The 113,727-nt window shown below is 61.6% G+C and carries 109 protein-coding genes and 1 tRNA gene (2 of these 110 running past the window's edge); 52 read left to right on the top strand and 58 right to left on the bottom strand.

All coding sequences use genetic code 11. The features are described from left to right. Positions 1-331 carry the start of a 5'-nucleotidase C-terminal domain-containing protein gene (locus tag AADW23_RS10055; RefSeq protein WP_341860806.1) on the bottom strand. It extends 1,268 nt beyond the left edge of the window, so 331 of the gene's 1,599 nt are visible here — the first part of the coding sequence; the start codon lies at positions 329-331; its stop codon lies beyond the left edge, outside the window. A 124-nt stretch (positions 332-455) separates the two neighbouring features. Here AADW23_RS10055 and AADW23_RS10050 point away from each other — a divergent pair, with 124 nt between their 5' ends. The 3 genes from AADW23_RS10050 to arsC are packed head-to-tail and all read left to right on the top strand — an operon-like array spanning position 456 to position 2,185. Further along, positions 456-791: a DUF952 domain-containing protein gene (locus tag AADW23_RS10050; RefSeq protein WP_341864317.1), complete on the top strand. Its 336-nt coding sequence runs from the start codon at positions 456-458 to the stop codon at positions 789-791. Next, entirely contained in the window at positions 792-1,841 is a 1,050-nt protein-coding gene (locus AADW23_RS10045; protein ID WP_341860805.1) for a quinone-dependent dihydroorotate dehydrogenase, read from the top strand. It abuts the gene before it with no gap. Beyond that, positions 1,832-2,185, top strand: a complete 354-nt coding sequence (arsC, locus tag AADW23_RS10040; RefSeq protein WP_341860804.1) for an arsenate reductase (glutaredoxin) — start codon at positions 1,832-1,834, stop codon at positions 2,183-2,185. The genes AADW23_RS10045 and arsC overlap by 10 nt, the downstream gene beginning before the upstream one ends. A gap of 85 nt (positions 2,186-2,270) precedes the next feature. Here arsC and AADW23_RS10035 read toward each other — a convergent pair whose 3' ends face one another. Genes AADW23_RS10035 through AADW23_RS10025 form a run of 3 tightly spaced genes read right to left on the bottom strand, consistent with a single transcriptional unit; the run spans position 2,271 to position 4,584 of the window. Then, positions 2,271-3,614: an MATE family efflux transporter gene (locus tag AADW23_RS10035; protein ID WP_341860803.1), complete on the bottom strand. Its 1,344-nt coding sequence runs from the start codon at positions 3,612-3,614 to the stop codon at positions 2,271-2,273. Between the two features lie 6 nt (positions 3,615-3,620). Then, entirely contained in the window at positions 3,621-4,142 is a 522-nt protein-coding gene (locus tag AADW23_RS10030) for a PaaI family thioesterase (protein ID WP_341860802.1), read from the bottom strand. 4 nt (positions 4,143-4,146) lie between these two features. Then, positions 4,147-4,584, bottom strand: a complete 438-nt coding sequence (locus AADW23_RS10025) for a PaaI family thioesterase (protein WP_341860801.1) — start codon at positions 4,582-4,584, stop codon at positions 4,147-4,149. 124 nt (positions 4,585-4,708) lie between these two features. On the opposite strand from AADW23_RS10025, the gene AADW23_RS10020 reads away from it, so the two are divergent. From AADW23_RS10020 to AADW23_RS09975, 10 genes are all read left to right on the top strand, one after another. Further along, on the top strand, positions 4,709-5,074 hold the full coding sequence (locus AADW23_RS10020; protein ID WP_341860800.1) for a MerR family DNA-binding transcriptional regulator: 366 nt from the start codon (positions 4,709-4,711) through the stop codon (positions 5,072-5,074). 384 nt (positions 5,075-5,458) lie between these two features. Continuing rightward, positions 5,459-5,848, top strand: coding sequence for a MerR family DNA-binding transcriptional regulator (locus AADW23_RS10015; RefSeq protein WP_341864316.1), 390 nt, complete (start codon positions 5,459-5,461; stop codon positions 5,846-5,848). 24 nt (positions 5,849-5,872) lie between these two features. Beyond that, positions 5,873-7,648, top strand: a complete 1,776-nt coding sequence (locus tag AADW23_RS10010) for an acyl-CoA dehydrogenase C-terminal domain-containing protein (protein WP_341860799.1) — start codon at positions 5,873-5,875, stop codon at positions 7,646-7,648. 58 nt (positions 7,649-7,706) lie between these two features. Next, a complete protein-coding gene (locus AADW23_RS10005) occupies positions 7,707-7,919 on the top strand; it encodes a hypothetical protein (protein WP_341860798.1) in 213 nt (70 codons plus the stop codon). A 356-nt stretch (positions 7,920-8,275) separates the two neighbouring features. Further along, the gene (locus tag AADW23_RS10000) at positions 8,276-8,896 is read left to right on the top strand and encodes a glutathione S-transferase (protein ID WP_341860797.1); all 621 of its coding nucleotides are present in this window, start codon (positions 8,276-8,278) and stop codon (positions 8,894-8,896) included. Positions 8,897-8,978: 82 nt separating this feature from the next. Then, positions 8,979-9,503 (top strand): membrane protein insertion efficiency factor YidD, encoded by a 525-nt coding sequence (gene yidD, locus AADW23_RS09995; protein ID WP_341860796.1) that lies wholly within the window; start codon positions 8,979-8,981, stop codon positions 9,501-9,503. A gap of 84 nt (positions 9,504-9,587) precedes the next feature. Beyond that, positions 9,588-9,878: a hypothetical protein gene (locus AADW23_RS09990; RefSeq protein WP_341860795.1), complete on the top strand. Its 291-nt coding sequence runs from the start codon at positions 9,588-9,590 to the stop codon at positions 9,876-9,878. An 11-nt stretch (positions 9,879-9,889) separates the two neighbouring features. Further along, a complete protein-coding gene (locus AADW23_RS09985; protein ID WP_341860794.1) occupies positions 9,890-11,101 on the top strand; it encodes an acetyl-CoA C-acetyltransferase in 1,212 nt (403 codons plus the stop codon). A 60-nt stretch (positions 11,102-11,161) separates the two neighbouring features. Next, positions 11,162-12,127 carry a hypothetical protein gene (locus AADW23_RS09980; protein ID WP_341860793.1) on the top strand — a complete coding sequence of 322 codons (966 nt, stop codon included), beginning with the start codon at positions 11,162-11,164 and terminating at the stop codon, positions 12,125-12,127. Then, complete coding sequence (locus AADW23_RS09975; protein ID WP_341860792.1) at positions 12,124-14,325, top strand: 3-hydroxyacyl-CoA dehydrogenase NAD-binding domain-containing protein; 2,202 nt, start codon at positions 12,124-12,126, stop codon at positions 14,323-14,325. Before AADW23_RS09980 ends, AADW23_RS09975 begins: the two co-directional genes overlap by 4 nt. Positions 14,326-14,443: 118 nt before the next feature. Here the strand turns inward: AADW23_RS09975 and AADW23_RS09970 are convergent, their stop codons facing one another. Continuing rightward, positions 14,444-15,010: a porin family protein gene (locus AADW23_RS09970; RefSeq protein ID WP_341860791.1), complete on the bottom strand. Its 567-nt coding sequence runs from the start codon at positions 15,008-15,010 to the stop codon at positions 14,444-14,446. Between the two features lie 345 nt (positions 15,011-15,355). Here AADW23_RS09970 and AADW23_RS09965 point away from each other — a divergent pair, with 345 nt between their 5' ends. Together AADW23_RS09965 and AADW23_RS09960 are read left to right on the top strand one after the other, a co-directional pair. Next, on the top strand, positions 15,356-16,987 hold the full coding sequence (locus tag AADW23_RS09965; RefSeq protein WP_341860790.1) for an AMP-binding protein: 1,632 nt from the start codon (positions 15,356-15,358) through the stop codon (positions 16,985-16,987). Between the two features lie 105 nt (positions 16,988-17,092). Beyond that, positions 17,093-18,112, top strand: a complete 1,020-nt coding sequence (locus tag AADW23_RS09960) for a hypothetical protein (RefSeq protein WP_341860789.1) — start codon at positions 17,093-17,095, stop codon at positions 18,110-18,112. 59 nt (positions 18,113-18,171) lie between these two features. Here the strand turns inward: AADW23_RS09960 and AADW23_RS09955 are convergent, their stop codons facing one another. The 9 genes from AADW23_RS09955 to AADW23_RS09915 form a co-directional block, all read right to left on the bottom strand. Beyond that, entirely contained in the window at positions 18,172-19,374 is a 1,203-nt protein-coding gene (locus AADW23_RS09955; RefSeq protein ID WP_341860788.1) for an SPOR domain-containing protein, read from the bottom strand. A 72-nt stretch (positions 19,375-19,446) separates the two neighbouring features. Then, positions 19,447-20,094: a uracil phosphoribosyltransferase gene (gene upp / locus AADW23_RS09950; protein WP_341860787.1), complete on the bottom strand. Its 648-nt coding sequence runs from the start codon at positions 20,092-20,094 to the stop codon at positions 19,447-19,449. Further along, positions 20,091-21,077, bottom strand: a complete 987-nt coding sequence (locus tag AADW23_RS09945; protein WP_341860786.1) for an adenosine deaminase — start codon at positions 21,075-21,077, stop codon at positions 20,091-20,093. The genes upp and AADW23_RS09945 overlap by 4 nt, the downstream gene beginning before the upstream one ends. After that, on the bottom strand, positions 21,074-22,279 hold the full coding sequence (locus tag AADW23_RS09940) for a phosphopentomutase (protein WP_341860785.1): 1,206 nt from the start codon (positions 22,277-22,279) through the stop codon (positions 21,074-21,076). Before AADW23_RS09940 ends, AADW23_RS09945 begins: the two co-directional genes overlap by 4 nt. Further along, positions 22,280-23,590, bottom strand: coding sequence for a thymidine phosphorylase (locus AADW23_RS09935; RefSeq protein WP_341860784.1), 1,311 nt, complete (start codon positions 23,588-23,590; stop codon positions 22,280-22,282). Next, positions 23,587-23,985: a cytidine deaminase gene (locus AADW23_RS09930; RefSeq protein WP_341860783.1), complete on the bottom strand. Its 399-nt coding sequence runs from the start codon at positions 23,983-23,985 to the stop codon at positions 23,587-23,589. Before AADW23_RS09930 ends, AADW23_RS09935 begins: the two co-directional genes overlap by 4 nt. A 67-nt stretch (positions 23,986-24,052) precedes the next feature. Continuing rightward, complete coding sequence (locus AADW23_RS09925) at positions 24,053-25,582, bottom strand: response regulator (RefSeq protein ID WP_341860782.1); 1,530 nt, start codon at positions 25,580-25,582, stop codon at positions 24,053-24,055. 105 nt (positions 25,583-25,687) lie between these two features. Next, a complete protein-coding gene (locus AADW23_RS09920; protein WP_341860781.1) occupies positions 25,688-27,964 on the bottom strand; it encodes an NADP-dependent malic enzyme in 2,277 nt (758 codons plus the stop codon). Between the two features lie 91 nt (positions 27,965-28,055). Beyond that, entirely contained in the window at positions 28,056-28,823 is a 768-nt protein-coding gene (locus AADW23_RS09915) for an NAD kinase (RefSeq protein ID WP_341860780.1), read from the bottom strand. A gap of 195 nt (positions 28,824-29,018) precedes the next feature. On the opposite strand from AADW23_RS09915, the gene glyA reads away from it, so the two are divergent. Then, the gene (gene glyA / locus AADW23_RS09910) at positions 29,019-30,314 is read left to right on the top strand and encodes a serine hydroxymethyltransferase (RefSeq protein ID WP_341860779.1); all 1,296 of its coding nucleotides are present in this window, start codon (positions 29,019-29,021) and stop codon (positions 30,312-30,314) included. Between the two features lie 124 nt (positions 30,315-30,438). On the opposite strand, the gene AADW23_RS09905 is transcribed toward glyA, so the two are convergent. From AADW23_RS09905 to AADW23_RS09895, 3 genes are all read right to left on the bottom strand, one after another. After that, positions 30,439-30,714 (bottom strand): hypothetical protein, encoded by a 276-nt coding sequence (locus AADW23_RS09905; RefSeq protein ID WP_341860778.1) that lies wholly within the window; start codon positions 30,712-30,714, stop codon positions 30,439-30,441. Positions 30,715-30,738: 24 nt separating this feature from the next. Then, positions 30,739-31,416: a PspA/IM30 family protein gene (locus tag AADW23_RS09900; RefSeq protein ID WP_341864315.1), complete on the bottom strand. Its 678-nt coding sequence runs from the start codon at positions 31,414-31,416 to the stop codon at positions 30,739-30,741. A gap of 85 nt (positions 31,417-31,501) precedes the next feature. Next, positions 31,502-32,101, bottom strand: coding sequence for a TetR/AcrR family transcriptional regulator (locus AADW23_RS09895; protein WP_341860777.1), 600 nt, complete (start codon positions 32,099-32,101; stop codon positions 31,502-31,504). Positions 32,102-32,360: 259 nt separating this feature from the next. Between AADW23_RS09895 and AADW23_RS09890 the strand changes: the two genes are divergently transcribed. Next, positions 32,361-33,407: a fatty acid desaturase gene (locus AADW23_RS09890; RefSeq protein WP_341860776.1), complete on the top strand. Its 1,047-nt coding sequence runs from the start codon at positions 32,361-32,363 to the stop codon at positions 33,405-33,407. A gap of 53 nt (positions 33,408-33,460) precedes the next feature. Here the strand turns inward: AADW23_RS09890 and AADW23_RS09885 are convergent, their stop codons facing one another. Beyond that, entirely contained in the window at positions 33,461-34,072 is a 612-nt protein-coding gene (locus AADW23_RS09885) for a TetR/AcrR family transcriptional regulator (RefSeq protein ID WP_341860775.1), read from the bottom strand. A gap of 227 nt (positions 34,073-34,299) precedes the next feature. On the opposite strand from AADW23_RS09885, the gene AADW23_RS09880 reads away from it, so the two are divergent. The 7 genes from AADW23_RS09880 to AADW23_RS09850 all read left to right on the top strand — a co-directional run bounded on the left by AADW23_RS09880 (position 34,300) and on the right by AADW23_RS09850 (position 40,845). Then, positions 34,300-34,494, top strand: coding sequence for a hypothetical protein (locus AADW23_RS09880; protein WP_341860774.1), 195 nt, complete (start codon positions 34,300-34,302; stop codon positions 34,492-34,494). An 87-nt stretch (positions 34,495-34,581) separates the two neighbouring features. After that, positions 34,582-35,868, top strand: coding sequence for a homoserine dehydrogenase (locus AADW23_RS09875; RefSeq protein ID WP_341860773.1), 1,287 nt, complete (start codon positions 34,582-34,584; stop codon positions 35,866-35,868). Between the two features lie 24 nt (positions 35,869-35,892). Then, positions 35,893-37,317 (top strand): alkaline phosphatase D family protein, encoded by a 1,425-nt coding sequence (locus tag AADW23_RS09870; protein WP_341860772.1) that lies wholly within the window; start codon positions 35,893-35,895, stop codon positions 37,315-37,317. Positions 37,318-37,428: 111 nt separating this feature from the next. Continuing rightward, the gene (gene glpX, locus AADW23_RS09865; RefSeq protein ID WP_341860771.1) at positions 37,429-38,391 is read left to right on the top strand and encodes a class II fructose-bisphosphatase; all 963 of its coding nucleotides are present in this window, start codon (positions 37,429-37,431) and stop codon (positions 38,389-38,391) included. A 3-nt stretch (positions 38,392-38,394) separates the two neighbouring features. Next, entirely contained in the window at positions 38,395-38,952 is a 558-nt protein-coding gene (locus tag AADW23_RS09860; RefSeq protein WP_341860770.1) for a cysteine hydrolase family protein, read from the top strand. Then, positions 38,949-40,694: a single-stranded-DNA-specific exonuclease RecJ gene (recJ, locus tag AADW23_RS09855; protein ID WP_341860769.1), complete on the top strand. Its 1,746-nt coding sequence runs from the start codon at positions 38,949-38,951 to the stop codon at positions 40,692-40,694. The genes AADW23_RS09860 and recJ overlap by 4 nt, the downstream gene beginning before the upstream one ends. Positions 40,695-40,770: 76 nt before the next feature. Continuing rightward, positions 40,771-40,845 (top strand) — tRNA-Glu (locus AADW23_RS09850). 52 nt (positions 40,846-40,897) lie between these two features. Here AADW23_RS09850 and AADW23_RS09845 read toward each other — a convergent pair. After that, entirely contained in the window at positions 40,898-42,505 is a 1,608-nt protein-coding gene (locus AADW23_RS09845; protein WP_341860768.1) for an alpha-glucosidase, read from the bottom strand. A gap of 285 nt (positions 42,506-42,790) precedes the next feature. Between AADW23_RS09845 and glgB the strand changes: the two genes are divergently transcribed. The 7 genes from glgB to AADW23_RS09810 all read left to right on the top strand — a co-directional run bounded on the left by glgB (position 42,791) and on the right by AADW23_RS09810 (position 55,137). Next, complete coding sequence (gene glgB / locus AADW23_RS09840; RefSeq protein WP_341864314.1) at positions 42,791-44,662, top strand: 1,4-alpha-glucan branching protein GlgB; 1,872 nt, start codon at positions 42,791-42,793, stop codon at positions 44,660-44,662. Between the two features lie 25 nt (positions 44,663-44,687). Beyond that, positions 44,688-45,953, top strand: coding sequence for a glucose-1-phosphate adenylyltransferase (gene glgC / locus AADW23_RS09835; protein WP_341860767.1), 1,266 nt, complete (start codon positions 44,688-44,690; stop codon positions 45,951-45,953). Further along, positions 45,953-47,371: a glycogen synthase GlgA gene (glgA, locus tag AADW23_RS09830; protein WP_341860766.1), complete on the top strand. Its 1,419-nt coding sequence runs from the start codon at positions 45,953-45,955 to the stop codon at positions 47,369-47,371. The genes glgC and glgA overlap by 1 nt, the downstream gene beginning before the upstream one ends. Continuing rightward, positions 47,364-49,457, top strand: coding sequence for a glycogen debranching protein GlgX (gene glgX / locus AADW23_RS09825; RefSeq protein WP_341860765.1), 2,094 nt, complete (start codon positions 47,364-47,366; stop codon positions 49,455-49,457). The genes glgA and glgX overlap by 8 nt, the downstream gene beginning before the upstream one ends. Continuing rightward, positions 49,447-51,078 carry an alpha-D-glucose phosphate-specific phosphoglucomutase gene (locus AADW23_RS09820; protein WP_341860764.1) on the top strand — a complete coding sequence of 544 codons (1,632 nt, stop codon included), beginning with the start codon at positions 49,447-49,449 and terminating at the stop codon, positions 51,076-51,078. The genes glgX and AADW23_RS09820 overlap by 11 nt, the downstream gene beginning before the upstream one ends. 87 nt (positions 51,079-51,165) lie before the next feature. After that, on the top strand, positions 51,166-53,547 hold the full coding sequence (locus AADW23_RS09815) for a glycogen/starch/alpha-glucan phosphorylase (RefSeq protein WP_341860763.1): 2,382 nt from the start codon (positions 51,166-51,168) through the stop codon (positions 53,545-53,547). Between the two features lie 135 nt (positions 53,548-53,682). Next, complete coding sequence (locus AADW23_RS09810) at positions 53,683-55,137, top strand: AMP-binding protein (RefSeq protein ID WP_341860762.1); 1,455 nt, start codon at positions 53,683-53,685, stop codon at positions 55,135-55,137. A gap of 22 nt (positions 55,138-55,159) precedes the next feature. Here the strand turns inward: AADW23_RS09810 and AADW23_RS09805 are convergent, their stop codons facing one another. From AADW23_RS09805 to AADW23_RS09785, 5 genes are all read right to left on the bottom strand, one after another. Then, complete coding sequence (locus tag AADW23_RS09805; protein WP_341860761.1) at positions 55,160-56,197, bottom strand: diguanylate cyclase; 1,038 nt, start codon at positions 56,195-56,197, stop codon at positions 55,160-55,162. Further along, a complete protein-coding gene (locus AADW23_RS09800) occupies positions 56,194-56,781 on the bottom strand; it encodes a heme NO-binding domain-containing protein (RefSeq protein ID WP_341860760.1) in 588 nt (195 codons plus the stop codon). The genes AADW23_RS09805 and AADW23_RS09800 overlap by 4 nt, the downstream gene beginning before the upstream one ends. Before the next feature lie 82 nt (positions 56,782-56,863). Then, the gene (locus AADW23_RS09795) at positions 56,864-58,423 is read right to left on the bottom strand and encodes a trimethylamine methyltransferase family protein (protein ID WP_341860759.1); all 1,560 of its coding nucleotides are present in this window, start codon (positions 58,421-58,423) and stop codon (positions 56,864-56,866) included. Between the two features lie 102 nt (positions 58,424-58,525). Beyond that, on the bottom strand, positions 58,526-59,224 hold the full coding sequence (locus AADW23_RS09790) for an HAD family hydrolase (RefSeq protein ID WP_341860758.1): 699 nt from the start codon (positions 59,222-59,224) through the stop codon (positions 58,526-58,528). Beyond that, positions 59,221-59,499, bottom strand: coding sequence for a DUF3572 domain-containing protein (locus tag AADW23_RS09785; protein WP_341860757.1), 279 nt, complete (start codon positions 59,497-59,499; stop codon positions 59,221-59,223). The genes AADW23_RS09790 and AADW23_RS09785 overlap by 4 nt, the downstream gene beginning before the upstream one ends. 113 nt (positions 59,500-59,612) lie before the next feature. Between AADW23_RS09785 and AADW23_RS09780 the strand changes: the two genes are divergently transcribed. After that, complete coding sequence (locus AADW23_RS09780) at positions 59,613-61,007, top strand: diguanylate cyclase (RefSeq protein ID WP_341860756.1); 1,395 nt, start codon at positions 59,613-59,615, stop codon at positions 61,005-61,007. Between the two features lie 29 nt (positions 61,008-61,036). Here AADW23_RS09780 and AADW23_RS09775 read toward each other — a convergent pair whose 3' ends face one another. The 4 genes from AADW23_RS09775 to AADW23_RS09760 form a co-directional block, all read right to left on the bottom strand. Continuing rightward, positions 61,037-61,522 (bottom strand): periplasmic heavy metal sensor, encoded by a 486-nt coding sequence (locus AADW23_RS09775; protein WP_341860755.1) that lies wholly within the window; start codon positions 61,520-61,522, stop codon positions 61,037-61,039. Further along, positions 61,515-61,886, bottom strand: coding sequence for a hypothetical protein (locus AADW23_RS09770; protein ID WP_341860754.1), 372 nt, complete (start codon positions 61,884-61,886; stop codon positions 61,515-61,517). The genes AADW23_RS09775 and AADW23_RS09770 overlap by 8 nt, the downstream gene beginning before the upstream one ends. After that, on the bottom strand, positions 61,876-62,460 hold the full coding sequence (locus tag AADW23_RS09765; protein WP_341860753.1) for an RNA polymerase sigma factor: 585 nt from the start codon (positions 62,458-62,460) through the stop codon (positions 61,876-61,878). Before AADW23_RS09765 ends, AADW23_RS09770 begins: the two co-directional genes overlap by 11 nt. Positions 62,461-62,570: 110 nt before the next feature. Beyond that, the gene (locus AADW23_RS09760; RefSeq protein WP_341860752.1) at positions 62,571-63,092 is read right to left on the bottom strand and encodes a hypothetical protein; all 522 of its coding nucleotides are present in this window, start codon (positions 63,090-63,092) and stop codon (positions 62,571-62,573) included. A 155-nt stretch (positions 63,093-63,247) separates the two neighbouring features. Here AADW23_RS09760 and AADW23_RS09755 point away from each other — a divergent pair, with 155 nt between their 5' ends. Together AADW23_RS09755 and AADW23_RS09750 are read left to right on the top strand one after the other, a co-directional pair. Beyond that, entirely contained in the window at positions 63,248-63,655 is a 408-nt protein-coding gene (locus AADW23_RS09755; protein ID WP_341860751.1) for a DUF983 domain-containing protein, read from the top strand. Further along, positions 63,628-64,320: an NUDIX hydrolase gene (locus AADW23_RS09750; protein WP_341860750.1), complete on the top strand. Its 693-nt coding sequence runs from the start codon at positions 63,628-63,630 to the stop codon at positions 64,318-64,320. The genes AADW23_RS09755 and AADW23_RS09750 overlap by 28 nt, the downstream gene beginning before the upstream one ends. Before the next feature lie 118 nt (positions 64,321-64,438). Here AADW23_RS09750 and AADW23_RS09745 read toward each other — a convergent pair whose 3' ends face one another. Together AADW23_RS09745 and AADW23_RS09740 are read right to left on the bottom strand one after the other, a co-directional pair. Beyond that, positions 64,439-65,353 carry an EamA/RhaT family transporter gene (locus AADW23_RS09745; RefSeq protein WP_341860749.1) on the bottom strand — a complete coding sequence of 305 codons (915 nt, stop codon included), beginning with the start codon at positions 65,351-65,353 and terminating at the stop codon, positions 64,439-64,441. Positions 65,354-65,389: 36 nt separating this feature from the next. Beyond that, a complete protein-coding gene (locus AADW23_RS09740; protein WP_341860748.1) occupies positions 65,390-66,286 on the bottom strand; it encodes a fatty acid desaturase in 897 nt (298 codons plus the stop codon). Between the two features lie 83 nt (positions 66,287-66,369). On the opposite strand from AADW23_RS09740, the gene AADW23_RS09735 reads away from it, so the two are divergent. Next, positions 66,370-67,239 carry a helix-turn-helix transcriptional regulator gene (locus AADW23_RS09735; protein ID WP_341860747.1) on the top strand — a complete coding sequence of 290 codons (870 nt, stop codon included), beginning with the start codon at positions 66,370-66,372 and terminating at the stop codon, positions 67,237-67,239. 46 nt (positions 67,240-67,285) lie between these two features. Here AADW23_RS09735 and AADW23_RS09730 read toward each other — a convergent pair whose 3' ends face one another. Continuing rightward, positions 67,286-67,915, bottom strand: coding sequence for a GDSL-type esterase/lipase family protein (locus AADW23_RS09730; RefSeq protein ID WP_341860746.1), 630 nt, complete (start codon positions 67,913-67,915; stop codon positions 67,286-67,288). A gap of 6 nt (positions 67,916-67,921) precedes the next feature. Continuing rightward, positions 67,922-68,965: an aldo/keto reductase gene (locus tag AADW23_RS09725; RefSeq protein WP_341860745.1), complete on the bottom strand. Its 1,044-nt coding sequence runs from the start codon at positions 68,963-68,965 to the stop codon at positions 67,922-67,924. 123 nt (positions 68,966-69,088) lie between these two features. On the opposite strand from AADW23_RS09725, the gene AADW23_RS09720 reads away from it, so the two are divergent. The 4 genes from AADW23_RS09720 (at position 69,089) to metG (ending at position 74,077) form a co-directional block, all read left to right on the top strand. Next, a complete protein-coding gene (locus AADW23_RS09720; RefSeq protein WP_341860744.1) occupies positions 69,089-69,724 on the top strand; it encodes a hypothetical protein in 636 nt (211 codons plus the stop codon). Between the two features lie 103 nt (positions 69,725-69,827). Continuing rightward, positions 69,828-71,048: an MFS transporter gene (locus AADW23_RS09715; protein ID WP_341860743.1), complete on the top strand. Its 1,221-nt coding sequence runs from the start codon at positions 69,828-69,830 to the stop codon at positions 71,046-71,048. Positions 71,049-71,120: 72 nt separating this feature from the next. Continuing rightward, positions 71,121-72,296 carry a serine hydrolase domain-containing protein gene (locus AADW23_RS09710; protein ID WP_341860742.1) on the top strand — a complete coding sequence of 392 codons (1,176 nt, stop codon included), beginning with the start codon at positions 71,121-71,123 and terminating at the stop codon, positions 72,294-72,296. Between the two features lie 71 nt (positions 72,297-72,367). Beyond that, positions 72,368-74,077 (top strand): methionine--tRNA ligase, encoded by a 1,710-nt coding sequence (gene metG / locus AADW23_RS09705; RefSeq protein WP_341860741.1) that lies wholly within the window; start codon positions 72,368-72,370, stop codon positions 74,075-74,077. Positions 74,078-74,105: 28 nt separating this feature from the next. Here metG and AADW23_RS09700 read toward each other — a convergent pair whose 3' ends face one another. From AADW23_RS09700 to coxB, 10 genes are all read right to left on the bottom strand, one after another. Then, on the bottom strand, positions 74,106-75,497 hold the full coding sequence (locus tag AADW23_RS09700; RefSeq protein ID WP_341860740.1) for an FAD-binding oxidoreductase: 1,392 nt from the start codon (positions 75,495-75,497) through the stop codon (positions 74,106-74,108). A 32-nt stretch (positions 75,498-75,529) separates the two neighbouring features. Further along, a complete protein-coding gene (locus AADW23_RS09695) occupies positions 75,530-76,114 on the bottom strand; it encodes a GNAT family protein (protein WP_341860739.1) in 585 nt (194 codons plus the stop codon). After that, positions 76,114-77,373, bottom strand: a complete 1,260-nt coding sequence (locus tag AADW23_RS09690) for a pitrilysin family protein (RefSeq protein ID WP_341860738.1) — start codon at positions 77,371-77,373, stop codon at positions 76,114-76,116. The genes AADW23_RS09695 and AADW23_RS09690 overlap by 1 nt, the downstream gene beginning before the upstream one ends. Beyond that, positions 77,370-78,758: a threonine synthase gene (gene thrC, locus AADW23_RS09685; protein WP_341860737.1), complete on the bottom strand. Its 1,389-nt coding sequence runs from the start codon at positions 78,756-78,758 to the stop codon at positions 77,370-77,372. The genes AADW23_RS09690 and thrC overlap by 4 nt, the downstream gene beginning before the upstream one ends. A gap of 11 nt (positions 78,759-78,769) precedes the next feature. Then, on the bottom strand, positions 78,770-79,441 hold the full coding sequence (locus AADW23_RS09680) for an SURF1 family protein (RefSeq protein WP_341860736.1): 672 nt from the start codon (positions 79,439-79,441) through the stop codon (positions 78,770-78,772). Between the two features lie 175 nt (positions 79,442-79,616). Beyond that, positions 79,617-80,429 carry a cytochrome c oxidase subunit 3 gene (locus AADW23_RS09675; RefSeq protein WP_341860735.1) on the bottom strand — a complete coding sequence of 271 codons (813 nt, stop codon included), beginning with the start codon at positions 80,427-80,429 and terminating at the stop codon, positions 79,617-79,619. Between the two features lie 19 nt (positions 80,430-80,448). Beyond that, complete coding sequence (locus AADW23_RS09670) at positions 80,449-81,003, bottom strand: cytochrome c oxidase assembly protein (protein WP_341864313.1); 555 nt, start codon at positions 81,001-81,003, stop codon at positions 80,449-80,451. A 17-nt stretch (positions 81,004-81,020) separates the two neighbouring features. Next, the gene (locus AADW23_RS09665; protein WP_341860734.1) at positions 81,021-81,227 is read right to left on the bottom strand and encodes a hypothetical protein; all 207 of its coding nucleotides are present in this window, start codon (positions 81,225-81,227) and stop codon (positions 81,021-81,023) included. Continuing rightward, complete coding sequence (gene cyoE, locus AADW23_RS09660; RefSeq protein ID WP_341860733.1) at positions 81,227-82,156, bottom strand: heme o synthase; 930 nt, start codon at positions 82,154-82,156, stop codon at positions 81,227-81,229. Before cyoE ends, AADW23_RS09665 begins: the two co-directional genes overlap by 1 nt. 9 nt (positions 82,157-82,165) lie before the next feature. Next, positions 82,166-83,056, bottom strand: coding sequence for a cytochrome c oxidase subunit II (coxB, locus tag AADW23_RS09655; protein ID WP_341860732.1), 891 nt, complete (start codon positions 83,054-83,056; stop codon positions 82,166-82,168). A gap of 207 nt (positions 83,057-83,263) precedes the next feature. On the opposite strand from coxB, the gene tldD reads away from it, so the two are divergent. The 6 genes from tldD (at position 83,264) to AADW23_RS09625 (ending at position 91,179) form a co-directional block, all read left to right on the top strand. Further along, positions 83,264-84,688 carry a metalloprotease TldD gene (tldD, locus tag AADW23_RS09650; RefSeq protein ID WP_341860731.1) on the top strand — a complete coding sequence of 475 codons (1,425 nt, stop codon included), beginning with the start codon at positions 83,264-83,266 and terminating at the stop codon, positions 84,686-84,688. Positions 84,689-84,864: 176 nt separating this feature from the next. Further along, on the top strand, positions 84,865-85,344 hold the full coding sequence (locus AADW23_RS09645) for a hypothetical protein (protein WP_341860730.1): 480 nt from the start codon (positions 84,865-84,867) through the stop codon (positions 85,342-85,344). A gap of 74 nt (positions 85,345-85,418) precedes the next feature. After that, complete coding sequence (gene dprA, locus AADW23_RS09640) at positions 85,419-86,630, top strand: DNA-processing protein DprA (RefSeq protein WP_341860729.1); 1,212 nt, start codon at positions 85,419-85,421, stop codon at positions 86,628-86,630. Between the two features lie 428 nt (positions 86,631-87,058). Next, positions 87,059-89,803 (top strand): type I DNA topoisomerase, encoded by a 2,745-nt coding sequence (topA, locus tag AADW23_RS09635; protein ID WP_341860728.1) that lies wholly within the window; start codon positions 87,059-87,061, stop codon positions 89,801-89,803. Between the two features lie 150 nt (positions 89,804-89,953). Continuing rightward, a complete protein-coding gene (locus tag AADW23_RS09630) occupies positions 89,954-90,469 on the top strand; it encodes a nitroreductase family protein (protein ID WP_341860727.1) in 516 nt (171 codons plus the stop codon). Further along, entirely contained in the window at positions 90,466-91,179 is a 714-nt protein-coding gene (locus AADW23_RS09625; RefSeq protein ID WP_341860726.1) for an EI24 domain-containing protein, read from the top strand. Before AADW23_RS09630 ends, AADW23_RS09625 begins: the two co-directional genes overlap by 4 nt. On the opposite strand, the gene AADW23_RS09620 is transcribed toward AADW23_RS09625, so the two are convergent. Both AADW23_RS09620 and mce read right to left on the bottom strand, forming a co-directional pair. Continuing rightward, positions 91,142-91,429, bottom strand: coding sequence for a DUF1467 family protein (locus AADW23_RS09620; RefSeq protein ID WP_341860725.1), 288 nt, complete (start codon positions 91,427-91,429; stop codon positions 91,142-91,144). The genes AADW23_RS09625 and AADW23_RS09620 overlap by 38 nt on opposite strands. After that, the gene (gene mce, locus AADW23_RS09615; protein WP_341860724.1) at positions 91,429-91,833 is read right to left on the bottom strand and encodes a methylmalonyl-CoA epimerase; all 405 of its coding nucleotides are present in this window, start codon (positions 91,831-91,833) and stop codon (positions 91,429-91,431) included. Before mce ends, AADW23_RS09620 begins: the two co-directional genes overlap by 1 nt. Before the next feature lie 165 nt (positions 91,834-91,998). Between mce and AADW23_RS09610 the strand changes: the two genes are divergently transcribed. Further along, a complete protein-coding gene (locus AADW23_RS09610; RefSeq protein ID WP_341860723.1) occupies positions 91,999-92,706 on the top strand; it encodes a response regulator in 708 nt (235 codons plus the stop codon). Here AADW23_RS09610 and aspS read toward each other — a convergent pair. From aspS to AADW23_RS09595, 3 genes are all read right to left on the bottom strand, one after another. Beyond that, positions 92,703-94,478 (bottom strand): aspartate--tRNA ligase, encoded by a 1,776-nt coding sequence (gene aspS, locus AADW23_RS09605; protein WP_341864312.1) that lies wholly within the window; start codon positions 94,476-94,478, stop codon positions 92,703-92,705. The genes AADW23_RS09610 and aspS overlap by 4 nt on opposite strands. A 175-nt stretch (positions 94,479-94,653) precedes the next feature. Further along, the gene (locus AADW23_RS09600) at positions 94,654-95,460 is read right to left on the bottom strand and encodes a VCBS repeat-containing protein (RefSeq protein WP_341860722.1); all 807 of its coding nucleotides are present in this window, start codon (positions 95,458-95,460) and stop codon (positions 94,654-94,656) included. Between the two features lie 45 nt (positions 95,461-95,505). Then, a complete protein-coding gene (locus AADW23_RS09595; protein WP_341860721.1) occupies positions 95,506-95,829 on the bottom strand; it encodes a 2Fe-2S iron-sulfur cluster-binding protein in 324 nt (107 codons plus the stop codon). A gap of 111 nt (positions 95,830-95,940) precedes the next feature. On the opposite strand from AADW23_RS09595, the gene AADW23_RS09590 reads away from it, so the two are divergent. Then, positions 95,941-96,321, top strand: coding sequence for an OB-fold nucleic acid binding domain-containing protein (locus tag AADW23_RS09590; protein ID WP_341860720.1), 381 nt, complete (start codon positions 95,941-95,943; stop codon positions 96,319-96,321). Between the two features lie 65 nt (positions 96,322-96,386). Beyond that, positions 96,387-96,956 (top strand): peptidoglycan-binding domain-containing protein, encoded by a 570-nt coding sequence (locus tag AADW23_RS09585; protein ID WP_341860719.1) that lies wholly within the window; start codon positions 96,387-96,389, stop codon positions 96,954-96,956. Positions 96,957-97,047: 91 nt separating this feature from the next. On the opposite strand, the gene AADW23_RS09580 is transcribed toward AADW23_RS09585, so the two are convergent. From AADW23_RS09580 to AADW23_RS09550, 7 genes are all read right to left on the bottom strand, one after another. Next, positions 97,048-98,445, bottom strand: coding sequence for a Do family serine endopeptidase (locus AADW23_RS09580; RefSeq protein ID WP_341864311.1), 1,398 nt, complete (start codon positions 98,443-98,445; stop codon positions 97,048-97,050). 384 nt (positions 98,446-98,829) lie between these two features. Then, entirely contained in the window at positions 98,830-99,024 is a 195-nt protein-coding gene (locus tag AADW23_RS09575; RefSeq protein WP_341860718.1) for a DUF2065 domain-containing protein, read from the bottom strand. A 7-nt stretch (positions 99,025-99,031) separates the two neighbouring features. Continuing rightward, entirely contained in the window at positions 99,032-99,934 is a 903-nt protein-coding gene (locus AADW23_RS09570; protein ID WP_341860717.1) for a protease modulator HflC, read from the bottom strand. Position 99,935: 1 nt separating this feature from the next. Continuing rightward, positions 99,936-101,117: an FtsH protease activity modulator HflK gene (gene hflK / locus AADW23_RS09565; protein ID WP_341860716.1), complete on the bottom strand. Its 1,182-nt coding sequence runs from the start codon at positions 101,115-101,117 to the stop codon at positions 99,936-99,938. Between the two features lie 102 nt (positions 101,118-101,219). Next, a complete protein-coding gene (gorA, locus tag AADW23_RS09560; protein ID WP_341860715.1) occupies positions 101,220-102,575 on the bottom strand; it encodes a glutathione-disulfide reductase in 1,356 nt (451 codons plus the stop codon). A gap of 228 nt (positions 102,576-102,803) precedes the next feature. Then, entirely contained in the window at positions 102,804-103,592 is a 789-nt protein-coding gene (gene rpiA / locus AADW23_RS09555) for a ribose-5-phosphate isomerase RpiA (RefSeq protein WP_341860714.1), read from the bottom strand. Between the two features lie 16 nt (positions 103,593-103,608). After that, positions 103,609-104,334: a thiamine diphosphokinase gene (locus tag AADW23_RS09550; protein WP_341860713.1), complete on the bottom strand. Its 726-nt coding sequence runs from the start codon at positions 104,332-104,334 to the stop codon at positions 103,609-103,611. A gap of 208 nt (positions 104,335-104,542) precedes the next feature. Between AADW23_RS09550 and AADW23_RS09545 the strand changes: the two genes are divergently transcribed. After that, complete coding sequence (locus AADW23_RS09545) at positions 104,543-107,002, top strand: hypothetical protein (RefSeq protein WP_341860712.1); 2,460 nt, start codon at positions 104,543-104,545, stop codon at positions 107,000-107,002. An 85-nt stretch (positions 107,003-107,087) separates the two neighbouring features. Here the strand turns inward: AADW23_RS09545 and AADW23_RS09540 are convergent, their stop codons facing one another. Next, positions 107,088-107,312, bottom strand: a complete 225-nt coding sequence (locus tag AADW23_RS09540) for a DUF2842 domain-containing protein (RefSeq protein ID WP_341860711.1) — start codon at positions 107,310-107,312, stop codon at positions 107,088-107,090. 61 nt (positions 107,313-107,373) lie between these two features. Then, positions 107,374-108,669 carry an adenylosuccinate synthase gene (locus AADW23_RS09535; protein WP_341860710.1) on the bottom strand — a complete coding sequence of 432 codons (1,296 nt, stop codon included), beginning with the start codon at positions 108,667-108,669 and terminating at the stop codon, positions 107,374-107,376. Positions 108,670-108,986: 317 nt separating this feature from the next. On the opposite strand from AADW23_RS09535, the gene secG reads away from it, so the two are divergent. From secG to AADW23_RS09520, 3 genes are all read left to right on the top strand, one after another. Next, a complete protein-coding gene (gene secG / locus AADW23_RS09530; RefSeq protein WP_341860709.1) occupies positions 108,987-109,355 on the top strand; it encodes a preprotein translocase subunit SecG in 369 nt (122 codons plus the stop codon). Between the two features lie 183 nt (positions 109,356-109,538). Then, positions 109,539-111,182 carry a CTP synthase gene (locus AADW23_RS09525; protein WP_341860708.1) on the top strand — a complete coding sequence of 548 codons (1,644 nt, stop codon included), beginning with the start codon at positions 109,539-109,541 and terminating at the stop codon, positions 111,180-111,182. 183 nt (positions 111,183-111,365) lie between these two features. After that, on the top strand, positions 111,366-111,956 hold the full coding sequence (locus tag AADW23_RS09520; protein ID WP_341860707.1) for a porin family protein: 591 nt from the start codon (positions 111,366-111,368) through the stop codon (positions 111,954-111,956). Between the two features lie 71 nt (positions 111,957-112,027). Here the strand turns inward: AADW23_RS09520 and AADW23_RS09515 are convergent, their stop codons facing one another. Both AADW23_RS09515 and AADW23_RS09510 read right to left on the bottom strand, forming a co-directional pair. Continuing rightward, positions 112,028-113,227, bottom strand: a complete 1,200-nt coding sequence (locus AADW23_RS09515; protein WP_341860706.1) for an aminotransferase class I/II-fold pyridoxal phosphate-dependent enzyme — start codon at positions 113,225-113,227, stop codon at positions 112,028-112,030. Positions 113,228-113,284: 57 nt separating this feature from the next. Next, positions 113,285-113,727 carry the 3' portion of an HAD hydrolase-like protein gene (locus AADW23_RS09510; protein WP_341860705.1) on the bottom strand. It continues 223 nt past the right edge of the window, so the window shows 443 of its 666 coding nt (coding positions 224-666); the start codon falls outside the window, past its right edge; its stop codon occupies positions 113,285-113,287.

The following is a 113,727-nucleotide window of genomic DNA, read 5'->3' as shown; positions in this document are numbered from 1 at the left end:
TGAACTCCGCTTCCACGTCGCCCTTGTAGGTGGTGTACATCAGAGAGCCCTGGAACTGGTCGCCCGCATCCAGAACAAGGACGTTTTCGCCAGCGGCTTCCAACTCACCGCGCAGGGTGTTGATCGCGGTGGCGACGCGCGCCACGCCGCCAAAGCATTCGCCCGCGGCGTCATCTTCGGCGCTACAGGTGGAATCAAAGCGGTTGATCGGCTGAATACGGCTGTGCAGATCGTTAATGTGCAGCAGGTGCAGCGTTGTGTCCGCCGCAACAGGCGCCGCAACAGCAAGCCCCGCCATCATGGCAGTCGAGCCCAGAATACGAGAAAGCATGGAATTCTCCCCAAGTTATTGTTGAACTGGTCGCAGCTTGGCCGCGTGTCACGTCCAAGTAAAGGCGCTAGATGACGAGACGGTGACACTTGACGTAGCGACGCCTGCGGGGGAAACGACGCCCATGATGATTTTCAAGATATTGCGGGCGGACGAATGGGCCGCCCTTCAGGCACAAGGCGAAACCTCGGGCGCGCCGATCGACATGGCCGATGGCTACATCCACTTCTCCACTGCCGAGCAGGCCGCAGAGACGGCGGCGAAATACTTCGCCGATGTGGACGGCTTGGTGCTTGCCGCTCTCGATGCCGACACTCTTGGCGATGGCCTCAAATGGGAACCTTCACGGGGCGGGGCGCTGTTCCCCCACCTCTATGGCCCCTTGCGGTTGGCCGACGTGGTTTGGCACAAGCCCCTGCCGTTCGAGAACGGCACCCATATCTTCCCCGAGGGGCTGTAGATGCTGGAAAAACTGGGCCTCCCCCTCCTGCGTTGTATGGATCCAGAACGGGCTCATGGCCTTGCCTTGCTGGCCCTGAAGGCGGGCCTCGGCCCTGTCGCGGGGCCGTTCACCTCGTCCCGGCTGCAAACCCAGATCGCCGGGCTGGCGATGCCCAACCCGGTCGGCCTTGCCGCAGGCTTTGACAAGAACGCCACCGTCGCGGGGCCCCTGCAACGGGCAGGCTTCGGCTTTATCGAACTGGGTGCCGCCACCCCGCGCCCCCAACCCGGCAACCCGCGCCCGCGTCTCTTCCGCCTTGCCGAGGACCGCGCCGCGATCAACCGCTTCGGCTTCAACAACGACGGGATGGAGGCCATCGCCGCCCGCCTCGATGGCCTCCCCCGCGAAATCCCCATCGGCCTCAACCTCGGCGCTAACAAGGACAGCTCTGATCGTGTCGCCGACTTCGCCCAGGTCTTCCGCGCCTGCGCACCGCACATTGATTTCGCCACAATCAATGTCTCTTCCCCCAACACCGAGAAACTGCGCGACCTGCAAGGCAAAGCAGCCCTGCGCGCGATCATCGAACAGGTCGACGCCTCCCGCACCGACACCCGCGTTGCCCTCTTCCTCAAGATCGCCCCCGATCTGTCCGAGGCCGAACTGGCCGACATCGCCGAAGTCGCCCTCGAAAGCGGCCACCTCCAAGGCATCATCGCCACCAACACGACGCTGGATCGCACTGGCCTGCAAAGCCGCCACGGCGGCGAACAAGGCGGGCTCTCCGGGCAGCCGTTGTTTGAAAAATCCACCCGCACCCTCGCCCGCCTGTCGCAACTGACCGAAGGCAAACTGCCCCTCATCGGGGTCGGCGGCGTGGCCAATGCGGAACAGGCCTACGCCAAAATCCGCGCCGGGGCCTCTGCCGTGCAACTCTACACGGGCCTCGTCTATGGGGGCCTCTCCATGGTGACGAAAATCGCTCAAGGGCTCGACGCGCGCCTGCAACGCGATGGCTTCGAAAATGTCGCCCAAGCCGTCGGCACAGGAGTTTCCGAATGGACGTAACACCCCCCTTCACCCTCTGGCACAACCCGCGCTGCTCCAAATCCCGCGCCGCCCTGGCCCACCTGCAAGCCGCAGGCATAGAGCCGACCCTGCGCCTCTACCTGAAAGAGCCCCCTTCCGAGGCCGAGATCACAGACCTGCTCTCCAAACTCGCCCTCCCCCCGCGTGACATGATGCGCCGGGGCGAAAGCATCTATAAAGACCAAAACCTCAAAGACGCCGACGATGCCACACTTATCAAAGCCATGGTGCACCACCCGATCCTGATCGAACGCCCGATCCTCTCCACCCCCACGTCGGCCAAAATTGGCCGCCCGACCGAGGCTCTGGACACGCTCCTCTAATCCGCCACTGGCACCACGCACCGGCCCCACGCGCAAACGCACGCGATCGCCCACCGGCTCCCTGCTTCATCTTGGCAAATACAACTCAAGAACCGGCCCCCGCCATACGCTCCAACGCCGGATAGCGCGTGCCCAAACTCACACCCCGCGCCGCGAACGATACCAACAAGGCCGCCCAGACGCCGTGATTTCCCAGCCATGGGATCAATACCGCCGCCGCCGCCACATAGATGACCGCGCTCACAATCATCATGTTGCGCATATCGCGTCCCTGTGCGGCGCCAATGAAGACCCCGTCCAGCATCCAGGCCGCGCAGCCGGCCACCGGGGCAAGCACCATCCACGGCAGATACGACCGCGCCGCCGCCTGCACCTCTGGGTCCTTGGCCAGCAGATCAATCAACCACGGCCCCCCCAACCAAAACGCCACACCAAGGGCCACGCATGTGCCCAATCCCCAAACCGACGTCATCGCAGCCGAGCGGCGCAGACGCCCCCGATCTCCGCGCCCAAAGGCCCTTGCGATCAAGGTTTCTGCGGCAAAGGCGAAGCCGTCCATGGCGTGCGCGGTCAGGTAGAGGAACTGGATCAACACCTCATTGGCCGCCAATGTGACCTCTCCAAACTGGGCGCCCAGAAACGTGAACGAGGTGAACATCGCCACCAACAGCGCCGAGCGGATCAGGATATCCACGTTCAACAACGCCATCTTGATCAGGCGCACCCGGTCAAACACCCGGGGCCAATCGCGCCATGCGGGCCGTGCAAATGCATTGCGGCAAAACCACAGGCCCACGCCCGCGCCGATGATCTCGGCAATCGCCGTGGACAGGGCCACGCCCTCCACGCCCCAGCCAAAGCCCAGGACAAACAGGAAATTCAGCGCGATGTTGATGCTGTTCATGATCAACTGCACCGCAAAGACCGCCCCGGTGCGCTCTTGCGCAACCAACCAGCCCGTCAGCGCATAGACCGAAATCGCAAAGGGCGCGGTCCAGATACGAATGAACAGATACTGTCGGGCCAGCGCCTCGACCTCGGGCGTCGTGGGCTCCCACGAAAACGCGGCGAAGACGATTATCGGATAAGCCGCGATCAGCACCAGCCCCCCGCCCCCGGCGACAATCAGCGCGCGCGTCAAGATCGCCGAAACCTCGGCCAGATCCCCCGCCCCCTCGGCCTGTCCCACCAAGCCGACGGTGCCCATGCGCAGAAAGCCAAAGATCCAGAACACGCTGGTCAGGATGATCGCACCGATGCCCACGGCCCCAATCGGGGCCGCGTCGCCCATCTGCCCCACAACGCCCACATCCACGATCCCCAACAGCGGCACCGTTGCGTTGGACACCACGATTGGCAGAGCGATCTTCAGGATCCGCTTGTGGGTCAGAGGTTGCGGCGGGGTGCTGGCAGCGGCTGGCGTGGTCATCGGCCCCTAACCTGTCCCGCTATCCTTGCTGGCAGGCATCAGGAAATGTCCCGTCGCCTGGGCAAACAGCTTCTGGCGATTGTCCTGCCACGCCTCCACATGAACGCTGGCATAGCGCCGCCCCGATCGGTTGACCGTCGCGCGCGCGTAGGCATCGCGTGGCAGACCCGCGCGCAGGTAATCTACGGTAAAATCAATCGTCTTGGGCATACCGGGCAAGGTCTCGGGCGTCAGGCTGTCGGCATCCAATCGCCCTGTCTCGATCTCGTCCCACAACAGATGAAACCCCAACTCCACGATTGCCGTGACCTCCAGGAACGAGGCCGTGGCCCCCCCGTGGATCGCCGGCAACAACTGGTTTCCAATCAACTTGTCCTGGTAATTCAGAACGGCCGTCAATTCATCTCCGCGACGATCAAAGCTGATCCCCATGGTCGAGATATACGGCACCCCCGACACCAACGCCGCAAGGGCGCGGTCTCGGCGTTCTTTGACGACGTGAACGGGTTCCGGGCGGGGTCGAGCCATATCCTTATCCCCCCGCCATGGTAAATGCGCCGGTGGCCGAGGCCACGGGGCGGCTTGCGTCACCGTCAAAGGCCTCGGCCCGGACGAACGCCACGGACCGCGTGACATTATAGCAATGGGCGCGGGCGGTGATCCGGTCTCCGGGGGTGGCGGGACGCATATAGTCGATGCGCAAATCCAAGGTCGCCGTGGCCGCTTTGGTCCGCGGGTGGCACATCACCGCAGCACCGCCGCAGGTATCCATCAGGGCCGACACCGCGCCGCCATGGATCACGCCTGTCGCCGGATCGCCAACGATCTCCGGTGAATAGGGCATCGAAATCACCGCCGTGCCGTCGGCCATTTCTTCCATCTTCATCTGCAAAGCCTTGGCAAATGGCATCGTCTCAATGAACTGCCGCACCAGATTGGCCCTGTCGCCTGCTGTAAACTCGTTCGCCATGGGCCCCTCTTGCGTTACATCCCTTAGATGTCGCGCTCTGCCTGTTGGGACGCAAGGGGTTTTACTTAACAACCCGCGCAACTCGCGGCATACTGGCGCCGGAAACTGGAAGGAACGGATGATCATGGCCGAGGATCGGCTCAATTTTAAAGAGATGTGCGCAAGGTTCGAGGTCACGCCCCGGACGTTGCGTCACTATGAGTATATTGAACTCCTCTCGCCCGAGCGTGAAGGACGCGCAAGGTTTTATGGCCCCCGTGAGGTCGCCCGAATGACCCTGATCCTGCGCGGGCGTCGGTTTGGGTTCTCCCTCGAAGAAATTCGCCAATGGCTGGAAATCTACGACCGCGGTGAAGGCTGGGAAGGCCAGCGCGATGTCTGGATCGCCAAGGCGGACCGTCAGCTGGAAGAGCTCAACGCCCGCCGCGCCGAGCTGGATGAAATCATTTCCGAGCTAAAATCCCTGCGCGACGCCTCTGTCTCGATCTAGGCGCGCTCAACTAACTCCCCCACTTATGTCGACCAAGATGTGCCGTGACACGTCTGAGCATAGCCAATTCGGCATATGCGCTACCCGGTCAGCGCATAGCTATAGTGTTTGGCATTGCCCTCCGGTCATTAACCTTTAGGTCCCCTCTAGGTAGTCTGCACCCCAGTGAATGCACCGCATTCAACCATAAAAGAACAGCACAGAGCGTGCTTTTGAGCTGAGCGAAAATTGCTCGGGACGTAGGGGCAACTTAGTTAACCTTTCGTAAGCCTCGGAGTGACGCAACGTCCGAGTTACGTAAACGTCACCCATCCTTGTAGACTATGCCCATGACTCGCACATGGGGTATTGAATGTAATGTTTGATCTTAGTGAGACCGACACAATGACAACCGAAACCATGACCATCCGCGAGATGTGTGATGCCTATGACGTCACGCCTCGTACCCTGCGCTTCTACGAGTCCAAGGAATTGCTCCACCCCATCCGGGAAGGTCAGCGCCGCCTCTTTACCCGTCGCGACCGTGCCCGCCTGAAATTGATCCTGCGCGGCAAGCGCTTTGGGTTCTCGCTGGAAGAGATCCGGCAGCTGCTGGACCTCTACACCGTAGACGATAGCCAACAAACGCAGCTTGTCAGCACGCTTTCCATTGCCCGAGCCCGCCTTGCCGACATGGAGAAACAACGCGCCGAACTTGATGAAGCCATCGACGAGCTGCGCAACCAGATGACGTTGGTGACGGAAATGCTGACCAGCAAAGAGTCCGCCGCCTGACGCTAAACACCAAGGGAGACACCAATGCCGCGCTACACCGCCCCGACGAAAGACACACAGTTCATTTTGCACGACGTGCTGAACATCTCGGACCTTCAGACCCCCGGCTACGGCGATCTGGACCGGGAATTCACCGGCGCCATCCTTGAAGAAGCCGGCAAGATCTCGTCCGAGGTCCTGACCCCGTTGAACGTGGTGGGCGACACCGAAGGCTGTGTGATGGAAAACGGCGTGGTGCGCACGCCCACAGGCTTCAAGGCGGCGTTTGACCAGATGGCCGAAGGCGGCTGGCCCGGCATCGACATGCCCGAAGAATTCGGCGGCATGGGGCTTCCTTACGTGATGAACACGGCGGTCGGCGAGATGTTCTCTTCCGCCAACATGGCTTTCACCATGTACCAGGGCCTGACCCACGGCGCGGCCTCCGCCATCTTGGTGCACGGCTCTGACGAGCAGAAAGCGAAATACCTGCCCAAGATGGTGACCTGCGAATGGACCGGCACCATGAACCTGACAGAGCCCCACTGCGGCACCGATCTGGGCCTGATGCGCACCAAGGCCGAGCCGCAAGACGACGGCTCCTACAAGATCACTGGCCAGAAGATCTTCATCTCCGCCGGTGAACACGACATGTCCGACAACATCATTCACCTGGTGTTGGGCAAGATCGTGGGCGGCCCCGAGGGCATCAAAGGCGTGTCGCTGTTCATCGTGCCGAAGTTCCACGTGAACGAGGACGGCAGCCTGGGCGACCGCAACGGCGTAAGCTGCGGCAAGATCGAAGAAAAGATGGGCATCCACGGCAATTCGACCTGCGTGATGAACTATGACGAGGCCACCGGCTACCTTCTGGGCGAAGAGCACAAAGGCATGCGCGCGATGTTCACGATGATGAACGAAGCCCGTCTGGGCGTCGGCATGCAGGGCTTGGCCCAGGCCGAGGCCGCCTACCAGAACGCGCTCGACTACGCCAAGGACCGTCTGCAGGGCCGCGCCGTCACCGGCGCCGAGAACCCCGACGGCCCCGCCGATCCGCTGATCGTCCACCCCGATATCCGTCGCAACCTGATGGAGCAGAAAAGCTTCGCCGAAGCGGGCCGCGCTTTCCTTCTCTGGGGCTCGACGCTGATCGACGCCGCCCACCGCTCTGAAGACAAGGACGCCGACGGCCTGATCTCGCTACTCACGCCGGTGATCAAGGGCTTCCTGACGGACAAGGGTTTCGACATGACCGTGCAGGCCCAGCAGGTCTACGGCGGCCACGGCTATATCGAGGAATGGGGCATGTCCCAATTCGCCCGAGACGCCCGTATCGCAATGATCTACGAGGGCGCCAACGGTGTCCAAGCGCTGGACCTCGTAGGCCGCAAGCTGGCGCAAGACGGCGGCAAGCACGTCATGGCGTTCTTCGATCTGGTCAAGGGCTTCTGCAAGGACAACGCAGACGTCGACGGCTTGGAAGACTTCATCGCGCCGCTGAAAGCCGCCTCCAAAGACCTGCAAGCGGCGGGCATGTACTTCATGCAGGAAGGCATGAAGAACCCCAACAACGCGCTGTCCGGCTCCACCGACTTCATGCACCTCTTCGGCCACACCTGCCTGGGCCTGATGTGGGGCATGATGGCAAAAGCGTCGCTCAAGGCGCTAGCCGATGGCACCTCGGACCCGGTCTTCCACGAGACCAAGCTGGCCACCGGGCGGTTCTACATGACCCGCACTCTGCCGATGACAGCAACCCACCTGGCCCGCATTCAAGCGGGCGGAGATGCGGTGATGGCGCTGGACGCGGCCAACTTCTAAGCGGCATAGTCGAGGCGCGCCCTTCCTCAGGGCGCGCCTTGGATCAGAAAGGGACACCATGCCGAAACGCCTACGTCTGACACGCCGCACAAATATCGCGATGACCGAAGACGGCTACCGCAAATTGCGCGGCCTCTCAAAGGAGGCGGGCTTGGATGAGGGAGAGTTCCTGTCCTTTGTGTTCGAAAACTGGGGCAGCGTCCTTAACGACGAGAAATTCATCGCCCGGATCAGGATCTTCAACTCTGAGCTGGAAGACAGAAAACGCTAACGAAAGCGCCCTTGGCGCAGGGAGGATTCGATATTTTTGAAAAGATGAAGCAGGGCCGAAGTACGCCGTGTCGAACCGAGTGTTCCCCAAAGTTCTGCAGCACTCGACTCACGCAAACATGCGGGGGGCGCTTCACTGAACGACACGACGCCTTCACCTTTTACGGTCATCGGCTTCGCAGCCTGTTCCGCAACCCCACTTTGGCGCTTCAGCGTTAACGAAGCGTTACGGGCCCCTTCATCTTTTCAAAAATATCGCACGGGGGCGTGATCTTTCCCTTGGGAAAGGTCACATTTGGGGGTGTGAAACCCCCAAAGCCGCTTGAAACAACGCGCGACGCTTGGGAGGCGCATGCAATGACCAACGTTCTTTACTGCTTCGGCGAAAGCGGCAACGCTTACAAGGCGGCGCTGGCTTTGGAGCTGGCCGGCATCCCTTGGCAGCCGCGCCATGTTGATTTCTTCAACGGCGAGGCCCGCAGCCCAGAGTTTCGCGCCATCAACCCCATGGGGGAAATCCCCGTCCTCGATACCGGGGACGAGATCATGACCCAATCGGGCGTGATCCAGCATTGGGTCATGGAGACCACGGGCAAACTTACCGGCGATACGCCGCGCAACGTCCTGCGCTGGACGATCTTTGACAACCAGAAGGTCTCGGGCATTGCCGGGCCTCTGCGGTTCTTGATGAATTTCCTTCCCGAGGAAAAGCGCAACGCCGATGTCATTGCTTTCCATGTGGGTCGCCTGAAAGCGGCCCTGAAGGTCCTTGAGGGCGAGCTGTCCCAACGTGACTGGCTGGCAGGCGACGCGATCAGCTGCGCCGACATCAGCTGTGCCGGATACCTCTTTTACGACGAGCCGTTCTCCTTCACCCGCGCGGACTATCCAGCCATTGACGCTTGGCTCACGCGGATCAGTGACACGCCGGGCTGGAAGCATCCCTATGACCTGATGGAGCCTGCGTTCCCGGCATGACCCAATTCGCCCCCCCATTCCCCCTAGTATCTCCTCGCGCGGCTTGGCAGTGTTCCCGGAAACAACCACGGGACGCTTGGCCATGGTCAGTAAACTCGCCCTTGGGGCAATCTGGGGGTATCAGCGGTATATTTCTCCGTACAAGGGATTTCGCTGTGCCCACTCCGTGCTGCACGGCGGTACGGGCTGTTCCGGCCATGCCAAGCACGCGATCCGCGACAGCGGGCTTTGGGGCGCGATCCCGGCGATCCGGCAACGGTCCCGAGACTGCCGTTTGGCGTCCGAAACCCTGCGCGCCAATTGTGCCGTTCATGCAGATCGGGCGGACGAGCATGCCCGCCCACCGCGCCGGGGCCGCAAGGGTAAACGCCGCGAAAGCCGTGCAGGGCGCTGGGTCGACAACGCTTGCGACTGCACCGAGGTTGGCTGGTGCTTCTTCGCCCTGCCCGCCTTCTGCGTGGCTGGGTCAGCCGATGCGCAACCGACGCCCGACAAGGTTGGCACCCCTGTTGAAGGAGGCGCCGATGGATGCGGCGGAGTCGATTGCTCACCGCCATCTTGCGATGGTGGATGCGGCGGGTGTGATTGCACCCCCTCTTGCGGCTGATGGGGCAACCGCTGTCTTGACCGGAGCCTGCGCTCAACCGCCCCTCGCAGCTACGATCATCGTGTCCCTCCGGGAGGTGCATCGATGACGTCCGCTCGGCTCAACATTGGCTCTTGCTTGGGCGCAGTCACCAATGGCGCGGTGCCATTGGCCGTGCAGAAGGCGCTCGGCGCGGTGTCGATCGCATTGCGCGGCAGGCCGCCCACTGCCGCGCTAACCCCCAATGCTTCGGGCGGGTTCCCTGCCATCGGCCAAACCCAGAGCGCCAAGACCGTTCCACTGTATTCCCGCACATCCCCGTTTCTGAACGGGATTACCATCGCCGCCGCTGTCGCCCTTTGGGGCGATCATGCCGGCCTTACCGACTTGAATTGAAGGATCATCCCATGACCGACGCCTATATTTACGATGCCATCCGTACCCCACGCGGCAAAGGTCGCCGCGACGGCGCCCTACACGAGGTCACCTCGGCGCGGCTCTCTGCGTTTACGCTGAACACCCTCAAGGAACGCAATGGGCTTGAAGGCCACGCCGTCGAAGACGTGATCTGGGGCAACGTCACCCAGGTGATGGAGCAAGGCGGCTGCCTCGCGCGCGCCGCGGTGCTGGCTTCGGACCTGGATGAGAGTATCCCCGGCCTCGCCATCAACCGCTTTTGCGCGTCGGGTCTGGAGGCGGTGAACCTCGCCGCCAACCAGATCAAGGGCGGCGCCGGTGACGGCTATATCGCAGGCGGGGTCGAGATGATGGGCCGCGTCGCCATGGGCAGCGATGGTGCCGCCATGGCCGTCGATCCGCAACTTGCCATGGGCAGTTACTTCGTGCCGCAGGGGATTTCTGCCGACATTATCGCGACGGAATACGGCTTCACCCGCGATCAGGTCGATGAATATTCGGTCGAAAGCCAGCGCCGCGCCAAGGCGGCCTGGGACGCGGGCCATTTCGACAAGTCGGTGATCACGGTGCGCGATCAAAACGGCCTGACGATCCTTGATAAAGACGAATACTTGCGCCCTCAGACGGATATGCAGTCCCTCGGCTCGCTCAAGCCCGCGTTCAAGGACATGGGCGAGACAATGCCCGGTTTCGATGCGGTAGCCTTGATGAAGTACCCCCATCTGGAGGCGATCAACCACATCCACCACGCCGGCAATTCCTCGGGCATCGTTGACGGTTCCGCGGCGATCCTGGTCGGCAACAAGGAGTTTGGCGAGAAGTGGGGCCTCAAGCCCCGCGCCCGTATCCGTGCCAACGCCAAGATCGGCACCGATCCCACCATCAACCTCACCGGTCCCGTGCCCGTGACCACCAAGATCCTGATGGAAAATGGCATGAACATCAACGACATCGACCTGTTCGAGGTCAACGAAGCCTTCGCCGCTGTCGTCCTGCGCTTCTTGCAGGCCTTCGATGTGGACCATGCAAAGGTCAACGTGAACGGCGGTGCCATTGCCATGGGCCACCCTCTGGGGGCGACCGGGGCGATGATCCTTGGCACGCTGCTTGATGAGATGGAGCGTGCGGACAAGGAAACCGGCTTGGCCACGCTGTGCGTTGCGGCGGGTATGGGGTCCGCCACTATTCTGGAACGGGTATAATCTGGGAGAGCCCCCCTGACGGCCCCTGAACACCACTTTTTCCAAGAAACGAGCGATGCAATGCCCCTTGATCCGCCAGACCTGATGCGCGACCCGCACCTGATTTATCAGGACTGGCTGGATTGTACCTCTGCTGCCTTGATGGCGGACGACGTCGCGGGTTTCGTGGATCACGTTGCCCTGCCCTTCATCTTTCGCACGGGTACGGACGAAACGGTTCTGGAGACGGACGAAGACCTGCGCGGCGATGTCTCAAGCGTCGTGCAGGCTCTGAAATCCCAGCAAGTGACCCACTACATCCGCCTTGTGAAACAAGCGCGTTACCTGGATGAAACCACGATCGAGGGCTGGCACACGACCCATGTGCTGCGCAATGCCACGTCGGTAATACCCGCCTACGGCAACCGGTTGATCCTGCGTTTGTTGGATGGAGGCTGGAAGGTAACGGAAGCCGATCATGAACTGACCGGCAGCCGTTTTCCCCTGTCGCTTCTGCGGTCCGATCCGGGCTGTTTTGAAGAAAGATGGGCAGACGCAAAGTCCAATATCCGTGGTTACCAGACACGGGCCGAGCCGATTTATCAGGTGTTCCTCAATTCCTTGGACGGCGTCGTGAACTCTCCAAGTTTTGAGGGCTGGTGTGACCTGTTCACCTTCCCTTTCTCCGCCCATTTCTTCGCCACCGATCACACCGTGGCGGCCCCCCAGGATGGACGTGCGTTCTTCGACCTGATCGTGACCCAGTTGAACAACTTTGGCTCCGCGCGGATGCGCCGAAGCGCGCGTTATGCCGAATTCCTCTCGGAGGATCGGATACTTGGCTACCACCACACCACCATTACCAAAGACGATGACATCGTCTTTGGCCCGATAAAAAGCCGCATGATGCTGACGTTCGCGGACGGTCAGTGGAAATGCAGCTCTGTCACCAACTCACTGTCGCATGAGACGCCCTCCGATCCGACCGTCAAGGTCACGGACAAACTGCCGACCATGCGAGAAATTCAGAAAAGGATGCGCAAATGAGCGACTTTACCATGGAAATTGGCGCCGATGGCGTTGCCGTTATTACTTGGGATGTGCCCGGCAAGTCGATGAACGTGTTGGCGCGTGAGGCGTTCGACACCTGCGAGCAACTGGTCGATCAGGCGCTCGCCGATGACGCCGTCAAGGGCATCGTCATCACGTCGGGCAAGTCCACCTTCGCGGGTGGCATGGACCTCAACGTGCTGGCCACGATCCGGGCCGAGTCCGGTGACAACCCCGCCGAGGGCCTGTTCAACTTCACGATGAACGGCCACCGCATCCTGCGCAAGATCGAACGCGCGGGCATGGAGCCCAAGACCAACAAGGGCGGCAAGCCCATCGCCTGCGCCATCCCCGGCACCTGTGCCGGCATCGGCACCGAAATCGCGCTTGCCTGTCACCACCGCGTCATGGCCGACAACCCCAAGGCCAAGATCGGCCTGCCGGAAATCCTTCTAGGCCTGTTCCCCGGCGCGGGCGGCACCACCCGCTATTCCCGCATGGTCGGTGCCATGGCCGCAGCCCCCGTCCTGCTGGAAGGGCGGATGCTGGACCCGAAGAAAGCCAAATCCGCGCAGCTGATCGACAATGTCGTCCCGGCCGAAGACCTGTTGCAGGCCGCCAAGGATTGGGTGCTAAACGCCTCCCCCGCCGACATCGTCAAACCCTGGGACGCCAAGGGCTACAAGATGCCCGGCGGTGCGCCCTACCACCCCGCGGGCTTCATGACCTTCGTGGGCGCCAGTGCGATGATCCACGGCAAGACCAAGGGCGTCTACCCGGCGGCCAAGGCGCTGTTGTCCTCTATCTATGAAGGCGCTCTGGTGGATTTCGACACCGCCCTGAAGATCGAGGCGCGGTACTTCACCGAAATCCTGATGCACCCGTCGTCTTCGGCGATGATCCGGTCCCTGTTCATCAACAAGGAAGCGCTGGAGAAGGGCGCAAACCGCCCCGATGTGCCGGACCAGACGGTGAAGAAGGTCGGCATCCTTGGCGCTGGCATGATGGGCGCGGGCATTGCCTATGTCTCCGCTCTGGCCGGGATCGAAGTTGTGCTGATCGACGCGGCGCAGGAAAGCGCCGACAAGGGCAAGGCCCACGCGGAAGGCATCCTCGACAAGGGCATGAAGCGCGGCAAGGTGACGGAAGAGAAGAAGGCAAAGGTGCTCGGCCAGATCACCGCCACCACCGACTACGACGCGCTCAAGGGCTGTGACCTGATCGTGGAAGCGGTGTTCGAAGACCCCAAGGTCAAGGCCGAGGTGACGCAGAAGGCCGAGGCCGCGATGCTGGAAGACGGCATCTTCGCCACCAACACCTCCACCCTGCCCATCACCATGCTCGCCAAAGCCTCCGCGCGGGCAGAACAGTTCATCGGCATCCACTTCTTCTCGCCCGTCGATAAGATGGCGCTGGTGGAGATCATCAAGGGCAAGCAAACCGGTGACGTGGCCGTGGCCAAGGCGCTCGATTTCGTGCGCCAGATCCGCAAGACGCCCATCGTGGTCAATGATGAGCGTTTCTTCTACGCCAACCGCTGCATCCTGCCTTACGTCAACGAAGGCGTGCGGATGTTGCAGGAAGGGGTGGAGCCCGCCCTGATCGAAAATGCCGCCAAGCTGGTCGGCATGCCTCTGGGGCCGCTTCAGCTGACCGACGAGACCTCGATTGATCTCGGTGCCAAGATTGCCCGGGCAACCAAGGCAGGTGATCCGAACTATGACGACGCCACGGATGAGCTGATCTTCTGGATGGAAGAAGAAGGCCGTCTGGGCCGCAAGGCCAACGCGGGCTTCTACAGCTACGACGAAAAGGGCAAGCGCACCGGTCTTTGGGACGGTCTGCGCGAACGCTACGACGTGAAGGACGAACAGCCCGAGTTGACCGACGTGCAGCACCGCCTGCTGTTCGCGCAGGTTCTGGAAGCCGTCCGCGCGTTGGAGGCAGGCGTTTTGATGGACATCCGCGAAGGCGACGTCGGCGCCATTCTGGGCTGGGGCTTCGCGCCTTGGTCCGGGGGTCCGTTCTCGTGGCTCGACATCCTCGGCACGCCCTACGCCGCCGAGCGGTGTGACCAGTTGACGGCAGCGTATGGCGAGCGCTTCGAATGCCCAGCGCTGCTGCGCGAAATGGCCGAGAAGGGTCAAAGCTTCTATGGCCGCTTCGGCGAAGGTGTGGACAGCAAGGCCGCCTGAGGGGCGCGCCCGTCAAACGAAAGGGCCGGGCCTGCAATCAGGCCCGGCCCTTTCTTGTATAACAATGCGAAACCGTTTGGTTTCAGGCACTTACGGCCCTGCTCACGCTTGAGCAGGCTCAGAACCGGTAAGCAGCCCCGATGCCGATCGACGTGGCCGACATATCCGATCCCGAAAAGTCGTTCAGGATCGTGCGGGTCACATCGGCGCCCACCATGATCTCTTCCGTCAGCATGTAGTCTGCACCGAAAGCGAAGTACGACCCAAACTCGGAACGCCGCTGGTTCGAAGTATCGGTCATGATCGCAAAAGTCTGCCCGACCCCGCCGGTGACCAGCACCGGCCCCAGGTCATAGCCCAACTCGATCCCCGCCCGCAGCAGCGTGTCCAAGGTCGGGTCCGGCATCGCAGAAGGCGTCAATTCCGTAACGCCCACATTGCCGAACTGCGCCCCAAAGGTCGCCCCCATGACCACATCGCCCAGATCGAAGCGATAGCCACCGGCGGCCCCAAACATCAGGCCACTGCCACTGTTGGTCTCGGTGCCGCTTGTCGTCTCGATCGAGACGTTAGCGTTCTCAAGTTGAGCACCGGCGTAAAAGCCGGTCCAGTCTGTGGTTTGCGCGCTTACGGGGGCAGAGACTCCCACCATAGCCACGCACGCGATTGCGCGGAGATACTGCATACTTGCCTCATGTGATTTGTTGTTTTTTGATTGTGGATAAGTTTGCACGAAACCGCCGTGCAACACAATTCCCTGTGGCTGCCATCGGCCTCATTTTCCCTTCTGTCGCGGTATTTTCGGCGTTGTCGTGCCGATTTCTCACATTTGTGCGACGGAAACCGGGTGCTGCCCCGTGAAGTTCTTGTCCCCGGCGACAGGGTGCATGCCCTCCTGTCGCCACTCCGCCAGCCCCTCTCTCTCTTTACTCCACGGGGGTGGGCGGACTTTTTCCTTCCCTTTGCTTCATTCATCCGGCAAGAATTTCGACAGTTTTGGCGGCTGATTTATCTTGGGGAGGAGAGAACGATGGGCTGGATGAAGGACGAGACCGGGCTTGAAAAAAGCCCCGCCAACTTTGTGCCGCTAACCCCCCTCAGTCACCTTGCCCGTGCCGCCCTTGTGTTCCCCAACCGCTTGGCCGTGATCGACGGGGCCCACCGCAAGACCTATGCCCAATACCACGCCCGTGTATCGCGCCTTGCCTCGGCGCTGACCAAGCGCGGGATCAAGCCCGGTGATGTCGTCTCGACGATCCTGCCGAACACCTATCCCCATGCCGAGGCGCATTTCGGCGTTCCTGCGGCGGGCGCGATCCTTAACGCCATTAACATTCGGCTCGATACCGCCACGGTGGCCTATATCCTGGACCACGCCGAGACGTCCTTGATCCTTGCCGACACGCAATTTCTGCCGCTGGTGGAACAGGCCATCGCCGCGATGGACGGCCCCGCCCCGTTGATTATCGAAGTGCCCGATGCCGACGCAGGCCACCCCGCCACGGGGCGTTACACGACCTATGAAGACCTGCTTGAAGAAGGCACACCCGACGCCCCTTGGCAGATGCCCGAGGACGAATGGGAAAGCATCGCCCTGAACTACACCTCTGGCACCACGGGTCGGCCCAAGGGCGTCGTCTACCACCACCGGGGCGCCTACCTGATTACCATGGGCACGCCGATCAGCTGGCGGATGACGCTATACCCCGTCTATCTGACAATTGTGCCGATGTTCCATTGCAACAACTGGTGCCACACGTGGATGATGCCCGCCGTGGGCGGCACCTTGGTCTGCTGCCGCGATATCACCGCTGCGGCCATCTACAACGCCATCGCCGACGAAGGCGTCACCCATCTGGGCGGTGCGCCCATCGTGTTGAACATGCTGGTGAATGCCAAGGACGCAGACCGCCGGGAATTCACCCACACGGTCGAAGTGTTTACCGCCGGCGCGCCGCCCGCCGCCGCGACACTTGCCGCCATCGAAACCATGGGCTTCCACGTCACTCAGGTCTACGGCCTGACGGAATCTTATGGTCCAGCAACGGAATGTGTCTGGCAGGATGCGGACTGGGCCGCGCTTGACGCCGATGCCCGCGCGGGCATCAAGGCCCGTCAGGGGGTGGCCTTCCCGAATATGGACCACATCACCGTGATGGACCCCGAGACCATGGATCAGGTCGCGATGGACGGCGTTCAGACCGGTGAAATCATGATGCGGGGCAACTCCACCATGAAGGGCTATTACAAGAACGCGGACGCCACGGCCGAGGCTTTCCGGGGCGGTTATTTCCACACCGGCGACATCGCCGTGCAACATCCTGACAGCTACATCCAGATCGCGGACCGGGCCAAGGATATCATCATCTCGGGCGGCGAGAATATCTCGTCGGTGGAGGTCGAGGGCGTGCTGATGCACCACCCCGCCGTGTCCCTGTGCGCCGTGGTAGCCAAGCCCGATGACAAGTGGGGCGAAACCCCCTGCGCGTTTATCGAGCTGAAGGAAGGCGCGACAGCGACCGAGGCCGAGCTTATCGCCTTCGCCCGCGAACGTCTTGCAGGCTTCAAGACCCCCAAAAACGTCGTGTTCACCGAACTCCCCAAGACCTCCACCGGGAAGATTCAGAAGTTTGAGCTGCGTGGGCTGGCCAAGACCCTCTGACGTCTCCTTGCATTGAGGCCCTTACACTGAGGCCCTTGCATTGAGGGTTGCCGCCGCCTCCTATAGGTAAAGGGTTAACAACGCGATAAGGCGATCGGCAGGCGGATGACCGCACTAGAGCAATACAATCGGCTGGAGGCCCTTGGTCTCTGGCGCGAACGGGCCGACGAACAGCGGCGCGAGGTTGTCGTGTCGTTGGGCGAGGCGACGCTGGTGATGTCCTCCGCCTCGGGCGACGCGCTTGGCCATTGGTCCTTGCCCGCGGTCGAGCGTTTGAACCCCGGTAAGGCCCCCGCACTCTACGCCCCGGCTCGCGACAGCGATGAGGAACTGGAGATCGCGGATGCCGATATGATCGCCGCGATCGAACGTATCCGCTCGGCCATTGCCAAGGCCCGTCCCCGCCCCGGCAGGTTGCGTTTGGTGCTTGGTGTGGGCTTCATCGCAACCGCCGCCGCGCTGGCGGTGTTCTGGCTGCCCGGCGCGTTGACCCGGCAGACGGTCTCGCTTCTGCCCGAAGCCAAACGGGTCGAGATCGGCCAGCAATTGCTCGCGCAGATGACCCATATTTCCGGCCGCCCCTGCACCGGACGCGGCGGACGCACCGCGCTTTTGCGGCTGGCCGTGCGCACCTTTGGGGCCGAGAATGCCCCGCAATTGGTGATCTTTCCCGCCACGATCCCCGATACGCTTGGCCTGCCCGGAAACATCGTTGCCGCCTCTGCCGCCTTGGCCGAGGATTTTGAGACGCCCGAGGTTTTCGCAGGCTATCTTCTGGCCGAATCCGTGCGGGTCGCGGCCTCGGACCCGGTGGAGGTGTTCCTGTCCGAAGCGGGCCTTGGCGTCACCTTCCGCCTGCTGACCACCGGCGAAATCGCCGAGGAGGCGATCCACGCCCACGCCGCCCGCCTGTTGTCCCGCGACGGGGCCCATGTGCCCGATGCCGCCCTGCTGGAACGGTTCGAGGCGGCGCAGATATCGTCGCAACCCTACGCCTTCGCTCGCGATGTCTCGGGCGAGCAGGTCTTGGGCCTGATCGAGGCCGATCCCATGCGCGGCATTGCCGGGGAACCGGTGCTGAGCGATGCCGATTGGGTCAGCCTGCAAGAGATCTGCACCAGCTAAGTGGCCACAAAAAAGGGGCGCAAAACCTGCGCCCCCTTCTCAGAAATCTGCCCAGTGGCTCAGTTGCGTGTGATAGCGCCGCCAAAGCCTGCGCCACGGGTCTGCACCAAAGCGCGTCCCAGGGATTGCGCGTCGTTGTAGGGCCCCGCCATGACGACGAACAGCGTTTGCCCCTGCCGTTGAATCCGACCGATCCGCGCCGGAAGCCCCGATGCCGCAAGCCGGTTATAGGCGTTAGTTGCGTCCCCCTGGCCCTGGAACGTGCCCGCCAGAACATGGCGATGGCCCGCGCCCACGCGCACCTCGTTCGAGGGCGCTACAGCCGCCGCTTCAGCACCCAGTGGCAACCGGGCACGTGGGGCTGGCGTGCGGACCTCTGCCGAGGCCAAAGCGCCCGTGGACGGGGTCTGCGCGGCGGTGCGCGACGCCAGTGCGGCGGCGGCAGCCTGACGACGGGTGATCACCTGCGTGCCCCGTGTGATCGGAACCGAGACCAGACGGCGCGGCACGGTATTGGTCCAAACCTGCTCCATCTGAGCTTGGCCCGTGGGCGTGCCCAGGCCGCGAAGCGGGTTCAGACGGCCATCATCCCAGGCCGCCTCGTAACCGGGCGGTGGGGCGCTTAGGGCAAAGCTGCGCGGTGTGCCGGTCCGAGGCTCGGCGCTGCCGCCAAGGCCCGACTGAGGGCCAACGGTGCCGGGGAAAGTGCCCTGCGGACCACAGCGGACACCTTCGCCGCTGAAGTAGGGCTGGTGGGCGGCGGGAAGGTTGGGGCAACCCGTTGTGACCTGCGGGGCCGTGATGGTTACGGGCGCGGGCGCAGTCACTTGCACCGGCGGAGCGGCCACAACCGGGGCGGGCGCGGGGGCAACCGGCGCGGGCGCTGCGGCCACGACGGGGGCCGGTGCCGCTGCAACGGGCGCAGGCGCAGGTGCGGGTGCGGCTGCTGGCGCAGGTGCAGGCCCGCCAATCACGGTGACGCGGCTGTCGGCGGTCAGGTCCGGTTGGGTCCGCGCCACGCCACTGGTCGGCGTCTGACCACAAACCTGGTTGCGATCACGCCCAACGCGCGGCACCCATTCGGTAGCGGCGCCAAAACCGACGCGCACAAAAACGCAGCCCTGACTGTCGATATATTGATCGCCGGTGTAGGACGAGGACGGCACTTCTGCCGGAACGCCCTGCGCGAAAACCGCGCTGGGCAGGACGAGCCCCATGGAAAGACTCAAAATGGCGGCACTGCGCCAATGCTTGATAGACATGCGATATCCCCCAGATAAACGCTTGGGGATATCTAGTGCGAAATGTGACGCCAAGTAAAGAGTTTCAAACGGTTATTTAGTGCCGAACATGCGGTCACCCGCATCCCCTAGACCCGGTACGATATAGCCGTGATCGTTCAGGTGGCTGTCCAGCGAGGCGGTGACGATTGGCACATCGGGATGGGCCTCTTTCATCCGCGCGACCCCTTCGGGAGAGGCCAGCAAGCACAGGAACCGGATGTTGCGCGCCCCACCTTCTTTCAGGCGGTTCACGGCGGCCACGGTCGAATTCCCCGTCGCCAGCATGGGATCAACCACGATGGTCAGGCGGTCCTCCATGGCGTCGGGCACCTTGTAGTAATATTCCACCGGTTGCAGCGTTTCAGGGTCGCGGTAGAGGCCGACAAAACCCACCCGCGCATTCGGGATCAGCTCCAGGATACCATCCAGCAAACCGTTGCCCGCCCGCAGGATCGACACCAACGCCAGCTTCTTGCCCTTGATCGCAGGCGCCTCCATCGGTTGCAGCGGCGTTTGCACCGTGACCGTGGTCATGGGCAGGTTGCGTGTCACCTCATAGGCCAGCAAGTGACTGATTTCGCGCAGAAGTTGCCGGAACGACTTGGTCGAGCACTCCACATCGCGCATCAGCGTCAACTTGTGTTGCACAAGGGGGTGGTCCACGACGGTCAAATGGTCGGAGGTCTGGGAATCGGTCATTGGGTCAGCCTTTTTCGGATCGTCTCTCGCGTGGTGTCATCGCAGAATGCAGCGTCCAGCGCCACCTGGTTTAGCTCTGTGAAAACCGCCTCGTCATAACCGAAGGTGCGGGCGAGGTTCTCGTATTCCTGGGTCATTGTGGTGCGGAAGAACGGCGGATCATCGGTCGAGATTGTGACCTTCACGCCGCGTTCGCGCAGCCGTTCAATCGGGTGATTGGCCAGGCGCGGTGTCTCGCCGTTGAACACGTTGGAGGCAAGGAACACGTTCGAGCCGGGGCAAACCTCCAGCGTGATGTCGCGCTCGATCAACAGGTCGCAGAGCGCCGGATCGTCAATCGCCTGTACCCCGTGGCCGATGCGTGACGGGGAAAGCGCCTCGATGCTGTCGCGCACCGACTTTGCGCCGCCCCATTCCCCCGCGTGGGTGGTGATCTGTAGCCCCGCCTCGCGGGCGCAATCGAAGGCCCATTTGAAATCGGCGGGCGTGAAGGCGTCCTCGGCCCCGCCCATGCCAAAGCCCGTGAGGAAATCCCCCGCCGTTTCAGCGGCACAAAGGGCGGCTTGCTTGGCTTGCTCTCCGCCGAAGTGGCGGATGCAGGTGGCGATCCCGCGCATGGTGATGTCGGGCACCGCATGGGCGGCCTCTTCAATCGCCGCCAGATACTCGCGCCACGCCGCCACATCGCCGCCACCGCAGAAATCGGGCGAGATGAACATCTCGGTGTAGACAACCCCGTGGGAGGCGCTTTCTTCCAGCACAGCCTTGGTCAGGCGCAGAAATTCTTCCGGGCCCGTCAGCACCGAACAAGCGGCCTCGTATACTTCAAGGAAGTGGTGGAAATCGCGGTAGGCGTAGCCGCCATCTTCGGCGAATATCCCGCTGATATCCATGCGCTTTTCCTGCGCAAGGCCGCGGATGAAGGCGGGCGGTGCGGCCCCTTCGATATGAAGGTGCAATTCAACCTTTGGTAGATCTCTCATAGAAAACTCTCCCCTGCTCCGCGTTCCGACAGGCCCAAATGCGCCGCCACAGATGCGCCCACATCGGCGAAGGCGCGAACGCCCAGATGCCCGCTATAGGGGCCCTTGGCAAGCACCGGCACGCGTTCCCTTGTGTGGTCCGTGCCGGGCCAGGTGGGGTCGTTGCCGTGGTCGGCTGTCAGGATCAACAGATCATCGGGGCGCAAAGCGTCGAGCACGGGGGCAAGGGCCGCGTCAAACCACTCCAGATGCCGCGCGTAGCCCGCCACGTCACGGCGGTGGCCGTAAAGGCTGTCAAACTCCACGAAATTGGCGAAGACAAAGGCGCCCTCCGGCGCGGTTCGGGCCGCATCCAAAAGGTGCTCCATCAAGGCGGCGTCCGGGCCTTTGCGAACCTCTCCGGTGTTGCGGCCCGCGAAAATGTCGCTGATTTTGCCGATGGTGATAACCGGATGCCCGGCCTCCGTCGCCCAATCCAGCACGGTCTTTTGCGGCGGCTCCATCGCGTAATCGCGCCGGTTTCCGGTGCGTTCATAAGCCCCCGGCTTGCCCGTGAAAGGCCGCGCAATAACGCGCCCAATGCGCCGTTCATGGAGCATCGGGGCCAGCCCTTCGCAAAGGCGCAGCAAGCGGTCGAGGCCAAAGGTCTCTTCGTGGGCGGCGATCTGGAACACGCTATCGGCCGAGGTATAGCAGATCGGCCACCCGCTTTGTTCGTGCTGCTCGCCAAGGCGGGCAATCACTTCGGTGCCACTGGCGTGCTGGTTTCCCAAAGTGCCGTCCGTGCCGCACAGGCGCTGCACCTCGTGCAGGATATCCATCGGGAAACTGTTCGTCTTTTCAGGGAAGTAGGCCCAATCAAACGGCACCGGCAGGCCCGCCAACTCCCAATGGCCCGAGGGCGTGTCCTTGCCGGCACTTACCTCTTGCGCGACGCCCCACAGGCCCGCGCCCTGCCCCTTGTTGCTATTGTCGGGGTCCAGCGTTCCCCGCAAACCAAGGCTATCGAGAACCGGTGTGGAAAGCGGGCCGCTGCGGCCTTCGTCGGCCCGGCCCGCCGCGCAGGCCTCGATGATATGGCCAAGGGTATGGGCGCCGGTATCCGGCAAATCCCCGTTGAAGAACTCCCCCGCATCGGGCGCATGCCCGACCCCGACCGAGTCCATCACGACTAGAAAAGCCCGTCCTTTGGTGTCTGCCATTCAGGCAATCCTTTCATGGATCAGCGGTGGCGTATCAATCGGTTTGTCCGACAGCGTGAAAGCGCGGCGCAACCTTGACGCAACGGCGCGGCCTTGGTCTTCATCGGCGGCGTGAATGCGCACAAGGGGCGCCTCATTGTCCACCTGCATGCCCAAGCGTGCGATCTCCGACAGGCCGACCGCCGGATCAATACGATCGTCCTCTCGCATCCTGCCGCCGCCCAGATGCACCACGGCCTCGCCCAGGGCGCGGGTATCAATGGCGGTGACATAGCCCGGCTGACCGGGGTGGATATCCATCATCACCGGGGCGGCAGGCAACCGGTCGGGCCAGCGTTCGACGAAATCTGCGGGGCCGCCCAGTTCTGCGACCATCTCTCCGAAGACGGCGGCGGCATCACCGCTGGTGATTGCGGTTCTGATCCGGCCTTCGCCATCGGCGGCATCGGCGGCCAGGCCGCCTAGCGCCAGGACCTCTCCGCCCAAGGCGACGGTCAATTGGGTTAACGCCGAGTCCGGGGTCGTGCCCGTCAGCGCCTCCATCACTTCGATGATTTCCAGCGCATTGCCCGCGCTCCGCGCCAGGGGTTGGTTCATATCCGTGACCAGAGCCGAGGTCATGCACCCCGCCCCCTGCCCCGTGGCCACCAAGGCCTGGGCCAAGGCAATCGCTTCGGCTTCTGCCCCCATGAACGCGCCAGAGCCGACCTTCACGTCCAGCACCATCGCCTCCAACCCGGCGGCAAGCTTCTTGGACAAGATTGAGGCGGTGATCAGATCAACCGATGCCACCGTCCCCGTCACATCGCGCACCGCATAAAGGCGCTTGTCAGCCGGGGCGATATCCGCGGTGGCCCCCACAATGGCGCAGCCCACATCGGCCACGATGTCTTGCAAGTCGTCCGGCGAGACATCGGTGTTGTAGCCGGGAATGGCCTCTAGCTTGTCCAGAGTGCCGCCCGTGTGCCCCAATCCGCGGCCCGAGATCATCGGCACAAACGCCCCACAGGCCGCCAAGGCAGGTGCCAGCAGAAGCGAGACGCAATCGCCCACGCCCCCGGTTGAATGCTTGTCCAGAACCGGGCCATCCAACTGCCAATCCAGCACGTCGCCGGTGGCGCACATGGCGCGGGTCAGGAAGGTGCGCCCTTCCTCTCCCAACCCCGACTGGCACACGGCCATGGCGAAAGCGCCCGCTTGGGCGTCCGTGACCTCTCCCGAGGCCAGACCAGTGGCAAACCAGACCAACTCTGCCTCTGACAGGCGGTCCCCTTGGCGCAGTTTCGTCAGGATCGTGCGGGCGTCGCTCATTTCGTCATATGCGCCGCAGTGAACAGACCCGGCAGCAAGGTGCCCACCTGCGTGGCCTCGGTCTTGCCTTCTGTGGTGGCCATGGTGATTGGCGCGTCCAGATCGGCAAATTCGGCCAGCTTCTGGCGGCACCCCCCGCAGGGCGGCACCGGGGCGGGACTGTCGGCGATCACCGCCACTTCGGCGATGCGTGTATCGCCTGCGGCAATCATCGCGGCAATCGCCCCGGCCTCGGCGCAGGTGCCTTCGGGATAGGCCACATTCTCTACGTTGCAGCCCACATAGAGGTTTCCCTCCACGGATCGAAGGGCGCAGCCGACCTTGAAATTCGAGTAGGGAGCATGGGCATTCTTGCGCACGCGGGTCGCTTCGTCGATCAATGTAGTCTCGGACATCAGGGAGCCTCATTCGGGAACGTCAGTAATCGAGTGTGCGGCGATGTGCGGGCCGGTGCAAGCGCTCCTACGTCGAGGTGCCGCGCCGTTTCGCGATCAGGTCTAGCAGGTCCGAAAGCGCCACCCTCAGATGACTGTATATCACCGGCAAATGATCCAATTTCGCCCGCTTCGCCGCGATGTTCAACACTTCCGCCAATTGGCACAATCTATCGGCCCCCACCGCCCCCGCGATGGCGATAAGGATGTGGGTTTGCGCCCTCAGCTCTGTGACCGAGACTTTGGCGATGCCCCCATCCAGAGCGCAGCGCACGGCGGTCAGGTCTTCCTCCATCCGCTGCAACAACTCGGCGCCGCCCTCTGGCCCCGCGGCGTCGAGCAGTTGCTCAAAGCGGTAGCCGTCCATGTTGGGCGCCAGACCTGCGCCCACCAGCGCTGCGTGCTCTGGCCCCTCTGCGGGGGCCGGTAGCTTGCCCACATGGCGCAGGATCGACCGGCCAAACTGGGCGCTTGATCCAATCGGCTTGCCGAAAATACCATCGGCACCGGCGCTGTAAATCGCCTCTCGGTTATCGCGCAGAACGTAGGCCGTGATTGCGATCATTGGCATCTTGGCCAAAGCCCCTTCAGAGGCGCGAACCTGTTCCATCACTTCCAACCCCGACATCCTTGGCATCTCGATGTCGAGCAAAGCGATATCGAACTCGTCACGTCGGAGCGCATCCATCGCAGCAATGCCGTCGGTCACAAACACCGGGGCCGCGCCCATGGCTTCCAGCATCTGCCGCAAGATCGTTTGGTTCGTCAGATTGTCTTCCGCCACCAGAATGCGCAGGCCGCTCAGGTCCGGTGCCTCTTGCACCTGCTCCGGGTCCGCAGTCCAGATGATCTTGTCCCATGGGATCATCAGGCAGGCGCAACCGCCCGCTCCGTCGCAGCCATTCGACAGCGCAAGATCCGCCGCGATCTCGGCGCTGAGGGCGCGGGCAATGGACAGGCCCAGGCCGCTGCCCTTGTCGCTGGAAACACCGCCGTCATCGGCGTTCAAGACATGATCCGGAAAGCCGCCCCCCCCGTCCTTGACGCAGATGAAAAAGCCCTCGTCGGCCTCGCAGTAGATTTCGGCCACCACGTCGCTTTTCTCTCCGTGGACAAGGGCGTTCCCGACCAGATTACCCACGATCCGTTCCAGCTTGATGGCAGAAATGCTGAGCCGTTCAGGCATCTTGCTTTTTATCACGACCTTGAAGCGCCCGCCCCGCTCGGCGGCGCGCCCCGCCCATCGCTGCCCTAATGTCGTCAGCCAATCCGCTACGATGACGGAATCCTCCTCGGGCCTGATCTGTGTCTCTCCGGTGGCGACGAAAAGCGCGTCATCGACCAGTGTGGCCAAGGTGTCTGCGGCGGCGCGGATACGGTCAATCTGGGTCTGGGCGTGGGGATCGAGGCGGGCGGTTTCCACCAGCCTGAGCCCGCCCAACACGTCCGACATGGCCGAGCGGATATCGTGGGACAACCGTTGCAACGCCTCTGGAGCGCTGTCGGCCCGCGCCAACGGGGGCCGAGCGCCTTCGGGCAGTGCCTTGTCCTCAGCCATGGCAATAACCTCTCACGTTGTGCCGCCTCAGCATGTCAGGCCACTCTCCTATCTGCGACACGTCCCGTGCATCTGCAATCCAGCCCGCCGCTCAGCCTCCGCCGCTTACCCGTAGTGGCTAACCGGCGTTCCGGCCAAAGCCGCGATGTTCAGCAATCCCCGGGCGGTGATCGAGGGGGTCACGATATGCACCTTGTTGCCCATCCCCATCAGGATCGGACCAACCTCCAGCCCGTTGGCCTTTGATTTCAGAATGTTGCGCGTCGCACCCGCCGCGTCGGTGGAGACGAAGATCAGGGCATTTGCCGCGCCTTCCAGACGGCAATTGGGGAACACGCGGGCCCGCAATTCCTCATTCAACGCGCTATCGACGTGCATCTCGCCTTCATAGACAAAATCCCTCGGCTCACTGTCCAGGATCTCCAGCGCCTCGCGCATCACCCTGCCTGAATGGCTGTCGAGGTTGCCAAACTGACTTCCCGAACACAGGGCAATCTTCGGCGCGACCCCAAAGCGGCGCATGTGGCGGGCGCAAGCGATCGTGGTTTCCGCGATCTGCGCGGCGGTCGGTTGCGGGTGGATCTGCGAATCCGCGATGAACAGCGGCCCGTCCTCTAGGATCACAAGGCTCAACGCACCCACCGGTTTGTGGATGTCGCTGCCGAGGATTTCCGTGACATAGTTCAGGTGCCACAGGTATTGGCCAAAGGTGCCGCAAATCAGGCTGTCGGCTTCCCCCCGGTGTACCATGACCGCGCCGATCGCCGTGGTGTTGGTGCGCATGATCGCGCGGGCCAAATCCGGTGACACGCCGCGCCTTGCCATGATCGAATGGTAGGTTTCCCAATAATCCCGGTATCTTGGATCATTCTCCGGGTTCACCAGCTCAAAGTCTTTGTCGGGGCGGATCACCAGGCCGGCCCGTTCAATGCGCGCCTCGATCACCTCGGGGCGGCCAATCATGATCGGCATGTCGGCGGTGTCCTCAATCATCGCCTGGGCCGCACGCAGCACCCTTTCATCTTCGCCCTCGGCAAAGACGATCTGCCGCTTGGAAGTCGCTGCCGCTTCGAACACGGGCCGCATCACAAGGGCGGATTTGAACACCGATTGGTTCAATTTGGCGCGATACGCGTCAAGGTCTTCTATCGGCCGCGTCGCCACCCCGGATTCCATGGCCGCCTTCGCCACGGCACTGGCGACCACGGCGGACAGGCGCGGGTCGAAGGGTTTGGGGATCAGATAATCAGGGCCAAAGGTCAGCTGCTCGCCCTTGTAGGCGGCGGCGGCTTCGGCGCTTGTCGTGGCACGCGCCATGGCGGCAATGCCTTCGATGCAGGCGATCTGCATGGCATCGTTGATCTCGGTCGCGCCCACGTCCAACGCGCCCCGGAAGATGAAGGGGAAACACAGGACGTTATTGACTTGGTTGGGAAAATCGCTGCGCCCTGTGGCAATAATCGCATCGGGCGCCACGGCGCGGGCGGCATCGGGCAGGATTTCGGGCGTCGGATTGGCCAGCGCAAAGATGATCGGGCCGGGCGCCATTTTCGCCACCATCTCGGGCGTCAAGACACCGGGTCCCGACAGGCCAAGGAACAGATCGGCCCCTTCGATCACATCGCCCAACCCCTTGGGCTCGGTGCCCTGGGCATAGGCATCCTTTTGCGGGGTCGAGCCGCCGCGGCCCTCATAAACCAGCCCGTCAATATCGCACAGATACACGTTCTCGCGCCGTACGCCCAACTTCAGCAGCATGTTGAGGCAGGCGATCCCCGCCGCGCCGCCGCCGGTCGACACAACTTTGATGTCTTCGAACTTCCGGCCGGTCACCCGCAGCGCATTGGTCGCGGCCGCGCCCACAACGATGGCCGTGCCGTGTTGGTCGTCGTGGAAAACCGGGATGCCCATCCGCTCTCGGCAAAGTTGTTCAACGATGAAACAATCGGGCGCCTTGATGTCTTCGAGATTGATGGCGCCAAAGGTCGGCTCCAGCGCGCAAACGATATCGGCCAGCTTTTCGGGGTCGGATTCGTTCACCTCAATGTCAAAGCAATCAATGTTGGCGAACTTCTTGAACAGAACCGCCTTGCCTTCCATCACCGGCTTGGAAGCCAGCGCCCCGATGTTGCCTAGGCCCAGAACCGCCGTCCCGTTCGACACCACAGCCACCAAATTGCCGCGCGCGGTATAGCGGGCCGCATTGGCCGGGTCGGCCTTTATTTCAAGGCTCGCCTCCGCCACACCGGGGCTATAGGCACGGGCCAGATCGCGGCCATTGGCCAACGGCTTGGTTGCGCGGATTTCCAACTTACCGGGGCGGGGAAATTCGTGATACGCAAGCGCCGCCTCGCGCAGACCATCCTTCTTCTCATCGCTCATACCAGCACCCTCCCAAAAAATTAGTTTAGCGTTAAACTGTCTTTAGCACCGGACCCGCGCCAGAGCACTGCGACACCTGCGACCGTTGGTTCTACTGAAACTGTTCATGCAATAATCTTTCCTCCAGCCCGTGGCCGGGATCGAACAGAATGCGGTGCTCTACCGTCGGCTCAGACCGAATTTCCACCGCTGCCACCTGCTTGACGGCTCGGCTGTCCGCATCCGCCATCACCGGGCGTTTTGCGGCCTCGACCACCTCGATCCGTACGACGGCGGACTTGGGCAACAGGGCCCCGCGCCAACGCCGGGGGCGGAAGGCGGCAACGGCTGTCATTGCCAGAACATCCGACCCGATCGGCAAGATCGGACCATGGGCCGAGTAATTATAGGCTGTGGACCCGGCGGGGGTGCTGACCAATGCGCCGTCGCAGACCAGTTCCTCCATGCGCAATTTGCCGTCCACGATGATCCTTAGCTTTGCCGCCTGGGGGCCTTCCCTCAGCAGGCTCACCTCATTGATGGCCAGAGCCTCCACGATGGTCCCGTCCACGCATTCTGCCCACATATGCAAGGGGTTGATTACCGCCTCCTCTGCCGCTTCCAGCCGCGCAATCAGGCCTTCTTCGCTGTAGCTGTTCATCAAAAAGCCGACGGTGCCACGGTTCATCCCATAGACGGGCGCCGGCAGCGCCTGGGTTTCGTGCAAGGTGGACAACATGAAGCCATCGCCGCCCAATGCCACGATCACATCGGCCTCCTCGGGGGCGAAACTTCCGTAGCGCTGTTGCAGCGCAGTTTTCGCCGTTTGGGCCATCGGCGTGTCGGACGCCAGAAACGCAATGTTGCGCGCAGAGGGCATCAAGACCCCTTTCGATCAGTGGTTTACCCCTCGACCATTGCCCGCGCCTATAGGAAACACAATGCTCATCAAGACAACATCGGCACCTCAAATGCCGCATTTCCTTGTTGCAGCGCCGTAATCCGGGCTTTCCCGGCCGGTCGATCTGCCATACATCGCTGGCCAGACAATCACTGCCATGCAGGAGCATCCGCCATGACCGCCTCCCACACCGACGCGGGCTTTTTCACCGAAAGCCTCGAGTCCCGTGACCCCGAAATCTTCGCCGCGACCCGTCAGGAGCTTGGCCGTCAGCGCGACGAGATCGAGCTGATCGCGTCCGAGAACATCGTCTCTGCCGCCGTGATGGAGGCCCAGGGCGGCGTGATGACCAACAAATACGCCGAAGGGTATCCGGGGCGTCGCTACTACGGCGGCTGCCAATACGTTGATATCGCCGAGGAATTGGCGATCGACCGTGCCAAGCAGCTGTTTGGCTGTGATTTCGCCAACGTGCAGCCCAACTCTGGCTCTCAGGCGAACCAAGGTGTGTTTACCGCGCTGTTGCAGCCCGGCGATACGATCCTTGGCATGTCGCTGGACGCCGGTGGTCACCTGACCCACGGCGCGCGGCCAAACCAGTCGGGAAAATGGTTCAATGCCGTGCAATACGGCGTACGCCAAGACACGCTGGACGTGGATTATGACCAGATCGCCGAGCTGACCGCGGAACATAAGCCCAAGATGATCATCGCGGGCGGCTCTGCCATCCCTCGGATCATTGACTTCAAGCGGATGCGCGAGATTGCCGATACGATCGGCGCGTATCTGATGGTGGACATGGCGCATTTCGCGGGCATGGTCGCGTCGGGCCATTACCCCTCGCCCTTCCCCCACGCCCATGTCGCCACGACCACGACCCACAAAACCCTGCGCGGGCCTCGGGGCGGTATGATCGTGACCAACGACGAAGCCATCGCGAAAAAGGTTAACTCGGCCATCTTCCCCGGCATCCAGGGCGGCCCGCTGATGCATGTCATCGCCGGGAAAGCCGTGGCTTTCGGTGAGGCCCTGCGCCCCGAGTTCAAAGACTACCAGGCTCAGGTGATCGTCAACGCTCAGGCATTGGCGGACCAATTGGTGAAGGGGGGGCTGAACATCGTTACCGGCGGCACCGACACGCACCTGATGCTGGTCGATCTGCGCGCCAAAGGTGTGAAGGGCAACGCGACGGAAAAAGCGCTGGGTCGCGCCCATATCACCTGCAACAAGAACGGTATTCCCTTCGACACCGAAAAGCCCATGGTCACCTCTGGCCTGCGCCTTGGCTCCCCCGCCGGCACGACCCGTGGGTTTGGTGAGGCCGAGTTCCGCCAGATCGCCGATTGGATCGTCGAAGTGGTCGATGGTCTGGCCGCGAACGGCGAGGACGGCAATGACGCGGTCGAGGCGAAAGTCCGCGCCGAAGTTCAGCAGATGTGTGACCGTTTCCCGATCTACCCGAACCTCTGAGGATTTCGGATTGATATACCATTGATATACCCCATCGCGGGTTAGTCTTGGTTAACGACGCAAATTTGGGCCGCCGAGGGTTGATCCTCGGCGGCCCTTTTAGTGACGTCCGGCAGGGCCGGTGTTACGCGTCTTCTTTAAGCGCGTCCTCCAACAGCTTCTCGTTTCGCGCGTCTTCAATCTTGCGCAAACGATCGTCGCTGAAGCGCATGTCGAAACGATATTTCACCACGTTAATCAGGCTTAGGGTCAGCAGCAAAATGCCCATCGCCCAGTAGCCTTTAGTGGCCAACGCCATGTCCGTGGATAGCCAGAGCGACATGCCCAAAAGGCCATAAGCCACGGCGACGCCAAGGAAATTCAGGTTCATGATCAGTGTGTTATGGTGACGGTCAATCATAGGTCTTCTCCGGTTAAGATTTGGTTACTTGTCGGCACGCAGACGTTGCAGCACGTCCTGAGCGGTTGATTTCAGGGGGTCGCCATAGCCAGCGGCGCTAAGGCGTTCGGTCATGTCCGAGCGGTCAAAGCCCTCGTCAATTTCGCGCAGGATTTGCGTCTGCTCGAATGGGTCATCACGGTTCAGGACCCGGGCAATCAGCTCCTCCGCCTCTTCAAACGCGGTATCTTGGGACACGTGGCGGCCCAGATGCTTTTGGATATCGGCTTCTTTCTTCGCTGCCCGGGCCGCGATAGCGCCCTGTTTTAAATCAGTAATCCGCCGTGTCGCGCCTTCAACAGAATGACGCAGCTGCAAGATCCGGGTCTCCAACCGCTCGACCGTGGTGTGGCGCAGGGTCAGCTCGTTTTCCAACTGCGCAATCGCGCCCGCCGCCTCTGTCGCCATGTCCTCTCGGCCATCGGCCAGCGCCAGTTTGGTGCGCTGGGTCAGGTCCGCAATCCGGTTCGACAACGCCTCCACCTGACGCGCCTCCGAGCGTTCGCGCTGGATCAAAGACGCCAGAGAAAACTTGGCCGCCTTCAGGCTCGCTTCGGCCTCGCGGATCTTTTGGTCAATCAATTCAATGCTGTAATGGTCCCTAACCCGCTCTTCTGCGCGGGCATTGGCGCCATTCACCAAGGTTGTCAGAGTTTTGAACATCATCGCTCTCCAATAAATGAACATCGTTCACAAATTGGGTATAGGCAAAATATGAACGCCGTTCAAGAATTATTTTGAACGCCGTTCATTTTTCTGGGCCAACCTGCTCCAATAGCAAGCGGATCATGGTCTTTAGCTGTTCGCCAGGCACGCCTGAGATGCGGTTTTCCAGCCCCAAAAGCACGATTCCATGGACGCTGGAAAACAATGTGCGCGTCATCAGATCCAATTCGGTGGCGCTAGAATCAGGGAAGATTTCGGTCAAAGGCTCTGTAATGTAGGCAAAAAGCTGGCCCATCGCGGCCCCGTACCATGCCGGAACCGGCCCATCACTGCGCATTTCCACGTCAAACAGGGCGCGCCACAGCTTTGGGTGCGACCGCGCAAACTCCAGATAGGCATGAGACATGGCAATCAACCGCGCGTTGGGCGGCTGGCCCTGCCCCTGCGCCACCGCCTCGGCCACCGATGCACCTAATCGGGTGAAGGTACGGCCGTTAACCTCCAGGGTTAATGCGTTAAGGTCTTCAAAATGCGTATAAATTGCGCCCACGGCACATCCGGCCTGCCGCGCCAATTCCCGCGCGCGCAATGAGGCCAGCCCCTCGGCCGCGATCTGCGTCTCGGCCAGATCAATCAGCTTTTCCCGCAGCGCCGCCTTACGCGCTTCAACTTTTCCCGCCATGGCCAAGCCCCCTTTTGAACGCCGTTCAAACCTCTACCAGTGCCCGTAAGGCAAGGAAAACCCCAATTTTCCTTGGGCCGAATTCTGCGCAGTTAAAGTTACTTCCGTGCCAATGTTGCGAGGTTCCGTTTACCATGGCAGTTTAAAACCGCTCGCCTGACACCTATCTGTGTTGGATAAACGCCACCTCGACCGACTGCCATTCGTTAACTCGAAAAGATTCAATTTTAACAACCCCTTCGAGACCTGGACCGGCCCCATGCATGCCACATCGTCCCTTCCCGAGATCACCCCAACCTACCGTCAAGAGGCGGAGCGAGAGATTCGTCGCTTCACCCGCGACTGGACAAAACGCGACAACCGATTGGCCGCGATCAGCTATTTTGGTACGCTCGCCGCTTATTTTGTGACGCTTGCGTTGGCGCTGTGGGCGTGGCCGATGGCGTGGCTGGTGGTCCCGTTGATCGTGGTTAATGCCTTCACCGGCGTGCGCCTTTACGTGTTGCAGCACGACATGGGCCATAACTCTCTGTTCACCACATCGAGGCTAAATACCGTTGCAGGTCATGGACTTAGCATCTTCACCCTGACGCCGTTCTCCGTCATGCAGCACAATCACAACGCCCACCACAGCCATCTGGGCAACCTTGAAGAACGCGACACGACCGAGATTTTTACCATGACCGTAGCCGAATGGCAGGAGGCTAGTTCCTGGACGCGCCTATGGTACCGCCTCTACCGCAATCCCGCACTAATGGTGCCATTTGGCGGCGTGTTCACCTATGCGCTGGCCTATCGCTGGCCCAAAAACAGCGCGAAAATCGCGCCGGTGCAGGTGTGTTTGCATAATCTGGGCCTTGCCCTGTGGATCGCAGCCCTATGGGCCGTCGGGGGCGTGCCCGCGCTGATTATCTATGCAGGCACGATATTTACCGCCGGGTGCATCGGGGTTTTCCTTGTCTACCTCCAACATAACTTTGAGGATACCTGGTGGGATCGAAAGCCTGATCTAAACCCTGCGCGCGCCGCCCTTCAGGGGTCATCTGCGCTGGATCTGGGGTGGTGGTTCGATTTGGCCGTCGCGAATATCACTTACCACGACATTCACCACTTCAACGCCAATATCCCCAGCTACCGCCTGCGCCGCTGCCACTTGGCCCTGCGCGAGAAATATGAAGTGCAAACAATCGGTTGGGCCGAGGCACTGCGGTCGTTCACGCTGAAGCTCTGGGACGAGAAGCAAGAGCGTTTGGTCCCCTTCCCCAAGCGTCGCCCCGCGCCCTCCTCCGCGATCCCTGCTGAATAGACACCCGCACGCGCCCCGGTTCCGTGGCAACGCGCCACGCTGAGCGGCTCCCTTCAGGGTGCCCGAAGCGGGGCGCCGCCGCCCGCCGCCCCCACAGCGCGGCGCACCATGTCCCAGTGGATCGTTTCCACATCGGCCCGCGTCAGGCGACCGTCGTCCCGGAACCAGGTGGTCACGCCGGTCAGCATCGAGATCAGTCCCATCGTAGCCAACCGCAGGTCCGCCACGTCAAAGACGCCGTCGGCCACGCCGGCGCGCAGGATATTTTCCAACTGCGCCTCGTAGCTGCCGCGCAGCTTTTCGATCACTGCGAAATTCTCGGGCGTCAGGTTGCGAAGCTCCATATAGGCGATGAAAACAAGGTCAGGACGGTCAAGGTGGAAGCGAATGTGGTGGCGCGAGAAATCCTCCAACTCGGCCAAGGGACCACCGCCGGGCGGGCTCCAATCGGCCAGAAGCTCTTCCATATGGCCGCGCATCAGCTCGAACAAAAGCGCCTGCTTGTCAGGGGTATAAAGGTAGAGAGCCCCGGCCTGCACCCCCACCTCCCGCGCGATCTGGCGCATGGAGACGGCGGCAAACCCGTGCTGCGCGAATAGCCGCAATGCGACCGCGCGGACCTTGGGGCCAGTGGTGACGGAGTGACTGCCTTGGGTACGTGCCATGGCCAATGATTATCTGAACGTACGTTCAATTCAAGCGCCTTGGGGGCGACTGGCAATTCAAGCGCCTTGGGGGCGATCGGCAATTCAAGCGCCTTGGGGGCGATGGACACAGGCGCGGCGCCACCGCAAACCGCATCTGGACTTGCCCCCATGCGATCCGCTACCTGTTATCTATGCGATCTTCTGCCCTCCTATTGTGTCTTTTCACCGCTGCATGCGGCCCCGGTATGCCGGATCTGGACGCAGAGCTCAGCGCCGAGGCGCGCGCCGCTGATTACCCAAGCCTTGTCGCCCTTGGCCCCTTGCTGGCCTCGGCCGACGCGCCCCTGACGCGGAGCGCCGAGGTTGAGGGCAACAGCCTGGAGGCCCGCGCTGCCGATCTGCGCCGCCGCGCCGCTTGGCTCAGGGCAATGTCTCTTTAAACGGTCACAGGTGCAGCACTTCGTTGCAGCCTTGCCGCGAAGTCGCTACACCCGGCGCGACTGTTCAAGATGCGCCCGGAGGCCCCTATGACCGACACTCTCAGACTTGGTATCGCAGGGCTCGGCACTGTCGGCATTGGCGTGGTGAAAATCGTGCAGCGCCAAGCGGCGTTGCTGGAAGCGCGGACTGGCAAAGAGATTGTCATTTCAGCCGTCTCCGCCCGCTCCCGCGATAAGGATCGCGGCGCAAACCTGTCGGCCTACGCGTGGGAAGATGACCCGGTGGCCTTGGCCAAACGCGACGATGTGGACGTGTTCCTAGAGCTGATGGGCGGCGACGATGGCCCGGCCAAGCTGGCAACCGAAGCGGCGCTGGCGGCTGGCAAGGACGTGGTTTCCGCCAACAAGGCGCTGTTGGCCCACCACGGACAGGCGCTGGCCGAACTGGCCGAAGAAAAGGGCGCGGCCCTGCGGTATGAGGCCGCTGTCGCGGGCGGCATTCCGGTGATCAAGGCCTTGACGGAAGGGCTTGCAGGCAACCGGATCACCCGTGTCATGGGGGTGATGAACGGCACCTGCAACTACATCCTGACCCGCATGGATGAGGCGGGTCTGTCCTACCAAGAGGCCTTTGATGAGGCCGATGGCTTGGGCTATCTGGAAGCTGACCCGAACCTCGACGTGGGCGGCATCGACGCGGGCCATAAACTCGCCCTGCTGTCGTCGATCGCCTTCGGCACACGCGTGGCCTTTGACGATATGCGCTTGGAAGGCATCGGTGCGGTCTCCATTGATGACATCCGCCGTGCGGGTGATTTGGGATATAAAATCAAACTCTTGGGCGTGGCCCAGATGACGGGGCGCGGGCTGGAACAGCGCATGACGCCCTGCCTTGTGCCCGCGACCTCGCCGCTGGGGCAGCTTGTAGGCGGCACCAATATGGTGGTGATCGAGGGCGACGCGGTGGAGCAGATCGTGCTGCGCGGCCCCGGCGCAGGCGAAGGCCCCACGGCGAGCGCTGTGGTCGGTGACATATGCGATATCGCCCGTGGATTGCGCTTGCCGATCTTTGGGCAACCGGCCGCCAGCTTGAAGACCGCGCAGCCTGCGAACTCCGAAAGCCCCGCCCGGTTCTACCTGCGCATGGAACTGGTCGATAAGCCCGGCGCCTTGGCGAAGGTGGCGACGGCGTTGGGGGAGAATGGCATCTCCATCGACCGGATGCGCCAATACGATCACGACGGCGCCAACGCGCCGGTCCTGATCGTGACCCACAAAAGCGCCCGCCCTGACCTGGACGCCGCCCTGGCCGCCCTGCCCACAACGGGCGTGCTTGCCGATACGCCTGTGGCGCTTCGGATCGAAGACGTCTGAGTTACCGCGCCGGCCGCGCTTCCCATGGTTAACCGCATCCTCGGGCCCTTGCTGATCCTCGATCATGTCGCCCAGGGCCGGATGCAACTGGCGGCTGTTTTCGTGGCCCCTCCGGGGCAGCCCGTCCCTCCGGTCCGGGTGGCGGGCACTGACGTGCCCGCGCAGCCGCTTCTCGCCTACGGCTCGGCGCAGCTGTGGCGGGCGCGCTTCGCGGTGCCCGCTGATGCGCCTTCATTTTACGAATGGAACGGGACGCGGTTTGATCTGGCTTCCGATCTGGGAGGCGATCTGCGGCTGGCCTTTGCCTCTTGCAATGGCGAGGAACACGGCGACATGGACCGCGACGAAGGTGAGCGGAACGTGATGTGGGCCAAGTTGGCACAAGAACACCGCCGCACACCCTTTGCCCTGCTGTTGCACGGGGGCGACCAGATCTATGCCGACGAAGCGACCCAAGGCCACCCGATGTCCGAGGGCTGGCCCGACACGATCCCCAGCGACCCCCTCCCCCACGATATCGACGACCTGCGCGACCATCTGCGCGAACGGTTCATGGAACGCTATACCGCGCAACTGGCGCAAGCGGATTATGCTTGGCTGGTAGCCCGCGTGCCGTCGCTGGCGCAATGGGATGACCATGATATTTGCGACGGATGGGGGTCTTTGCCGCGGTCGCGGACGTATTCTCCGGTGGGGCAGACCTTGTTTGAGGTCGCGAAAGAGGCCGCATTGGCGTTCCAGCATGGCACGATAGCGGGCGATCTGCCGCCGCGATTTGCGGACCCGGAAGGGTATCACCTCAATTGGACCATCGAGGCGCCGGGGCTAAGGCTTATGGGGCCCGACCTGCGATCCGAGCGGACGCGTCGGCAGGTGATGGACACGGGCGGGTGGGCCGATGTGGGGGCGCAGGCCGAGACCGCGTTTGCGGGGCGCACGTTCGTCGTCTCCACGGTGCCGCTGTTGGGCCCGCGCCTGTCGATCCTGGAGGCGCTGATGGTCGTGACCCCTAAGATGCAGAAGTACGAAGACGATCTGCGCGACCAGTGGCAAAGCCGAGCGCACCGCGATAGCTGGCGGCGGATGCTGCGGGCGATGATGCAGATACAGGAACGCGACGGGCAGGATGTGACGATCCTTTCCGGCGAAATCCACCTTGCGACACGGGCCACAATGGCGGTGGGCAGGGGCCAAGTGCTGAACCAACTGGTGGCCTCGGGCATCACGCACCGCCCGCCGCCCCGACTGTGGGCTCGCACCCTTGGGGCCCTGTCGCGCGTGGGCGAAACGCCCCTTCCCGGCCACCGCATCCGCATCCGACGCATCCCCGGCCAGAAGCTGCGCTATGTGGCGGACCGCAATATGTTGGTGCTGGAACGGCGTGGCGCTGACTGGACGGCGATCTGGCATTTTGAAAAGAGTGGTCCCCCTGCTGCGCTGCCGATCTGACGGGCTGGTGCGGCGCTTGTTCATTTCCGTTAGCGCCCCCAGCCTTGTAGCCCCCCCCCCTGCCCGCTAATGCAGAGATATCGTTTCATTCTCTCTTAGGGACCGCGCCCAATGCCCAAAACTGATTTCAACGACCGTATGCTTTCTTTGGGCCTTGCCCGTGTGTCAGAGGCGGCGGCGATTGCCTCGGCGCTTTGGATCGGGCGTGGCGACGAAAAGGCCGCAGACCAAGCCGCCGTGAACGCGATGCGCGAACAGCTCAACAGGTTAGACATCAAAGGCGTCGTCGTCATCGGTGAGGGCGAGCGGGACGAGGCCCCCATGCTGTTCATCGGCGAGGAAGTCGGCAGCGGCACCGGCCCCGACGTGGACATCGCGCTGGACCCGCTGGAAGGCACGACGCTAACCGCGAAAGACATGCCAAACGCCCTGACGGTGATCGCCATGGGGCCGCGCGGCTCCATGCTGCACGCGCCTGATGTATATATGGAAAAGCTGGCCATCGGGCCGGGTTACCCTGAAAACATCGTATCGCTGGACCAAACCCCGGCCGAGCGGGTGCGCCTTCTCGCGGCCGCCAAACAATGCACAACGGCGGATATCACCGTCTGCGTCCTGGACCGCCCGCGCCACGAAGACATGATCGCAGAGTTGCGTGATACTGGCGCCGCGATCCGCCTGATTACCGACGGCGATGTGGCCGGTGTGATCCATTGCGCCGAGGCCGAGGAGACCGGCATCGACATGTATATGGGCCTTGGTGGCGCGCCTGAGGGCGTCTTGGCCGCCGCCGCGCTGAAGTGCATGGGCGGGCAGATGTGGGGCCGTCTTGTGTTCCGCAATGACGATGAAAAGGGCCGCGCGGCGAAAGCGGGGATCACGGATCTGAACCGGATCTATTCGCGCGATGACATGGTTACCGAGGACGTGATTTTCGCGGCCACGGGCGTCACCGATGGCTCCATCCTTTCGGGCATCAAGCGCGAGCCGGGGCATCTGACGACTGAAACGATCCTGATGCGCTCCAAAACCGGCTCTGTCCGGCGGATGAGCTACCGCAATCCGCGTAGCTGAAACATGGCCTCTGCGCTGATTCTGATCGACATCCAGCGGGGCTTTGACAGCCCCGTCTGGGGGGCGCGTAACAACCCCGAGGCCGAAGATAACGCCGCCCGCCTGCTGGCCGCGTGGCGCAAGGCCTCGGTCCCGATCTGCCACGTGCGCCACCTGAGCACGACGCCGGGAAGCCCTCTGGTGGGCCAAGGGGCGGAATTCATGGCGAAAGTTGCGCCCGAGCGCGACGAACCGGTGTTTGAGAAATCCGTTAACTCTGCCTTCATCGGGACCGACCTGGAACAGCACCTGACCCATTCCTCCATCGGGGATGTGGTGATTTGCGGGCTGACCACGCCCCATTGCGTTTCAACCACGACGCGCATGGCCGCCAATCTTGGGTTTGGCGTGCGGCTGGCCCATGACGCCTGCGCATCCTTCGCGGGCAATTCCGATACCGGATGGGCCGAGGGTATGGCCGCGCTGTCGCCGCAGGTGATCCACGACACCGCGATCAGCCACTTGCACGGCGAATTTGCCCGTGCGATGACCACGGACGCCATTTTATTGGAAGGTCCATGAGCAGCTTTCTGGGTGTAGAGACTTCCCTGACGGGACGCCGGTGGGTTGGCCCCTCGGACGAAACCGAACGGCTGACCCAAACGCTGATCCAACGGGCCGATATAGAGCCTGCCGTGGCCGCGATTCTGGCCCGGCGCGGCGTGCAACCCGATGAGGTCACAAGTTTCCTCGCCCCTGCCCTGCGCGATCTGCTGCCCGATCCGATGAGCCTGAAGGATATGGAGCCCGCCGCCGAAAGGCTGGTGGCCGCCGCCCAGAACAATGAGCGCATTGCGATTTTCGCCGATTACGACGTGGACGGCGGGTCTTCCGCCGCCCTGCTGATCTGGTGGCTGCGTGCCTTGGGGCGGCAGGCAACGCTGTACATCCCCGACCGGATTGATGAGGGCTACGGCCCCAATGATGAGGCCATGGCCGCGCTGGCCCGTGACCATGATCTGATTATCTGCGTCGATTGCGGGACGCTGTCCCACGGGCCGATTGCGGCTGCCAAGGGCGCGGATGTGATGGTTCTGGACCACCATCTGGCCACCGCAGAGCTGCCCGATTGCGTTGCCGTGGTGAACCCCAACAGGCAGGACGAGGATGGGGCCAGCGGGCACCTGTGCGCAGCGGGCGTGGTCTTTCTGGTGCTGGTGGATGCCAACCGCCGGATGCGGGCGGCGGGGGTGCAAGGCCCTGATCTTATGGGGCTTCTGGACCTCGTGGCTCTGGCGACCGTGGCTGATGTCGCCCCGCTGATCGGGGTGAACCGGGCGCTTGTGGTGCAGGGCCTGAAGGTGATGGCGCGGCGGCAACGCCCTGGTCTTGTGGCGCTGGCCGATGTGGGGCGGCTGGACCGTGCGCCGACGTCGTACCACCTGGGCTTCGTGCTTGGCCCCCGCGTAAACGCAGGTGGGCGCATCGGCGCGGCGGACTTGGGCGCGCGGTGCCTGTCCACCGATAGCATGGCCGAAGCCGAGAAGATCGCGGCGCAGCTCGATAGCCTCAACACGGACCGGCGTGAGATTGAACAACGGGTGCGCGAAGCGGCGCTGGCGCAGGCCGAGGCCCGCGGCCTGGAAGCACCGCTGGTATGGGCCGCCGAGGATGGCTGGCACCCCGGCGTCGTGGGCATCGTCGCCAGCCGCCTGAAAGACCACACCCGGCGGCCAGCGATCGTGATCGGCTTTGACGGCGACGATGGCAAAGGCTCGGGCCGTTCTGTCGCGGGGGTGGACCTTGGCGCGTCGATCCAGAAGCTCGCCGCCGAGGGGCTGATCCAGAAGGGCGGCGGTCACAAGATGGCCGCGGGCCTCTCACTGAGTCGCGCTCAGCTGGAACCGGCGATGGAGCGGCTGACAGAATTGCTCGCCAAACAGGGCGCAGGCACCGGCGGGCCCGGTGATCTGCGACTAGATGGCACGTTAATGCCTTCGGCCGCGACGCCCGAGTTGATCGAAAAAATCGAAGCCGCAGGCCCCTATGGCGCCGGCGCTCCGGCCCCGCGATTCGCCCTGCCCGCCCTGCGTATCCGCCACACACGCCCGGTCGGAGAGAGCCATCTGAAGTTGACCCTGACCGACGGCGGCCCTGTAACCCTTGACGCAATCTGCTTTGATGCGGTGCGTTCCGGCCTTGATGAATTGCAAGCCCACCAAGGCCGCGCGGTCCATGTGGCGGGCCGCGTAGAGCTAAATCATTGGCAGGGTCGGACCCGTGTTCAGCTGCGTCTGGACGACGCTGCATGGGCGCCGGAATGAAGGTTCCTCAAAATACCTAAAGAATCCTCTTGAACCCCCGGCGCGCATTTTCTAAAGACGCGCTACCGCCAAGCGTGGCCCGTTCGTCTATCGGTTAGGACGCCAGGTTTTCAACCTGGAAAGAGGGGTTCGATTCCCCTACGGGCTGCCATGGCGGTGTTTTTCTTCCCGAACAGATCAACACCCACCATGGCCGCCTGCGCTTAAAGCGCTGACACCTCTTTTGCATCTGTGACATAGGCAAAGCCGTTGCCGGGCAGCGTCAGGGTTGTGCCGTCCAAGCTGGCCGCAAAGGGGCCGGACAGCTGCGCTGAGTCGCCCACGTGCAACGTCACCGGCTCGGGCGAGAGGTTGAACAGGCAGGTCAGCACCTGCGCCCCCACGCGCCGGAAGCCGAGGATCGGCTCGGGCAGGTTCAGGAACTCGGTCGTGCCGTGGCTGAGCGCGTCGCTGGATTTGCGGAACGCGATGGTGTCCTTGTAGAAGGCCAACACGCTGCCCTCTCCCTGCTGATCGACGGCCCGCGCGGCCTGAGGCGCTTTTACCGGCAACCAAGGTTGCCCGGTCGAGAAACCCGCGTTGGGCGCGTCCGCTTCCCATACCATTGGAGTCCGGCAGCCATCGCGGCCTTTGACACCGGGCCAGTAGCGGATGGCGGGCGGGTCGGTCAGCTCGTGGAATTCCATTTCGGTTTCCAGCTGGCCCAATTCCTCGCCCTGGTAGATGCCAATCGTGCCCTCAAACGCCATCAACATGGCGCAGGCAAAGCGGGCCATGGCATCGTCACTGGTGGCATACTCCGCCCAACGGGTAACATGGCGCGGCACATCGTGGTTGGATAAGGACCAATAGGGATGCCCATCGGGCGCGCCCTGCTGGAAGCCCTCGATGCAGTTGCGGAAGTGTTCAGCGGTAAAATCAGGGCCGAGCATGGCAAAGCTGTAAGCCATATGCAGGCGGTCGCGGCCTTTGGTATATTCGCCCATGATCTCGATCGAGCGGTGGCCCATCTCGCCCACTTCGCCCACCATCATGATATCTTCATATTGGTCCGTCAGGGCACGTAGACGTTCCAGGAAGGCGACGTTCTCAGGCCGGGTCTTGTTATAGATGTTGTCCTGCATCCCGTAGAGGTCGGTCGCCATGACCTGAGGTTTCGCCTGTGCGGGCGGGTTGGAGCGGAGCTTGGCGTCGTGAACGTAGTAGTTGACCGTATCGAGCCGGAAGCCATCAAGCCCGCGATCCAGCCAGAACTTGGCCGTCGCAAGGATCGCATCTTGCACATCCGGGTTGTGGAAGTTCAGATCGGGCTGCGAGGCAAGGAAGTTGTGCAGGTAATACTGCCCCCGCTGCGGGTCGAATTCCCAAGCGGGCCCGCCGAAATGGCTGTGCCAGTTGGTGGGCGGGGCGCCATCGGGCAACGGATCGGCCCAAACGTACCAATCTGCCTTATCGTTGGTGCGGTCCTTGCGAGAGGCTTTGAACCAATCGTGCTGGTCTGAAGTATGGGACAAGACTTGGTCCGTGATGACCTTCAGGCCAAGGCTGTGGGCGACGTCGATCAGCCGGTCAAAGTCTTCAAGCGTGCCGAAAAGCGGGTCAACGGCCAGATAATCGGACACGTCATAGCCCATATCCGCCTGCGGGCTTTGAAAAATCGGCGACTGCCAAATGCAGTCAGCGCCAAGCTCTGCCACATGGGGCAAGCGCCGCGTAATGCCCGCCAGATCGCCAATGCCGTTGCCGGTACCATCCTGATAAGACCGCGGATAGATTTGATAAATTACCGCGTCGCGCCACCATTCGGCCATCGGCTTCCCCCTTGATTTTAAATTTATGCTGGCATGAAATCCATTGTCAGACCAAGCTGTGGTTGTTGCTATTGCCCCTCATGCGACCGCTTAAGTCGCTTGCAATTGGCAAAAGGCAATGACAGAGCAGGGATGTTAGCGCTACCATAAAGGAGTGCCGAAACCGCAGACAGGGTAGAAACCGTGGCGAAAAAGACATCCCCACCCGCAAAGCCAAGCAAGGCCGCCCGAGCGACCAAGGTCGATCGCACGCCGGCAGACAAGACAACGCCGCCAGCGGGCCAGATGATTTCCGACTTCGACGCATACCTTTTGGGCGAAGGCACGCACCGACAGTTGTGGCGGGTTCTGGGGGCTCATGTCGGCCCCAAGGGCACGCATTTCGCCGTTTGGGCGCCCAACGCACGTGCCGTTTCGGTGATTGGGGATTTCAACGATTGGGACCCGTCCCGTGCCCCCATGGCCCAAGGCAAGGCGAATGGCGTTTGGGAAGTCGTGGTCGAGGGCGCGGGCAACGGTTCGCTTTACAAGTTCCATGTGATCGATGCTCATGGCGCAACCCGCCTGAAGGCGGACCCGGTGGGATTCGGGGCGCAACATCCGCCCGAGCAAGCCTCGGTCGTGCGTGACATTGACGGCTATGGCTGGCGCGATGGCGAATGGATGAAGACCCGCGCCGATGCCGCGGACCGCCATGCGCCCGTGTCGATCTACGAGGTTCACCTTGGGTCCTGGCGGCGCAAGTATGACGATGGCGGCAGGCCCCTGTCGTACAAAGAGCTAGCCGAAGATCTGGTCAACTACGTCAAATACATGGGCTTCACCCATATCGAGCTGATGCCGGTGTCGGAGTTTCCCTTCGATGGGTCTTGGGGCTATCAGCCCGTGGGCCTTTACGCGCCCACCATCCGTTTCGGCCCGCCCCACGAGTTCCGTGACTTCGTGGATGCTGCGCACGCGGCGGGTTTGGGCGTGTTGCTCGATTGGGTGCCGGGACATTTCCCCACCGATGAACACGGGCTGGCGACCTTCGACGGCACTCATCTGTACGAGCACGCCGATCCGAAAGAGGGGTTCCACCAGGATTGGAACACGCTGATCTACAACTATGGCCGCACCGAAGTGCGTAACTTCCTAGTCTCTAACGCCCTGTATTGGATGGAGGAATACCATCTGGACGGGCTGCGTGTGGATGCCGTGGCCTCCATGCTCTACCGCGATTATTCCCGTGAGGAAGGCCAATGGGTGCCCAACCATGAGGGCGGGCGAGAGAACTTTGAAGCCATCGCCTTTCTGCAAGAGATGAACGTCGCCGTTTACGGTGCCGATGCCAGCGTGATGACAGTGGCCGAGGAAAGCACCTCGTTTCCCGGTGTGTCGCAACCCGTGCATACGGGGGGGCTGGGGTTCGGCTACAAATGGAACATGGGGTGGATGAACGACACGCTGTCGTACATGGAGATGGACCCGATCTATCGCCAACATCACCACGATGAAATGACCCGCCCGATCATGTGGCAATTCACCGAGAATTTCATCCTGCCAATCAGCCATGACGAAGTGGTGCACGGCAAAGGCTCGATGCTGGAAAAGATGCCCGGCTCCGAGTGGGAGAAGTTCGCTAATCTGCGCGCCTACTACGGCTATATGTGGATGCATCCGGGCAAGAAACTGATGTTCATGGGGTGCGAATTTGCGCAGCCCGAAGAATGGAGCCACGATGGCGACCTGAACTGGGATGCCGCCAGCCAACCGGCCCACGGCGGCGTGCAGACGCTGGTGCGCGACCTCAATAAACTCTACCGCGAGACCCCTGCCCTGCATGTGGGGGACTGTGTGCCGGAAGGCTTTTCCTGGATATCCAACGACCCGTCGCAATCGACTCTTGGGTTTGTGCGCTACGGCAACAAGGGCGACGCGCCCGTTGTGGTAATGTGCAACTTCACCCCGATTGAACGGTTGGACTTTCGTATCGGCGTGCCAAGCGACGGCGTGTGGGAGGAAGTGCTCAACACCGACGCCGAGATCTACGGCGGCGGCAATCGCGGCAATCTGGGTGCTGTGACGGCGCAAGCCACGCCCTGCGACGGACACGGGCAGTCTGTCACGCTGACGCTGCCGCCGCTATCAACGGTCGTCTTGCGGCTCAAAAGCTAACTGAAAGGTTCGGGGAGGAACTTTGATGGAAACTAAACGACTGACACAGCGCTCTATGGTGTTTGTACTGGCAGGAGGCCGAGGGAGCCGCCTGAAAGAGTTAACGGACCGCCGCGTGAAACCTGCCGTGCCCTTTGGCGGCAAGGCGCGGATCATCGACTTCGCCCTGTCCAACGCGCTTAACTCCGGCATTCGGAAGATGGCGATTGCCACCCAATACAAGGCCCACAGCCTGATCCGGCACCTGCAACGGGGTTGGAACTTCTTCCGGGCAGAGCGGAACGAATTCCTCGACATTCTGCCCGCCTCGCAACGCACCGGCACCGACGCCTGGTATGCGGGCACGGCGGATGCGGTCACGCAGAACATTGATATCGTTGACGATTACGACGTCGATTATGTCATCATCCTTGCGGGCGATCACATCTACAAAATGGATTACGAGATCATGCTGCGCGAGCATGTGGAAAACGGTGCCGACGTCACCGTGGGCTGCCTGACGGTCCCGCGCGAGGAAGCCTCGGCCTTTGGCGTGATGGCAACGGATGACACGGGGCGCATCACCTCGTTCCTTGAAAAACCCGCCGATCCCCCGGCGATGCCCGATGATCCGGACAGCTCTTTGGCCTCTATGGGGATTTACGTCTTCAAGTGGTCTTTCCTGCGCAACCTGCTGGAAGTCGACGCGCTGGACCCCAACTCGACCCACGACTTCGGCCACGATCTGATCCCCGAGATCGTCAAAAACGGCAAAGCCATGTCGCACCGCTACGACCGGAGCTGTGTTCGCGCCGAGGGCGCGCCGGTTTACTGGAAAGATGTCGGCACCGTCGATGCCTTCTGGGAGGCCCATATCGACCTGACCAACTTCACCCCCGATCTGGATTTGTGGGACAAGAACTGGCCGATCTGGACCTATTCCGAAAGCGTGCCGCCGGCAAAATTCATCCACGACGAGCGCGACAGACGCGGCGTGGCGATTTCGTCCATGGTGGCGGGGGGCTGCATCATCTCGGGCACCGAGGTGCGCAATTCCTGCCTGTTCACCAACGTCCACACCAACTCTTACGCCGTGCTCGACCATGCGGTTGTCTTGCCCAACGTGGTGGTGGAACGCTCTGCCCGGCTGCGCCACGTGGTAATTGATACAGGCGTCACGATCCCCGAGGGCCTTGTGGTGGGCGAAGATCGGGCCGAGGACGCCAAGTGGTTCCGGGTGACGGACCGCGGCATTACGCTGATTACGCAAGAAATGCTCGATAAACGGGCGGAAGCCTTGGAAACAGCATAGTGACACGGGTTCTGTCAGTCGCATCGGAATGCGCGCCGCTGGTGAAAACCGGCGGCCTCGCCGATGTTGTGGGGGCTTTGCCCGGCGCAATGGCGGGCTTGGGGGATGAACTGCGCACGTTGATCCCCGGCTACTCCGCCGTGCCAACCGGCGGCAAAGTCGTGGCGCGCCTGGCCGACCTTTTCGGCGGCCCCGCCACGATCGAGGCATTGACCCATGCAGGCTTGGATCTGTTGATCCTGCGGGCCGACCACCTGTTTGACCGCAATGGCGGGCTTTACGTGGACGCTTTCGGCGCCGACTGGCCCGACAACCCGCAACGTTTCGCGGCACTGTCCTATGCTGCTGCCCATATCGCGGCGGAAGGCCTGGGCGATTGGACGCCTGACGTAGTCCACGGCCACGATTGGCAAGCCGGGTTCGTGCCGGAATATCTGTCCGCGATGGGCTGTGATACGCCCTTCGTGCTGACGGTTCACAACGTGGCTTTCCATGGCAACACCGGGGCCGAGGCGCTCGAAACACTGCGCCTTGATCCGGCCCGTTTCCATGCCCATCACTATGAATTCTGGGGTCAAATCTCTGCCCTCAAGGCCGGGCTGATGGGGGCGGCGCAGATCACCACCGTGTCCCAGACCTACGCAGAAGAGCTGATGACACCGCATTTCGGCATGGGCATGGACGGCGTCTTGCGCCACCGTCGCCGCGATCTGACCGGTATCGTGAACGGCATTGATACCGATGTCTGGAACCCCGCCACGGACCCGCTGATTTCTCCCTACACGACCCTGAAGGGCAAAGCTGCCAACAAGGCCGCGTTGCAGGCCGAGTTCGAGCTTCCCAAAGCGCCGGGGCCGCTGTGTGTGCTGGTATCGCGGCTGACGGATCAAAAGGGCATCGACCTGCTTTTGGACGCGTTGCATGTGGTGTTGGAGCGGGGCGGTCAGGTGGCTGTGCTCGGCTCGGGCGACCCTTCGCTGGAGGTGGCTTTGCTGGAAAGGGCCGACAAAGAACCCAATCTGGCGGTGAAAATCGGCTATGATGAAGCCCTGTCCCACCGGATGATGGCGGGGGGCGATAGTATTCTTGTGCCGTCGCGCTTTGAACCCTGCGGGCTGACGCAACTTTACGGGCTGCGCTATGGCACCCTGCCCCTTGTGGCTTTGACGGGGGGGCTTGCCGACACGGTCATTAACGCCTCTCCCGCCGCTTTGGCGCGTAACGTGGCCACGGGCATTCAATTCTCGCCGATCACCGCCGAGGCGCTGGCCAATGCCTTCGGCCGACTCTGCGACCTCTATGCAGACCGCAAGGTCTGGACGGCGATGCAACGTAACGCCATGAAGCAGCCTGTTGGCTGGGACACTTCGGCCGCCGCTTATCACGCGCTTTATGAGGCCACCGCAGGCAATGCTTGAAAATTACGCGATCGAGGCAGGTTCCCCTAACCCTTTGGGGGCAACCTTCGACGGCAACGGCGTGAACTTCGCCGTCTTCTCTCGTCATGGGACGCAGGTGATGTTGTGCCTGTTCAATGACGCTGGTCAGGAAACCCACCTGATCGCCCTGCCCGAGCGTACCGGCCATGTCTGGCACGGCTATATCCCCGGTATGGGGCCGGGCCAGCAATACGGCTACCGCGTTCACGGCCCCTATGCGCCCAAGGACGGCCATCGCTTCAACCCCTACAAACTGGTCATGGACCCCTATGCCAAGCGCCTGACGGGGCAACCGGTCTGGAATGATGCGCTTTATGGCTATGTCCATGGCGAGGATGATCTGACCTTCGACACCCGCGATAGCGCACCTTACATGCCGCGCTCGATCGTAACCGATCCGACGTTTAGCTGGGGCGCGGATGCATCCCCGCGGGTTCCGATGGATGAAACCGTGTTCTACGAGGCCCACGTCAAAGGTCTGACCGCGACCCACCCCGGCGTGGAACGGCCCGGCACCTATAGCGGCATGGCTTCGCCCGCGATGCTGGACCACCTGACCGATCTGGGTGTGACCTCGGTGGAGCTCTTGCCGATCCAAGCCTTCGTGGATGACCGTTTTCTGGTCGAAAAGAACCTTCGGAACTACTGGGGCTACATGACCTACGGTTTCTTCGCCCCGGAACCGCGCTACATGTCCAACGGGTCAATTGCCGAATTCCAGCAGATGGTGGCCCGCTACCATTCCGCCGGGATCGAGGTGATCCTGGACGTGGTCTACAACCACACCGCTGAAGGGTCCGAGTTCGGCCCCACCCTGTCGTTTCGTGGCCTCGACAACGCCTGCTACTACCGATTGACCGAAGACAAGCGCTACTACGTGAATGACGCGGGCTGCGGGAACTCGTTGAATTTTGACAATCCGTTCACTCTGCGCATGGTCATGGACTCCCTTCGTTATTGGGTTGAGGTCATGCATGTGGATGGCTTCCGGTTCGATTTGTGCAGTTCCCTTGGCCGCACCGTCGGCGTGTTCGAACGCGACGGGCCGTTTTTCCGCGCCGTCCGCCAAGACCCGGTCCTGAACCGGGTGAAGCTGATCGCAGAGCCGTGGGATCTGGGGCCGGACGGCTACCAACTGGGCGCGTACCAAGCGCCATTTGGCGAATGGAACGACAAATTCCGCGATGACACGCGCCAGTTCTGGCGGGGCGACGGGGGCATGGTGTCGGCCATGGCGGCGCGGCTAGCGGGCTCTTCCATGTTCTTTGACCACGATGGGCGTGCACCCACGGCATCGGTCAACTTCATCACCGCCCATGACGGTTTCACCCTGCGCGATCTGGTCAGCTACAAAGAGAAGCATAACGAGGCCAACGGCGAGGAGAACCGCGACGGGCATTCCAACAACCACTCCGATAATTTCGGGGTCGAAGGCGATACCGACAACGGCGACATCATCGCCGCGCGTATTCGGCGCCGTCGAAACCTGATCGCCACGCTGATGCTGTCCCAAGGCACGCCGTTACTCCTGGCGGGTGATGAGATTGGCAATACTCAAGGCGGCAACAATAATACGTACTGCCAAGACAGCGAGATCGGCTGGGTCGATTGGGAAGGACGCGACGACGGGTTTCTTGCCTTTTGCAAGGCCGCGATTGCGTTTCGCAAGGCCCACCCCGTGTTGCGTCAACGGCGGTTTCTGCACTCCAAGTCCCGCTACATCGACGGTGCACCGGACTTGTTCTGGCGGCGCACGGACGGCAGCGCCATGCGGCAAGAGGATTGGGATAATCCCGACCTCAAGACCATCGTCGTCGAGATGCGCATGGCCTCTGGCACCCCCGCCTATACCGCACGGGGTCCTGCATTGCTTGTGGTGCTGAATGTGGGCGACGCGACCCAGATCACCCATCCGCCGATGCACGACGGACAGGTCTGGATGCGCTGTTTTGACACCGCCCAGGATGCCCCATCGGTGCACAACACCGAGACTCACATCGACGCCAATAGCGTCGTCGTGTTCGAGCTCCACCCCCATTCGGAAGGATCTATCCATGCAGCATGACACCGTCGCCACTCAGCCCATCGCGGGCCAGAAACCCGGCACCAGTGGTCTGCGCAAAAAGACCCGCGTGTTTATGGAGCCCCATTTCCTCGAGAACTACGTGCAGTCGATCATCGACGGCATTGGCGGCGTTTCGGGCAAGAACCTGGTCGTGGGCGGCGACGGGCGATACTTCAACGACCGGGCCATTCAGGTGATCTTGCGCATGTTGGCCGCCAACGGCGCTGCGGGGGCGATTGTGGGCCAGGGCGGTGTTCTATCGACGCCTGCGGCATCCCACCTGATCCGTAAACGGGGCACGGCGGGGGGCTTTATCCTGTCGGCCAGCCATAACCCCGGCGGGATTGATGCGGACTTTGGCCTTAAGTTCAACGGCGCCAATGGCGGCCCCGCATCAGAGGCCGTGAACGCCAAGATCGTGGAGGCAACAACCAAGATCAGCGCCTACCACATTACCACGGCTGACGACGTGGACCTTAACACCATCGGCCAGACAGCCTTGGGCGAGATGTCCGTCGAGATTGTCGACCCGGTCACCGACTACGCGGCGTTGATGGACAGCCTGTTTGATTTCGACAAGATCCGAGCGCTCTTTGCGTCGGGCTTTCGGATGCGGTTTGACGCGATGCACGCCGTGACCGGGCCATACGCAACGGCGATTTTGGAAGATACTCTGGGCGCGGCGAAGGGCACCGTGATTAACGGCACCCCCTCGCCCGACTTTGGCGGCGGCCACCCGGACCCCAACCCCGTTTGGGCCAAGACCCTGATGGATGAGATGTACGGCGACAATGCGCCCGATTTCGGCGCCGCGTCCGATGGGGACGGCGACCGCAACATGGTGGTCGGCCCACACCAATACGTCACGCCCTCCGATAGCCTCGCGGTTCTGGCCGCCCACGCCCATCGCGCCCCGGCCTACGCCAAGGGTCTGGCGGGCGTCGCTCGGTCCATGCCAACATCAGGCGCGGTGGACCGGGTGGCAGCGGCCCAGGGGATCGAAAGCTACGAGACACCCACCGGCTGGAAGTTCTTCGGCAACCTTCTGGACGCAGGCCGTGTGACCCTATGCGGAGAGGAAAGCGCCGGCACCGGATCGGACCATGTCCGTGAGAAAGACGGCCTATGGGCGGTTTTGTTGTGGCTCAACATCCTTGCGCAAAGCGGCCAATCCGTCGCTCAGATCATGGAGGCGCTCTGGCGCGATTACGGGCGCTGCTACTACACGCGTTACGATTTCGAGGATATCGAAACTGCCAAGGCCGAAGCCGTCATGGATGGGCTGCGGGCGCAGCTTTCAAACCTTCCGGGCCGTGAGGTTGCGGGGCTGACGGTGAACTTTGCCGATGAATTCGCCTATGACGATCCGGTTGACGGTGCCCGCACCGAAGCCCAAGGCATCCGCATCGGCTTTGAAGGTGGCGCGCGGGCCGTGTTCCGCCTGTCGGGGACCGGCACCGTGGGGGCCACGATCCGCGTCTATCTGGAGCGTCTGGAGACCGCCCCCGATGCCCTGTCGCTATCGCCGCAAGACGCGCTGGCCCCGGTCGTTAGCGCCGCTTTAACGCTTTCCGATCTACATAATCTGACCGGGCGCGATGCGCCCAATGTAATTACCTAAGGGCGCGGCCCAAAAGCGGTGCCTTTGTCTGTTAACCTCCGCGAAAACGTGGCAAGTCGTCCCTGATATCGACAAAGGGACGGCCCAATGAACGCTATGTCAGACCTCTCCTCCGATGGGATGCGCGCGCGCATCGCACAACATCTGACGTTTACGATCGGCAAGGATAAAGCCCACGCCAGCCTGTATGACTGGCGAATGGCTGTCAGCTACACGGTCCGCGACCTGATAGTGGAGCCTTGGTTCGCCGCCACGCGCCGCACCTACGAGGCACAGGGAAAGCGCGTTTACTACCTGTCGATGGAGTTTCTGATTGGCCGCATCCTGGAAGATGCGATGATTAACCTTGGCCTTCACGAACAGATCGACAGCGTCTTGGCAGAGGATGGCATCTCGCTCGCTGAAGTGGTGGAGGATGAACCCGACGCCGCCCTTGGCAATGGCGGCTTGGGCCGTCTGGCCGCGTGTTTCCTGGAATCCATGTCCACCATCGGCTGCCCCGCGTTCGGCTATGGCATCCGCTACGAACACGGGCTTTTCCGGCAACGGTTTGAGGGCGGGCGACAGGTGGAAACCCCTGAAGATTGGCTAAACCAACCCCACCCTTGGGAGTTCGAGCGCCCCGAAGCCGCCTACACCATCCCCTTCAAGGGCACGGTCTGGGATGGCGTCTGGACGCCTGCGGAAACCGTTTTGGCCCGCGCCTATGATACGCCCGTAGTGGGCTGGCAGGGCAAATGGGCCAACACCCTGCGCCTTTGGGGGGCGCATCCGACCGAGCTTTTTGACCTCGACCGGTTCAATTCCGGCGACCACACCGCCGCCGCCCACCCCGAGGCTTTGGCCCGAACCTTGTCCCGTGTCCTCTACCCCGAAGATGCCACCGACGGTGGCAAAGAGCTGCGATTGAAGCAGGAATTCTTCCTTGTCTCCGCCGCTTTGCAAGATCTGTTGCGCCGGTTCCTCAGCGAATATGACGACCTTAACCTGCTGCCCGAAAAGGTGGCCATCCAGATGAACGATACCCACCCCGCCTTGGCGGGGCCTGAAATGATCCGGCTCCTTATGGTGGATCACGGGCTGGAATGGGACGCTGCCAAACGCATCGCCCAGGGCTGCCTCAACTACACCAACCACACCCTTCTGCCCGAGGCTTTGGAGGCTTGGTCAACCTGGCTCATGGGCCGCGTCCTGCCCCACCACATGCAGATAATCGAGCGCATTGATGCCGAGCATCGCGTGGCAACAGGCTGTCCCGATCACCTTGGGATTGTGCATCAAGATCAAGTGCATATGGGCACTTTGGCCTTTGTCATGGCGTCCCATGTAAACGGCGTTTCCGCGCTGCATTCGGACCTGATGAAGCTGACGGTCTTCGCAGAACTCGACGCCGCCTACCCTGCGCGTATCCTAAACCAGACAAACGGCGTGACGCCGCGCCGCTGGATGCGCCTGTCCAACCCTGCCCTGAGCAGTCTGATTACTGACGTTATTGGTGACGGTTGGGAGGCGGACCTTGGCCGTTTGGGCGAACTTTCAGCCTTTGAGAACGACACCGATGTCATCGCACGTCTGCAAGCCGCCAAACGCGCCAACAAGGTGGCGCTGTCCGACTGGGTGGCCGCCAATGTTGGGGTGACCCTGAACCCCGACGCCATGTTCGATGTGCAGATCAAGCGCATTCACGAATACAAGCGCCAGCTTCTCAATGTGTTTGAGACGATCCATCGCTGGAACGCGATCCGTAACAATCCAGACGCAGATTGGACGCCACGGGTCAAAATCTTCGGCGGCAAAGCAGCACCCGGCTATTGGGTCGCCAAAGATATTATTCGCCTTATCAATGATGTAGCCGCCGTTGTTAACAGCGATCCGCTGATGCGGGATCGGCTGAAGGTGGTCTATCCGGCCAACTACAACGTCTCGATGGCGCAACGCCTGATCCCGGCCGCTGACCTGTCGGAGCAGATTTCAACGGCGGGTAAAGAGGCGTCGGGCACGGGCAACATGAAGTTCACCATGAACGGGGCGTTGACGATTGGCACGCTGGACGGGGCCAATGTTGAAATCCGCGAACGTGTTGGGGGCCAGAATTTCTTTCTGTTCGGCATGGACGCCGACGCTGTGCAGGCGCGCTACGGTGTGGCCGACCACGGGCGCAAGGCGATTTTGGCAAGCCCGATGCTGGCCGAGGTCTTGCAGATCATCGCCGACGGCCGCTTCTCTGCTGAGGAACCCAAACGATATCATGGCCTTATCGACGCGACCTGGAACCACGATCCGTTCCTGGTGGCCTCAGACTTTGATGCCTACGTCGCCGCGCAGGCCGATGTGGATGCGGCTTACAAAGACCAAGCCCACTGGCATCGCCTCGCCCTTCGCAATATCGCAGGCTCGGGCCATTTCTCGTCCGACCGAACGATCCGAGGCTATATGGCAGAGGTTTGGGGGGCGAAAAGCCTGCTGTAGAGGCATCCACTTCGGGAACACGGCGCTTTGGCGTCGTCAAAGGGCATGGCGCAATATTGTGCGGAGTGGTTTATTGCTCTGCAACGCCAACCAGAAGCCCTCACCCGTCATATCGGGTGCCCAAGAGACGAGCCGATGACCAATCCACTGCATAGCGCCCTTCTGACCCACCAGCCCGATGAAGCGGTTTTTCTCACCGAACCCGGCGGCGCGCCGTTGAGCTACGGGGCGTTGCGCAGGTCCGTTTCCACCACGGCCGCCGCGCTGGCCGCCACGGGTGTTGCGCCCGGCGACCGGGTGCTGTGCCAGATCGCAAAATCCCCCGAGGCGCTGATCCTGTATCTGGCAACGGTCACTGCGGGGGCGGTTTTCGTGCCCCTCAACACGGCCTATACGCCGGCGGAATTGGATTATTTCCTAGAAGACGCTGAACCCGCTCTGCTGATCCTTGACGCTACAACCCAAGCAGCCCGCCCCGTCGCCAATGCGCGTGGCGTCGCTGTCGCGGCACCGGCCGACCTGGTGCATGCGGGCGGCGCGACGATGGCGCCTGTCCCACGCCAATCAGAGGATTTGGCAGCGATCCTTTACACCTCGGGGACGACCGGACGCTCCAAGGGGGCGATGCTGACCCACGATAACCTGATCTCCAACGCGCTTGCACTGAAGGATCACTGGCAATTCACGGCGGACGATGTGCTGTTGCACGCCCTGCCCGTCTTCCACACCCACGGGCTTTTTGTCGCCACAAATGTCATCCTTGCCGTGGGCGGGCAGATGATTTTCTGCCCCTCGTTCAACCTCGATCAATTGGCGGAATTGGTGCCGCAGGCCACGACGATCATGGGCGTGCCGACTTTTTATACAAGAATGATCGGCGACCCACGCTTTGACCGTACATCCCTGTCGCACATGCGCCTGATCATCTCGGGCTCTGCGCCGCTTTTGGCGGAAAGCCACAAAGCGTTTGAAGCGCAGACGGGCCATGCGATTTTGGAACGATATGGCATGACCGAGACGAATATGATCACCTCCAACCCCTACAAGGGCGAGCGCCGCGCGGGCACCGTTGGCCACCCCCTCCCCGGCGTTTCGCTGCGCCTTGCCAACCGCGACGACGCGGGCATTGGCGGGATTGAAGTACGCGGGCCGAATGTGACCCCCGGTTATTGGCGGAACACGGAGAAGACGGACGAAAGCTTCACCAAGGACGGGTGGTTCATCACCGGGGATTTGGGCCAAATGGACGCCGATGGTTATGTGTCTATCGTCGGGCGCGAAAAGGATTTGGTGATCTCTGGTGGATTCAACATTTATCCCAAAGAGGTTGAGGTCGAAATTGACGCCCTGCCCGGCGTCGTCGAAAGCGCCGCCTACGGGGTGGCGCACCCCGATTTGGGCGAAGCTGTCGCCGCCGCTGTGGTGCTGGAGGCCGAGGGCATCACCGACGCCGCCGCGATCATCGAGGCGCTTTCAGACAGGTTGGCCCGCTTCAAGATCCCACGCCATATACGGATACTGGACGAATTGCCCCGCAACGCGATGGGTAAGGTTCAGAAAGCAGAGTTGCGCAAAGCTGACCACGGGTGAGCAATGCACCTCCGCCCCGTGATCACGGTTGTCGGGCCGCGACAGGCACTCTTCCGCCACCGTTCGAGATCACAAAACGCCCCCGTCCAGCGTTCTTGGCCTGATACAAAGCGCCATCAACGTCCGCCAGCACCTGTTCAATCGAGGGGCGGGTCCGGTATTGATCGGTTGATACGATACCCACACTGGCTGACACGCTGCATTGGGTATCTTCCACCTGAATTGGTTGTTCGATCCGGTCAATCAGCCGTGCCGCGACACTTCCTGCAACATCATCGGACATCGCGGGGCGCAGGATCACCAGAAACTCATCCCCGCCGACGCGAGCGGGCAGATCGGAGCGGCGCAATTCCTCGGTCAGGATGCGCCCCACCTCCATCAAAACGGCGTCCCCTGCGGCATGGCCGTAAGTGTCGTTCACGTGTTTGAACAAATCCAGATCCAGGTGGAGGAGAGAGAAATCATGGTTCCGCTCCATCAGCAGATGCTCCAACTCATCATCCATCGCGCGGCGGTTTTTAAGGCCGGTCAGCACATCGGTTCGTGCCTGTTCCTGCGCTGCCGCATGGGCAGCTTGCAGTCGTTCCGACAAATGGCGAGACAATTGCGAGGTGGAGGCGTTCGCCTCATGCAGATACAGAAGCTCAATCGTCTGATCGCAAGGCGAAAAGTCATGAAGGGTTAGGGAAAAGTCGGCCACGGCCCGCGCGAATGACAGCCCCAACGAGATATCGAGGATCATCCCCTTATCCCCACGCAAGGGCATAATCACGCCCCGCAAAGGCAGATGATCCGCTGACCGAGGCACCAATGACAACCGTTGCCCGACCCGGTGCTTCACATCCTCAAAACTGTTGATTCCGCCCGGGCGGCGGAGATCGAAAACGTCAAGCAATGGCACACCGGTCAAGGGCGCGTCGCCAAGAATTTTCAGGATCGTCGGGCCCGCGTGCGCGATGCAGCCGTCAGTATCCAGCACCACATGCATCGGCATCAACAGGTCCAGCACCTCTAGTGGCAAAGAGAGACGAGTGGCGGCATCCGAGGTGCGAATATTCATAGAGTCGCCTCGGCCAAGACGAAGTTCCGGCCTTCGGCGTGATGTGCGTCGTGGATGACGATATTGAGGCGATCCCCCCCGCTATCACTGGACACGAACCGCAAAAACGCCAAGGCGCCGTAGTCATCTGCCATAGCGCGCAGGGAGCCCAACAAAAGCGCTCCGATCCCCGGCAACCGCCAATGGGCGATGAGTTCATACTCTGCCACGTCGATCTGGCGCACGGTGATTTCGGGCACCTCTATGTCCGGGATCGCCATGCGACCTCGATCGGCTAACTCCTCTAGGGACAATACAAATTCAGCAAAACTTGCCCCACCAAATCGAAGCAAACGGCGCAGCGGGTCCAGCGGTGGGTGGGTGATCAGGTAAGTGCCCAGGTCTTCCAACACCGAAAGCTCGGGTTGATGCACGATTCGGGTCAAAGCTTCGAAGCACGACACAGTCAGCACATCATCATAGTGCAACATGGCTTCAAACTCATCAAAGCGAAGGTCGGCGACAGACCGGACCTCTGCCCACACGTCTTTCCCGTAGGTTTCGACGATGAACCCTTGAAGCGCGCGATTGATCATCCCGTGCATGGCTCAACTATATCCTCTTCAAGGGGCTCCTGAGGGAGAGCCTAGCGAACAGAGGTAAACAAACCCTTTGCCGCCCGAGAGATTAGAAATCGGTCGGCGCGCCGCCCTCGGATTTTCGACGGGCCACGAAATCCGCCAATTCATCTTTGATCGCCACGTCCATGGGCGGTGCCTCGAACTCTCCGAGGATTTCTTTGTAGGTTTTGTGGGCGCGTTCGGCTGTCCAAACGGCGCCATCCAGCCGCCAGGCTTCAAAGTTGCGCCAATCTGACAGGAAGGGGCCGTAGAACGCCTCTTGATAGCGGTCCTGGGTGTGCTGGCAGCCGAAATAGTGGCCGCCGGGACCCACTTCCTTGATCGCGTCGAAGCCCAGATCGTCCTCGGACACGCCCGTCATCTGCGGCTCAAAATAGCGCTGGATTTGCTGGATCACCTCGCAATCCATCACGAACTTTTCGGGCGACGCGATTAGCCCCCCCTCCAGCCAACCGGCGGCATGGTAGATCATGTTGGCGCCCGCCTGCACGCCAGACCAAAGGGAATTGGACGTCTCCCACATCGCTTGTCCGTCGGGGACATTCGCGGCGCAAACGCCGCTGGCCCGCATCGGCAAGCCGTAGAACCGCGCCATCTGACCGGTCATCTGGGTGGCGCGCATGTATTCGGGCGTGCCGAAGGCGGGCGCGCCCGACTTCATATCGACGTTCGAGGTAAACGTCCCAATCGCCACCGGGCAGCCCGGCGCGATCCACTGCAGCAGGGCAATCGCGGCCAGCCCCTCCGCAAGGCTAAGTGACACCGCGCCTGCCAGCGTCACCGGCGCCATGGCTCCGGCCAAGGTGAAGGGCGTCACCACCACAGGTTGCCCGCGCCGCGCCAAACGCATCGCTCCATCGAGCATGGGGAAATCGTGCTTCAAGGGCGAGACAGAGTTGATGTTGGTATACATCCGGGGCGACGCATCAAATTCCGCGTCAGTCAGGCCGCCCGCGATGCGCACCATCTCCATCACATCATCAACACGCTCCGCCCCGAGGGAATAGGCGTGAGCGACTTTGTCGGTGAGGGTTAATTTCTCGTACAGGCAATCGAGGTGCCGCACGCTGGCGTGCACGTCAATCGGCTCCACCGGATAACCGCCCGCGAAGTGGATGCAGTTGAAATACTGCGTCAGCTTGATGAATTCGACATAACTCTCCATGTCGCCGGGGCGCTTGCCGCGCTCCATGTCCCAGGCATTGGGCGGAGAGGAGACGTTGCCGAAAACCATGTAATCGCCGCCCATGATCAGCTTCCGCTCCGGATTGCGCGGGGTGATGGTGAAGGTCTCAGGCGCTTTTGCCACCATCTCCTCCACGAATTCAGGGTCAAAGAAGACGTTCTGACCCTCAACCTTGCAGCCCGCGTCGCGCAGATACCCCACTGCCTCATCGTTGAGAAACTCGATCCCGATCTCTGACAGAATTCGCATTGCCCCCCGGTGCAACGCCTGCACGCCATCGGCTTCCAACGGCTCGGTCGGGCGGTCGTTGTTGCGGGGCAAACGCCACGGCTGCTGGTCGATCACATGGGCGGTTGCGCGTGCGGTCCCGGCAGCTCGGCCTCCGGCGCGGCGACGGCGGGGTGGTTTGGCTTCGGCCATGGGGCAGACCTCCTTCTGGGCTGCCTTAACCATCACCCAAGCACCTGCGCCCGCGTTTGGCCGATTGCGACGGCGCGGCGTCGTATTTGGCCCTTCCCCGGGTCAGAGCGTATCGAGCCACCCCCCCAGAGCGGCGATATCGGGCAGGACGACATCGGCGTGGGGCGCCAGATCATCGGCTGTCGCCACCCCGGTCAGAACCGCGACGCAGGTGAACCCGGCCGCCCGGCCCGCGTCCATGTCGTGGGTGCTATCGCCCACCATCACCAGCGCATCGGAGGCGAGACCCGTGGCATCGGCAAAAGCCAAACACATGCCCGGGTCTGGCTTCGCGCCAAAGCCACTATCGAAACCGCACACCAGATCGAACACGTCCAGCGTGTTTTCCGAGGCCAATTGCGCCTTTGCAGCCCGCTCTGCATCATTGGTCGCCACCCCAAGGCGTAACCCCCGCGACTTGAGGTTCATCAACGTGGGCCGCAGCGGCACCGCCGGGGCAAGGGGCGTCTGCGCGGCTTGGGTCACTAGAAACTCGTGTATCTCAGAGAAGTTACGATCGGGTAAATGATCGGCAATCACGCGAGACACTTCGTGGGCCGGACCTGCGATCACGAAGCTTTCGGGGCGAAAAGTACGTGTAGGGCGGTCGTAGGCGAGCGCATCGGCCAGGGTTTGCGCCAGCGCCTCGTCCCCCTGCGCCAACGCCTCAATCATCCGGTGCGCCCACGCGCCCCAAGTCTTTTGGAAGTCGAACAGCACGCCGTCTTTGTCGAAGACAATTCCCTGGATGCGCAACGTCATGTCCAGTTCACCTGCTCTCCGCCGGGCAAGGCGGCGCGGATCAGCACGAATTCCTGGGCCGCGATGCCTGTACCCTCGGCCCCTTGGATCACCCAATTGTCGTCCATCAGCAGAAAGTCCATGAGCGAGGCAAGGAACTCCGGCTCTGCGGCACGGGCGCGGAGATCGTCCTCTCCGACGCCGGTGGCCCCCATGAAGACCGGTAGGATTTCATCCTGCCCTGCCAGCCATGCCAGCAACGCCAGCGCCTTTGTTTCGGCGGTTTCTTGCTGCATCCTTATTCTTCCAATTCTTCTTAAAGGGTTTGTTAACTTTTCGCGTTCACATTCTGAATGCATAAGTAAAACTGCTTATTCGACTTAAAACGGTAACACGAGGTTAAGGGCACATGGCGGGACGGATACTTGTCGTTGACGATGTTGCGACCAATCGGATCGTGATGAAAGTCAAACTGACGGCCGCGTGTTACACCGTTGAGCAGGCAGAGAACGGGACGGAGGCCCTGAAGGCCGCTCGGAGCTTGAAACCGGACCTTATTTTGCTGGACGTCATGATGCCTGACATGAGCGGGTTGGACGTGTGCCGGGCCCTCAAGAAAGACCCTGAAACCGCCGATATTCCCGTTGTGTTGATCACCGCCCTCACGGATCGCTCTGCCAAGATGGATGGGCTGGAGGCCGGTGCGGACGATTTTCTGACCAAACCGGTGGAGGAAGTCACGCTTCTCGCACGGGTGCGGTCGCTGCTGCGGACCAGTGATTCTGTAAAAGAACTGCGCGGGCGTGGCGACACGGTGTCGGCCTTTGGGTTCGCCGAGGCCGCGCTTGGGTTCGAGGGGAAAACCCACCCCGGTCGCGTCGCTCTGGTGGCCCCCGGCCCCCGTGGCGCGGTCCTGTGGAAAGCCGCCATTGATGCCCGCACCGGAACCAATGTGGAGATCATCTCCAAGGACAACGCCCTCTCCCAAAATGCGCAGGACGCAAACACGCCGGACGTTTTTGTGATCTCGGTCGATTTAAGCCAGCGCAACGAAGGGTTGCGCCTGCTGTCCGACCTGCGATCTCGCCCCGGCACACGCCACGCCGCCTGCGTTATGATTCTGCCAAAAGGCGATAGCGAACGAGCCGCAATCGCGTTGGACCTAGGGGCCAGTGACGTGCTGCACGACCCGTTCGACGCAGAAGAACTGGCGATCCGAATTTCAGCGCAACTGGACCGCAAACGTCAATTCGACCGGATGCGCGAAGGTGTCCGCGCGAGTATCGAAGCCTCCATCACCGATCCCCTGACCGGGCTATATAACCGTCGCTTCGCCCTTCACCGCATGGAACAAATGATCGCCCGGCCCGGCGCGGGACTGGCCGTCATGATGATAGATCTGGACTACTTCAAAAGCGTTAACGACACCTTTGGCCATGCTGCCGGTGACACGGTGCTGCAAGAGGTTGCGACCCGTTTGCGGGGGCAACTTCAGGCCAACGATCTCTTGGCCCGCATCGGAGGGGAAGAGTTTTTGGTCGCCCTGACCGGGGCCAGTGTGCACACCGCCAAGCAATGTGCCGAAAGGTTGCGGTCGTGCATCGGCGGGACTAGCTTTGATCTGGGGGGTGACACCTTCCCCATTCGGGTGACAGCAAGCGTCGGTCTGGCTCTGCCAGAGGGGTTGGAAGATATCTCATCCATCACGCCAGAGGCATTGATCCACAAGGCCGATACCGCCCTTTACGGCGCCAAGGCCCATGGACGTAATCAAGTTAGCCATATCTGCGGGGCCGCGGCCTAACGCCCGCCACTTCGGTTCCTCCCACCTGATTACGGACGGCGGTTGCGGCGCGTGACCTCATCCAAACTATCGGCAAGCGCAATACGGTCTTCGAAACTCATCGTTTCGATCTGATCCAGCAGGGCCGTGTGGCCAACTTCTTGCAAAGCGACCACGAGGTTGCGGGACCGCGTTAACGCCGCTTCCACACCGGCTCGGTCGAACGGCTCCACCCGCAACGCCTGCTCGATCTGGCGCAACTCACGGCCCACTGCGCGGCGTTCTTCGCGCAGTTCCACCCCGTTTCGGGTAACCCGTCCGCGCAGTTCGTCACGATCCTGAGGCGACAAGGCCCGAGAGAACGGCCCCAGCCCCAAGGACCGCAGCGCCATGGAGTGTTCCACCCGATCTCTCATTCCGTCGCCGCGCGCGAAGGCGCCAAACACCAATCCGGCCACTGCAAGGTTCACCGCCAACGAGATCACCAGCACCACCTTCACCCACTTCGGGCTTCGCGGTTCATTGCCCTCAGACATCACCGTCCTCCGTCCAGAAATCTGCCATGTCGGGGGTCATTTCAAGCGCATCGGTGCCGAAAGACAGGCTTGGGCCGTCCAGCAAACCCGATACAGTATCGGGTGAATAGAGCCCGACCGCCAGCCCCATCACCCCCGCCGCCGTGATGCCGGAAACCGCGCTCCAACCGCCGAGCACGCCAAGCAAGCCCGCCCACCATGTCGCGCCCGAACCGTCCCGCACAATGGGCACGCTTGCCGCATTGATGCCTTGCACAGCTTCGGCATCCGCCAACACGCGGGCCATCAAGTCGGGCCCGAAGCCATCCGCCTTGGCCTCGGCAAACAGCGCCTCCAGCGGGTCTTTGTTATGCTCATCCGTCATATCCCAAGGCCTCCTTCTTACCTTCCAGCGCCGCCTTCAGCGCCCTTTTTCCGCGTGCTGTCAGGCTTTCGACAGCCTCCACGCCAATCTCCAGAACCGCCGCAATTTCGGGGTTCGACAAGCCTTCAATGTGGCGCAAGACCACTGCCTGCCGCTGCCGTTCAGGCAATTCGGCCAGCGCGGCATCCAGGGCCACCATGCGGCGTTGGTCTTGCAGGCGGGCATCCGCGCTGGGGCTGTCATCTGCAAAATCATCGTCACCCAATTCAACCGAGCGCCCGGACCGGCGCAGCCGATCCACACACAGATTGGCCACCACCTTATGCAACCAAGTCGAGGGCTTGGCCGTCCCGTCCGTGCGCCAGTCCGCCGCCGCGCGCCACAGGCGTAGCATGGCTTCTTGCGCCACGTCTTCGGCATCCGACGCATGGCCCAACACCCGCACCGCATGGCGATACGCACGCGGCAGCAGACGCTCGCTCAACAGACGCGCGGCCTGTGGGTCGCCATTGGCGAACAGGACCATCAAAGCCCCATCATCCAACGCGCCAAGCTGTGTGTCGGCCGTGGTCATTCTGCCTGTCTATCCTGCTGCGCGTCTTCAGGAAATGGGCCGCCGTTATTGGAACGATGCGGCCCCTGCCCGATGAAGGGGGCCCGCCAATCGGCAGGCCCCACCCCGTTTTAGTTCCCACGGCCACCGTGGCGACGGCCCATCCGCTCTAGCATCTGGGCAACGGCTTCGTCGAATTCGGCCTGTGTCACGGACCCGTCGCTATTGGCGTCCATGCGCTCGAACATCTGCTCCGGGTTCGGGCCACCGCGCCCGCCGCGACGCCCATGGCCCCGACCTCGACCGCGACCTTCTTCGCGGGCCTCTTCCATCTCGGCCACTGTCAGCTCGCCATTACCATCGGCATCGGCGCGTTCCAGCAGACGGTCCACACGGGATTCTGCCCGGTCTTGGGCCTGCGCCAGTAGCTCGTCCCGAGATAACGCACCGTTGCCGTCGGCGTCCGCTGTCTCAAAACGGTTGGAGCCTGCGGCCTGAAGCTCTTCCAAGGTCAGGGCTCCGTTACCATCGGCATCCATCTCCGAGAAGATCATCCGCGGCCCACCTTGGCGATCTGCTTCCTGGGCCAAAACCGGCGCACTCAGCGCGAGTGGGATCAAAAGGGCCAATGTGCCTGCTTTCAGGAAAGTCATACGAGTGTCTCCTTTGTTTTGCTCGTCTGCTTAATCTCACGGGGGGCGGGCGCACTTCCGTCGGAAAAAGTTTTAAGTGCTGCGATGGGGGACGTGCTTTCAAGTCGCACGGGCATCCCCTTTACCTATTTCAGCGGAAGGGCCATTTTGCGCCCATGACACAACACACTCAGACAGCGCCTGCGGTTCACGCCGTGTTGGACGCAGATGCGGAGCGGCCCGTCTGGCCCGCGATCCGCAAAGGCATGAAGCATTGTTGCCCCAACTGCGGTGAGGGCGCGCTGTATGAAAAGTACCTGAAGTTGAACAAGACCTGTTCGGAATGCGGCGAGGATCTAAGCCGCGCCCGCGCCGATGACGGCCCGGCCTATATGTCGATCCTTGCGACGGCCCATGTAATGGGGTCGTTGCAGCTGTTGGTGTATGAGTTGTTTCAACCCTCGGCCTGGGTGATGGCGGTGACGTTCTCCATTGGCGTCGTGGTGATGGCGCTCGCCCTGCTACCTCGGTTCAAGGGGCTGATCGTGGGCGTACAATGGGCCAAACGGATGTACGGGTTTTGATCGACAAGACAGCCATTCGCGACGCGGCCACGGGGATCGTGCTACGCGATGCCGCAACACGCCCAAGGGTTCTGATGGGACAGCGCGGCAAGGATGCGGCGTTCATGCCGTCTAAATTTGTTTTCCCCGGCGGGGCTGTGGATGCCGTGGACGCGAAAATCCCCTTTGCCCGCCCCCCTGCCCCCGATTGCGCCGCACGCCTTTCCCACGATGGTGGCAATGGCACCGCGCTGATGGCCGCCGCCGTGCGCGAGATTTGGGAAGAGACGGGTCTGTTACTGGGCGCCAAAGACGCCCGTGCCGAGGCGATGGACGCCCCCAAGGGGTGGCGCGGCTACTTGGCGACGGGTCATCTGCCAGATGGCGCGGCGATGGAATATGTGTTCCGCGCCATTACGCCACCGGGTCGCAGCCGACGGTTTGATGCCCGGTTCTTTTTGGTTGATGCTGAGGGTCTGGCCTCTGATCCCGATGATTTCTCGGGGGCGGAGGATGAGTTGAGCCATCTGCAGTGGATTCCTCTGGATGAAGTGCGCAGTTTCGACATGCCGTTCATTACCGAAGTGGTCCTTGCAGAACTGGCTGCGAAGGTAGAGGGCCGCGCGGCCCCCGGCGTGCCGTTCTTTGACAACGGCACGGAAGAAAGCCGGTTTTACAGGCTGTAACCTGGATGGCGGCTCTGGGCGCGTAAAAGCGGCGTGCAAGGGGGTGTTGGAAGCGCCGTTCAAGGGGGGCCAGCCCCCTGACCCCCCGCGATATTTTTGAAAAGATGAAGGAGGCCGCCTAGACTCGGAAGCCTGCCCACAGGACCAGGGCGAGGGACGCGATGATGAGGGCGATGCCAATGATTTCGGTGCGGCTGGTTTTCTCACGCAGCCAGAAGGCGGAGAAGAGGAAGGTGAACAGAAGCTCCACCTGCCCCAGGGCTTTGACATAGGCCGCCGTTTGCAGGGCGAAGGCGATGAACCACCCCATGGAGCCAAGCATGGAGGTAAGCCCGGTCAGCGAGGAGATGCGCCATGAGGCGAAGACGGCGCTGATTTGCCCTGGCTCCCGCAGGGCGAGCCAGAGACCGAGGGTGGCGGTTTGCACGATTGTCGCCGTGAGCAGCGCCATGGCGGCACGGAGCGGCGCATCGCCGCCCTCCAGCGACAGGATTGCGCCCCGGTAGCACACGGCGGATATGCCAAAGAGAAGCCCCGAGGCGAGGCCGAAGCCGGAGGCCGCGTTAAAGATCCGGGCACGCCAGGGCAGGCCGTCTTCCTGGGGCGGATCGGAGAGAACGAGCACCCCCACAAAGCCCACGCCGATGGCGACAAGGACCGAGCCGCGGACGGCTTCGCCCAAGACCAGAAGGCCGATGAGCGCAGTCAGGATGACCTCGGATTTCTTCAGGGTGATGCCGACATAGAAGTTACGGCGCGAAAAGAGCGCAACGACGCAGGCCGTTGCCGTCATTTGCGCGAGCGCGCCGGAAATGGCGTAGTTCCAGTAGCCGGAGCCGATCTGAGGCCAAGCCTGTCCGCTGACGGATTTATAGATCAGCAGGGCCAGCGCCACGAGGGGGGCGGCAAAGGCGAAGCGGGCCCAGGTGGCCCCACCGGTGGAAAGTGTCGTGACCTTCAGGTGGCGTTGTAGCACGAACCGGAGGTTTTGCATGAATGCGGCAAAGAGGGTGGCAATGATCCAAAGGGGCATGGGTGTTCCATGGGCCCCAAGCAAAGAGATGCCAAGCTATTTTTGCGGGTAGAGCGGGTGGGCCACGGGATCTTTGGCGCGCAATAGGTAGTGCCGGAAGATCTGGCGATAGCTGGCGTAGCGATAGCCGTCGTTGCTGCTCAGGTATGCACTTCGATTGGCCACGTAGAGCTTCGGCAGGCGATACCAGGGCACGCCGGGGTGCATGTGATGCACGGCGTGGAAGTTGTTGTTGAGAAAGAGAAACGCCAGAAGCCCGCGATCTTCGACCACAACGGTGCGCCCGGGGGCGGAGATATGGGCCTGATGTTCCAGGAAGGTGCGGATTTTCAGCACCGATAGGGCGCCGTAGCTGGCGAAAAGGTAGTGTCCAAGCGACGTGGGTGAGGCGATGATAAGCGCCACCACCGGCACCGAGGTCAAGACATGCCAGCCCCAAGCGCGAAGGACGTCACGGTTTCCGGCGCGGATCAGGCGGGCTTCGGATGCAATGAAGCTTGCTTGCCCCAGAAGGGGCCCGATGAGAATACGGCCAAGGAGTGTATTGTTCACTTGCAAAACGGCGCGACACACTGGCGGAAGATTGCTCCAACGCACCGGGTCCAGATAGTTGGTTTCGGGGTCGTCATAGGGGTCGGTCAGCGTTTCGTCGGTGTGGTGGGCCAAATGGGTGTCGCGAAAGCGCAGAAATGGCACGGCAAGGTTGAGGGATGCCATGACCAGTGCCTCGGACAAGCGGCGATTGGCGAAGGGGTGGCCGTGGATAACCTCGTGCTGGAGCGAGGCTTGCAGGGCGATCACCGGGATCAGGATTGCCACCGCCACGACGCTCCACGGGACCCAGAACAAGGTGGCGGCCCAGGTGCCGTAACACGCAATAAGCAAGGCCAGAGTCGGCCATTCTGGGTGCAACTTGTCGGCTCGTGTCATCATGTTTCGGTGATAAGGCACCTTGATTGTCAGGAGCAGTCAGGGTCTTCTCTACACAAATCAAACTTTGCTGGAAAAAATCAACAATGCTGAGTTCTCAGAGCAGAGCCACACGGGCACAGGTGTTTCGAGAGCGATTGATCGCCGCATTAACCACGTCCGGGATGAGCAGAGCCGCCTTGGCCCGGGCGGTGAACATTGACCGCTCCACCGTGACGCAGATGCTGGCCTTGGGCGATGCGCGGGTGCCCGGAGGGCATGTGGTGGCGGCCTGTGCCCAAACGCTCGACGTGTCGGCGGATTGGTTGCTTGGCCTGTCGGACAGGCCGGAACAGGCGGGAAAGTTGCTGGCGACCAGCCTGTCTATCTCGGAAACCGGGCGGGCGACGACGCTGGACGACCAGATTTTCGAATGGCAGCGAGAGGCCGAGGGCTACAAGATCCGCCACGTACCCGCGACCCTGCCAGACATCTTGAAAACCGATGCCGTGTTGCGGTGGGAATACGCGCCGCTTACCCACCGCAGGCCCGATCAGGCGATTGATGCCGCCGCCCAACGCCTTGATTGGTTGGCGCTGACCCTGAGCGATTATGAGATGGCGATGCCGGTCCACGAGTTGGAAAGCTTTGCCCGTGCGGAAGGGTATTACACGGGGCTGAGCGCGGATGTTCGCGCCGAGCAGCTTGATTGGATGGCCGATATCTACAACCGCCTGTATCCGGCCCTGCGGATCGTTCTGTTCGACGCGCGCAGCACCTATTCGGCCCCGGTCACGGTGTTTGGGCCGAAAATGGCGGTGCTCTATATTGGCCGCCACTACCTTGCGTTTCGCGACAAGGATCGCGTGCGAACGATGACGCAGCACTTTGATGGCTTGGTCCGAGACGCCTCGGTGGCATCCCACGATGTGTTAGCAGTGCTTGAGCGTCTACGGTCTGAAATCCATTATCCGTAACGCGCCGCCGCCGCTCCGGTCGCATCGGCCCCCGCGCGGGTTGCGTTCAGCCTGACCCGTCAAGCAGCGAGGCCACAAGCGGCGCCAAACCTTGAGCCAAGGCGCTGTGACCTGCCTCGTCCAAGTGGACGCCGTCTACGGGCGACACGGCGGCGTAATCTTTGGCAGCGGCAAATTTCACACCCGTGCGGGCGGCGGCCTCGGCCAGATGCTGATCCAAGCCCTGCTGTCGCGTCACCGCACCGGCAAAGGCATCGCGCAGAACGCCGGTTTCCGTGACCGGCGCCGGGGCAATCACGAGGATGCGGGCCGATGGCACCAAGGCCCGCGTGATGCCGATCAAACGCTCCACCGATCTTGCGATATCGAAGGCGGATGTGGCGAAGCGTGGCTTCAGGTCATTGGTGCCCAACATGATGATGACCGCGTCCAACGGTACATGGCTGAGCAATACGGCGGGTAGTACCGCAGCGCCATTACGGGCGCCGCCATCAATCGGGTCTTCATGGACGGTGGTGCGCCCCGGCAGACCTTCGGTGAAGATCGTGTGGCCCGTCAGGTCGGCCAAAACATCAGGCCAAGGCACGCCCGGTTTGAAACGGTCGGATTGGCCCAACGCCCGCAAGGGAACGGTGCCGTGGGTGTTGCTATCACCAAAGATCAGGATACGGGACATGGGCGATCAATACGGCATTGGGTGTTGGCGATGAGTCTCGTTCAGATCATCCATGACCTCATCGGACAGCGCAATGTCTTTGCCCTCAAGAATGTGGGCCAACTGCTCGGACGTGGTCGCGCCGAAGATCGTAGACACCACGAAGGGCCGTTGCACGGTGAAGGCCAGCGCCATGTGGACGGGGTCCAGCCCGTGTTTGCGCGCCACGGCGACATAGGCATCGGCGGCAACCAAAGCGCGTGGCGTCATGCGCCCGCCGAGGCCCGGCGACAGAGTTTGACGAGACCCCGCCGGCTCCGCCCCGCCGCTGTATTTGCCGGTCAACAAGCCGGTCGCCAACGGCGAGAACGCCAGAAGGGTCACCTTCTCGTGGTACGACAGTTCAGCCATGTCGGTGTCGAAGGCCCGACACATCAAAGAGTATTCGTTCTGCGCCGTTTGCACCCTTGGCAGGCCATGTTCCTCGGCCAGTCGCAGCCATTGCGCGGTGCCCCATGCGCTTTCGTTGGACAGGGCGAAATGCTTGATCTTGCCGGCCTTTTGCGCGGTAGCTGCGGCCTCCAGCACGTCTCGCATGTTGTCGAGGATCTCGTCCCGATCGCCCTGGGGGGCGTAGGTCCAATTCTGGCGGAACATGTAGCTGCCGCGATTGGGCCAGTGCAGTTGGTAGATATCCACGTAATCCGTTTGCAGCCGCTTGAGCGAGGCATCAAGCGTGTCGGCAAAGGTGGCTGAGGAGATCGGCTGACCGGGGCGCGCGAACCCATCGTTCAGGCCCGAGTGCTTCGTCGCCAGCTTATATTCCCCGCGCCGCGACGGATTGGCGGCGTTCCAGTTGCCGATGGTCTTTTCCGTGTTCCCGGTCGTGTCGGCGCTGACGGGGTTGACCGGATACATCTCGGCGGTGTCGACCACGTCAATTCCGGCCTCCAGCGCCATGTCCATCTGGCGATGGGCGTCCGCTTCGGGGGTCTGAGTGCTCCACGTCATGGTGCCGAGGCAGTAGTTGGTAATCGTCTCGTCGGTCGAGCCTAGGGGGATCGCGCGCATAGGGGGGCCTTTCGTGAAGCGGTGTTCAGGCAGCCTTGGGGCGGGCTGCGTTGCGGCCAACCTAGTCAGCTTTCGGGCAGGTGCAAGGGTTGAGAACATAGCAAGAACATCTATACTGCCCCCATGGATATCACCACGCTTACCCGTCAATCCCACCACAAGGCCCGGCCCGGCCTGCGGCTTCTGGATCAGTTTGATCTGGCAGGTGCGCGCGCCCATGAGTTCTGCGGCCACGGGCGGCGGCGCTTGGCCCTTTGGTTGGCGGCGTCCGACAAGCAGACCGATATCGCCAGCCAGATCCTGTGGATCAGGCCCGAGTGGCACCCCGATCGCCTGCATCTGGCGGGGGTCCGGCAAGAGATTGACCCCGGCCGCCTGATCTTTGTGGAATGTTGCCGCCCCGGAGATCTTTTGTGGTGCATGGAAGAAGCTCTGCGGGGTGGGTTGAACCGTCTGGTGGTGTTGGACCTGCCAGAGCCTCCGGGCCTGACGCCCGTGCGTCGTCTGCATTTGGCGGCCGAGGCGGGACGCGAGAAGACGGGTCGCGCCCCTGTGGGCGTGATCCTGACCCCCGGCGATGGCGGAGCCGCCGGGGTCGAGAGCCGATGGCAGTTGATGCCAGACCACACCACCGACGCGGATCGCTGGCGGCTATCGCGGCTGCGCGCGCGCACCGCGCCGGTGGCCGATTGGGCCGTGACCCGAAGCGCGCGTGGCGCGGTTCATGTCGTGCGACCCACGGCGTTGGAGCCCGCCTGAGGCGCGGCATTCCCGCCCCAAACGACCCAGCATGACGCAAACGGACTTGCGCCCCTGCCCCCACAAGCGCACAAAAACCGCACCCTAGCCAACAAGGCTGTCCATGCGTCTTTTGATTTCCTTCGCCGCCCTGTTCCTTTCGGTCATCCTGCTGCAACTTTCCTCCAGCGGTGTGGGGCCCTTGGACGTGCTTTCGGGCACAGAGCTTGGCTTTACCAACGGGCATATTGGGCTCTTGGGATCGGCGCATTTCCTGGGCTTCTTCGCCGGATGCTGGTGGGCTCCGCGTCTGATGGGAACGGTCGGCCACTCGCGCGCTTTTGCGGTTTGCACGGCCTTGGGCGCGATTGGGTTGATGGCCCATATGCTGATCATCAACCCCTATGCCTGGGCGCTGATGCGGGTCGCGATCGGGCTTTGCATCGCGGGATGTTACACGGTGATTGAGGCGTGGTTGCAAGCCAAGGCCACGAACGAGAACCGCGGCCGCACCATGGGTATTTACCGGATGGTCGATACCAGCAGCCAACTCGTGGCACAGTTCATGATCGGCGTCTTGGCCCCGGCCTCCTATGTGTCCTACAACCTGTTGGCGATTTTGTGTTGCGCCGCCCTGCTACCGCTGACGCTGACGCGCCTGAAGCAACCAGAAAGCCACGGCACGCCGCGCCTTCGCCCCTGGCTGGCCTGGCGTCTGTCGCCCCTGGCGGTCAGCGGCGTGGTGGTAGCGGGGGTTTCCTCGGCCTCGCTGCGGATGACCGGGCCGCTTTACGGCCAACAAGTGGGCTTGGCCGCCAGCGACATCGGCCTGTTTCTGGCCGCCTTCGTTTTAGGCGGCGCCCTGGCGCAATGGCCGGCGGGTTGGTTGGCGGATCGCTTTGACCGGCGCTGGATCATGATCGGCTTTTCGGCGGCCTCCATCGTGTCATGTGCCGTGACCGTGGCCGTGCCGGTCCTTGGGGCAACGGGCGTTTTCGGGGCGGCGTTGCTGTTTGGATTTACCACCTTCCCGATCTACTCGATCTCGGCGGCCCATGCGCACGATTGGGCCCGCGATGACCAACGGATCGAGCTGTCAGCCGCGCTGATGTTCTTCTTTGCCTGCGGGGCCATCGTCGCGCCACTGGCCACCTCGGGGCTGATCTCTGCCTATGGCCCCGCGGCCCTGTTTTACTTCATTTCCGTCGCCCATGTCGGGCTGATCGTATTCGGCCTGATCCGCATGGGCCGCCGCGCCGCATCGGATACGCGACAACCCTACATCTGGATACCGCGCACCTCATTTCAGGTCGGGCGCATCTTTCGGCGCCATCAGGACAAATAACGCCCCATCCGCGTCTCAATTCTGACGCCATCGCCCGCGATATTCTGCCCAACAAAACAGGCAGAGCATCCCATGACCTTCATCCTCCGCACCCTTTGTGTCGTTATCGGCACCGCATTCCTCTTTGCCGTGGCCAATCTCGCCATTTCCGGCCTTCCTGGAAGCCCAGAGCAAGTCGAGGTTGCCTCTGCCGCAAGCGCACCTCTTGCGCCGCCCGCAGCCGAGGTCAGCCTGCGCGACATGGCCACATCGTTGCTTGGCATCAGCCCGCCTCAGGCCACGTCCCCCACGACCGCGCCGATCATCCCAATGCCGCAAGCGGACGCTGCTGCTCCCTCTTCTCTCGCGACCGATATTGAGGGGGATTGGCGCAGCTGGATGGCCGACAATGGCCTGACGCAAGGCGCTATGGTGGTGCTGTTTCCCGATGGCACGATGCACCGCGCGGGCCTGGCGCAGGCCACCGATGCCAGCGTCCCCGTGGCAAGCCTGTCCAAAGCGATTACCGGAATTTGCATGGACGTTGTGCTGCAAGATCAAGGGCTTGGCTGGTACACCTCCTTGGGGGATATCGCCCCGCAGATGTCCGCCGTGCGTGTTACGCCGCAGCCCTGGAATGCCCAGATCACCCTGGCGGCGCTGGCCAATCATACCTCTGGCCTGGCGCCCGACCTGACCCAAGGCACCATGGGCAGCACCCTTCATGGCGCCCTTGGCCTGCATCGCCGCATCGCCTCCGAAGCCCTGCGCGAAGAGAATATGCGGGGCACCGCGCGCAGCTATTTCTACAACAACACCAATTACGCCGTGCTTGGGGTCGCGATCGAAGCCCTGACCGGGCAATCGTATTCCGAGGCCTGCATGGACCGCGTCCTCGCGCCGGCAGGCATTACCGACGCTACGATCCACGGCCGCATGGGGTCTCGGTCGTCCTATGGCGGCTGGGAGATGTCCGCCGAAAGCTACGCGCGCCTTGCGCAGCATTGGTTCTCGGCCGGGAGCGGTCTTGTGGCGCGTCCGTTTGATCGGCCGATGCATGACAACTACTCGGTCGGATATACGATCGAGGGGCGCGGCGATGGGGCTCAGGTTTCCCATGCTGGCTCGTTCTGCAATGGCGACCGCACCGGCACCGGCGCCTATTTTCACGCCCGTGGCGATGGGGTGGTCTTCTCCGCCAATTGGACTGGCGTTTGCGTATCGGCTTCCGACACGGGGCTTGGCCGGATGATTGCAAGCCGGATGTGACGCCGCCACTGGTCTTGCGCGCCCTGCGGCGTTAAAGCTGCGCGCAACCGCATGTTCCGAAGGCCGCACCTATGACCCGTACGCTTATCACCAGCGCCATTCCCTATATCAACGGGATCAAACACTTGGGCAACCTTGTGGGTTCCCAACTGCCGGCCGATCTTTACGCCCGCTATCTGCGCGCGCGCGGGCAAGAGGTCTTGTTTCTATGCGCCACCGATGAGCATGGCACCCCGGCAGAGCTTGCCGCCGCTAAAGCAGGCAAGCCTGTCGCGGAATTTTGCGCCGAAATGCACGCGGTACAGGCCGAGATAGCCAAAGGCTTCCGCCTGTCCTTCGATCATTTCGGCCGCTCTTCCTCGCCGCAGAACCATGCGTTGACCCAGCATTTCGCGGGTAAACTGGCAGACGCTGGCCTGATCTCCGAAGTGGAGGAGAAACAGGTTTATTCCCACGCCGACGGCCGTTTCTTGCCCGACCGCTATATTGAGGGCACCTGCCCCAACTGCGGCTACGACAAAGCCCGTGGTGACCAATGCGAGAATTGCACCAAACAGCTTGATCCCACTGACCTGATAGAACCGCGCTCTGCCGTGTCCGGGTCCACTGATCTTGAAGTCCGCGAAACAAAACACCTCTACTTGCGTCAATCGCAACTGCGCGGACAGTTGAACGATTGGATTTCTTCCAAGACCGACTGGCCTATTCTTACGACCTCGATCGCAAAGAAATGGTTAAACGACGGCGACGGATTGCAGGACCGGGGCATCACCCGGGATCTGGACTGGGGCGTGCCCGTCAAACGCGGAGATGCGGATTGGCCGGGCATGGAAGGGAAGGTTTTCTACGTCTGGTTTGACGCTCCGATCGAGTATATCGCCTGCGCTGCCGAGGCTGTGGAGGAAGGTACGATTTCGGATTGGGAGCGCTGGTGGCGTGTGGATAAAGGCGCCGATGACGTTCGATATGTGCAATTCATGGGGAAGGACAATGTCCCGTTCCACACCCTGTCATTCCCCGCCACGATCCTCGGATCAGGCGAGCCCTGGAAGTTGGTCGATTACATCAAGTCGTTCAACTATCTGAACTACGACGGGGGGCAATTCAGCACCTCTCAGGGGCGCGGTGTCTTCATGGATCAAGCATTGGAGATTTTGCCGTCGGACTACTGGCGCTGGTGGCTTCTCTCCCATGCGCCCGAGACATCGGATTCCGAGTTCACGTGGGAAACCTTCCAACAGGACGTTAACAAAGACCTCGCCGATGTGTTGGGCAACTTTGTGAGCCGGATCACCAAATTCTGCCGTTCCAAGTTTGGCGAAGTGGTCCCAGACGCGGGCGTCTATGGTGAGCAAGAGACAGCTTTGATCGCCGATCTCCAAACCCGTCTGACCGCTTACCAAGCCCATATGGACGCCATCGACGTGCGCAAAGCCGCCGCAGAACTGCGTGCAATCTGGGTCGCAGGGAACGAGTATCTGCAATCCGCTGCCCCGTGGACCGCGTTCAAAACGGACCCTGACCGGGCGGCCGCCGTCACCCGGTTCGCCCTGAACTTGATCCCATTCTACGCCGGCCTTTCCGCGCCCTTCATCCCCGACGCGGCTGAGGCGATGGCGGCAGGTATGAACGTTGATGTCGCGTGGCCGACCGATGCGGAAACATCCCTTTCCGCGCTCTCCGGTGGCCATGCCTTCACGGTGCCCGAGGTCTTGTTCGCGAAAATCGCCGATGAGCAACGCGACGAATGGGCGGAACGCTTCTCGGGCGTGCGGAGCTAACGCACTGATATCTTTGCCTCAGCGCGGCTTACTCCGACCGGAGCACCGCGCCGGGGTTAAGGATGTTGAGTGGGTCCAGCGCCTGCTTGATCGCCCGCATCGCAGTCAGTTTTCCGGGGTCGCCGTAACGTTCCAGATCGCCCACCTTAAGGCGCCCGATGCCGTGCTCGGCGGATACAGAGCCGCCCATTTCGTGCACAAGATCGTGGACGCAGGCCTTCACCGCCGCGGCTTCGCCCTGGTGGTCCGCCCTCGTTTTTCCCTGCTGCGGGAACACATTGTAGTGTAAATTTCCGTCACCCAAGTGCCCGAAGCAGTTGATCCTGAACGTGTTTATCTTCTGCAACCGCCCGGACGCTTCCGCGATGAACGCCGGGACTTGGGCCACCGGAACCGCGATATCGTGGGACGAGACTGAACCGATCCGGCGGTTCGCCTCGGGGATGCTTTCGCGAATGTTCCAGAAATCCAATCGCTGTTGCTCTGATTGCGCAATGGCGCCGTCGGTGACCAAGCCGGCCTCAAATGCTTCCGCGAATAGAGCTTCTAAAGCCTCTTCGGGCGCGCCTTGCGCAAGGCCAAGGTCGATCAGGCAGCACCAATCCGGCACCTCTGAAAGCGGCACCCGTACCTCTGGTCCCACTTCTGCGAGGAAGTCAAAGCCCGCTCGGCCGATTAACTCAAAGGCGGAAATCCCCTCCCCTATTTGCGACTGCGCCATACGCAAAAGCTCTAGCGCGGCTTGTGCCGACGGCACGGCCATCAGCGCGGCCCCTGTGGTCGAGGGCATTGGAAACAAACGCAAAGTCGCCGCCGTGATGACGCCCAATGTCCCTTCCGAGCCGATCAAAAGGTGGCGCAGGTCATATCCCATGTTGTTCTTGCGCAAAGGCGACAGGCCGTTAATCACGGTGCCATCCGCCAGCACGGCTTCGACACCAAGGACCAAATCACGGGCGTTTCCGTAACGAATGACGTTAACGCCGCCCGCATTGGTGGCCAGCAATCCACCGATCCTGGCTGAGCCTTGGGACGCCAGCGTTAACGGGAAAATCCAGCCATCGGCCTCGGCCACGCTATGGACGTTTTGCAGGATCGCCCCAGCTTCCACGACCATCGTGCCCGCCTGCGCATCCATTGCGCGCACGGCGCTCATGCGCTCCATCGACAACAAAATCGGCGGCGCGCCGTGTTCTTTGATCTGGCCGCTCACCAATCCCGTGCCACCAGAATAGGGGATAACCGGCGTCCGTTTTTCCCCAGCAATTTGAAGGACCTGCGCCACTTCATCGGTACTGGACGGTGCGACCACTGCCAAGGCTTTGCCCCGCCAACGCCCCCGAGGCTCTTCCAAATACCGGTCTTCAACATCACGCAACGCGTGCGGCAGTTCAGCCTTCAGGCGATCAAGACATGTCATGGAAACAGACCTACCCTAGCCGTTGCCGCGCGTCACCCGACTTCGGTACGCCCCCGTCGGTCACTGCGCAAATTTGCGTAAAGAACGTGGTTACGCCAGCGCCCGTTGATTTGCAGGTAGCTCTGCGCGACGCCTTCATACTTGAACCCAGACTTCTCCAGCACACCGCGTGACGCGGCGTTTTCGGGAAGGCAAGCAGCTTCCAACCGGCTGAGATCCAGGGAATGGAAGGAGTAATGGCAGACCGCACCGATGGCCTCACGCATGTAGCCTTGGCGCACAAACGGAAGACCGATCCAATAACCAAGCGTCGCCGACTGCGCCGGACCTCGGCGAATATTATCTAAAGTGATCGCCCCCAGAAGCGCATCATCGGCACGACGCACGATGAAAAGCGGCACGGCGGAGCCTTGGTTGACCGAGCGCTGCGCCCAATAGACACGGGCTGTAAAGCTCTTCCGTGTCAGATGATCGTCGGCCCAAACCGGCTCCCATGGGACAAGAAAATCACGCGACTGATGCCGTAACGCGGCCCACGGACGAAAGTCCGAATGATGCGGTAGGCGAAGCGTCAAACGCTCCGTCTCTAGGCGAAGGTTGCGTTTTCGCGCGATCATCAGGCAGCCAAACGCTCCCTCACAGTGGCAAGGTCAGGGGCCTTTTCAACCGGTCCGTATAGCGCCATTGCCGCACCCGCGTGGCCCAACGCGCTGGCATGTTCGCCCAATCCTTGCAGCGTGACACCATCAATTCGGGCCACCGATTCTTCCAACGGTGGAATGCGGTTCCAAATCGCGATCAGACGCGCCAAACGCTCGGCCCGAGCCGAGGGGCTTTCCAGCCCCATCAATAGGCCGGCCTTCATCTGCGCGCGCGCCCGCGCAACTTCCGCCTCTGTCATCGTGTCGGCAGAGCGCTTCAGCTCATCAACTGTCAGACCCACTAGTTCCGGCAGATCCTCCGCCGAGGTGCCCGCATAGATCGTCAGCAGGCCCGTATCATCGTAGCTGCCGACCTGTGAATAAATTGTATAGCAGAGACCCCGTTTTTCGCGGATCTCTTGGAAAAGCCGCGAGGACATGCCGCCGCCAAGGGCCGTGGCATAGATTTGAGCGGTATAAATATCGTCCGACCGGTAGCCCGGCGCCTCTAGCGCGAGCGTGAAGTGCGCCTGCTCCAAGCCCTTGACAACGCGATGTTCTCCACCGCCGAAGGTGCCGGGTTGAGGAGCGATTTGAGGCACTGGCTTGAGGTGGCCGAAGGCTTTTTCCGCAAGGCGCACAATCTCATCGTGATCCACGGCACCTGCGGCCGACAGGATCAACTGACCGGGACCATAGTTTTCTGCTACGAAACGATCAAAATCTGGGCGACCAAAGCTTTGCACCCGCTCTGCTGGCCCAAGGATCGTGCGGCCCAAGGGTTGTTCGGGGTACGCGGCGGCTTGCAACCAATCGAAAATCACGTCGTCGGGCGTGTCCGCGGCTTGGCCGATCTCTTGCAAAATGACGCCGCGCTCTACTTCAATCTCTCTCGGGTCGAAGATGGGATTGAGGACGATATCGCCGATCAAATCCAATGCCAGCGCCACATCGTTTTTCAGGACACGAGCGTAATAGGCCGTAACCTCACGCGATGTATAGGCGTTGATGTAGCCGCCAACGTCTTCAATTTCCTCGGCAATTTGCAGTGCGGTCCGCCGCTTCGTACCCTTGAACGCCATATGCTCCAGGAAATGCGCGATACCGTTCTGTTCAACCCGTTCGTGGCGGCCACCGGCGCTAACCCAAATGCCCAATGCCGCGGATTCAAGGCCTGGCATATGCTCGGTCACGATGCGTAAACCATTGGCGAGCGTGTGAATTTCGACGGTCACGTGCGGATGCCTCCTTCGATCACTTTCTCCAAAGCGTGCAGGTCGTTTTCAACCCTTTGCACCCTTTCGGGTCTGTCGACCAGATCTGCCATCCGCTCTGGCAGTGCAGGTCGGACGCCCGAAGCTGCTTCGACTGCGTCGGGGAATTTGGCCGGATGCGCTGTGGCCAAGGTGATAAGGGGCGTCTTCCCAAGGAAGTCCTGCGCCACGTCCACGCCCACGGCGGAATGGGGGCACAGAAGCTCTCCCATTTCGGGCAAGGCGCGGGCGATCATGGCCGAAGTTTCGGCCTCGGACACCCGCCCGGAGGCAAAGGTGTCCCGCAAATGACCGATCGCCCCTTGGCTGATCTTGAAGCCGCCGCCGGACTTCAGCTCATCCATCAACTGCGCCACAGCGTCACCGTCGCGATCATAGGCATCGAACAACGCCCGCTCGAAGTTCGACGACACCTGGATGTCCATCGACGGGCTGATCGAGGGCACAACCCCCTCAGTCGTGTAGCCGCCCGAAACCATCGCGCGGTGCAAAATGTCGTTCTGGTTGGTCGCGATCACCAGTTTATCAATCGGCAGTCCCATGCGCTTTGCGATGTATCCGGCAAAGATATCGCCAAAGTTGCCAGTCGGCACGCAGAACGAGACCTTCCGATGCGGCGCGCCCAGAGAGACCGCAGAGGAGAAGAAATACACAACCTGCGCCAACACCCGCGCCCAGTTGATCGAGTTCACGCCCGCCAACCGAACCCGGTCACGAAACTCGAAATGGTTGAACATATCCTTAAGACGCGCTTGGCAATCATCAAAATCGCCGGTCAGCGCAAGCGCATGGGTGTTGGCCTCGGACACGGTTGTCATCTGGCGGCGCTGCACGTCGGACACGCGCCCATGGGGAAACAGGATGAAGACATCCACAGCATCAAGGCCGCGAAACGCCTCCATCGCGGCGGAACCTGTATCGCCCGACGTCGCCCCCACAATCGTCACCCGGTCCCCGCGCCGCGTCAGAGCGGCTTGGAACATCTGCCCAATCAACTGCATGGCGAAGTCTTTGAACGCCAGTGTGGGGCCGTGGAATAACTCCAGCAGGAAATGATTGTCCTGCAACTGCTTCACTGGCGCGCGGGCGCTGTGGCCAAAACCGGCGTAGGCGGCTTCAATCAGCTCAGCAAACTCATCGTCGCCAAAGGTATCGCCCACAAAGGGCCGCATCACGCGGAATGCGATTTCTTCGTAGGACAGCCCGGCCAACGCCGCGATATCTCCTTGCGACATCTGCGGAATTTCCGCCGGCACATAGAGCCCGCCATCCCGCGCGAGCCCCGTTAGCATGGCCTCTTCAAAAGACAAAATGGGCGCGCGCCCACGGGTCGAGACGTATTGCATTCCAGGCTCCCTCAAACACTTCGTCGCGTGATACGCCAGAGCAGGAACGCTGTCATCCCCAACCACACAAGAGCAAGGCCAAACCATTGGATTGCATAGCCCAAATGATTATTCGGAATGCCATCCGCCGTCACAGGAAGAGGCGTTAACGGCGCGTCTGTTGCCGAAAGCTCCCTCGCGACGATGAAAACCGGCTCGGTCTGCAATTGCGTGGCCAATGCGCCCACGTCGCGGGCGTACCAGATGTTGCGGTCTAAATCCGCTTCCGGCGTAAAACCATCCACCTCATTGGGCCAGTGCAGATTGCCGATGACCGTAACGGTTCCTTGCGGTGCTTCCGGCAAATCAACGCTTTCCGACACAAACCCCCGGTCCACCATGACCCGGCGCCCCTCCGCCTCAAACGCTGAAATCACGCGGTATCCGGGACCAGATCCCTGCACACTCACCAGAACCCGAACCGCATCCCCCTCAAAGCGCCCCTCGACAACAACCGGCAAATAACGATCCGCAGCCGGGTCCACCTGCTCTGGCAAGTCCACTGGTGCCGCCTCGATCCGATCGGCAATCTCAGCCAGAACGCTCTCCTTCCACGCCAATCGCTGCAACTGCCACACCCCAAGAGCGCTCAGAAAAGCAGCCCCCATCAGCCCGAAAATCACAACAGAAATCACCCGCGACATACATCCCCCTAACGGTCAAAAGGCCCACCTTGCGGCAGGCCTTCTCTTCATCTTTTCAAAAATATCGACATCCAACAGACCCCACCAGAGGCACCGCCTCGTTAAGGCGCGGGGGAGGTGTCGGAGGGGTGGGCGGGTGGGCTCCGACGCCTCCCCCGTCCAACCTCGCCGGGCCTTACTGGCCCCAGATATATACCGCCACGAAAAGGAACAGCCACACCACGTCAACGAAGTGCCAGTACCAAGCAGCGGCTTCAAAGCCCACGTGCTGCTCAGCCGTGAAATGGCCTTTGCGCACACGAAGATAGCAAATGAACAGGAAGATCGTCCCGATCACCACGTGGAAGCCATGGAAACCCGTAGCCATGAAGAAGGTGGAGTAGAAACGGTCGCCATCGGGGCCACCGAACTGCCAGCCTTCATGGGCGATCAGTTCCCAATACTCGAACGCCTGCAAACCAGTGAAAGCAACGCCCAGTACAACGGCGCCAAGCAGGCCATATTCAATATCCTTGCGCGCACCGCCATGGACCAGCACATGGTGCGCCCAAGTCACAAGACAGCCCGACAACAGCAGAACAAGCGTGTTGATCAACGGCAGGTGAAACGGATCAACCTGGTGGATTTCCGGCGGGATGTAGGTCGACGCCTCATAGGTATCCATCGAGTAGATCGCGTGTTTGAAAAACGCCCAGAACCACGCCACGAAGAACATGACTTCCGACATGATGAACATGATGAAGCCATAACGCAGGCCGATACGCACAACCGGGGTGTGATCGCCCTCTCCGCTTTCGGTCACGACTTCGGACCACCACGCGAACATCACATAGAGCACGGCGACAAAGCCCGCGAGGAACAACCAAGGGGAGCCAGAGTGCATCCAGTTCACCGCGCCAAACAACATGGCGAACGCGCCAACGGCGCCCATAAGCGGCCAAATCGACGGCGGTAGGATGTGGTAATCGTGGCGTTTTACGTGGGCCATTTGGTTCTCCGGACTGATCTTAATTCCCCGCCTCTAGGGCGGCGTAGTCTTCGGGCATGTCGGTTACGTGAAACGTATACGACAGGGTGATAGCGGGCGTGCCGACGGTTTCGGGATCATTCCGGATCTCGGGGTCGACATAGAATGTGACGGGCATCTCAACCCGCTCACCGGGCTGAAGCACCTGCATCTCAAAGCAGAAGCAGGCGATTTTGACAAAGTAGCCGCCAGTGACAAAGGGGGCAACGTTGTAGCTCGCGGTCCCGGCGATCGGATGATCGGTGGGGTTATATGCCTCGTAAAATGCAAGGCCCGTCTCTCCGATGGCAATATCCATATGGGGCACAACGGGGCGGAATTCCCAAGGCATATCGCTGGCAGTAGAGGCATCAAACCGGACACGGATCATGTCATCGAGCACCATCTCGCTGCCGGCATCAGCCGTCACTGTAGCACCGCCAAAGCCGGTGACCCGGCAGAACCAATCATAGAAAGGAACAGCCGCTGCCGTCATGCATCCCATGAAAACCACCACCGCGCACAATTGCAGTACGGTCTTGGTCTTCGGGTCCATCTTCTGTGGCGTCTCGCTCACTCCGTTTCCTCCGTGATCGGAAGCATCGAAGCGCGAGGCACGTGGTCACTGGCTTCCAGCAAGCCGCCTTCGCGCACTTTGGCGATGGTCAGGCCAAAAACGATCGCGCAAAAGCTCAGCAGGCACAAAGCTGTGCCCACGTTACGGCCCAAACGGCGCTTGTGGATTTCGTGGGTCTCAGTGAGCCCCTTAACCTCTGCCATCAGATCAGCCTCCAGAGTGCATCCAGCAGCAAGGCGCCGAAATGCAGGAACAAATACAGCAGCGAGAATTTGAATACGCGCCGCTCCACTGCGTAGTTATCAGCCTCCGCCTGCGCTTCTTCGCGCTTCCAGATGTCGTAGGCGCCTTTCAAGAACAGCGCGTTCAGCACGACGGCCGTGACCAAATAGATCGGCCCGGCCACATCTGTCAGCACCAGGCCAAGCGCCACAGGCACCAGCAGCACGGTATAAATCAGAATCTGACGGCGCGTCTCACGGCGACCGTGGGTCACGGTCAGCATCGGCACGTTTGCCTTGTGGTAGTCGCCCTTCATGAACAGCGCCAAGGCCCAGAAGTGAGGCGGCGTCCACATGAAGACAAGCCCAAACATCAGGACCGAGGCGATGCTGATATCGCCAGTCACCGCTGCCCATCCGATCATCGGAGGGAATGAACCCGCCGCGCCGCCGATCACGATGTTCCAAGGTGTGGAGCGTTTAAGCCACATCGAATAAACGACGGCGTAAAAGAAGATCGTGAAGGCCAGAAGCGCCGCCGCGACCCAATTGGTCGCCAAGCCAAGCATCACAACAGACAATGCCGACAACCATAACCCGAGCGTCAGAGCCTCACCCGCCGGGACTTTACCTGCGGGGACCGGGCGTTTGGCGGTGCGTTTCATCACGGAATCAATGTCCGCGTCGTACCACATGTTCAGCGCGCCCGAGGCCCCTGCCCCCAACGCGATGAACAAGATCGCGGTAAATCCGATCATCGGCGACGTGCCGCCCGGCGCGACCAGAAGGCCGACCAGCGCCGTAAACACCACAAGCGACATCACACGCGGCTTGAGCAGCGCGAAATAGTCACCAAACCCCGCGTCGTACTCGCGAGGCTCGGGTGTCGTTTGTGCAGCAAAATCACTCATGATCTGGGCTTACTCCGCCGCTGCCAACTCAAGGTACTGAGGGGCACGTGCACCGCCGAGAGAGGCAAACTCTGCCGCTTCACCGGCCAGCCATGCTTCATACTCTTCCGGTGTCACCGCAAAAACCGTGATCGGCATATAGGCGTGGGATGCGCCGCACAGCTCGGAACATTGACCGAAGTAGACACCTTCTTCGCCGGGGTTAACCTCGAAGTGCAGTTCAGCCAAGCGGCCGGGCACACCGTCCTGCTTTACGCCGAACGCGGGGATTGTCCAAGAGTGGATGACGTCCGCGGCTGTCACCTGAACCACAACGCGCTGGCCTGTTGGCACAACAACGGCTGTGTCGGTCGCCAGCAGATACTCATCCCGAGAGTAGCCGAATTCAGCCAGCTCGTCCTCGGCCAGCATGAAGCTGTCGTAGGAAATCCCGTGCTCGGGGTACTCATAGCCCCAGTACCACTGATAGCCCGTCGCCTTAACGACAACATCCGCATCAGGAATTGTCTGCTGACGGAACAACACCGGAAGGGAGAACGCGCCAATCACCACAAGGATGATGAGCGGCACGATCGTCCAAGCCACTTCGATCTGGGTGTTGTGTGTGAACGACGCAGGCGTCGGGTTTGCCTTCGCGTTATGCTTGATCGCGGAATAGATCATCAGCGCCAACACGAAGAGTGTGATCAGCCCTGCAATCCAAAGCAAGAAATTATCGAGCGCCCGAATATCCAGTGCGCCGTTGGTCACGCCGGGTTGAAAATCAATCCCGCCGGGAATCGGTGCGCCGCGAATTTCGAGCCCGTCGCGCATTCCGGTGGTCTGCGCGGCCACCATCGTGGCGGTGAAGGTTGCGCCAAGTGCGGCCATAACGCCGCTGAGCGTCTTGCGAATTGCCATGTGGTCTGTCCTGTTGTCCGTCCGGTCCGCTCCCCAAAGGGCGCAATGCCCTAAGCCGCGGTGCCGTCATCTGTTCACGCTGTGCCAGACCATATAGCGCCGTGCCACACAAGGCAGTGGCCTAAATTGTCTCACCTAATGGTTGAGACGGGGTGTCGCACCCGGCTCGAAACACACTATATAGAGATCGACCTTAAGGAGCCCTAAATGTCTGACGCCACGCCCTTCCGTCCGTTTGAGACCCATCTTGATGAGGCCACCGCCCTGCGGGTGCTGCGTTCTGCCACCCAGGGTGCCGACGACGGAGAGCTTTTTCTGGAGCGGTGCCGCTCGGAAGTTCTCGTGTTTGACGACGGTCGCGTGAAGAACGCCTCTTATGACGCGGTGCAGGGGTTTGGCCTGCGCGCCGTGAAGGGGGACGTCGCCGGATACGCCCATTCCACCGAAATCTCCGAGGCCGCCTTGCTACGCGCGTCAGAAACCACGCGCCTTGCTGTGGGTGACGGGGGCGGCACTCTGGCCGATGCGCCACGCGGCACCAATGAGAAGCTTTACACCGATGAAGACCCCATGGCGGGTGCGGAATTTGGCGTGAAGCTAGAGACCTTGGCCGAGATTGATGCCTATGCGCGCGCCTTGGACAAACGCGTCGTGCAGGTCAGCGCCTCCATGGCGGCATCCCATCAGGAAGTGGTGATTCTGCGTCCCGAAGGCGGCAGCGTCAGCGATGTGCGTCCGATGGTACGCCTGAACGTGTCGATCATCGTCGAAGAGAACGGCCGCCGCGAATCCGGTTCGGCGGGCGGTGGCGGGCGCGTGGGCCTGACCGGGTTGATGACCCGGGACCATTGGGAAGCTACCGCGCGTGAGGCGCTGCGTATCGCTGTCGTGAACCTCAGCGCGGAACCCGCGCCTGCGGGCGTGATGGACGTGGCCTTGGGCAACGGTTGGCCCGGCATCTTGCTGCACGAGGCCATTGGCCATGGGCTGGAGGGCGACTTCAACCGCAAGAAACAAAGCGCTTTTGCCGGACTGATGGGGCAGCAGATCGCCTCCAAGGGGGTGACAGTACTGGACGATGGCACGATCCCGGATCGGCGCGGTTCGATCAGCGTCGATGATGAGGGCACGCCGTCGGAGGCCACGACGCTGATCGAGGACGGTGTGCTGGTGGGCTACATGCAAGACCGCCAGTCGGCCCGCCTGATGGGGGTCGCGCCAACGGGCAACGGCCGTCGCGAGAGCTACGCCCATGCGCCGATGACGCGGATGACCAATACTTACATGTTGGGCGGTGACGTGGCGCCCGGTGACATCGTGGCCGACGTGAAGGACGGCATCTACGCGGTCGGGTTTGGCGGCGGACAGGTGGATATCACCAACGGCAAGTTCGTCTTTTCCTGCACCGAGGCCTACCGAGTAAGGAACGGTGTCGTGGGGGCGCCAGTAAAGGGGGCGACGCTGATCGGTGACGGTGCGACCGCCCTGAAGCAGATCCGCGCCATCGGCAACGACATGGCGCTTGATCCCGGCATGGGCAATTGCGGCAAACAAGGCCAATGGGTGCCGGTGGGCGTGGGGCAACCAACGCTCTTGATTGGCGGCCTGACGGTCGGCGGTTCGGCCGCCTAAGCCGTGGGTCGTCTTGCGCCGCCCCGCTCCGACTGTCCTGTGGCCTCAGGGCTGATGAGACTGCCGGTCTTCCTATGCCTTTTCGCCCAATTGCCTACGCTCGGCACAGCCTACGCATTGTCGTTCTGGACGCTCGCCCGTGGCATGGCACATCTGCACGAAAGAAAGAAACTAACATGAGCTTCTTTTCCCCCATCTTCCGCAGCCGACGCTTTGGCCATCGCCTTCTGGCGCCTCAGAAAGTCGTCCTCATCGGGGTGATTACGTGGCTCGCCCCCACCTTGGTTGGTGGGCTGATTTTTGCTTTGGCACTGTACGGATATGAGCCCAACAATTTTGACAGCCCTTGGACTATTGTCTCGACGATTGGCGGTATGATGCTGCTGGCCCCTTTGGCGGGCATCATGTTGGTGCCTTTGGCGCTTTTGGTAGGGGCATGGGCCATGCGTCTTGGGGTGGCCGGATGGGGGACTGCCCTGATCGTGGCGTTCCTGGCCCCGTTGGCGATCGGTGCCTTAATGCAGTGGTCTGCCCCCACATCCGAAACAATCGACGCGATGTTTGTGTTTGTTCCCGTCAGCCTCGTGCATGGGGCATTCATGTGGATTGCGACGCGCTGGCTCTGTCCTGAGGCACTTATCGCGCCTTCCAGCTAACTTTAGGCAAAGAGTCTGCGCGTTTGACGACTTTTGTTAAGGCTTCATTAACGACTCCGCGCAAGCCTGAGGACATGTGGACAGCACCCGATTCCCCCCTGGCAGGCCAATGGGCCGCAACGCAACAACCCAACGATTGGTTTGATGCCGCGTTTCACGACGCCCCTGTGGCATATGTCCCTCCGCCTGCCCAAGGCGACGATGACCGCTTGCTGCGCTTGCGCCTCATTCGGTCCCGGCGGGTTGGCCCGGCAACTTACCTGCGGCTTCTGTCTGAACACGGCAGCGCCGCAGCCGCGTTGGAGGCCTTGCCCCAAGTCGCTGCAGCGGCCGGAGTCGAGAAGTATGAAGTCTGCCCAGAAGCCGTTGTTCAGGCGGAACTGCGGGCCGCGGCGCGGGTAGGCGCACGGATGATCTGCTTGGGCGATCCCGATTACCCCGCCACGCTGGCCGAAATATCGGACGCGCCACCTGTGATATGGGCCGTCGGTCGCGTCGGCCTGATGGCGCGGGCTTGCGTGGCGCTTGTTGGGACGCGCAATGCCTCTAGCCTTGGGGCCAGAATGACGCGGAAACTGGCGGCAGAGCTTGGGGAAGCGGGCTTCACTGTCGTATCTGGCCTTGCGCGCGGCATCGATACGATCGCCCACACAGGCAGTCTTGAGACCGGCACCGTTGCCGTCGTCGCGGGTGGCGTTGATGTCGTCTACCCCACTGAGAATACGGAAGTGACGGCGAAAATCGCTGCCGAAGGATTGCTACTGTCCGAGCAACCCCTTGGTCTGCACCCCCAAGCGCGTCACTTCCCGCGCCGCAATCGTATCGTCTCGGGCATAGCCCAAGGCGTGATTGTGGTGGAGGCAGCCGCGCGGTCGGGATCACTCATCACCGCGCGGTGTGCCGCCGATCAAGGCCGGGAGGTCATGGCCGTCCCTGGCCACCCGATGGATAGCCGGGCTTCCGGCGCCAATATCCTGCTGCGCGACGGCGCCACCCTGATCCGGGGCGCGGACGATGTGATCGAGGCCCTTGGCATCCCGCCGCAACCGCTCAACAGCGCCTCTGCCATGGTACGGGACTTCCAACATCCCGCCCCTGCCCCGGAACGTCCCGACGGCGGGTGGGAGGCGCGGATACTCTCGCACCTGGGCCCATCTCCGGTGCCCGAGGATCAGATCATCCGGGATCTGGGCGCTACCCCGCGCGAGATGGCGCAGGCATTGGCCGTATTGGAGATGTCTGGCCGCGTCACCCGAACCGCGGGGGGCATGATCAGCGCCAGCTAACCCCCGCACCGCGCGAAAATACGTCCGAACACGTCACAAAGCACCCCCAACCGCCACTCTACGACGGGCATCGTGGCCAAGTGGATCTCTGCTTCTCCGGGATGTTGTGCCATTTACCGCGCAAGCACCATACGCCACTCGTCGTCGGGTCCTGAACGCGAAACTCCACCGCCGCGCCCAAGTCATACACCGCGACCGGGGTGCGAACCCGTTCCATAGTTCAGCTTACCAGGGCGACTCATAGTGAGCCGCGCGGCAGAGCCCGGACAAACTGAAGAAGATAGGCACTGTTAAGCCGTTCGGAATTCGCTTATCGGGCCTGCTCAATTCATCGTCACAATATCCATGCGGCGTCGCGCATTGACATCTTACCCCAAGCGCCCACATGTTCCGCCGCCAGTCCCATTCCGTTCGAAAGTGATCAAAATATGCCTGTTGTCGTTGTCGAATCCCCAGCTAAGGCCAAGACAATTAACAAGTATTTAGGCAGCGACTATACAGTCCTCGCCTCATACGGTCACGTCCGCGACCTGCCTTCCAAGGACGGTTCCGTCGACACCGAAGACGGTTTCGAGATGAAGTGGGAGATCGGAAGTGATTCCAAAAAGCACGTCAAAGCGATCGTGGACGCGCTGAAGGAAGACAACGCCTTGATCCTCGCGACCGACCCCGACCGCGAGGGGGAGGCGATCTCTTGGCACCTGCAAGAAGCGCTGACATCGCGCAAGGCGATCAAGAAAGACACCCCCGTCAGCCGGGTGACGTTCAACGCGATCACCAAGGACGCCGTGACCAAAGCCATGGCCGAGCCACGCCAAGTGGATATGGAGTTGGTGGAGGCCTACCTGGCGCGCCGCGCTTTGGATTATTTGGTGGGCTTCAACCTGTCTCCCGTTCTGTGGCGCAAATTGCCCGGCGCAAAATCTGCGGGTCGGGTGCAATCGGTTTGCCTGCGCCTTGTGGTCGAGCGTGAGATGGAGATCGAGGCGTTTCGCCCCCGCGAATATTGGTCCGTGCGCGCCGTTCTCGATACGCCACGTGGGCAATCCATTGAGGCCCGCCTGACCGTTCTGGGCGGCAAGAAACTGGATCGCTACGACCTGCCTTCTGCTGCAGAAGCGGGCCTTGCGGTGAAGGCTGTGTCCTCTCGCAAACTCAGCGTCGCCGATGTGGAGGCCAAGCCCGCCAACCGCAATCCCTCCCCGCCGTTCATGACCTCGACCTTGCAACAGGAAGCCTCGCGCAAGTTAGGCATGGGGGCGAAGCAGGCCATGAGCACGGCGCAGCGCCTTTATGAAGCGGGCCACATTACCTACATGCGGACCGATGGCATCGACATGGCGCCCGAAGCCGTCGATCAGGCGCGTGGGGCAATCAAGGATCGTTACGGCGACGATTATGTTCCCGCCAAGCCCCGGATTTACAAGAACAAAGCCAAGAACGCTCAGGAGGCCCACGAATGCGTGCGGCCCACCGACATGACCAAGGCGGCCAGCGATCTGAGCCTGACGGAAGACGATCAGCGCAGGCTCTATGACCTGATCTGGAAGCGCACGATCGCAAGTCAGATGGAGGCCGCGCGGCTTGAGCGCACCACTGTGACCATCGCCTCGGATGACCGCGACGTGGAGCTGCGCGCGACAGGTCAGGTGATGCTGTTTGACGGCTTCCTCAAGGTCTATGAGGAAGGCCGCGACGATGCGGGCGACGACGAAGACAGCAAGCGCCTGCCGCAGGTCCACGCGGGCGATCCACTGACGCCGACGGCGCAAGCTCTGGCGGCGGACTACGCCAAGTTCTCTGGCGATGATGTGGTGGAAGACGACGGCGGCGACCTGCAACGCTGCAAGGGCGCGATCATGGCCGCATCGGGCGCGGTTCTGGGCCAGCAACACCACACGGCCCCCCCGCCCCGCTACACCGAGGCAACGCTAGTCAAGCGGATGGAGGAACTCGGCATCGGGCGCCCCTCCACCTATGCGTCGATCATGGATACGATCCAGAACCGTGGCTACGTGCTTAAGGACAAGGGCCGCCTGATCCCCGAAGACAAGGGCCGTCTGGTGACGGTGTTTTTGTCCAATTATTTCAACCGCTACGTGCAATATGACTTCACCGCCGATCTGGAGCATCAGCTGGATGAAGTCAGCGCCGGTGACCGCCATTACAAGGATGTGCTGGAGCGGTTCTGGAAGGACTTCCACGCCGCCATTGATGAGACTTCAGAGCTGCGCATCACCGAGGTTTTGGACAAGATCAACGAGGTGCTGGAGCCGCATCTGTTCCCCGATCCCGGTGACGGCACCGATCCCCGTCTGTGCCCAAACTGCGGAGTCGGCCGGCTGTCCATGCGCACCGCGCGCGCAGGCGGCGCTTTCATCGGCTGCTCTGCCTATCCAGAATGCCGCTACACGCGCCCCTTCGGTCCGCCCAATCCCGAGGCAGAAGCATCCGCCATCCCGCCCGAAGGCAAGCTTTTGGGCGAAGACCAGGGCGACGAAATCCGCGTCTTCAAGGGTCGTTTCGGCCCCTATGTGCAGCGCGGCGCGGTAACGGAAGAGAACAAAAAGCCGCCACGCCAGTCAGTTCCCAAGGACTGGCCACCGGAGGAGCTGGAATTGGAGCGCGCGTTGATGCTGCTGTCCCTGCCCCGCAAAATTGGGCCGCATCCCGAAGATGGCGTGATGGTTTGGGCCAACATCGGCCGCTATGGCCCCTATTTGAAGCACGCAGAAAGCACCTCGGACCGGGGCGGCACCAACGCCAACCTGGAAGGGTTGGACGAGGTGTTCACCGTCGGCATGAACCGTGCGGTGCAGCTTTTGGCCGAGAAAGTCGCCTCACGCGGGGCACGCGGCCAAGCTGCGAAACCGCTGCGTGAATTGGGCGAACACCCCGATGCGGGCGGTCCGGTGAACGTCATGAAGGGTAAGTACGGCCCCTATGTGAAATGGGACAAAATCAACGCGACGATCCCCGAAACCATTGATCCAGAAGAAATTTCCATGGACCAAGCGGTACAATTGATCGAGGAGAGGGCGGCGAAGTCTGGCAAGAAGAAGCCAGCCGCCAAGAAAAAGGCCGCCCCAAAGAAGAAAGCTGCGGCAAAGAAGCCAGCGGCGAAAAAAGCGGCCCCCAAGAAGAAAGCGGCCGCCAAGAAAGACGCGGACTAACGCACCCGGCGGGAGGATATTGGGCCGTTAAGGCTTGATCTTCCCGCCACCACCCCCGAAATGCAGTGCATGTCCAAGACCTCGCGCCCCCTTGCATCAAACCCTGAAGCCCTGGAATTCCTGTTGTCGCGTCGCTCCCGGCCGCCGCGGATGATGGGCGATCGGGCCCCGGATCATGGGACGCTGAAGACCCTTCTCACCGCCGCGTGCCGCGTGCCCGATCACGGCAAGCTGGAGCCATGGCGCTTCATCGTGCTGAGGGCCGAGGCTTGCCAACGCCTTGCGGATCTGTCGCAAACCCGTGGCGAGGCCTTGGGCATTGATCCAAAACGGCTTGCCAAGGATGTCACCGGTTTTCGCGAGAGCCCGATGATTGTGGCCGTCATTTCCAGCCCCAAACCGCATCCGATTGTGCCCGAGGCGGAGCAATATGCCTCTGCCGCCGCGTGCTGCCTGTCCCTCCTGAACGCCGCCCTGGCGGCGGGATGGGGCGCCGTCTGGCTGACGGGGTGGCGCGCCACGGATCGGCCGTTTCTGACGCAGGGCTTACACCTTTTCCCCCATGAAACCGTTGCGGGCTACATCCACATTGCCAATGAGGTGCGCGTGCCACCCGACCGCCCTCGCCCCAACACAGACGCGCTCACCACTTGGGTAGACACATGATCTTAGACGCTTTTTTCAAATCCCTCCGGCAGTTGACCGATAGCCGCTTCATCGGCGTGCTGGCCCTTGGCATAGGCCTGACCGTCGGCCTGCTGGTGGCGTTTTACGGGGCCTTTGCCCTGTTCATCGGATGGATGCTGCCGGACAGCTTCTCGCTGCCGTGGATTGGCGAAATCACATGGGTGGATGATGCGTTAACGATCGCGGGCATCCCTTTGATGTTGGTGTTATCGATCTTTCTGATGGTGCCGGTCGCCTCGGCCTTCATGGGCATTTTTCTGGAGCGCGTGGCCAGCGCGGTAGAAGACAGACACTACAAGGGCCTGCCCCCCTCGCGCGGCCTGTCGATTGGTGAAGCCCTTGTAGATGTTGCGAAATTTTTGGGGGTTCTGACGCTGGTGAACCTTGTGGCGCTGATCCTCTACCTGATCTTCGCCCCTCTGGCCCCGATCCTGTTTTGGGTTGTGAATGGCGTATTGTTGGGGCGGGAATACGGGCAAATGGTTGCCTTGCGCCGCGAAACCGCAGCGGGCGCTGCGGCGTTTCGAAAGCGCAACCGGCCAACATTGTTCGCCGCAGGCGTCTTGATGGCGGTGCCGTTGACGATTCCGGTGGTGAACTTGCTGGTCCCGATCCTTGGGGCCGCCACGTTCACGCACCTTTACCACATGCTTAACGCGGCGCCGACGACCCCATCCCGAAGCGGGTAAAGAGGTCGACATCTTCCAGCGAAATCAGCTGGAAGATGATGATCGACGCGATGACGGCCCAGATGCCCGCGGCGACGATGGACGTCCAGATCACACGCTTTTTCATTTGCGCATCGGCGGGGGCGGACCCGTGAGTTCCAGCCACCCGTTCGCCCGCCTCATCTTGGCTGGTGACACGCACCTGAAGCGAGATCAGCAGCGTCATGAACCAGATAACGGCGTATAGAACGATCCCGGTAACGACCCCCATCAGACCTGCTCCAACTCGACCAAAGTGCCGGTGAAATCTTTTGGATGTAGGAACAGAACCGGTTTCCCATGGGCACCGATCTTTGGCTCCCCACTGCTCAAGACGCGGGCGCCATCGGCCTTCAACTTATCTCGCGCAGCTAGGATATCTTCAACCTCATAACAGATGTGATGGATGCCTCCAGCCGGATTTTTTTCCAAAAACGAACTAATGGGTGAGTTATCCCCAAGGGGGTAGAGAAGCTCTATCTTGGTGTTGGGCAGGGTGATGAAGATCACGGTAACACCGTGGTCCGGCTCGTCCTGGGGCGGGCCAACGTCGGCCCCGAGGGTGTTACGGTAGAGCGCAGCCGCAGCGTCGAGGTCAGGCACGGCGATGGCAACGTGGTTAAGGCGTCCGATCATAGGGAAATCCGATCATGTAATGTCTCAACGGATATGGCGCGACGGGTCCACCAAGGCAAGATCAGGCGATGTCGCATCAGGGTCCGCGTTTACCGATCATAAACCTTAAGTGTGTCAAACAGGGAGGGCGCGAAAGGAATCGCGTTCTCACAATGGAAAACAGCGATGGATGACAGATTGACGGAGTTTGATCTTCGCCCCCAGCCCACGGCAGAACGCCCTCTTCTGGGCATCACGATCCTGGTGGTTGAAGACAGCCGCTATGCATCTGAGGCGATAAGACTGATGAGTTTACGTTCCGGCGCCCGTTTGCGACGGGCCGATTGTCTGGCATCGGCAGAGCGGCATTTGAACGTCTATTCCCCCACGGTCGCCATCGTGGACCTTGGGCTGCCCGATGGCTCGGGTCTGGATCTGATCAAATCCATGGCGGAGACGAAACCCCGCGTGCAGGTCATCCTGGGCACCTCCGGCGCAGAGAGAGAGGCATCTGAAGCCGCCGTTCTGGCATGCGGTGCCGATGGGTTCATTGCCAAGCCCGTCTCCACCGTCGCCGCTTATCAGGCCGCGATCCTCGCCCACCTGCCGGACGCACAGCGCCCCACAGGCCCGCGTGAGGCCAATATCGTCAGTGTTGATCCCGACCCCCTCGCCTTACGCGAAGATCTTAGCCACGCCATGGACCTTCTGGCATTGGACAGACCACCCGTCAGTTACCTGAGACGCTTTCTGATCGGTCTGGCGCGCGCCGTGAAGGACAACTCGCTGGAGGCGCACGCCCACGACATGTCAGAGACGCTCGGCGCCCCAGACCGCGCGGCTCTGCGCGCGATCTTGTCGGGGCGTATTCAAGCCGTGGCAGGCGCGGTTTAGTCCTGCGGGATAACGCGCAGGCCAAGCTCCATCAATTGATCCGGCATCGGATCAGACGGCGCGTTCATCATCAGATCCTCGGCCCTTTGGTTCATGGGGAACAGGATCACCTCACGGATATTCGCGGTATCCGCCAGAAGCATCACAATCCGGTCGATCCCTGCCGCACAACCACCGTGGGGCGGAGCGCCGTATTGGAAGGCGTTTACCATGCCGCCAAAGCGCTTTCGCACCTCGTCCGCGCCGTATCCTGCCAGTTCAAAGGCTTTGAACATGATCTCGGGCTGGTGGTTACGGATGGCACCGGAAACGAGCTCGTACCCGTTGCAGGCAAGGTCATATTGATAGCCGAGCACTGTCAGAGGGTCACCGTTCAGCGCCTCTAGCCCGCCTTGCGGCATGGAGAAGGGGTTGTGGGAAAAGTCGATCTTGCCGGTTTCTTCATCGGCCTCGTACATGGGGAAATCCACGATCCAAGCGAAGGCAAAACGGTTCTGTTCAGTCAGGCCGAGTTCATCACCGATCACCGTGCGCGCACGTCCTGCAACGGCCTCGAACTGAGACGGTTTGCCGGCGAGGAAGAACGCCGCATCGCCCACACCGAGGTCAAGCTGCTGGCGGATCGCTTCGGTCCGCTCCGGCCCTATGTTCTTGGCCAACGGGCCGGCGGCTTCCATCCCCTCGCCCTGATCGCGCCAGAAGATGTAGCCCATTCCAGGCAGCCCCTGCTCCTGCGCAAACTTGTTCATCCGGTCGCAGAACTTGCGAGATCCGCCCTTGGGCGCGGGAATGGCGCGAACCTGAGTGCCTTCCTGCTCTAGCAGTTTGGCGAAGATGGCAAAGCCGGAGCCCGCGAAATGCTCGGACACGACCTGCATCTTGATCGGGTTACGCAGGTCGGGCTTGTCGGTGCCGTACCACAACGCGCTGTCGGCGTAGCTGATGAGCGGCCAATCCTGATCGACGGAAGCGCCCTCTCCAAATTCTTCGAACACGCCACGAAGAACCGGTTCGATCGTGTCAAAGACATCTTGCTGCTCCACGAAGCTCATTTCCAGGTCGAGCTGGTAGAAGTCAGTGGGTGAGCGGTCAGCGCGCGGGTCTTCATCGCGGAAGCAGGGCGCAATCTGGAAGTATTTGTCGAAGCCCGAGACCATCAGCAGCTGTTTGAATTGCTGAGGCGCTTGCGGCAGCGCGTAGAATTTGCCGGGGTGCTGACGGGACGGCACGAGGAAATCGCGCGCGCCTTCCGGAGAGGAGGCCGTGATGATCGGCGTCTGAAACTCGCGGAAATCCTTTTCCCACATCCGTTTGCGGATGCTCGACACGACGTCGGAGCGCAGCATCATGTTGTTTTGCATCTTCTCCCGACGCAGGTCGAGGTAGCGGTACTTCAGGCGCGTTTCCTCGGGGTATTCCTGATCACCGAACACCTGCAAGGGCAACTCGGCCGCGGCGCCCAGAACTTCGAGATCGCGGATATAGACCTCGATCTCGCCGGTCGGCAGTTTCTCGTTCACCAGCTCTGGAGCACGGGCCTTCACGACGCCGTCGATGCGAATGCAGTACTCGGCGCGCAGCTTTTCCACCTCCGAAAATACCGGGCTATCGGGATCGCAGAGGATCTGCGTGATGCCGTAGTGGTCGCGAAGGTCGATGAAGATCACGCCGCCATGGTCACGGCGGCGATGCACCCAACCCGAAAGGCGGATCGTCTCGCCAACATTGGCGGCTGTCAGGGCGGCACAGGAATGGCTGCGATAGGCGTGCATCGGGAGGTCTCCGGCGGTGATAAGCATGGTGTGGTGTGCGGGACGGATAGACAGGGCAAGCCTCGTTAAGTCAAGGGTCGGAAGTGTGAGCGGCGGGGTTGGTACGCTATTTCCGAGGGAGGTTTGGGTCGAGGGGGGGAGGATTGAGTTGTATTGGCCAAGATGAAGGGGGAGGTCATTGGGAACAAGAAAGGGCAGCGGTCATGGCGGAGGGGGAGAAGGGGCCAATTGCGCGAGATGTGAGGGCGCCGGAGGAGAGGCGCGTGGCGATCAGGAGGGTCCAGTCGGCGTTGGCTGTGATCATTTCGGGCGCACCGTTGCAGGTGCGAATACCACCGGAGATGAAGTCTTGCCCGATGCGGTGGTTGGTCAGGCCCGGGAGTGAGGCGACCTCTTGAAGGAGCCCGGCAGCTGAGGCGTGGTCGGGCAAGTAGCGCCAGACGCGAAGGGTTCGAGCGAGGTGGGGACGGTCGATATAGGCGATTTCTGTTCTGCCATCGCCGTCCAAATCCGCGATACCTATGGGAGACAACCAGCGGTTGGGGCGCCCGATGAAGGGTGTCGCGGAGAGCAGATCAAGGCCCACGCCGTCATCAGAGAAGCGGTAGACCGCGAGTTGGGCGCCGAGGCGTTGGTGGCTTTGTACGACAATGATTTCGGGCGTGCCGTCGCCGTCCATATCGGCGAGCCGAGGGGTGGTATCCTCGAACACCAAGTCGGGGGGCAAGGAGATCGATTGATCGCCACAGGGTGTTTGGGCCGTTGTGGCGTAAGCGTGGAGTCGCGTGGCCTCGATGGTGTCGCCAAGTACGCCATGGGTATAGCGCGTCGTGGGCCCGTCATACCAAGCGAGGCTACCGTCTAAGTAGGGCGCGCTAAGGGTATCGGGCATTTGCGTCGCCACATGGGGCGGTACGGTGCATCCAAGCGCCACGCCTGACCACGCCAGCCCCAGACACAGGCCCATCCACGCGCCGCGCATGCGCCCTCTCCTGCTCGAAGGTGGCAGACGCGGCGCCATGGGCGCTTAGATCTGCTTTTCGGGCATTTGTACGACCAGACCGTCCAATTCATCGGTCACTTTCAGCTGGCAGGTCAGACGAGACCGGGCTGTGTCCGGCTCATGGGCGAATTCCAGCATGTCTTCTTCCATCGGGTCGATGGCGGGAAGTTTCTCGACCCAGGCGGGGTCCACATAGACGTGGCAGGTGGAGCAGGCGCAGGCGCCGCCGCAATCGGCCTCGATCCCGGGAATGGAATTGTCACGCGCGCCTTCCATGACGGTCATGCCGGTGGCGACTTCGACCTCATGTTTGGTTCCGTTGTGTTCGATGTAAGTGATCTTGGCCATGGTCCGTCCCTGAATTTCGGTTCTTCAACTAGGTAATACGCCCGCCTCCGCCTTTCCAGCACGAAAGCGCCCCCTTGTGTTCATACCTGTATGTTCTATTTTTGTTCCCATATGGAACCCGTCTCTCACGCCCCCACTTGGCCACGTCCGCCCTCGTGCCTGCCACACCACCTGCTGCACCTTCCGCCTGAAGGGGCGCGGATCGCGGTGGCGGGGCTTGTGTTGGTACGCCAACGCCCCGGCACGGCGAAGGGGGTTATTTTCATCACGCTGGAGGATGAGTTCGGCGTCTGCAACGTTGTCGTTTGGCAGAAACTGTTCCAGAAATATCGTCGCGCGGTGATTTCGGGGCGTCTGTTGCGGGTGACCGGGCGCATTCAACGCGACTCGGACGTGACCCATGTGGTGGCCGAGCATGTGGAGGATATCTCGCCCCTGTTGGATGAGCTGCTGACCCAACATCAGCCATCTCCCGCTGCCCCCCAGCCGTAACGCTTTCCCGAGGCCGCGTTTTCCGCTACCATAGGGCAAAATAAATCAGGACGTTGAGCAGTCCCATGCACAAATCACTTCTTCTGGCCGCTGTAACCGGCGTCTTTGGCCTTGCCGCGTGTCAATCGACCGCGCCTGAGGGCGAGAGCTTTACCTCGGTGATTGCGCCCTCCACCAACTCCGGTTCTGGCGGGGTGCAGGTGTCACGAGGGGTTGGACCACCGAACGCCGATCCCCAAAGCTGCTATGGCCGAGAGATCGAGCCCGCAGTGATTGAAACCGTGACCGAGCAGATCATGGTTGAACCCGAGCAATTGGATCGAGACGGCAATGTTCGCCGTCCCGCCGTCTTCGTGACCGCGACTGAGCAGCGTATTGTCGAAGACCGGACCGAGACGTGGTTTGAGACCCCCTGCGCGATGGAGGGTAACGTCGAGTATATCGCCAACCTGCAACGGGCGCTGAGCGCACGAGGACACTTCGCAGGGGCTGCCAGCGGCGTGATGGACCGCGCCACCGTCGACGCGATCCGGGCCTATCAGCAGCCCCAAGGGCTCGACAGCGGCGTGCTGTCATTGGCCGCGGCCCGCCAACTGGGCCTATCGGTCTGGGACCCTGAGCTCGCCCAAAACTAAGGCAAGCGCACTCTATTGAAAGCAAAAAAGCCCCCGGCAGGAGATACACTGCCGGGGGCTTTCGTTTGCGAGACCGAAGATCAGCCTAGGGTCAGTCCTTGATGCTCAACGCCATGAACCGAGGGTTCCCATCGCGGCGGATCAGCAGCAAGATCGTTTCCTGCCCCGCCGCGTCGGCTGCTTCGATACGCTGCTGGAAATCGGCCACCGTGGTGACGGGCGCTTGCGTGACTTCGGTGATGATATCGCCCACCTGAAGGCCCATTTCAGCGGCGTCCGAGACCGGATCGAGCTGCGTGATAACCAGACCACCGGCCACATTGGCCGCGTTCAACTCGGCCCGCATGGCATCGGTCAGGGGCGTCAGGGTCATACCAAGCACAACGGCAGGCGGGGCCGTTTCGGGCGTTTCGCCATCGGCATCCGGTGTGGCGCTGGCCTCTGCGGTTTCACGGCGCCCCAAGGTGATCCGCAGGGTTTCGGTGCCGCCATCGCGGAACACCATCATGCGGACCGTTTCGCCCACAGTGCTGTCGCCGACGACCCGCACCAAACCACGGGTGTCCTCAACCTCATTGCCATCGAACGACAAGATCACATCGCCGACTTCAACGCCGCCTTCCAGAGCCGGACCGTCGGGTACATCCGTGACCATGGCGCCACGGGCTTCATCAAGGCCCAGGGCCTCGGCCATTTCGGGGGTCACGTCTTGTATACGCACGCCCAACCAGCCGCGACGGGTTTCCCCGAATTCGCGCAGTTGATCCACGACGTTCACCACGACATCCGAAGACATCGCAAAGCCGATCCCGATAGAGCCACCGGTGGGCGACAGAATGGCCGTGTTCACGCCGATTACCTCACCCTCCAGATTAAACAGGGGACCACCGGAGTTACCTTGGTTAATCGCCGCGTCGGTCTGGATGAAATCATCGTAGGTGCCCGAAAGTGAGCGTCCAAACGCCGAGACCACCCCGACCGAGACAGAGAACCCCTGCCCCAAAGGATTGCCCATAACCATCACCCAGTCACCCACACGATGATCCGAGGCGACGCCAAACGGCACGAAGGGAAGCGGTTCATCGCTTTGCACACGCAACAGCGCGATATCGGTGTTCGGGTCTGTGCCGACCAGTTCCGCCGGCAATTCAACGCCGTTGCGGAATTCGATCATGATCTCATCCGCGCCTTCAATGACGTGGTTGTTTGTAACGAGAAATCCATCTTCCGAGATCACAAACCCTGACCCGAGCGCTTGGCTGCGGCGCGGGGCGGGACCATTGCCGCCGCCATTGGGACCAAGGAAGTCGTTGAAAAAATCCTCCAGCGGCGAACCTTCCGGCACCACCGGCGCGGGGCCGCCGGTGCGCCCTGCCACGACCGAGGACGTCGTGATGTTCACCACCGCGTCGCCGACTTGATCCACCAAATCCGCGAAACCGGGCAAGCCCGCGTTCTGCGCCCGCGCCGGCAACGCCGAAAGCGCCACGGCAAAAGCCACCAGAAGGGCAAGCAAGGCGCCGACAGCGAAGCGGGCTTCATGGGTTTTTGGGGGAGCCGCGGCAATAGCGCGGGCCCTTACCTGGGGGCGGTCTTGTGGCCGCGCATAAGGACGGTTGCGGTTCTGTTGTTGGGGGGAAAGGGAGAGTCTTGAATGGGTCGTCACGGTAAAAGGCCTCCTGCAAAACCGTCGGACAGGCACCTCTGTCCTGTTATTATAATTTGGGTTCTTCTGCGTGGTTTCAAGTTCGGGTTTCCCAACCCTTGCCTCGCGGATCGTCACATGGACGTGAATATCGTCCCTGGCCGCAAGATTTGCACGGCGATACGCGCAAACCAACGCCTATTTCAGGCGCGAAGGCAGAAACCCGCCCTAAAGCAAGCTCACCGCCCAAGAGGTTAACACTGCCCCCGCCGCCACAGCACACAGGCCGATCAGGCGCCGTGTCTCGGGCGAGATCGCCTGCATGGCGCGCAGAAGGTCTTCCAAACGCGAAGGGGCCAGTGCGAACACCAGCCCCTCAATCACGAGGACCATGCCAAGGCCCATCAATATCGCCAGCCCCATGGGCCGGTTACTCTGCCGCTGGCGTCAAAGAGTTGCCGCCGCCAAGGGCCGAGCCATCGAAGTATTCGAAAAACTCGCTGTCGGGGCTGATGACGAAGCTGGTGTTGTCGCCCAAGGCCCGCTCATACGCGGTGAGCGACCGGGTGAAGTCGAAGAACTCCGTATCTTGGCCAAAGGCTTCGGCGAAGATGCGGGTCCGCTCGGCGTCTGCCTCACCACGGGTGATCTCGGCCTCCCGGGTGGCGTCTGAAACCAGCTCTACCACCGTCCGATCTGCGGTCGCGCGGATACGCTGCGCGGCCTCTTCACCACGGGCGATCTCATCTGCGGCTTCACGCTCCCGCTCGGCCCGCATACGGGCGAAGGTCGCGTCAAGGTTCTGGGCCGGGAGGTTGGTTTGCTTCAGCCGTACGTCCAGGATTTCCACCCCGAGCGAGGCCGCACGGGCCCGTGCCTGACGTGTGATCTGCTGCATCAAACCGGCCCGCTCTTCCGACAAGATCGTGTTGGAGGTGACACCATCCGCACCAAGAACCGCCCGAATACGGTCGTTCAGGATGTCTTCGATAAGATCGTCCGCGCGGCGAATACCGCCCGAGCCGACACGTTCGTTAAACACACGCGTGTCGGTGATCCGGTAGCGCGCGAAAGCGTCCACAACCAGACGACGGTCATCGGACGGTGTGACTTCCGTAGCCGCCGTATCGAGCGACAGGATACGGTCCTCGTAATAGATCACCTCTTGAATGATCGGCACGCGGAAGTTCAGGCCTGGCTCGTCAATGACCTGACGGATTTGACCGAACTGAAGCACCAATGCACGTTCGCGTTCATCCACCACGAAGATCGCAGATGACAGAAGGCCGAAGACGACAACCACGGCAGGGATAAGATAAGTAATACGGCGCATCTTAGTTCGAGCCCCCTGTTGTAGAATTGCCCGACGGGCTACGCAGTTCGTTCAGCGGCAGGTAAGGCACTACACCCGATCCACCGGTTTCGCTGTCGATAATCACCAAATCCGTATCGCCAAGCACACGCTCCAACGTTTCCAGATACAGGCGACGGCGGGTCACTTCCGGCGCCACTTCGTATTCCTGAAGAATGGCAAGGAAACGGCTCGCTTCACCCAAGGCTTCGTTCACCACGCGGGCGCGGTAACCTTCGGCCTCTTCCAGCACCTGCGCGGCTTCACCACGGGCACCGGCGGTCACGCGGTTGGAATAGGCATCCGCCGTACGCTCAAGACGATCGCGCTCCTGCTCGGCGGCTTGCACCTCGCGGAAAGCGTCGATCACCTCTACCGGCGGGTCGGCCCGGTCAAGGTTGATACGAATGATGTTCACGCCGGATTCGTAGCTGTCCATCGTCGTCTGGATCAGGGCAAGCGCCTGATCACCGATCAACTGACGATCCCGGTTCAGGATCGGGGCCAGCTCGGACTGAGCAATGATCTCCCGCATGGCGGATTCAGCCACGGCGCGGATTGTTGCCTCGGGGTCGCGCAGGTTGAACAGGTAGTCAGCTGCATTGTTGATGTTCCACACAACGTCAAAGTCGATATCGACGATGTTTTCGTCCGTGGTCAGCATCAGGCCAGTGTCCGACGCGCCTGACCGGTTGTTGCCAATCGCTTCTGTGCGCTCTTGCTCGGTACCGAGCACTTCCGCCGTGAACAAAGGCCATGGCGCCAAGTGAGGGCCGTCGCCCGTGATGCGGTATTCAGAGCCAAGGAACAGCTCCACCCCCTGCTCGCCCGGTTGAACCGAATAGAAAGAGGCGTAGAGCCAAGCCAAGGCCGCAACCAAGATGCCGCCGATCCACAAGACACGCGGGCTGACTGGATCGCCGCCACCCTGGCCGCCCCCATTGCCCGTGCCGCCACCGCGACCGCCCATCAGAACGCGTAGTTGCTCTTGCCCCTTGCGCATGATGTCGTCGAGTTCGGGGATGTTCTGCCCCTCGCCGCCGCCGGGACGTCGTGGCCCGTTGCCGTTGCCATTCCCGCCAGAGCCAGTGCCGCGATTGCCGCCGCCGCCACTGCCACCATTGTTACTGCCGCCACCCCAAGGTCCGCCGCTGTTGCCCGCCATGTGTCTCTTACCCCTCACAAAGGTCGCGTTGTTACCGCCCAATATGGGGCGAAAAATTCGGATTGCACCTAGAAACCCGCAGAATCGGCTTCGGCGCGTCGTTTAAGACGTCCGGATTGGGTCTCGCATCGTCACAATCTCTTCCGACATCGTGGGATGGACTGCAACCGTCCGATCGAAATCCTCTTTCGTAGCGCCCATCTTCACGGCGATCCCGGCCAGTTGGATCATCTCTCCGGCGGCGGGGGCCACAATGTGACAGCCCAGGATTTTTCGGGACTCCTTGCTGACGATCAATTTCATCATGACCCGCAACGGCTTGCCCGCGAACGCCGTCTGCATCGGGCGGAACGACGTGCAATAGACCTCAATCGGCTCCTGTTCTCTTGCGGCTTCCTCGGTCATACCAATGGAGCCATATTCCGGCGTGGTGAACACGGCCGAAGGGATCAACTCGTGGTCCACGGGCGTTGGATTGCCGTTAAAGACCGTTTCCACAAAGGCCATACCTTCGCGGATCGCCACCGGCGTCAGGTTCACCCGATCGGTGACGTCGCCAATGGCATAGATGGAGGGCACCGCCGTCTGGCTGTATTCATCCACAATGACCTGACCGCCACGGCCCAGCTCTACGCCGACCTCCTCCAAACCAAGCCCATCGGTATTGGGCGCGCGTCCCGTCGCAAAAAGGACCTTGTCAAAGGTCTCCTCATGACCGGCGGTCGATCGCACGGCAATCTTGCCACCATCCTCGGACATCTCAAGAATGTTGGTGCCCAGATGCATATCAATGCCCTGCTCTATCATCATCTCGGAAATCAGCCCGCGGGCTTCCTCGTCAAAACCCCGCAGGATCTGAGCACCCCGATAATACTGCGTCACCTCCACGCCCAAACCCGCCATGATGCAGGCGAACTCGCACGCGATGTAGCCTCCGCCAATCACCAACAGGCGCTCGGGCAGCGCTTCAAGATCAAACAGGTCGTCCGACACAATGCCGAGATCCGCGTTAGGCATGTCAGGCCGTGTAGGCCGCCCTCCGGTGGCGACAAGGATGTGCTTGGCCGTCTTCTCTTCGCCCCTGACCCGCACCGAATGCGCGCCTGAAACCGTCGCACGGCTGTCGAAGACTTCCACTCCGGAATTGACCAACAATTTGCCGTAGACGCCTTCCAGACGGGTTAATTCCTCATGCAAATGCCCTTGGAAAACAGGCCACTGAAACACGCCATCTTCAACGTCCCAGCCATAAGCCCGTGCCTCGGAAAATCCTTCGCGGTAGCTCGATGCAAATACCATCAGCTTTTTTGGCACACAGCCCCGAATGACACAGGTGCCGCCCAACCGGCTTTCCTCGGCCAGCGCCACTTTCGCGCCGCCTGCCGCTGCGACCCTCGCCGCCCTCACGCCGCCCGAGCCGCCACCGATCACAAACAGGTCGTAGTCAAATTCGGACATGGCACGGGTTCCTCTCGGCAAAACAAGTCGCGCGCAGGTATTTCACACCGCCCGCCCCAAGACCAGTAGCCCGCCCGCCGCACCCGCGCACGCCTGCGTGAGGCCCGGCACCCCACATTCACCTTGGCCGTACAACTCCGGGGGGCCAGGGGGGCAGCGCCCCCCATCTGACCGATGCTACAGGCACAGCCACCAAAGCTCTTCCCCATTGCTCCCGCGGCAAACCGCCTAGTCGCGGATATCGACGAACAGATTGTCGGTATCAATCACATCCACACGCTCATGTTCGATCGTGCCATTGTTGATGTCGCGCACCTCCACGGTGCCGTCGGAATTGCCGATCACCAGCACGTCGCAGATATCAAGGAACAGCCCATTCTCCACCACGCCGGGGATCTGGTTGAGAACAAGGCTCAACTGCGCCGGCTGCGCAATGCGCCGCAAATGCAGGTCGAGGATGAAATTACCCTCATCGCTGCGGAACGGCTCCGTGCCCGACAGCCGTAAAGAGGCCGACCGCCCCAATACGTCCAGATTAGACAGCATTTCCTCGATCAACGCCTTCGTCGTCTGCCACCCGAACGGGATGATCTCCACCGGCAGGGGGAACGCCCCTAGTGTGTCAACTTGCTTGGTGGGGTCGGCGATGACGATCATCTGGTCGCTGGCTGTCGCCACGACCTTCTCGTGCAACAACGCGCCGCCGCCGCCTTTGATCAGGTTGAGGTTCGGATCATACTCATCCGTTCCGTCAATGGTCAGGTCCAGCCAGCGCACCTCATCCAACGTCTTGATCGTCACGCCCACCTCTCGGGCCAGATCCGCCGTCCGGGTCGAGGTCGCCACCCCGGTGATCATCATGCCCTCTTCGCGCACCAATTCTCCCAGACAGCGCACCATCCATGCAGCGGTAGAGCCGGTCCCCAGACCCACGCGCATTCCGTCTTCTACATATTCAACCGCGCGACGCGCGGCCACGTATTTGGCTTTATCAATGGGGGAAAGCTCGGCCGTCATGGGCGGGTCTCTTTTCTTAAGGGCAGCAGTTGGCCCATGTCTTAACGGACCCTTCCGGTTGTAGCGAGTGCAAATCCGCCTCACGCATGCCCGTCACCAGCGCGTCCAAAGCCTCTTTCGGCAAGATCAGCAACGCCCCCGGTGCGTCGCTGGTCAGCACAACGGGCGCCCCTGCTCCGATCTCTGCCACTTCATTGGAGGTCCCGATTTTGTGCATCGGGTGCAGCGCCAGCGCTTCAAACGACCATCGCAACCCCGCCATTCCCACCGTGACTGGCCCCATCGGGAACACCGAAACCCGCATCCCAACCGGCAAGTTCAAGGCGATACATGCGGGCAGATGCACCGTCACGTCCTCGTCTCCGACCAACACCACAAGGCGATTGGCGTAGCGTAGCAAGACGTGGAGGGCCGCCAACTCGTGATCCTGTCGCCCCCCAGTAAAGCCAATCGCATAGACCAAGGGTGCCTCAGACAGGCGCAGGGCCTTGTCGAAATCGGTGCTCTCCTGTTCGGACACTTCAAAAATGCGATCCTCGGGTATCGCCGCCCTTCCCGCCTCGGACAGCGAATCCATATCACCTATCACGGCATCGGGAATCACGCCGAATCCCAGCAGCGCGTCCGCGCCACCATCGGCCGCCACAAAAACCTTGGCGCGATCCTGCACAAGGTTGAACACATCCGCCGCCAAGTCGCCGCCGCCGACGAGAACAACGGAATCTTTATATTTCAATGACATGTAAATGCTCTCCTTTGGAGGCTCGGCACAATGACGCCATGATCTGGGGCAATCTCCCCAGAAAGGTCAAATTCGCGTCGCTTTTTACTGGAAACAGTTTGTTACACCTTTTGAGGCGATGATAATTTCGGGGTCGACCCGGAGAAAGTTGAATTCCGGTGTCTATCTTGACGAACAAAGTGGGCCGGACGAGCAGAGTGGCAGAGCAATGAGTGACGAAAACAAGATCCTAACGGTCTCCTACGGCACGTTTTCCTGTACCCTAGAGGGATTTGACCGCCCTTTCGAGGCGATGAAAGCAATCGCGGAATATTTCCGCGACCTCGCAGCGGAAGATCGCTATTTCGGGGCCGAGCCCCCCACGCCGGACGCCGACACCCTGCACCGCATCACCGAGGCTGCGATCGAGCGCCGGGTTGAGGCGCGCGTGCTGGAATCCGGCATGATCATGCGCCCCGAAGGCGCACCCGCAGAAGACACCCCCGCTTTCACGAGCGCCGGTCTGGACGCTGGCTTGGACATTGAAGACGCCATTGAAAGCGTTACGCCGGAAGCGGAAGACACGCCTCTGGTCGCTGACGCCGCCGACACGGAAGAAGACGCCGCAACAGAATTGACCGAAGAACCCGTTGAAGATGACGCGGCCGAGCAAGACGCCATAGAAGACGCGGCCGCCGCGGAGGAGGAGGTCGTAGAAGCCGCTCCTGAAGGTGAGGCGGAAGACGAAGCGGAAACAGCCGCGGTCGAAGCGAACGAGGCCGAAGACACCATCGCTGGGGTCGCCGCCCTCATGGCCGCCGACGGTGATAAGGCCGACGAAGCCGCAGACGCCGAAGCAAACGCAGACGCCGACGCAGCAGATGTCGACGAACCGCCTGCTGGCGACGACACAATTCTTGAACCCGAGAGCACCGAAGAAGACGGTGTGGCCGGTGCCGACACGTTGATCGCCGTTGCTGCCGCTTTGGCTGCCGGTGGTGGCGCGATGGCTCTCGAGGACGATGACGAAACGGAAACCGACCTTGGCGACCTGAGTGCCGACGTCGATGACATCGACGATGACGACATCGATTCGATCTTTGCGAACGAGCCGGAAACTGACGACGCCTTCGACGGGGCCTCTGTTGCCGCGCGTCTGGCCCGTATTCGCCGCGCCTCTCTGGCGGAAAACGGCGACCGTCCGGTGACGATCCAACCCGATGACGAACTGATCTCGGCCGGCGGCGACAACGCCGCGCCCGAACCTGTGATGGAAACCGACGACCACACCGCCGTCGCCGCGCTGGTGGCCGCGTTCAACTCGGACGTCGCCACAACGGAAGCGGAGACCGAGACTGACAACGAAGACACCGCCTTGGCTGACGGCCCCGCCGATGTCGCCGAGGATGACCTGGACGACACGACAGGGCCGGCCGGTGACGCCGAAGTGGCTGAACAGGCTGAAGAAGAGCCTGAATACGATACTATCGTGCCCCAGTCCGAAGGCGATATGGAACGTCTGTTCACAGCGACCGAAGGCCGCCTGACCACCGACGAGACCACCCGCCGCCGTGCGAATATCGAGCATTTGAAGGCCGCCGTTGCTGCCCGCGTGGCAGACACGCAACTGGCGGCAGAAGGCGCATCCTCCGCCGACTACGCCGGGGAGCAGGACTCTGCCGCAGAATACCGCGACGATCTTGCCCGCGTCATGCGCCCCCGTCGGGTCCGCGTAGACGTGACGCGCCGTCGCGTCGCCGAAGATTCGCGCCCCACACCGCTTGTGCTGGTGTCCGAGCAGCGTGTGGACGCCGATGCAGGCCAGGCAGGTAGCGACACGACAACCATCATGCCGCGCCGCGTCGCCCCGGAAATGGTCGATACCGCAACGACCTTGCGTCCGACCTCTTCCGCCGCAATCGCGGAAGAAGCCGCGCCCTTGGTTCTGGATACCCCCCTCGCCGAGGAGGCCGCAGAACTGGAAGCCACCGAAGTAGAAACAGCAGAGGTAGAAGCGCCCGTGTTTGAAACAATCGAAGCTGAGAACGTCGACGTAGAAGCCATCGAACAGGCCCGCACGGCACCGCGCAAGATGGCCGCATCGCTGGCCAATTTGGCGCAACGCGCCGGGCAGATCGCCGTGGGCCTGAACCGCCCTGCTCCGGTCGCCGTTGAGGAAGAAGAAACCTCCGCTGATGCTGAAAACCCGGAGGTTGAAGCGAACGTTGCAGAAATCACGCCTGATCTGGAGCCAGCGGTTGAAGCCACCCCTGAGACGCATGCTGCGGTCGACGTCGTGGAAGCCCCCGCGGCCGAGGCAGAAGACAGCGACCCAATTGCCGCCCTGGAAGCTCAACTGGCCCGTGAGATCGACGAAGAGGTTGCGACCGCTCCCTCGGCGGCCCCCGCGGCCGAGGATGATGTAGATCACTTCGCACGCTTCGCTGAAATGCTGGACGAATCGACGGCGACCGAGATCGAAGAAGTTATTGAAATGGGTGCAGAATACCTTACCGAGGAAGCCGGGATGGTGGAATTCAAGCGCATGCAATTGTTGCGCCTGGTCCGGATCGCGACCGATGGCTCGATCTCTCGCGGGGAAGCCATCGCGGCCGTTGATAAGCTGACCGAGGACAAAGTGCTCGAAGCCCTTGGCGGCAACCAATACCGGATGCACCGCGGTCTTTGATCCGCACCGGAAGTCTTCACGGCAAAGGGCGCTCCAAACGGGCGCCCTTTTTTGCGTTCATGAGCGTCGGGCCGTGGCGTGCCCCTTATTCCTCTGGCGCGTCCGGGTCCGCCTTGCCGACCCCCAGGAACACCGCCTTCAACGGGAAGGCCCACGCCATGCTAAATACCAGACAAATGATCAACTGAAGCCAAATATTCCAGCCTTCCAAAAGGCTTAGAATGTACCAGACCGCCGCGATGTAGACCGGCAGGCCGACCAAAAGGATGAAGAGAGACCACCGCTTTCGTGCCTTGTAGCTTAATGCCATAACGGCCTCCTTTGATCGAGAGGGTGCGCCGTAACGACCCCTCTCTAATTTGCGAATCGCTTCAGTCGGCGAAGGGATCGGTTACAAGGATCGTATCCTCACGCTCAGGCGAGGTGGACAAAAGAGCGACGGGGCATTGGATCAATTCCTCCACCCGGCGCACGTATTTGATGGCTTCAGCGGGCAAATCCGCCCAAGATCGCGCGCCCTCGGTGCTGGCGGACCAACCGGGCATTTCCTCGTAGATCGGCGTGCAACGGGCCTGTTGTTCGGCGGCGGTGGGCAGGTAATCCAACCGCTCTCCGTCCAATTCATAGCCGACGCAAATTTTCAGGGTTTCAAAGCCGTCTAGCACGTCCAATTTCGTTAACGAGATCCCCGTGACCCCCGATGTGGCGCAGGTCTGGCGCACCAAAGCGGCGTCGAACCACCCGCAACGGCGCTTGCGGCCAGTGACGGTGCCAAATTCATGGCCCCGCTCGCCCAGACGCTGACCGTCGTCGTCGTCCAACTCAGTCGGGAATGGGCCTTCGCCTACACGGGTGGTGTAGGCCTTCACGATACCCAAGACGTAGTCGATCGCGTTGGGACCAAGTCCCACGCCCGTCGCGGCCTGCCCCGCAATCACGTTAGAGGATGTCACGAAGGGATAGGTGCCGAAATCAATGTCCAGAAGGGCGCCTTGCGCCCCTTCGAACAAGATGCGCTTCCCCGATTTCCGCTTTTCGTTCAACACCTTCCAGACCGGTGCTGCGTATTGTAAAATCTGCGGCGCGATTTCCGAAAGCGCCTCAATCAGCGCGTCACGGTCGATCGCCTCGATGCCAAGCCCCCGACGCAACGGGTTATGATGTTGCAGGGCGCGATCAACGCGCGCCTCTAGCGTGGCACGGTCCGCAAGGTCCGCCACCCGGACCGAGCGACGGCCCACTTTATCTTCATAGGCCGGGCCGATGCCCCGCCCCGTTGTCCCGATCTTGGTGCCAGAAGAAGCCGCCTCTTCGCGCGCCCGGTCCAATTCGCCGTGAATAGGCAGGATCAGCGGCGTGTTTTCCGCGATCATCAACGTCTCTGGCGTGATCTCCACACCTTGGGCGCGAATGCTTTCGATTTCCTTAACCAGGTGCCAAGGATCCAGGACGACACCGTTGCCGATCACCGAAAGCTTGCCACCGCGCACGACGCCCGAGGGCAGCGCGTTCAGTTTGTAAACCTTGCCGTCAATGACCAGCGTATGGCCCGCGTTGTGCCCCCCCTGGAACCGCGCGATGACATCGGCGCGTTCGCTGAGCCAGTCAACGATCTTGCCCTTGCCCTCGTCACCCCATTGAGCGCCGACAACTACAACATTGGCCATGTGCTTCCCCTCAGGTAGTTTGCAAAACCCGCAAGCGGCATAGCGGGCGGCGCAGGAGGAGGAAACCTAATTCCGCACCCGCGGCCCCTTTTCCGTGCCTCACGCACACAATATCACCGAGATCATTCATCATTCGTTAAGTAATATGCGGGAAAAGTGAGTTTGATTGCGTCGAATGGCTGCATGTGGGACGCTAAGAAGTGAACGAGAAAATAGGAATCATGCCTCTGTCTGTGTGGGACGCCCTTGCGGCCCCCTGTCGCATCTCATATGTGAGGCGCGGACCAGAGAATTGGTCGCTGGGATAAGGCCTGAACATGGAAAACGTCATCCTCGTCATTCACTTGATCTTGGCAATCTGCCTGATCGGTGTCGTGTTGTTGCAACGCTCTGAAGGCGGTGGCCTTGGTATGGGCGGCGGCGGCGGTGGCGGCGGCGTTATGACAGGTCGCCAAGCGGCGACCGCATTGGGCAAGTTGACATGGTTCTTCGCCATCGCGTTTCTGGTGACGTCCATCACCCTGACGATTATCGCGGCGCAGAATTCCTCGACATCGTCGGTGCTTGACGGTTTGGGCGGTTTGCCCCCGGTCGAAGGCGACGCAGACAGCGCATTGCCGCCGATCGAGTCGATGCTGCCACCCGTTGGCACGGACGGCCCGGCCCTTCCGCCCGTATCCGAGTAAACTCTCTCCCCTCCTCCCCACTCGATTTCGCGTGGGGATTGGGGTTTTCCACATGATATTGCGTCGCAACGTGGGTCCGTGCTTGTGCGCGCGACCCGAATCCGGGTACTCTCAAATCCCGTGACAATAACTTTGATGGGCAGGCAACATGGCCGCGCCATCCGCACGGGGGACTAAACAGGCATGGCGCGATTTATTTTCATCACCGGGGGTGTGGTCTCTTCGCTTGGCAAGGGATTGGCTTCGGCGGCTTTGGGTGCCTTGTTGCAGGCGCGCGGCTTCTCGGTGCGGTTGCGCAAGCTGGACCCCTACCTGAACGTGGACCCGGGCACGATGTCGCCGTTCGAGCATGGCGAAGTCTTTGTGACAGACGATGGCGCGGAAACGGACCTCGACCTGGGCCACTACGAACGCTTTACCGGCGTGCCGGCCAGCAAGACGGATTCGATCTCGTCCGGGCGAATCTACACCAACGTTCTCGAAAAAGAGCGGCGCGGCGATTATCTGGGCAAGACGATTCAGGTGATCCCCCACGTAACCAATGAAATCAAAGACTTCATCTCCATTGGCGAAGACGACGTTGATTTCATGCTCTGCGAAATCGGCGGCACAGTCGGCGATATTGAAGGGCTGCCTTTCTTTGAGGCGATCCGCCAGTTCAGCCAGGACAAGGCGCGCGGCCAGTGTATTTTCATGCACCTGACGCTGCTGCCGTTCATCAAGGCATCGGGTGAGTTGAAGACGAAGCCGACGCAGCACTCCGTCAAGGAATTGCGCTCTATCGGGCTCGCACCGGACATTCTGGTGTGCCGGTCCGAGGGGCCGATCCCCGAAAAAGAGCGTGAAAAGCTGGCGCTGTTCTGTAACGTCCGCCCTGATTCCGTGATCGCCGCGCAGGACCTGTCGTCCATCTACACCGCGCCACTTGCCTACCACCGCGAGGGGCTGGATCAGGCCGTTCTGGACGCGTTCGGCATTAGCCCCGCCCCCAAACCAGACCTCAGCACGTGGGAAGACGTGGCCGACCGGATTAACAATCCTGAAGGTGAAGTTAAGGTCGCAATTGTCGGTAAATACACGCAGTTGGAAGACGCCTATAAATCCATCGCCGAAGCGCTGACCCACGGCGGCATGGCGAACCGGGTGAAGGTTCGGGTTGAATGGGTCGATGCCGAGATTTTTGAGCGCGAGGACGTCGCGCCGCATCTCGATGGCTTCCACGCAATACTCGTTCCCGGCGGCTTCGGAGAGCGCGGAACTGAGGGTAAGATCAAGGCCGCAGAATTCGCCCGCACCCGGAAAATTCCCTACCTTGGGATTTGCCTTGGCATGCAAATGGCGGTGATCGAGGCCGCTCGCAACCTGGCGAACATGGGCGATGCCGGCTCGGAAGAATTCGACCATGAGGCCGGAAAGAAGCGTTTCACGCCAGTGGTTTACCACCTGAAGGAATGGGTGCAGGGCAACCACAAGGTTGAACGCAAGGTGGGCGATGACAAGGGCGGCACCATGCGCCTTGGCGCCTATGATGCGGTGCTGACCGAAGGTTCCCGCGTAGCCGAGGCTTATGGGACAACGGCGATCGAAGAGCGCCACCGCCACCGCTATGAGGTGGATACAAAATACCGCGAAGCGCTGGAGGAAAAGGGCATGATTTTTTCTGGCATGTCCCCTGACGGCGCCCTGCCCGAGATCGTCGAAGTGAAGGATCATCCTTGGTATATTGGCGTGCAGTTCCACCCGGAACTGAAGTCCAAACCCTTCGCCCCTCACCCGCTTTTCCGCGACTTCGTGCGCGCCGCAAAGGACAACTCGCGCCTCGTTTAAGGACGCTGCGTTAACGATGTCTCAACCTGTGGCGGGCACACTGGGATGAATGTGCCACATATGCGCCGAATTGGACGGATGGGGCTGGTGGCCTCCCTTTTCAGGCAGAGGGCTTGCCGTTATATAAAAGAAACCGGTGGAATCGAGCACCGCCACCGATTGAAGGTCGTAAAAGGACACGCCATGCGCTTCACATTGTCAGCCATCGCCCTCGCCACCGCGTTTTCCGCGTCCGGCGCCGCCGCGCAAGACGCCAGCCAATGGACTGGTTTCTATGCAGGTTTCGCGACCAACATCATCTCGCCCGAGTTTGATAACTCCACCTCGATGGTTCCGCTGCAAGAGGGCACAGGATTTGGCGCATATGGCGGTTATAACTACGCCGTTGGCGACAACTTCGTGGTCGGTGCAGAGGTAGGATTGAGCGGTCCTGCGTCTTTTCAGACAGCTCTCGGCAACCCCGACTTTGAGTTCGAAAACGTGTTGAATGCACGGGTGCGAGGTGGCTACGCTGTTGGCAACGCTCTGGTTTATGGCTCGCTCGGATACCAGATGGTGAATTACGGCGCCTCCGGCACGCTTTCGACCGACGGTTCCGCAGATGGTCTTGTTTACGGGATTGGCGTTGAGATGCTGTTGAACGAACAGGTTTCCGTGCGCCTTGATTACACATCCACCCACATGAACCCCGAGGCAGGAACCCTGCCCGGTGTTGCGGGTGATGCCCAGATCGACGCTAACGCTGTTGGCCTTGGGGTCGCGCTGCACTTCTAAGCCCACCCACATCACTTACGACAAAGCCCGCATCGAAAGACGCGGGCTTTTTTGTGGGTCTATGGCTTGGCTCAGTCGGCGCGGGCCGTCAGCACTTCGTCCCGTATGATCTCTGCAATCACCGCAGCATCTTCAACCGAGAAGGTCAGCGGCAAACGCATGTCCAACAGCCCCGCCAAGATCCGGTCCGTTTCGGGTAAAGATTGCGCGGGTGCATAGCGCCAACTGTCGTACCTTGATGTGAACGCCACCGGCTCTGGCGCGCCAAACCACTTCAGTTCTACCCCGCGGGCCAGACATCCCGCCACCACGGCCTCGATCTGTGACGCCGAAATCCCCGGCACCAGCACCTGAATGGAAGACCCTACGATGCTCTCTTCTTCTGGTCTTTCAATGACTTGCAGGCCCGGCGTGTTGCGCAGCCCCTCTTCCACCGCACGGTACAGCGCGTTCCACCGCGCGACCTGCGCTGGCAAATCCGCCAACTGAGGCCGAAGGATCGCGGCACGCAAGTTATCCATCCGGCCCGACACGTTGGGGGTCACGTATTTCACCTGCGAAAACGCCTCGGCCGGAGGGGCCGCTTTGTGACGTTCAAACAGCATGTAAGACCCTGATAACATGATCGCTTTCGCCATCATCAGGGCGTCATCGGTAACCAGAAGTCCCCCCTCGCCCGAATTGAGGTGCTTGTAGGTCTGGGTGGAATAGCAACCGAACAGCCCATGCCTGCCCGATGGCACACCGCGCCAAGCGCCGCCCATTGTGTGGGCGCAATCCTCGATCACCATCACACCCGCGGCGTCACAAATCTCCATCAGGCGATCCATGTCGCACAGATGCCCGCGCATGTGGCTAAGCAGAAGCACGTTCGCCCCGGAAGCCTTTGCTTTCGCAGACAAATCATCAAGGTCTATGGTCAGTGCGTCGGTTACCTCGACATAGATGGGTACCGCGTTCACTGCCGCTATTGCCCCCGGCACGGGCGCCAAGGTGAAGCCGTTGGTCAACACTTTGTCGCCCGGTCCAACCCCCACCGCCCGCAGCGCCGCGCCCATGGCGTAGCCGCCCGACGCCACGGCGAGGCAGTATTTCGCCCCGACCGCTTCCGCAAATTCCTGCTCCAGGTGCGCGACCTCTCCGTCGTCGCCGGGGGCCGTGTTGTAGCGATGCAGCCGACCCGAGCGCATGACCGCGACCGCCGCGTCTATCGCGGCTTCGGGGATCGGCTCCTGCTGAGTGAAATTGCCGGTAAAAATCGTTTTGCTCATGGCACTAAGATTGAGCGCCCGCCCGCCCGCGTCAATGGGCGAAACGCAGTTCGCCAATCAGGCCAGAACTTCGTCGATCACGCGCTCCAGATCGTCGTAGTGATCCAGCAACCCTTCTGGGTTCAACGCCTCTACATCACGGCCCGTTGGCCCGAATGTCACGAGGATGCAGGGGATGCCCGCCGCCTGCGCTGTCTGCCGGTCGGTGATCGTATCCCCAATCAAGACCGCTTGCGACATGTCACCGCCCAGGCGCGCGATCGTCTCATTCAGCGGGGCCGCAGAGGGCTTGCGCGTGGGCAGGGTATCGGCTCCGATCAGGGCAGGAAAACGCTCGGTCAAGCCAAGACGGGCGATCAGATTAACGGCTAACCCCTCGGGTTTATTGGTACAAATGCCTGTCGCATCGCCCCGCGCCCGCAAACGGTCTACGGCTGCGACGGCGCCGTCGTATAGCGTGGTATGCACGTCGATATCGCGCCCATAGGCAGCCAAAAGGG

The sequence above is a fragment of the Gymnodinialimonas sp. 57CJ19 genome, from assembly GCF_038396845.1.
Lineage (GTDB): Bacteria > Pseudomonadota > Alphaproteobacteria > Rhodobacterales > Rhodobacteraceae > Gymnodinialimonas.
Note: the sequence above shows the minus strand (reverse complement) of the source record. Positions and strands in the feature narration are given on the sequence as shown.

Bases quoted from the DNA above. Each gene is read 5' to 3' on its own strand.
- AADW23_RS09920 (WP_341860781.1), bottom strand. From the start codon at position 27,964: ATGAGCGATGAGAAGAAGGATGGTCTGCGCGAGGCGGCGCTTGCGTAT.
- AADW23_RS09965 (WP_341860790.1), top strand. From the start codon at position 15,356: ATGGGCTGGATGAAGGACGAGACCGGGCTTGAAAAAAGCCCCGCCAAC.
- topA (WP_341860728.1), top strand. From the start codon at position 87,059: ATGCCTGTTGTCGTTGTCGAATCCCCAGCTAAGGCCAAGACAATTAAC.
- AADW23_RS09900 (WP_341864315.1), bottom strand. From the start codon at position 31,416: ATGTTCAAAACTCTGACAACCTTGGTGAATGGCGCCAATGCCCGCGCA.
- AADW23_RS09815 (WP_341860763.1), top strand. From the start codon at position 51,166: ATGAACGCTATGTCAGACCTCTCCTCCGATGGGATGCGCGCGCGCATC.
- AADW23_RS09525 (WP_341860708.1), top strand. From the start codon at position 109,539: ATGGCGCGATTTATTTTCATCACCGGGGGTGTGGTCTCTTCGCTTGGC.
- AADW23_RS09875 (WP_341860773.1), top strand. From the start codon at position 34,582: ATGACCGACACTCTCAGACTTGGTATCGCAGGGCTCGGCACTGTCGGC.
- glgX (WP_341860765.1), top strand. From the start codon at position 47,364: ATGCTTGAAAATTACGCGATCGAGGCAGGTTCCCCTAACCCTTTGGGG.
- AADW23_RS09725 (WP_341860745.1), bottom strand. From the start codon at position 68,965: ATGCGCGCGATCCCCCTAGGCTCGACCGACGAGACGATTACCAACTAC.
- upp (WP_341860787.1), bottom strand. From the start codon at position 20,094: ATGACCGATTCCCAGACCTCCGACCATTTGACCGTCGTGGACCACCCC.
- AADW23_RS09665 (WP_341860734.1), bottom strand. From the start codon at position 81,227: ATGGCAGAGGTTAAGGGGCTCACTGAGACCCACGAAATCCACAAGCGC.
- AADW23_RS09955 (WP_341860788.1), bottom strand. From the start codon at position 19,374: ATGTCTATCAAGCATTGGCGCAGTGCCGCCATTTTGAGTCTTTCCATG.
- AADW23_RS09860 (WP_341860770.1), top strand. From the start codon at position 38,395: ATGGCCTCTGCGCTGATTCTGATCGACATCCAGCGGGGCTTTGACAGC.
- AADW23_RS09935 (WP_341860784.1), bottom strand. From the start codon at position 23,590: ATGAGCGACGCCCGCACGATCCTGACGAAACTGCGCCAAGGGGACCGC.
- AADW23_RS09675 (WP_341860735.1), bottom strand. From the start codon at position 80,429: ATGGCCCACGTAAAACGCCACGATTACCACATCCTACCGCCGTCGATT.
- AADW23_RS09740 (WP_341860748.1), bottom strand. From the start codon at position 66,286: ATGATGACACGAGCCGACAAGTTGCACCCAGAATGGCCGACTCTGGCC.
- glyA (WP_341860779.1), top strand. From the start codon at position 29,019: ATGACCGCCTCCCACACCGACGCGGGCTTTTTCACCGAAAGCCTCGAG.
- AADW23_RS09755 (WP_341860751.1), top strand. From the start codon at position 63,248: ATGACACAACACACTCAGACAGCGCCTGCGGTTCACGCCGTGTTGGAC.
- mce (WP_341860724.1), bottom strand. From the start codon at position 91,833: ATGATCGGACGCCTTAACCACGTTGCCATCGCCGTGCCTGACCTCGAC.
- AADW23_RS09735 (WP_341860747.1), top strand. From the start codon at position 66,370: ATGCTGAGTTCTCAGAGCAGAGCCACACGGGCACAGGTGTTTCGAGAG.
- AADW23_RS09545 (WP_341860712.1), top strand. From the start codon at position 104,543: ATGAGTGACGAAAACAAGATCCTAACGGTCTCCTACGGCACGTTTTCC.
- AADW23_RS09925 (WP_341860782.1), bottom strand. From the start codon at position 25,582: ATGGCTGAGGACAAGGCACTGCCCGAAGGCGCTCGGCCCCCGTTGGCG.
- AADW23_RS09880 (WP_341860774.1), top strand. From the start codon at position 34,300: ATGCCGGATCTGGACGCAGAGCTCAGCGCCGAGGCGCGCGCCGCTGAT.
- AADW23_RS09915 (WP_341860780.1), bottom strand. From the start codon at position 28,823: ATGCCCTCTGCGCGCAACATTGCGTTTCTGGCGTCCGACACGCCGATG.
- cyoE (WP_341860733.1), bottom strand. From the start codon at position 82,156: ATGAGTGATTTTGCTGCACAAACGACACCCGAGCCTCGCGAGTACGAC.
- AADW23_RS09990 (WP_341860795.1), top strand. From the start codon at position 9,588: ATGACGTCCGCTCGGCTCAACATTGGCTCTTGCTTGGGCGCAGTCACC.
- AADW23_RS09720 (WP_341860744.1), top strand. From the start codon at position 69,089: ATGGATATCACCACGCTTACCCGTCAATCCCACCACAAGGCCCGGCCC.
- AADW23_RS09625 (WP_341860726.1), top strand. From the start codon at position 90,466: ATGATCTTAGACGCTTTTTTCAAATCCCTCCGGCAGTTGACCGATAGC.
- AADW23_RS09695 (WP_341860739.1), bottom strand. From the start codon at position 76,114: ATGATCGCGCGAAAACGCAACCTTCGCCTAGAGACGGAGCGTTTGACG.
- thrC (WP_341860737.1), bottom strand. From the start codon at position 78,758: ATGCAATACGTCTCGACCCGTGGGCGCGCGCCCATTTTGTCTTTTGAA.
- AADW23_RS09945 (WP_341860786.1), bottom strand. From the start codon at position 21,077: ATGAGAGATCTACCAAAGGTTGAATTGCACCTTCATATCGAAGGGGCC.
- AADW23_RS09535 (WP_341860710.1), bottom strand. From the start codon at position 108,669: ATGGCCAATGTTGTAGTTGTCGGCGCTCAATGGGGTGACGAGGGCAAG.
- recJ (WP_341860769.1), top strand. From the start codon at position 38,949: ATGAGCAGCTTTCTGGGTGTAGAGACTTCCCTGACGGGACGCCGGTGG.
- AADW23_RS09770 (WP_341860754.1), bottom strand. From the start codon at position 61,886: ATGACGGATGAGCATAACAAAGACCCGCTGGAGGCGCTGTTTGCCGAG.
- AADW23_RS09570 (WP_341860717.1), bottom strand. From the start codon at position 99,934: ATGCGCCGTATTACTTATCTTATCCCTGCCGTGGTTGTCGTCTTCGGC.
- AADW23_RS09980 (WP_341860793.1), top strand. From the start codon at position 11,162: ATGCCCCTTGATCCGCCAGACCTGATGCGCGACCCGCACCTGATTTAT.
- coxB (WP_341860732.1), bottom strand. From the start codon at position 83,056: ATGGCAATTCGCAAGACGCTCAGCGGCGTTATGGCCGCACTTGGCGCA.
- AADW23_RS09810 (WP_341860762.1), top strand. From the start codon at position 53,683: ATGACCAATCCACTGCATAGCGCCCTTCTGACCCACCAGCCCGATGAA.
- metG (WP_341860741.1), top strand. From the start codon at position 72,368: ATGACCCGTACGCTTATCACCAGCGCCATTCCCTATATCAACGGGATC.
- gorA (WP_341860715.1), bottom strand. From the start codon at position 102,575: ATGTCCGAATTTGACTACGACCTGTTTGTGATCGGTGGCGGCTCGGGC.
- AADW23_RS09775 (WP_341860755.1), bottom strand. From the start codon at position 61,522: ATGTCTGAGGGCAATGAACCGCGAAGCCCGAAGTGGGTGAAGGTGGTG.
- AADW23_RS09680 (WP_341860736.1), bottom strand. From the start codon at position 79,441: ATGTCGCGGGTGATTTCTGTTGTGATTTTCGGGCTGATGGGGGCTGCT.
- AADW23_RS09590 (WP_341860720.1), top strand. From the start codon at position 95,941: ATGGAACCCGTCTCTCACGCCCCCACTTGGCCACGTCCGCCCTCGTGC.
- AADW23_RS09870 (WP_341860772.1), top strand. From the start codon at position 35,893: ATGGTTAACCGCATCCTCGGGCCCTTGCTGATCCTCGATCATGTCGCC.
- yidD (WP_341860796.1), top strand. From the start codon at position 8,979: ATGGTCAGTAAACTCGCCCTTGGGGCAATCTGGGGGTATCAGCGGTAT.
- aspS (WP_341864312.1), bottom strand. From the start codon at position 94,478: ATGCACGCCTATCGCAGCCATTCCTGTGCCGCCCTGACAGCCGCCAAT.
- AADW23_RS09730 (WP_341860746.1), bottom strand. From the start codon at position 67,915: ATGTCCCGTATCCTGATCTTTGGTGATAGCAACACCCACGGCACCGTT.
- AADW23_RS09940 (WP_341860785.1), bottom strand. From the start codon at position 22,279: ATGGCAGACACCAAAGGACGGGCTTTTCTAGTCGTGATGGACTCGGTC.
- AADW23_RS09785 (WP_341860757.1), bottom strand. From the start codon at position 59,499: ATGCAGCAAGAAACCGCCGAAACAAAGGCGCTGGCGTTGCTGGCATGG.
- AADW23_RS09540 (WP_341860711.1), bottom strand. From the start codon at position 107,312: ATGGCATTAAGCTACAAGGCACGAAAGCGGTGGTCTCTCTTCATCCTT.
- AADW23_RS09595 (WP_341860721.1), bottom strand. From the start codon at position 95,829: ATGGCCAAGATCACTTACATCGAACACAACGGAACCAAACATGAGGTC.
- AADW23_RS09710 (WP_341860742.1), top strand. From the start codon at position 71,121: ATGACCTTCATCCTCCGCACCCTTTGTGTCGTTATCGGCACCGCATTC.
- AADW23_RS09895 (WP_341860777.1), bottom strand. From the start codon at position 32,101: ATGGCGGGAAAAGTTGAAGCGCGTAAGGCGGCGCTGCGGGAAAAGCTG.
- secG (WP_341860709.1), top strand. From the start codon at position 108,987: ATGGAAAACGTCATCCTCGTCATTCACTTGATCTTGGCAATCTGCCTG.
- AADW23_RS09670 (WP_341864313.1), bottom strand. From the start codon at position 81,003: ATGGACCCGAAGACCAAGACCGTACTGCAATTGTGCGCGGTGGTGGTT.
- AADW23_RS10015 (WP_341864316.1), top strand. From the start codon at position 5,459: ATGACAACCGAAACCATGACCATCCGCGAGATGTGTGATGCCTATGAC.
- AADW23_RS09575 (WP_341860718.1), bottom strand. From the start codon at position 99,024: ATGGGGCTGGCGATATTGATGGGCCTTGGCATGGTCCTCGTGATTGAG.
- AADW23_RS09890 (WP_341860776.1), top strand. From the start codon at position 32,361: ATGCATGCCACATCGTCCCTTCCCGAGATCACCCCAACCTACCGTCAA.
- AADW23_RS09645 (WP_341860730.1), top strand. From the start codon at position 84,865: ATGAGCTTCTTTTCCCCCATCTTCCGCAGCCGACGCTTTGGCCATCGC.
- glgC (WP_341860767.1), top strand. From the start codon at position 44,688: ATGGAAACTAAACGACTGACACAGCGCTCTATGGTGTTTGTACTGGCA.
- AADW23_RS09760 (WP_341860752.1), bottom strand. From the start codon at position 63,092: ATGACTTTCCTGAAAGCAGGCACATTGGCCCTTTTGATCCCACTCGCG.
- AADW23_RS10020 (WP_341860800.1), top strand. From the start codon at position 4,709: ATGGCCGAGGATCGGCTCAATTTTAAAGAGATGTGCGCAAGGTTCGAG.
- AADW23_RS09790 (WP_341860758.1), bottom strand. From the start codon at position 59,224: ATGACGTTGCGCATCCAGGGAATTGTCTTCGACAAAGACGGCGTGCTG.
- arsC (WP_341860804.1), top strand. From the start codon at position 1,832: ATGGACGTAACACCCCCCTTCACCCTCTGGCACAACCCGCGCTGCTCC.
- AADW23_RS09960 (WP_341860789.1), top strand. From the start codon at position 17,093: ATGACCGCACTAGAGCAATACAATCGGCTGGAGGCCCTTGGTCTCTGG.
- AADW23_RS09820 (WP_341860764.1), top strand. From the start codon at position 49,447: ATGCAGCATGACACCGTCGCCACTCAGCCCATCGCGGGCCAGAAACCC.
- AADW23_RS09845 (WP_341860768.1), bottom strand. From the start codon at position 42,505: ATGGCCGAATGGTGGCGCGACGCGGTAATTTATCAAATCTATCCGCGG.
- AADW23_RS09620 (WP_341860725.1), bottom strand. From the start codon at position 91,429: ATGGGGGTCGTTACCGGGATCGTTCTATACGCCGTTATCTGGTTCATG.
- AADW23_RS09795 (WP_341860759.1), bottom strand. From the start codon at position 58,423: ATGGCCGAAGCCAAACCACCCCGCCGTCGCCGCGCCGGAGGCCGAGCT.
- AADW23_RS09745 (WP_341860749.1), bottom strand. From the start codon at position 65,353: ATGCCCCTTTGGATCATTGCCACCCTCTTTGCCGCATTCATGCAAAAC.
- AADW23_RS09930 (WP_341860783.1), bottom strand. From the start codon at position 23,985: ATGTCCGAGACTACATTGATCGACGAAGCGACCCGCGTGCGCAAGAAT.
- AADW23_RS09780 (WP_341860756.1), top strand. From the start codon at position 59,613: ATGGCGGGACGGATACTTGTCGTTGACGATGTTGCGACCAATCGGATC.
- AADW23_RS10010 (WP_341860799.1), top strand. From the start codon at position 5,873: ATGCCGCGCTACACCGCCCCGACGAAAGACACACAGTTCATTTTGCAC.
- AADW23_RS09630 (WP_341860727.1), top strand. From the start codon at position 89,954: ATGATGGGCGATCGGGCCCCGGATCATGGGACGCTGAAGACCCTTCTC.
- AADW23_RS09975 (WP_341860792.1), top strand. From the start codon at position 12,124: ATGAGCGACTTTACCATGGAAATTGGCGCCGATGGCGTTGCCGTTATT.
- AADW23_RS09515 (WP_341860706.1), bottom strand. From the start codon at position 113,227: ATGAGCAAAACGATTTTTACCGGCAATTTCACTCAGCAGGAGCCGATC.
- AADW23_RS09715 (WP_341860743.1), top strand. From the start codon at position 69,828: ATGCGTCTTTTGATTTCCTTCGCCGCCCTGTTCCTTTCGGTCATCCTG.
- AADW23_RS10000 (WP_341860797.1), top strand. From the start codon at position 8,276: ATGACCAACGTTCTTTACTGCTTCGGCGAAAGCGGCAACGCTTACAAG.
- AADW23_RS09905 (WP_341860778.1), bottom strand. From the start codon at position 30,714: ATGATTGACCGTCACCATAACACACTGATCATGAACCTGAATTTCCTT.
- AADW23_RS09985 (WP_341860794.1), top strand. From the start codon at position 9,890: ATGACCGACGCCTATATTTACGATGCCATCCGTACCCCACGCGGCAAA.
- tldD (WP_341860731.1), top strand. From the start codon at position 83,264: ATGTCTGACGCCACGCCCTTCCGTCCGTTTGAGACCCATCTTGATGAG.
- AADW23_RS09700 (WP_341860740.1), bottom strand. From the start codon at position 75,497: ATGACATGTCTTGATCGCCTGAAGGCTGAACTGCCGCACGCGTTGCGT.
- AADW23_RS09885 (WP_341860775.1), bottom strand. From the start codon at position 34,072: ATGGCACGTACCCAAGGCAGTCACTCCGTCACCACTGGCCCCAAGGTC.
- AADW23_RS09800 (WP_341860760.1), bottom strand. From the start codon at position 56,781: ATGCACGGGATGATCAATCGCGCGCTTCAAGGGTTCATCGTCGAAACC.
- AADW23_RS10050 (WP_341864317.1), top strand. From the start codon at position 456: ATGATGATTTTCAAGATATTGCGGGCGGACGAATGGGCCGCCCTTCAG.
- hflK (WP_341860716.1), bottom strand. From the start codon at position 101,117: ATGGCGGGCAACAGCGGCGGACCTTGGGGTGGCGGCAGTAACAATGGT.
- AADW23_RS10035 (WP_341860803.1), bottom strand. From the start codon at position 3,614: ATGACCACGCCAGCCGCTGCCAGCACCCCGCCGCAACCTCTGACCCAC.
- AADW23_RS09765 (WP_341860753.1), bottom strand. From the start codon at position 62,460: ATGACCACGGCCGACACACAGCTTGGCGCGTTGGATGATGGGGCTTTG.
- AADW23_RS09520 (WP_341860707.1), top strand. From the start codon at position 111,366: ATGCGCTTCACATTGTCAGCCATCGCCCTCGCCACCGCGTTTTCCGCG.
- AADW23_RS09970 (WP_341860791.1), bottom strand. From the start codon at position 15,010: ATGCAGTATCTCCGCGCAATCGCGTGCGTGGCTATGGTGGGAGTCTCT.
- AADW23_RS09600 (WP_341860722.1), bottom strand. From the start codon at position 95,460: ATGCGCGGCGCGTGGATGGGCCTGTGTCTGGGGCTGGCGTGGTCAGGC.
- AADW23_RS09550 (WP_341860713.1), bottom strand. From the start codon at position 104,334: ATGTCATTGAAATATAAAGATTCCGTTGTTCTCGTCGGCGGCGGCGAC.
- AADW23_RS09750 (WP_341860750.1), top strand. From the start codon at position 63,628: ATGGGCCAAACGGATGTACGGGTTTTGATCGACAAGACAGCCATTCGC.
- AADW23_RS09610 (WP_341860723.1), top strand. From the start codon at position 91,999: ATGGATGACAGATTGACGGAGTTTGATCTTCGCCCCCAGCCCACGGCA.
- AADW23_RS10025 (WP_341860801.1), bottom strand. From the start codon at position 4,584: ATGGCGAACGAGTTTACAGCAGGCGACAGGGCCAATCTGGTGCGGCAG.
- AADW23_RS10005 (WP_341860798.1), top strand. From the start codon at position 7,707: ATGCCGAAACGCCTACGTCTGACACGCCGCACAAATATCGCGATGACC.
- AADW23_RS09805 (WP_341860761.1), bottom strand. From the start codon at position 56,197: ATGAATATTCGCACCTCGGATGCCGCCACTCGTCTCTCTTTGCCACTA.
- AADW23_RS10045 (WP_341860805.1), top strand. From the start codon at position 792: ATGCTGGAAAAACTGGGCCTCCCCCTCCTGCGTTGTATGGATCCAGAA.
- AADW23_RS10030 (WP_341860802.1), bottom strand. From the start codon at position 4,142: ATGGCTCGACCCCGCCCGGAACCCGTTCACGTCGTCAAAGAACGCCGA.
- rpiA (WP_341860714.1), bottom strand. From the start codon at position 103,592: ATGACGGCCGAGCTTTCCCCCATTGATAAAGCCAAATACGTGGCCGCG.
- dprA (WP_341860729.1), top strand. From the start codon at position 85,419: ATGTGGACAGCACCCGATTCCCCCCTGGCAGGCCAATGGGCCGCAACG.
- glgB (WP_341864314.1), top strand. From the start codon at position 42,791: ATGATTTCCGACTTCGACGCATACCTTTTGGGCGAAGGCACGCACCGA.
- glpX (WP_341860771.1), top strand. From the start codon at position 37,429: ATGCCCAAAACTGATTTCAACGACCGTATGCTTTCTTTGGGCCTTGCC.
- AADW23_RS09585 (WP_341860719.1), top strand. From the start codon at position 96,387: ATGCACAAATCACTTCTTCTGGCCGCTGTAACCGGCGTCTTTGGCCTT.